This window comes from Armatimonadota bacterium (genome assembly GCA_031432545.1).
GTDB classification, from domain to species: domain Bacteria; phylum Sysuimicrobiota; class Sysuimicrobiia; order Sysuimicrobiales; family Sysuimicrobiaceae; genus Caldifonticola; species Caldifonticola tengchongensis.
This window is the reverse complement of sequence record JAVKGX010000005.1, coordinates 1-113,950: the sequence shown is the minus strand read 5'-3', so window position 1 is coordinate 113,950 and position 113,950 is coordinate 1. Positions and strand designations below refer to the sequence as shown.

Genomic DNA, 113,950 nt, shown 5'->3' with positions numbered 1-113,950 from the left:
GCAGATGTGCGCCTGACCGCTCCGGCACTGCAGGCAACGTCCGCAGTTGATGTGGCACTCGACGGATACCCGCTCGCCCTCGGTCACACCCGCGACGCCGGGCCCGACGGCCGCGACGACCCCGCAGAACTCGTGGCCCAGCGTGGTGAGCGGGCGTACCCGCGAGGCAGCCCAGGCGTCCCACCGGTGGATGTGGAGGTCCGTCCCGCAGATGCCGGCCCGGAGCACGCGGACCAGGACCTCCCCCGGGCCGGGCTGTCCGACCGCCACCTCGTGCAACGTCAGGCCGGGCGATCGATCCGTCTTGCGCAGGGCCCGCATGCGATCAGGGATTCGCCGAACCGAAGGCGCCGTGTGGCTTTGGGTTTTCACCGCCTGACCGCCTCCCCGTCATCCGAATCCGACCCCGCCGGGGTCGCAGGCGCCGGCCGGACTCATCCGGCAGGAGGGACACGGCCGGGACGCTCCGTTCTCCAGGATACACGACCGGCCGAGCCCCGGGACCTCCGCTTCGGCCCGCGCAGTCTTCGGGCTCCTCGCCCGTGCTATCCTTCTGGAGGGTCTGGGACAAAGGCGGCTCAGCCCGGGTGGGCGCCCCAGAACCCCGCGGCGCTTTGTCGCGTTTTCCGAGCGTGCCCAGGAGGCTGCGCATGAAGCTCGCCGATAGGCCGACTCCCTCCCTGCCGTTCCCCACCGACGGTGCGGTCTACTGGAATCTCTCCTCACCGGAACTCGTCGAGCACGCCGTACGCCGCCGCGAGGGCGCGCTGGCCGAAGGCGGCCCCCTCGTGACGATCACCGCTCCTCATACCGGCCGGTCGCCGAACGACAAGTTCGTGGTCCGCGAAGAGCAGACCGAATCGGAGATCTGGTGGGGCGAGGTCAACCGCCCCATGGCGCCGGCGCACTTCGAGGCTCTGCGCGACCATGCGTTCCGGCACGCACGCACACGCGATCTGTACGTCCAGGACCTGCACCTCGGCGCCGATCCCCGGTATCGCCTGCCGATCCGGGTCATCACGGAGTACGCCTGGCACAGTCTGTTCGCCCGAAACCTGTTCTTACGGATCGAAGACCCGGCGGCCGCCGCCCTGCACGATCCGCAGTTCACCGTGGTCTCCCTGCCCTCGTGCCAGGCGGACCCGCTGCGCCACGGTACTCGCTCCGAGACGTTCATCGTCTTGAACTTCGCGCAGCGCATCGTCTTGATCGGCGGCACGTCGTACGCCGGCGAGATCAAGAAGTCGATGTTCACTGTCATGAACTACCTGCTGCCCAGGCAGGGCATCCCCTCGATGCATTGTTCCGCCAACGTCGGCGCCGACGGTCGGTCCGCGCTGTTCTTCGGACTTTCGGGCACCGGCAAGACCACGCTCTCCACCGATCCTCATAGGCCACTGGTGGGCGACGACGAGCACGGCTGGACCGACGAAGGGATCTTCAATTTCGAGGGCGGCTGCTACGCCAAGGTGATCCGCCTCTCCCCGGAAGCCGAACCCGAAATCTACGCCACGACCCGGATGTTCGGCACGATCCTCGAGAACGTCGTGATGGACCCCAGCACGCGCACCCTGGACCTCGACGACGCCACCATCACCGAGAACACCCGCGGCGCATACCCGATCACCCATCTTTCAAACTACGTACCCGGGGGACGGGCCGGGCATCCCAGCGACGTCGTCCTGCTGACGGCCGACGCCTTCGGAGTCCTGCCGCCCATCGCGCGCCTGACCCCCGAGCAGGTGATGTACCACTTCCTGTCCGGCTACACCGCCAAGGTGGCCGGCACGGAGCGGGGTGTGACCGATCCTGAGGCCACGTTCAGCGCCTGCTTCGGAGCGCCCTTCCTGCCCCTGGCCCCCGGACGGTACGCCGAACTGCTGGCCGGACGGATCCGAGCCCACCGCGTCCGCGCCTGGCTGGTCAACACCGGTTGGACCGGTGGTCCGTTCGGCGTCGGTCGGCGGATCGGCATTCAGCACACGCGGGCGCTCCTGCGCGCCGCCCTCACAGGAGACCTCGACGACGTGCCGTACCGTTCGGATCCGGTGTTCGGTCTGCACGTTCCGGAACGCGTACCGGGCGTGCCGCAAGAGATCCTGCTGCCGCGGGCGACATGGAGCGACGGGGACGCCTACGACGCTCAGGCGCGCCGGCTGGCGCGGATGTTCACGGAGAACTTCCGGCGCTTCGCCAGCCAGGTCTCGCAGGAGATCCGGGACGCCGGGCCGAGGGTGTGACGGGGACCCGCAACGGACTCGGCCCCGTCGTTACCGTCTCGTGACACCGCGGCGGGAGATTGCTCTGAGAGTCTTCCCATGCACAGGATCCTCGTCGTCGACGACGAGCCGCACATCGTGGAGCTGGTGCGCTACAACTTGGCGCAGGAGGGCTTCGATGTGCGCGTGGCCTACGACGGCCGCTCCGCTCTGCAGGCCGCTCGCAGCGAGCGCCCGGACCTCATCGTGCTGGACCTCATGCTCCCGTACGTGGACGGCCTGGAGATCTGCCGTACGCTGCGGCGCGAGAGCCCCGTACCCATCCTCGTGTTGACCGCGAAGGACAGCGAACTGGACCGCGTCGTCGGGTTGGAGACCGGTGCCGACGACTACGTGACGAAGCCGTTCAGCCCGCGAGAGCTGGTGGCCCGCATCCGCGCCATCCTCCGCCGGACCCGGGGTGACGGAGACGAGACGGGCCTTCTCCCCGCTACGGTGGCGGGCGACCTGGTTCTGGATCCGAACACCCGCGAGGTCAGGCTGCGCGATCGGCCGGTGGAGCTGACCGCCAAGGAGTTCGATCTGCTGCGCATGCTGATGGCCCATCCCAACCGCGTCTTCAGCCGCGACGCGCTGCTGGAGCACGTCTGGGGCTACGACTACTTCGGGAGCACCCGCACGGTGGACATGCACATCAGTCGGCTGCGCGACAAGATCGAAGACGATCCTGCCAGCCCGACGTTCATCGTCACCGTCCGTGGGGTGGGTTACAAGTTCAAGCCGCCCGACCCGACGGCCGCCCGCCGGGCACGGAGGTCGGCGCGATGACCGCCGGGGTCCGGTCCGGCGCAGCGGCGTTCGTGACCAGCCTGCGTGCGCGCCTGCTGGCCAGCTACCTGCTCATCGTGGTTCTCGCCCTGTTGACGGCCGGCTTCTACGTCGTGCGGCAGATCGAGTGGCGGTACACGCGCAGCTACGAACTCATGCTGGAGTCCCAGGCGCGGGTGATCGCCGAGGCCCTGCGGCCGCGGATGGTGGCTGGGGCCGACTTCCGAGCGTTGGAACAAGCCGCCAAGTCGTTCGAGTGGCGGAAGGGTGCTTACGTCGGCGTCCGCGACGCCACGGGCATCAAGCCGCACCTCGGATCCGATCAGCCGCCGCCTCCGCCCGAGGTGCTGCGCGCCCGTGAGGGCGATGCGGCCACCGCGCAGCGGTGGGACGACCGGAACCGGGAGATGCGCATTTTCGCCGCAGCACCCATCGTGCAAGACGGGGAGGTCGTGGGGATCATCCACGTCTCCGCGCCCCGCCTCTGGGTCGATCGCCAGCTTCAGCAGATCTGGTGGGCGTTCTTCACAGCAGGCCTGCTGGCCCTGGTCGCGGCTGCATTCTTGGGTTTCCGCATCAGCCGCTCGATCACCCGGCCGCTCGGCGAGCTGGAGCGGGGCGCGCGGGCCATCAGCCAGGGGGACTACGGCCGCCAGGTGCCGGTGCGCACCCACGACGAGGTGGGCAGGTTGGGTCTGGCGTTCAACCGGATGGCACGACAGCTGGCGGAGACGATCGAGCAGATCCGCGAAGAACGCAACCGGTTGGAAGCCGTACTGGCCGGCATCCGCGACGCCGTCGTCGCTGTCGGACCGGACCAGACCGTGTTGCTGTTCAACGGTGCCGCCCGTGAGATGCTCGGGTTGGGCGACGACGTGGTCGGCAAGAAGGCCACGGCGGCCATCCGCAATCCGACCCTGGTCTCCCTCTTGCAGGCGGCGGCGGACGGGCGCGTGCAGTCGGAGGAGGTCGAACTCGACGGAACCGGCCGTGTGGTCGAGGTCACGTGCAGTCCCATCCGCGCAACCGGCGGCCTGCCGGCGGGGGCGGTCGCCGTGGTGCGCGACGTCACCGAACTGCGCCGTTCCGAGCGATTGCGCCGCGAACTGGTTGCCAACGTCTCGCACGAGCTGCGCACGCCGCTGACGTCCATCAAGGGGTTCGTCGAGACGCTGCTGGGTGGCGCGATGCGCGACGAGCGAAACAGCCGACGCTTTCTGGAGATCATCGAGAGCGAGGCCAACCGCCTGGTGAAGATGGTCGACGACCTGATGGAACTGTCGCGGCTGGAGAGCAAGGGGGTGACGTTCGAGACGCGCCCCGTGGACTTGGCGGAGGCGTGCGCCGCGGTGGCGGCCCGCCACCAGCCGCGCGCGGAGCAGGCCGGTGTCCGCCTGGTCTGTGAGGCAAGCGACCCGACCGTGGTTGTGGCCGACCCCGACCGCGTGGAGCAGATTCTGACCAACCTCGTGGACAACGCCTTGAAGTTCACCTCCGAGGGAGGGGAGATCCGCGTGCGGTTGAGCCGTCAGGGCACCGAGGCCGTCGTGGCCGTCTGCGACGACGGCCGAGGCATCCCCCCCGATGACCTCCCGCGGATCTTCGAGCGCTTCTACCGGGTGGACCGCTCGCGCACCCGGGGCTCGGGCGGCAGCGGCCTCGGCCTGGCGATCGCGCGCCACCTGGTCGAGATGCAGGGCGGGCGCATATGGGCCGTCAGCCAGCCAGGCAGGGGCAGCGTCTTCTCGTTCGCGCTGCCCCTTGCCCACGAACCCGCACCGCACCCCGCGGACGCGCACGGGTCCGGTGCACGCAACCCGTAGCGCAGTCCGGTACGAAACAGCTTACCTGTACGACTCCCGCGCGATCCGCTCCAGCCGCGCGAGGATCTCCTGGAGGCGGTTGGGGTCGTTGACGAAGTCCAGCGTCCCCCTCCAGAACGCGTTGTTGACGGCTTCCGGCATCAGATCCGAGGCGTCGAAGCGCGCGATGTCGGCGCCGACCAGGATCTCGGCCGCCCGTCGGCTCAACGGATCCGGGTAGTCGTCCAGGCTCACGCGCCGGTTCGGCGACAGCGCCCCGCCCCGCTTGACCCAGATGGCCTGCGCATCTGCGGTCGTCAGGTACCGGAGCAGCGCACGCGCCTGCGGCGTGTCGTTGAACATCCCGAACAGGTCGCCGGCCGCAACCACCGCGTTCGCAAACTGCGGATTGGGCGCCGGGAACGCGAAGAAGTCGAAGTCCTCACCCGCCACCAGGTTCGGATACTGCCGCTGGATGAAGTCCTGGATGAACGTCGCCTGGTGGTGCAGGTAGCAGCCCGGCGGGTCGGTGAACATCGGGAACGGTGACTCCCCGAAGTTCGTCGACAGCACTCCCTGCCGCCCGCCGTACACGTACTGCGGGTTGCCGACGATGCGCCCGAACTTCTCCCACGCATCGCGGACCTCCGGATCCTCCCACGGGATCTCGTGGCGGTACCATTGGTCGTACGTCTGCGGCCCGGCCGACTTCAGCAGCAGCACCTCGATCCAGTCGGTGGCCGGCCAGCCGCTGGCTGCGCCGCTCTCCAGGCCGATGCACCAGGGCGTCTTGCCCTCGGCCGCGATGCGTTCCGTCAGCGCCATCAGTTCGTCGAACGTCGTCGGAACCTGGTAGCCGGCGGCCTGGAACGCCTTCGGGTTGTACCAGACCAGTCCCTTGAGGGACGTCTTCACGAAGATCCCGTACAGGCGGCCTTCCACGCTGCCCAAGTCGCGCCAGGTCTGCGCGTACTCCTCGCCCATCTGCTGTGCGTCCACGACGTCGTCCAGGGGCTTGAGGTGGCCGGCCCGCGCGAACTCGGCCATCTGACCCGGCCCAGGCAAACCCGCTACGTCAGGGGGATTTCCGGCCTGGATCCTCGTCGTGAGCACGGCGTTCAGATCGCGCGTTCCCTCGTACTCCACGGTGATGCCGGTGCGTTGCTCGAACGGCCTCACCATCTCGCGGAAACTCTCGAGCTCAGCCCCGCCCCAAACCCCGAGCACGGTGACCGTGCCGCCGATGCGCTCTGCCTCCACCTCCCCCGTCCGGGGCGCACAGGCGGCTGCAACCAACAGCACACCAACCAGGACCGCCAGAGTCCTACAGGTCATGGCTGCACCTCCTCGTCAGTCTTCGCTGGGAACCGGAAGCGCGCAGAGGGATCGTGGAGAACACGGATCGACAAGGTCACTATATCATAGATCCGCCGACCCATTGACTGGGCTGGTAGCCTGACCGGGCGGGGCGGCCGGCATCTCGGTCAGTGTCGCGACCGCCTTCTCCTGCGGCGCCGCTTCCTGGCCGGTGCCGAGGTTGCTTGTTCTGCGGCGGCACCGGCCGTCGTCGGTTGTTCGGCCGATGGGGGCGGTGCCGGAGGTGCTTCCGTGGGCCCCAGGGTCGACCCCGCAGGCCTCGCTTTCATCAGCCGGATCTCTTCGGCCACCAGTTCGCGTTCGGCGCTGATCTTCAGGCGACCGAGGGTGCGCTCGACCTCCTCGACGAGCACGAGCCGGGTGGCCCCCTCGCCCAGCAGTACAGTTCCCGGTTCCATCTGGACCGTATATGTGACGAGCGTACCCTCCTCGACCCCGTCCAGCTCGAACCGCGCTCCGTAGTGCAGGAGCGTCCCCGCCAGCTGTCGCCACTGGAGTGCACGTGGGGGCTGCAGCGTTGCCCGAACCGTCGATTCCACCGGCAGTCCTGCTACGTACCCCCGCAACTGCACCGTCACCTGACCCTGCTTTCGGTCGACCACGTCCGACCGGAACCACAGCGTCGTCCATCGCGGCAGGTGCTCCAGCCGGCTGATCATGCCATACACCGCTTGGGGCGCCGCCCGGATGTACCGATGGCCGGTGACGGTTACGGCGCGGGGGAGGTCGGCGACCCCGGTCCCCGGACCCGCCTCGGTCGGGGCCGGTGCCGCCACAGCCGCGGTGCGCCTGCGGCGCCGCCGGCGCGATCGCCGGACCTCGGCCACCTACGCCCCCACCCCGCGTGCGACCTCCGCGCGGACGAGCCCGGCGGCCGTGACCATCGCGCGCAGCTTGGCCACCGTCTCCTCCGTCGTCCGCGTCTTCAGACCGCAGTCGGGCGAGACGCAGATCTGGCGCGGCTCGAATACCTCCAAGGCGAGCCGGATGCCTTGCGCGATCTCCTCGACCGACTCGACCCGGTGCGAGTGGGCGTCCACAACACCCAGCCCGATGTCACGGGTGAAGGGGTGCTGCCTGAACGTCTCCAGCAGCGCGAACTCCTCGTTCTTGAGCGCCAGGTCGATCTGATTCACCGCCAGCTTTAGCATCGCGGGATAGATCCGCGGAACGTCCCCGTAGCAGATGTGGGTGATCGTGTAAGCACCCAGGCCGTCAGTCACGATCTCCATCGCTTCGGCCGCCAGCGCGAAGTCCTCGTCTGGGCGCGTGTGGATGGCGGGCTCGTCGATCTGGATGAAGCGCGCACCCGCGCGCTCCAGGTCCACCGCCTCCTCGTGGATCGCGCGTGCGAGCTCCATGACGAGCGCGCGCCGTGTCGGGTAGTACTCGTTGAACGACCATTCCGCGATCGTGTACGGCCCGGTGAGCATGCCCTTGACCGGCCGATCGGTCAGAGACTGGGCATAGCGGAACCACTCGACGGTGATGGGCCGTCGCCGCCCCACCGGACCCGTCACCACCGGCTTCGGGTAGAACCGATTGCCGTACGACCGCACCAATCCGGCGATCTCGAAGCCTTCCATCTCGTCGGCGAAGAACGCCACCATGTCGCCGCGGTACATCTCGCCGTCGACCAGGATGTCGATCCCCAGCGCCATCTGGCGCTCGATCCACTCCCGTGTGGCGCGGCGTTCCAGATCGCGGAGTTCGTCGGGGTCGGCCTGCCCACGCAGGCGCCTGCGGCGCGCCTCCAGGAGGTACGGCGGCTTGGGGAACGACCCGACGGTGGTCGTCGGGAACAGCGGCAGCGCGCTCATGCGGTCACCCCCTCGACGACGCGCTTGACTTCGGCGATCCGCGCGATCTTCGCCCTGGCCACCCGGCGGGGCAGGAACTCCAGTCCGGCGCTGGGACTGAGGTGGAGGCGGTCGAGCGGCACGATCTTCGCCACCCGGTCCAGCGCCGCCCGTACCTCGTCGACGGTCTCCATGCGCGTATTGCGCGCGTCGAGGATCCCGAAACCCAAAACCCGGTCGTCCGGGAACCGGGCGTCTTGGACCACCTCCCAGTTGCGGTGGCCGGCAACGAAGTCCAGTCCGATCAGACCGAAGGGCAAATCGAGGATCTGCGGGTAGATCCCGGCCACGTCGCCAAAGTACGTGTACAGCGCCAGCGGCGCGTCGACGCCTTCGACCAGAACCGCCATCGCGTCCCGGAATAGCGGAAAGTCAGGTTTGTACTGGGTGATGGCCGGCTCGTCGACCTGGATCCACGACGGACGTTCGGCGGCCAGCGCGTGGAGTTCACGGTTCAACGTACGCGCCAGCGCGAGCACGAACTCAGCAAACGTCGGGTAGTGGCGGTTCTGGCTCAGGCGCGCGATCGTGTACGGCCCGGTCACCACCGGCTTGACCGGCCGAGGGCTGGACGAGACCGCGAACCGGTAGTCCTCGACGGTGATCGGCTCCCGCCAGGTGACCTCGCCCTCGCACACCGGCTCCCGGTAGTAGACATTCGTGTCGAACCACCGCTGCAGGCCGTCGATCGAAAAGCCCCCCATCCGCCGCGCGAAGTAGGTCTGACCGTCCTCCCACCGGATCTGGCCGTCGGTGATCAAATCCAGACCCGCTTCGACCTGCTCCGCGATCACCTCCCGCGTCACCTCGTCCTCGATCGCCCGAAAGGCCTCGGGGGTGATCTGGCCGCGCTGCAGCTTCTCCGCCCCGGTGCGCCATTTGCCGGGAGCTGGCAGATCCGGAACCTTCGGGTAACTGCCGACAACCGTCGTGATCAACGCGAACCCTCCTCTGCGTCCACGCGTCGTATCGCGCACTCTTCCACACCGTACCCCTTGACGGCCAGGACTTCAAATCGCAGCCCGTCGTAGGTGACCGCATCACCGACCGCCGGTGGCCGGCCGAGCAGCGCCAGCACCAGACCGCTGACGGTGTCCACCTCTTCGTGCTCCAGCACTCGCCCGAAGCGCTCGCCGACTTCGTCCAGCCTCGCCGTTCCCGCCGCGCGCACGCGTCCGGTGTCGTCCTCGTAGATGTCCGGACGCCGCCCTCCCGATTCCTCGATATCGCCCACAACCTCCTCGAACAGATCCTCGACCGTCACGAGCCCCGAAGTACCCCCGTGCTCGTCGATGACGATCGCGATCTGCGTGCGCGCCCGGCGCATCGCCGCCAACACGGCCGTCAGGGTCGCCGTCTGCGGTACGAACGGCACAGACCGCACATCCGGCAGTTCCAGCGATCGGCGCCCGCCGTACAGCCGCAGCAGATCCTTGATGTGGACCATGCCCACCACGTGGTCGAGGTCACCCCGATACACCGGGTAGCGGGTATGTGGCTGGGCGCGGAGGATCGCGGAAATCTCCTGGGACGTGGCACCGATCGGGATCCCGACGATGCGCACCCGCGGCACCATCACCTCGGCCGCCGTGCGGTCTCCGAACTCGAACAACTCCCGCAGCATCCTCCCCGACTCACGCTGCAGCACCCCGCCCTCTGCGCTCTCCTGCACGACATACAGCAGCTCCTCCGGTGTGTAGTAGTGATGCGTCGCCGCCTGCCGTCGGATGCCCAGCAGTCGGAGGACGCTGTTGCCCGCGCCGTTCAATCCTGCCACAAGCGGATACAGGGCCGTCCGAAGCCACCCCATCAACGGCGTGACCCAGTAGGCCGTCTGCTCGGCGCGCTGCAACGCCAGAGCCTTGGGGACCATCTCGCCCAGCACGATGTGCAGGTAGGTCAGCAGGACCACCGCCGTCGCGCTGCCCACTGTGTGGGCGGCGATCCAGCGCCCGGCACCCAGCGATCCGAACACCTCGGCGAGCCAGTCGGCGACGACATGCTCGCCGTACATGCCCAGCCCGATGCTGGCGAAGGTGATGCCCAATTGGGCGGTGGCCACGTAGCGATCCTGCCGCTGCGGGTCCTGCAGTACGTCCCACACCCGGCGCGCCAGACGGTGCCCGAGCGCGGCGCGGTACTGGATGCGAGCGCGGGGAGCACCGACGATGGCAAACTCCGCGGCGACGAACACGCCGTTGAGCAGGATCAGACCGGCGATGACGGCCACTGGGGTCCAGCTATCCATCCTCTCCTCCGCCGTCCGGCCGCAGAGGGGTCGCCAAGACCGACAGCACGGCGTGGCCCGCGACGCGCTCCACCTCGACGTCCACGCCCCGCACGTTCACGCGCTCGCCCGCCACCGGCACCCGTCCGAGGGTCTCGACGACCAGTCCGCCGACTGTCTCGGACTCGCCTTCCCATCGGGTGCCCAGCCACGCTTCGGCCTCGTCGAGAGGCATCCGCCCGGGCAACCGCACGCGTCCGTCGGGCATCGGCTCGGGGGCGGGCTCGGGCGCGTGGAACTCGTCGCCCACCTCGCCCAGCACCTCCCCGAGGACGTCTTCGACCGTCACCAACCCCGCCACGCCGCCGAACTCGTCCAGCACGATGGCCATGTGGCTGCGCCCCTCCCGCAGCCGCGCCAGGACCCGGTCGGCCGTCATGCTCTCGGGAACGAACAGGGGCGGCCGCAGCGACGCGCGGACGGACGCGGCGTCTGCGCCGTCCAGCCAGCACAACGCGAAGTCCTTGGTGTGCAGGACGCCCACGACCCTGTCGATCGACCCCTCGTAGGCAGGCAGCCGCGTGTACGGAGCGGTCAGGACGCGGTCCACCAGTTCGTCGGCCGGCGCAGTCAGATCGAGGGCGACCATCTGGGGCCGGGGGACCATCAACTGCCGCACCGGCCGCCGGGCCAGCCGCAGCGCCCGGCGCAGCCGGTCGTGCTCGTCAGGCTCCAGCAGCCCCGCGTCGCGGCTTTGCGCGATCAGCAGCTCGATCTCATCCGGCGAGTGGATGTGCCGGTGGCCGGTCGACGCCATCCCCAGCAGGCGCAACACGGCCCACGCGCTGCCGTTGAGCAGACGGATGAACCACGCGTAGGCGGCCAGGGACCACCGCATGGGCAGCGCGGTATACAGGGCGGAGGGCGTGGGGTGCTGCAGGGCGGCCGACTTGGGCACGAGTTCGCCGAGGACGACCTGCAGGGCCGTGAGCCCAACGAGCACGACCACCGCCGAAGTGGAGTGGGCGGCGGCCTGCTGCAACCCGCCCCAGCTCTCGAACAGCGGTGCGACGCGGGGCGCCAGCGTCGCCTGGCCGTAGGCCCCCAGTACCAGGCTCGACCACGTGATGCCGATCTGGCACGCCGCCACGTACGTGTCCAGGGCGCGGCGATCCTCCACGACGGACAGCAGCATGGCGGCCAGCCGGTTGCCCTGCTCTGCCAACCGGCGGACCTGGGTCCGGCGGACGCTCACGGCCGCAAACTCCGCCAGCACATACAACGCGTTGACGGAGATCAAGAACAGGACGACCAGCCAGGCCCCGGTCATGGGCGCCGTGATCCGTGGTGCGGGGTTCGGAGGGCCGTCCGCTGGAGCGGGGTCCGTCCCCGCTCATCGAATTCACCCGAGCGTTTCACGGGCGATGATCAGCCGCTGGATCTCGCTGGTTCCCTCGCCGATCTCACACAGCTTGACGTCGCGATAGTAGCGCTCGACCGGATAGTCCTTGATGAAACCGTACCCGCCATGGATCTGGACGGCCTTGTTGGTGGCTCGCCGCGCCGCCTCGGAGGCGTACAGCTTGGCCATGCTCGCTTCGCGCCGGAACGGCAGCTGCCGATCGGCGAGCCACGCCGAGCGCAGAACCAGCAGCCACGCGGCGTCCAGCTCCATCGCCATGTCGGCCAGCATCCACTGCACCGCCTGAAACTGCGCGATGGGTTGCCCGAACGCGTGCCGTTGCCGCGCGTACGCGAGGCTCGCCTCCAGCGACGCCCGCCCGATCCCCACCGCCATCGCGCCGATTCCGATGCGGCCGCCTTCCAGCACCCGCATCGCCTGCTCGTATCCGGCGCCCTCCTCACCAATGCGGTTGTCCTCCGGCACCTCGGCATCCTCGAAGACGACCTCGGCGGTGTCGGACGCGCGTAGACCCAGCTTGTCCTCCTTCTTGCCCACCCTCACACCGGGTGTCTGGCGCTCGACGATGAATGCACTGATCCCCTCTCGCGCGCGCGTGGGATCGGTCACGGCGAGCACGACGTACACGCCGGCAACGGACCCCTGCGTCACGAAGACCTTGGAACCGTTGAGCACGTACACGCTCCCGCGCCGTTCCGCTCGGGTCCGGATCGCTGCAGCGTCACTGCCGGCGTGGGGCTCGGTCAGGCACCACCCACCCAATGCCTCCCCGGCCGCCAGGGGCGGCAGGTACCTCGCTTTCTGCCACGAGCTGCCGAAGCGTGCGATGTGCGACGCGCACAACGAGTTGTGCGAAGCAACGGTGAGCGCGAGCGCGCCGTCGGCCCAGGCGATGCGCTCGATCGCCAGCGCGATGCTCACCGTGTCGAGTTCGCTGCCGCCGTACTGCTCCGGGATCGTCATCCCGAGCAGCCCGAGCTCGGCGAGCCGGGGCACCACTTCGTGCGGGAACCTCCCCTCGCGGTCCCAGGCCGCGGCCTGCGGCCGGACCTCGCGCGCGGCGAAGTCGCCGACCGACTGCTGCACGATCCGCTGGGCCTCGGTCAAATCGAAGTCCACGCCGCTCACCCCTTGACCACGCCGATCGGGCGCATGCGGGCCACCTTCCGGGAGATGCCTGCGCCGTGGCAGACCTCGACCACCTCTGCGACGTCCTTGTAGGCCTCCGAGGCCTCCTCGGCGAGCAGGCCGCGGTTCTGTGCGCGCACGAGGATTCCCCTCCGTTCCAGCACGCTGGCGACGTCCACCCCGCGCAGTTCGCGCACCGCCGCCTTGCGGCTGCGGACACGGCCGGCCCCGTGGCAGGTCGATCCGAAGGTCTCCGCCATCGCGCGCTCGGTGCCCACGGCGACGAACGAGTAGCGACCCATGTCGCCGGGGATCAGCACCGGCTGGCCGACGTCGCGGTAACGCGCCGGAACCTCGGGGTGGCCCGGCGGAAACGCACGCGTGGCGCCTTTGCGGTGCACCACGACGCGTTGCAGTTCCCCGTTCGTCGGGTACGTCTCCAGCTTGGCGATGTTGTGAGCGACGTCGTAGACGATCTGCAGCCCGATGTCCTCCAGGGCCCGTCCCAGCACGCGTGCGAACGACTCCCTCACCCAGTGCGTGATCATCTGGCGGTTGGCCCACGCGAAATTCGCCGCGCAGCACATCGCCCGGAAGTAGTCCTGCCCCTCCGGCGACCCGAACGGTGCGCAGGCCAACTGGCGATCCGGCAGCGCGATGCCGTATTTCGCGCCGGCACGGTCCATCACCTTGAGATAGTCCTCGCAGATCTGGTAGCCGAGCCCGCGCGACCCCGTGTGGATGAAGACGACGACTTGGCCGGGTGCGGTGATGCCCATCGCCCCGGCGGCGCGGGCATCGTAGACCTGGTCTACGACCTGGACCTCCAGGAAGTGGTTCCCCGAGCCCAGGGTGCCCAGCTGGTCCTTGCCGCGCTCCCGCGCCCTGTGGCTGACGTTGGCAGGGTCGGCCTCGCGCAGCTGTCCTCCGGCTTCGATGCTGTCGAGGTCTGCCGGCGTGCCGAACCCTTTCTCGACGGCCCACCGCGCCCCAAAGCGCAGCACATCGTCGATCTCCTGCATCGACACCCGTACCTTACCGGTGCTGCCGACGCCCGAGGGAACGTTGCGGAACAACGTCTCGACCAGCTCCCGCAGCTTCGGTCGGACCTCCTCCTCGCTGAGGTCGGTCCGCAGCAGCCGGACCCCACAGTTGATGTCGAAGCCGATTCCGCCCGGTGAGATCACGCCGTCATCGGCGCGCATCGCCGCCACGCCGCCCACTGGGAAGCCGTAGCCCCAGTGGATGTCGGGCATCGCCAGGGAATACCGGACGATGCCGGGCAGCGTAGCGACGTTGGCGACTTGTTCGAGGGCCTGGTCCTGGCCGATTTGCCGCAGCATCGACTCATCCGCGTACACCAATCCGGGTACCCGCATGCCCGGCTTGTAGTCGCGCGGGATCTCCCACCGGTAGTCGTCCAGTTTGCGGAGGACCCGTGTCCACTGGGTCGCCATCTCGACCACTCCCGTTGGCTTCTCACTCCCAAAGAAACGGCCCCTCGCCGTCGGGGAGGGGCCTCGAGCGTTTCCCTGATGCACCGCGTCGGCTAGAAGGGAACGGCTTCCACGGCCTTGATCTCGGGAATCTCCTCCCGGATCATGCGCTCGACGCCGGCCTGCAGCGTCATCATAGAGTACATGCAGCCGACGCACGCCCCGGCGAGTCGGATCTGCACGACGCCGTCGGCGACGTCGACCAGTTCGATGTCACCCCCGTCGGCCTGGATATAGGGCCGGATGGTGTCGAGCACCCGCTGGACGCGCTCGTGCAGCGTCGGCTCTACCTGCTGGACGGCCTCGCTCATCGGGTATCCTCCGCCTGCTCGCACGGATCGGGCTCGCCGGGATCGTCCTGCGTCTTGAAGGAGTGCCCGCAGCCACAGGTGGCGACCGCCCTCGGGTTGTGCACCGCGAACCCTTCCCCCATCGGCGTGCGGCGGTAGTCGATCCGCGCGCCCGCCATCACCTTGAAAGTCAACGGATCGACAACGAGACGGACGCCGTGTTGCTCGAGCACACGGTCGCCCTCGCGGACCTCGTCGTCGAACCCCATGCCGTATGTGTAGCCCTCGCAACCGCCCTTGGCCACGAACAGACGCAGGTGGCCTTTGGGCGCGTCTTCCTGCGCCAGAATCTCCTTCAGCTTCCCCGCGGCGGTCTCTGTGATCGTGATCACGGCTGCCTCCAGTGCGGCTGTCCGACTCGATTGTAGGGTTGCCCCCCAGGGGTGTCAAACACCGTGTCGTGTGCTACAATCCGCCTGAATTCGACGGTCCGGCTCTTCGAGCGGGTTTGGAGAAGATCGAGAACGCTCCGGGCGACGGCGCTGCGGCCCGGGAGGGCATGGGTGTGCCCACTGGGAGGGAGATCCACGTGAAGCAGGTGGCGGGTGCGCTCTTCAAGGTGTTCACCGAGACCTTCCAGATCGACAGCACCGAAAAGTACGAGGTTCAGAACATCACGGAGATGGTGCGCAGCCTCCCGGCCCTGGCCGAGGTCACCCACGGGATCGTGCACCTGCAGTCCCTTCACACGACCACCGCACTGTTCTTAAACGAGTTCCAGGGAGCGCTGCTGCACGACATCAAGGAACTGCTCAAGCGCCTGGTCACGGAGACCGACCGTTATCTGCACAACGACCCCGACTACTCCGACTGCGAACGCGGCAACGCGGTCTCCCACCTGCGGTCGCTGCTGGTCGGCAACAGCGTCACGATCCCCATCAGCGAGGGCAAGCTGCTGCTGGGGCGCTGGCAGAGCGTGATCTTCGCGGAACTCGACGGCCCGCAGACCCGCCGCGTCGTCGCCCACGTGATGGGTATCTGAGCGGCTACCCCTGGTCTTGCGTGGCGCCCTGCGCCACCGGTTGGTGTGCGTTCTGCCAGGCGATGATGCCGCCAGCGAGATTGTAGGCCTGGCCGTATCCGCGCTCTCGCAGCCACTCCGTCACCTTCCCGCTGCGCTGACCCGACGCGCAGTAGACGATCACCGGCCGGTCCCGAGCGATCTCGCCGACCCGCTGCTCGACCTCGCCCATCGGAATCCAGCGCATCCCCGGGATGTGCGACTGAGCGACCTCCCACGCCTCCCGGACGTCCACGAGCTGCGCTCCTGCCGCCAGCATCTGCGCCGCCTCGACGGCGCTCACCTCCGCCGGGCTGCGGACAGCCGGAGCCGCGCGGTCGGGCATCGGCACCCCGCAGAACTGCTCGTAGTCGATGAGTTCGCGGATCGTCGGTGCGTCACCGCACACGGGGCAGTCGGGGTTGCGGGCCCACCGGACGTAGCGCACCTCACCGTCCAGCGCGTCAAACAGCATTAACCGGTTGGCCTGCGCCGTCCCGACGCCGAGCAGGATCTTGATCGTCTCGATGGCCTGGTACGTGCCCATGAACCCCGCCACCGCGCCGATGATCCCGCCCTCGGCGCAGGACGGCACGGCGCCGGGAGGCGGCGGTGTGGGGAAGAGGCACCGGTAGCAGCCGCGCCCGGGCAAAAACGTCGTGGCCTGCCCCTCCCAGCGCAGGATGCTGGCGTCCACGAGCGGCTTGCCCAGGAGGACACAGGCGTCGTTCACCAGGTACCGCGTGGGGAAGTTGTCGCTTCCGTTGACCACGACATCGTACGGTTCGAGGATCTTCAGGGCGTTGTCCGATGTCAGCACCGTCGCATGCGGGATCACCCGCACGTCGGGATTGATGTCCTCCAGCGTGCGGCGCGCCGACTGGGTCTTGGGGCGGCCAATGTCGTGGGTGTAGTGCAACACCTGGCGATGCAGGTTGGTGAGGTCCACCCGGTCTCCGTCGACAATGCCGAGCGTCCCCACGCCGGCTGCGGCGAGGTACAGCGCCGCCGGCGATCCCAGCCCGCCGGCGCCGATGATCACCACCTTCGCGTCCAGCATCCTGCGCTGACCCGCAACCCCTACCTCCTCGAGCACGATCTGCCGCGAGTACCGATCGAGCTGTTCTGTAGAAAGCATCGCCCCGGCCGTGATCATGGCCTTCCTCCTGGTCTGCCGACCGAAAACAACGTGAAGGATCGTCGGGATCTGCCCGCGCGCGCGGGAGGCTATGCCCGGGGGGAACCGGGGCGCTCCCGCCGAGGACAGATACACTCGCGCGGGCGGTGGAGCGGAAGCGACGGTGTCATCTCGGCTGCGAACCCTGCCAGGAATCTAGCCCAACGGAGGCGGGGTGTCAAATCTCGTCAGTCTTCCCACGCGGGTTCGACGGCGCAGGCCGCGCACTCCGGCTCCTGGATGGCCACCCAGCGGACGGTCTGGGCCACCTCGTGCCAGTCCACCGCCTCCGGGTGGGTCACCGTCCACCCCGCCATCCAGCGGCCGCGGTGATCGAGGCATGCCAGGACGGCGTCCGCCGCCCCTCCGTACGCCTGCCTGGCGCCGCCGCCCGGGTCATGGACCTGCGGAAACGGCACATCGGAAAAGCCGGACGGGTCAGACCGCAGGACGATCACCCCGGTTCCCCATCTGTCCCACTCCGCCCAATGCCGGACCAACTGGGACGCGATCTGCACGCACCCCGCGCAGCCGGGTCCGTGCAGGAAGACCAGCAGCGCGTCCTGCCAGAGCCTGCGAAGGTGCACGTCAACCGGAGGCGGTGCGGCGGGCGCGCGGGTGCGCGGTCGATGCGCCACCGCCCTCATGCGGTCGCCGTCGCGCGATCCACCTGCTCGTCGGCGTGGTAGCTGGAGCGCACCAGCGGGCCGGACTCGACGTGGCGGAACCCCATGGCCCGTCCGGCGCGCTTGATCTCCGCAAACTCGTCGGGGTGCCAGTAGCGGTGGATCGGCTCGTAGTCGGGGCCCGGACTCAGGTACTGCCCGACGGTCAGGATGTCGCAGCCCACCGCGCGCAGGTCTCGCATCGTCTCCAGGACGTCGTCCATCGTCTCACCCAGTCCCACCATGAGCCCGCTCTTGGTCAGACAGGGATAGCCCCAGGCCTTCACCCGGCGCAGCAGCTCCAGCGAGCGGTCGTAGTCCCCCCCGCTGCGGACGCGGCGGAAGATGTGCCGCACGGTCTCGATGTTGTGGTTGAGGATGTCCGGGCCGGCGTCCAAGACTGTGCGGAGCGCATCGGCGTCCCCCTTGAAGTCGGGGATCAACACCTCGATTCCGCAGCCCGGTACGTAGTCCCGGATCTTGCGGATCGTCATCGCAAAGATCCCCGCTCCCCCGTCCCGGAGGTCGTCCCGGTCGACGGACGTCACGACGGCGTGCCGCAGCCCCATGGCCTGGACCGCCCGGGCCACGCGCTCCGGTTCCTGCCAGTCCAGCTCGCTGGGGAGCCCGTGGGCGATCGCGCAGTACGAGCAGTTCCGCGTGCAGACGTTTCCGAGGACCAAGAAGGTGGCCGTCCGGCGCTCCCAGCAGTCGCCGATGTTCGGACAGCGTGCCTCCTCGCAGACGGTGTGCAGCTTCTGCTCGCGCATGATCCGGACGAGTTCGCTGTAGTTGGGGCCCGTCGGCAGCCTGGCCTTCAGCCAGGGTGGGCGCTGCAGCGGCGTCGGTTTGGTATCGATGGCCACAGGGTGTTCTCCGTGGGGCGGCCGCCGGCCGCCCGTGCTCACCTCGTCACCGGATCGACGGCCTCGAGGCACTCCTTTACCTTGTTGAGGAAGCCCACCGCCACGGCGCCGTCGAAGACGCGGTGGTCGAACGACAGCCCCAGGTGCATGATCGCACGGATCGCGATCGCGTCGTCCCGTACGACCGGCCGCTTCACGATTGCGTCGGTCGCGAGGATGGCCGCCTGCGGGTAATTGATGATCGGCATCGAGAGGATCGAGCCGAACACGCCCGGATTCGTGATCGTGAACGTCCCGCCCTGGACGTCGTCGAGGGCCAGCTTACCCTCGCGCGTGCGGCGCACGATCGCATCGAGCTCCCGCGCCACCCCGACCAGGCTCTTCTCCTCCGCGTGGTGGATCACCGGAACCACCAGGGCGTCTTCGAAAGAGACCGCCACGCCGATGTTCATCGCGCCCTTCTGGACGATCCCCTGTTCCGACCACTGGGCGTTGACGATCGGAAACGCCTTGAGGCCCTCGACGACCGCCCGGACGAACAGCGCCGTGTACGTCAGCCGCACCCCGTTGTGCGCCAGGAAGGCGTCGCGGTTGGCCTCGTACCAGCGCGTCAGCTCTGTGACGTCGGCCTCGACGACGCCGTAGGCGTGCGGGATCTCACGCTTCGCGCGGGCCATGCGGTCGGCGATCGCCCTGCGCACCGCGTCCAGTGGAATCACGCGGTCACCGGACGCGGCCCGCACCTCGGGTGGCTTGGGTGGAGCCGCCGGGGCGGCAGCCGCACCGCGCCGCTCAAGGTATCTGAGGACGTCGTTCTTTGTGATCCGTCCGCCCGCCCCCGTGCCCTCGATGCGCGCGAGTTCTTCCGGGTGGATGCCGTGCTCGTCCGCCAGCCGGCTGACCAGCGGCGACAGCCGCAGCCCGCCCGCCCTGCGCGGGGCGGCCTCGGCGGCCTTCCCGACCGCGGACACCTCCTGGCGTGCCTGTGGCTCTTCTCCGTCGGTCCCAGCGGCCGCGGTGGGTGCTTGTGCCGGCTCCGCGGTCTCCACCAGGGCGATCACAGCGCCAGTGGGAAGCGTCTGGCCTTCCTCGGCCACGATCTCCAGCAGCTTGCCCCCGACCGGAGAGGGCATCTCCACGTTGACCTTGTCGGTGATCAGTTCGACGAGCGGCTCGAAGCGCTGGATCTGGTCGCCGGGTTTCTTCAGCCACTTCCCGATCGTGGCCTCGTAGGTGCTCTCGCCCAGCTGCGGCATCTTCACTTCGGTGGGCATCCCTACGTCCTCCTCATCGACGGCGCCCGCCGACTGTCCTCTTAGTAGTGCGCCAGCTTGCGAACCGCCGAGGCGATCTTCTCCTGGGTGATCCAGAACCACTGCTCCAGGGGTTTGGCGAACGGGATGCCGGGGACATCCGGGCCCGCAAGGCGCGTCACCGGACCGTCGAGGTCCTCGAACGCCTCTTCGGCGATCAGGGCCGCCAGTTCGGCACCGAACCCGACGAAGCGGTTGTCCTCGTAGACGATCAGCGCCTTGTTGGTCTTCGCCACCGAGCCGAGAATCGTCTCCTTGTCCAGCGGTCGGAGGCTCCGGACGTCGACCACCTCCACGTCGATCCCCTCGGCGGCCAGCGCCTGGGCCGCCTGCAGCGACTCGTGCAGCATCCAACCGTACGCGAAGACCGAGATGTCCTTGCCCTCGCGCCGGACCACCGCGGGGCCGATCGGCACCGTGTAGTCGCCCTCGGGAACTTCACCCTTGACGATCCGGTACATGCGCTTGTGCTCCAGGAACAGCACCGGGTCGGGGTCCCGAATGGCCTCCTTCAGCATCCCCTTAGCGTCGTAGGGCGTGTAGGGGGCGACGACCTTCAACCCCGGCACGTGCGCGTAGAAGGCCTCGACGCTCTGCGAGTGGTACAGCGCCGTGCCGTGGGAGCCGCCGTAGGGAACGCGGATCACCATCGGGCACCCGAACGCACCGTTCGAGCGGTAGCGCATGCGGGCCGCCTCGCTCACGATCTGGTCGAATGCCGGATGGATGAAGTCGGCGAACTGGATCTCGGCGATCGGCAGCAGCCCGTTGGCCGCCATGCCGATCGCGCACCCGACGATCGAAGACTCCGCCAGCGGCGTGTCGATGACCCGGTCCTCTCCGAATTTCTCGTACAGGCCCATCGTCACGCCGAAGACACCGCCCTTGCGGCCGACGTCTTCGCCCATCACGATGACCCGCTCGTCACGCTCGAACTCCTCGTGGTGAGCCTGGTTCAGCGCATCCAGGTAACGGATCTCGGGCATCGCTCACCTCCGACGGTCGGTGTCGCCCCTCCACCACACCGGGTCCACGGGGTTGTCCGGGTCAGGGTCGTAGTAGACGTGCCGGGCCGCGGTGGCCGGATCGGGGTCCGGCGCGCGCTCGGCGACGTCGGTGGCCTCGTCGATCTCCCGCTGCACTTCCGCGCGCAGCTGCTGGTCCTTCGCGTCGTCCAGCAGTCCCACCGAGCGCAGATACGTCCCGAAGGTGAGGATGGGATCGCGCTGTCTTGCGGCTTCGATCTCCTCCTTCGGCCGGTAGCGCTCCTGCTGGTCGTCGCTGCTGTGCGACCCCAACCGCTCGACGCGGAACTCGATGAGGGTGGGCCCATCCCCCCGTTTCGCGCGGTCATACGCTTCCTTGGTGACGCGATAGCACTCCAGGACGTCGTTGCCGTCCACGGAGGAACCGGGCATCCCGTAGCCCTGCGCACGCAGCGCGATGCTGGGCACCGCCATCTGCTTGTTCAGCGGGACCGAAATCGCGTATCGGTTGTTCTCCACCGCGAAGATGCACGGCACCTTGTGGATCGCCGCGAAGTTGAGGGCCTCGTGCCAGTCGCCCTGGCTCGTCCCGCCGTCCCCGATGGAGGTGATGACCACCTCCCCGGTTCGCCGGATCTTCGCCGCGTACGCGATCCCCGCGGCGTGGGGGTACTGCGTGCCCACCGGGCTGCTCGTCGACAGGATTTTGTAGCGCGGGTGGCCGTAGTGGGCCGGCATCTGGCGGCCTCCGCTGCTGGGATCCGTCGCCTTCGCCAGCAGCGACAGCAGGATCTCGGCCGGCGACATGCCCTTGACGAGGACCGCCGCCACCGACCGGTAGAAAGGCACGAACCAGTCGTGCTTGCGGTCCAACGGCCACATCATCCCGACCTGCGCGCCCTCGTGCCCGGGCCCAGAGATCACGAACATGGCTTTGCCGGCCCGCTGCAGGACCCACATCCGGTCGTCCAGCGCGCGCGCCAGGACGATGTAGCGGTACATCTCGAGCACGTCGGCGTCGCTGAGGCCCATCTCGAGGTGCTTTGCCTTGGCGGTGACCTCCCGTGCGCTCATCGCAACCCCCTTTGCCCCTTCACCAATGGCCGTCCCCTGCCGATCCATGACGTTCGGTGCCTACATGTGGATCGCCCGACCGAGCGCGTCGAGCGCGGCTTCGTGGATCGCTTCGCCCAGCGTCGGGTGCGCGTGCATCGCATGCGCGATCTCGTGGACCGTGGCCTCGACGCTCCTGCCGAGGATGCCCTCCGTCAGCAGCTCGGTCACCCTCGGCCCCACCATGTGCATCCCCAGGATCTCGCCGTACCGCGCATCCGTCACGATCTTGACGAATCCGTCCCGCTCGCCCAAGATCCGCGCCTTGCCGTTGGCCAAAAACGGGTAGCGACCGACTCTCACGTCGTATCCGCGCTCCCGGGCTTGTGCCTCGGTCAGGCCGAACGAAGCCACCTCCGGATTCGAATACGTGCAGCGCGGAACGGCGTCGTAGTCCAGCGGCTGGAACTCCTGCCCGGCGATGTCCTCCACTGCCCGCACCGCCTCGTGGGAGGCCACGTGCGCCAGCATCGGCACAGCGTGAATCACGTCGCCGACCGCGCGGATGCCGTCTGCAGTCGTGCGGAAACGCTCGTCGGTCCGGATGAACCCGCCGTCCAGCTCCACGCCGACGTCCGCCAATCCCAGGTCGTCGCTCACCGGCCCACGCCCCACGGCCACGAGCAACAGGTCCGCCTCCAGCGACTCGGTCTTGCCCTCCTTCTCCACCCACAGGCGCAGGCCGCCCTCGGCGGGTTCTATCGAACTCAGCTTGGCGCCGGTGTGGATCCGGATGCCACGCCGGCCAAACGCCTTCTCGATCGCGCCGCTCACCTCCTCGTCCTCCCCCGGCAGCACGCGCGGCAGGATCTCGATCATCGTCACCTCGCTGCCGAAGGCCGCGAAGACGCTGGCGAACTCACATCCGATCACACCGGCACCCAGGATCGCCAGCCGCCGGGGAACTTCCTGCAGGAAGACGATGTGGTCGCTGCTGAGGATGCGGTTGCCGTCGATCGACACCCCGGGGATGCTGCGTGGCCGCGATCCGGTCGCCAGCAGGACGTGGTGGGCCTGCAGTTCGGTCTCCGAGCCATCGTTGAGCGACACGTGGACCCGGTTCCGGGCGGCGAGGCGGGCGGTACCGGCGAACGTCGCGACCTTGTTCTTGCGCATGAGAAACTCGACGCCCTTGTGGTTGGCGTCGACGACACGCTGACGGTAGCCCTGGACTCCGCGCATGTCCACGGCGGCGCCTTCGACGACGATGCCGAACTGTGCGGCCCGCCGCGCTTGCTCGACGACGTCGGCGGCATGCAGCAGCGCCTTGGTCGGTATGCAGCCGTAGTGGGTGCACGTCCCGCCGAGTTTGTCCCGCTCGACGATCGCGGTGCGCATCCCCAGCTGCGCCGCCCGGATCGCGCCCACGTAGCCTCCGGGGCCGGCGCCGATCACGACCAGGTCATAGGTATCGGCCATGCGTGCCTCCGTGGTGGGCTGACCGCGCAACGACGTCGTGGGAATTAGAGTTCGAGGCGCGGCCGGAAGCATCCTCCGCACCCATGATACGCGCGCGTTCGAGCGGAGGGGAGGTTGCCTCAGAATGTACCGCGTTTGCGGTGGGCGCGTTCGCTGAACAGGCGGATGATCTGCTGCTCGACGACCGGTGTCATGCCGCGCTCGAAACGCACCGCTTCGCGCCGCGCCACGTCCGGTTCCATCCCCAGCACGTCCTCGAGGAACCGCTGGGACAGGTGGTACCGCCGCTCCTTGCCGAATGCCCGCCGGCCGCCCTCCGGCGTGAGGCGCACGCCCTCCTCGCGCGAGTAGGTCACCAGCCCCAAGCGTTGCAGCCGGCAGACCATCTCGTGCGCGGAGGCCGGCGACACACCCAGCCACCGCGCCAACGCCGTCAGGCTGACGCGCCGCTGGCCAGCCCGCAGGTGCAGCACGCCGCGCAAATACTCCTCGGTCCGCCCGGTGCTCACGGTGTCCCTCCGCACGCCGCGCACACGCCGCGCACCTCTATGTCGACCCAGTTGACCGTGAACCCCTCCGGGACGTTGCCCGCGAACCCGGCCGTCGCCACCGGCTCGGGGAGGTCGTAGGCACGCTGGCAGCGTTCGCAGACGAAGTGCGCGTGTGGAGTCGTGACCGCGTCGTATCTGCGGAACTCGCCGGTGACGATCTCGCGCACCAACCCCGCCTCCCGCAGCACCCGCAGGTTCCGGTACACCGACCCCAGGCTGACCCGCGGCAGGTGTCTGCGCACCGACGACAGGACCTCCTCGGCGCTGGGATGGCTGCGCGAGGCCCGAAGCGTCTCGAGGATGACCCTCCTCTGAGGCGTCATTTTTATGGGAATGAGAGTCATTCTCATATTCCAAGGATACCCCACGCACTATCTCCCTTCCTGCCTGAGGGGGCTCCAGGAATCGACGCAGGTGCGGGGGAAGAACTTGGGACGACGAGGTCACGGGCCGCCCTCGGGGGCGGTCCTCCAACGGGATCCGAAGGAGCGTCTTTCGATTCGATGACTCCGGCAGAGCAGATCGCGCAGTTCGTCGCCAGCGGCATCGTCAACGGGGCCATCTACGCGCTGCTCGGGCTCGGGCTGGTCACGATCCACGCCGTGACGCGGACGGTCAACGTCGCCCAAGGCGAGTTCGCAGCCTTCGGCGCGCTGCTGGCCGCCTCCGTCGTGGCCGCGGGTCTGCCGGTCGGCCTGGGGTTGGTGATCGCCGTACCGGCTTCGGCAGCGCTGGGCTGGGCCCTGTACCACTTCGGGATCCGGCCCGTGGGGACGGCTCCTCCGATCGTGCTGCTCATCGTGACCATCGCGGCCCACCTCGCCCTCAAGGGCATCTTGCTGATCGGCTGGGGCACCGACCCCTACAACCTCCCGCCGTTCACCATCGGCGAGCCCGTGCGCATCGCCCAGGCCGTCGTCAGCCGACAGAGCCTGTGGGTCGTCGGTGCCGTGATCGTCGTGCTCGCCGTCTTGTACCTGTTCTTCACCCGTACGCTGCTGGGTCGGGCCCTGCGGGCCTGCGCGGTCAACGACACCGCCGCGCGCCTGGTGGGGATCCGCGTGGAGGCGATGGGCGCGCTGGCGTGGACGCTGGCGGGAGCGCTGGGAGGACTCGCCGGTGTGCTGATCACACCGGTCGCCCTAGCGACGTACGACATGGGGTTACTGTTGGGTCTGAAGGGCTTCGTGGGAGCTGTGGCCGCCGGCTTCGTGAGCTATCCGCTCACGGTGCTGGCGTGCGTGCTGTTCGGCGTCGTCGAGTCCCTCGGCGCCGGGCTGGTTTCGTCCCACTATCGGGACGCCATCGCCTTCGGCGTCCTGATCGGGGCGATGCTCTGGCGCGCGGCGCTCGCGCTGCGCGAGGGTGTACTGGTTAGCGAGGAGGCGGCACAGGAGTGAGCGCCCGGTGGTCCACCCTGGCGTTCGTCGCGCTGCTGGTCGCGCTGCCCTGGCTGGTGGCCGGGCGCCTGTCGTTGAGCATCTTCCTGATCGTGGCGCTGCACGGTCTGATCGCCATCGGGCTGACGCTGCTGGGCGGGCAGGCAGGGCAGGTCTCCTTGGGCCAGGCGGCCTTCTACGGGGTGGGCGCCTACATCTCCGCGATCACGACGCTGCGACTGGGTCTGGATCCCTGGGTGGCCATGCCGCTGGCGGGCGGGGGCGCCGCGCTGCTCGCCTACTTCGTCGGCGCGCCTGTGCTGCTGCTGCGCGGACACTACCTGGTCCTGGGCACCCTCGCGCTGAACGTCATCATCGAGGTCGTGCTGCGCAACTGGCAGGAACTCACCGGCGGAGCCAACGGCCTGACCGGGATCCCGCCGCTGCACCTCGGCCCACTGGGTCCGCTGCGCGGCAACGTCCCCTACTACTACATCGCCTGGGCCCTCGTGTTGTCCGCGCTGTGGCTGGGGCGGAACCTGATCACCTCCCGCACCGGCCGGGCGCTCGCCGCAATCCGGGCCAGTGAGGTCGCCGCCGTCTGCATGGGGATCTCGCCGCCGCGCTACAAGGTGAGGGTCTTCGCCCTCAGCGCCACCATGGCGGCGCTGGCCGGCAGCGTTTACGTGCACTACCTGAGTTTCGTCAGCCCGTCGCCGTTCGCGTTCGAGGTCTCCATCGGGATCCTGGTCATGAGCGTCCTGGGAGGCATGATGCACCTCCCCGGTGCCGTCCTCGGAGCCGCCCTGCTGACGCTGTTGCGCGAGGCGCTGCGCTCCACCCTCCCGCAGTTCTTCCGCGGCGGCGCGTCCGCCGAGTACGAGATCGTGGTCTTCGGACTGCTGCTGGCCGCCGTCATCATCTTCGCGCCCGGCGGTCTGTGGCCGTACGTCGCGCGCCTTGGAGGACGCGGCCCCAAGCAGCCGGTGACCGCCGTCGAACCCGCGGCCGCCCCGGCACCCCAGGCGGATCCTCCTTCTCCGGCGCACGGGATGCGCAGCGGGGGCGCCCGATCCCGGACGCCCAGCGACGGGTCGGCGACGGAGCTGCCTCTGTTGCGGGTCCAGGGGCTGACGAAGCGGTTCGGCGGCCTGGTGGCGGTGAACCACCTGTCGTTCGACGTCCGGCGCGGCGAGATCTACGGCATCATCGGCCCCAACGGCGCCGGCAAGACCACCGCGTTCAACCTGATCTCGGGCGTGATCCGTCCGACGTCCGGGACCGTGACGTTCGACGGGCGCAGGATCGACCACCTGCCGCCGGACCAGATCGCGCGCCTGGGCATCATCCGGACGTTCCAGACCCCGAAACTGGTGCCGGACCTGTCGGTCGTCGACAACGTCCGCGTCGGCCTGCACGGCCAACTCCGTGCGGGGTTTTTCTCGTCGATGGCCGGTTTCAACCGCGCGGAAGAGCAGCAGTCCCTACAGGAGGCCCTCGCGCTCCTCCACAAGGTGGGCCTCGACCGCCGTGCCGGCGACCCGGCCGGGGCGCTGCCGTTCGGCGACCTGCGGCTCGTTGAGATGGCACGTGCGCTCGCCGCCCGGCCCCGGCTGCTCTTGCTCGACGAGCCGGCGTCGGGACTGACGGCCGCGCAGCGGGCGCACCTCGGGCAACTGATCCGTGAGATCCGGGAAGAGGGAATCACGGTCGTGCTCGTGGAACACGACGTCCGGATGGTGATGGGGCTGGCCGACCGTGTCCTCGTACTGAACTACGGCGAGCGGCTCGCCGAGGACCGGCCAGACGACGTGCAGCGGGACCCCGCGGTGATCGCGGCCTACCTTGGCGAGGAACTCGTGGGGGCCGCACAGCAGAGCCGACCGTAGGACGGCACTCGGCGGCCGGAGGCGGCAGCGTTGCAGCAACCACGGGCGAAGTCCACAGCGGGCGGGGCGCTGGCCGTGCGCGATCTGCAAGCGCGCTACGGACAGGTGCGGGCGCTGCACGGCGCCGCGCTGGAGGTACAGCCGGGCGAACTCGTCGCGATCATCGGGCCCAACGGTGCGGGCAAGACGAGCCTGCTCAACGCCATCATGGGGCTGCTACCGGCCACGGGGTCGGTGCTCTTGGACGGAGAGGAACTGTCCGGCGTCCCCACCGAACAGCGCGTGTGGCGCGGGATGACCCTAGTCCCCGAGCGCCGCCAGCTGTTCGGATCGTTGAGCGTGCGGGACAACCTGCTTCTGGGTGCGTTCCACCGGCGCCGCGAGGGCGCCGGCGTCGCGGCGGACATGGAGTTCGTCTTCGCCCACTTTCCGGTTCTGCGCGAGCGCCAGCGGCAGATCGCGCGCACGCTGTCCGGGGGCGAGCAGCAGATGCTCGCGATCGGGCGCGGACTGATGAGCGCGCCGCGCCTGCTGATGATGGACGAGCCGTTGCTCGGTCTGGCGCCGCTCGTCGTGCGGGAGATCCTCGAGGTCGTCCGCGCCTTGAGCGCCCGGGGATTGTCCATCCTGCTCGTGGAACAGAATGCGAAGGCGGCCCTCGCGGTGGCCGATCGGGCCTACGTCATGGAGCGCGGCACGGTCGTACTGCACGGATCGGCGTCCCGACTCGCCGGGGACCCCAAGGTACAGGCGGCCTACCTCGGCGGGCATCTGGAGGAGGACAGGGGGTGAGACGGATGGCACGGCTGTTGTGGATAGCGGTCTTCATCGCGGCGCTGCTCGCGGCACCGGTGACCGCGCAGGTCGGGGCGATTCGGATCGGAGTCGTCGTCGACATCACGGGACCGGCGTCCTCGCTGGGCGTGCCCGAGCGCAACACGGTCCAGCTCTACGAGAACGACCTGGGCTTCGCGCAGATACCGCGCGGACGGGTGCCGATCCGGTGGGTGGTCACCGACGGCGAGTCCGACGTGACCAAGACGGTGGTCGCGGTGCGGCGCTTCATCGAGGAGGAGCGCGTCGCAGCCGTCGTCTGCTGCACGACCAGCCCCGCCAGCCTGGCGATCATCGGCACGGTGCAGAGCGTGGGCATCCCCAACATTTCGCTGGCCGCCGCGGCCACCATCGTCGAACCGGTGCGGGAGCGCTTCTGGGTCTTCAAGACGCCGCAGACCGACCGGATGATGATCGACGTGCTCACCGACCACATGCGCAGGCTCCGGATCAGCCGCATCGCCTTCTTGGGGTTCGACGACGCCTTCGGCCAGGGCGGAGCCGTCGAACTCGACCGCTTGGCGCCCGCCAAGAACATCGAGGTCGTGGCCAAGGAGTTCTTCGCCCGAACCGCCACCGACGTGAGCGCGCAGATCGTGCGGGCGATGGGTCGGAACCCGCAGGCGATCCTGATCTGGGCCATTCCTCCGGGCGCCAACGTGGCCAGCAAGAACATCCGCGATCTGGGGATCCGGCTGCCCGTCTACCACAGCCACGGGGTCGCGAACAAGACGTTCCTCGATCTGGGCGGCCCCAACGTCGAGGGGGTGTACCTGCCGGCCGGAAAGGTGCTGGTCGCCGAGCAGCTGAACGTCAACGACCCGCAGCGGCCGGTCCTGCTGGAGTACGTGCGCCGCTACGAGAGCCGGTTCGGGCCCGGTACGCGCAACACATTCGGCGGACACGCGCTGGACGCGATGCTCATCCTGAAGCCAGCGATCGAGCGGGCGCTGCGCCGCGGCGTCGATCCCGGTAACGTGGCGGCGTTCCGGCGCGCGATCCGGGACGAGATCGAGACCAACACCAAGGAGCTGATCGGGATCACCGGGGTGTTCAACTTCTCGCCCGAGGACCACCTGGGGCTGGACAAGCAGCGCGCCGCGGTCATGCTGCAGGTGCGGCGGGGCAACTGGGCCTGGCTGCGGTAGGCGCTAGGGGATCGCCCCGATCTCGCGGAACGTCTGGGTCAGGCGTTCACGGGGGACGACGACCTGGACGTTGCGTCCGTCGCCGATCTTGCCGCGCTCGTTGAACGCCTCCAGGCGGCAGTATACGCGCCGGCCCTCCACGCGCTCGAGGACCGCCCGCGCGCGCACCCGCATGCCCACCGGTGTGGGCGCCAGATGAACGACCTCGACCGCGTGGCCGACGGCGTCCTCGTCCTCTTCCAAGAAGGGCAGCAGGAGCTTCCGGCTGGCCTCTTCGAGGTGCTTGACCATCGTCCACGTCGAGTAGACGGGGTGGACCATGCCCAGCTCGTCGAAGTTGGCCACCATCGCCTCGGTCACGACGATGTGGACCTCGGCGCTCGTTCCCGGTACCAGACCTGCACGCATGCCCCACCTCGAAGGCGGCATCAGGGATTGGCGGTCGGCACGTCGATCAGATCCACGAACAGGTGCCCCTCACGTTCCAGCCGCGCGCCCAGACCGAACCGGACCGGCCGGGCGAACAGCGGACCGTCGAAGACGAACGTGTGGTACTCACCGAACTCCCCGCACGGGTCGGCGCCCCGTGCGCAGATCTCGGCCAGGAGGTCTCCGTCGAGCTCCCGGCCCACCCAGGTTGCCTCGGCACGGGAGAGGTCGACGGCGGTCACCACCGCCCGATACCCCGCAGCCAAGAACTCGCGCACCAGCGAGGCGGGCGAACTGCCCCACAAAGGCTCGCGGTGTTCGAAGCCCCGGGCATACGTGTGCTGCTCATACCAGCCCCGGACGTCGCTCAGATGGACGTTGCCGAACAACACCCCCCGCGCGCCCCGCTTCCACAGGTCGTCGAGCGCGCGGACGAACACAGGCTCGAAGGCGTCGGGATGCGTGTGGTGCTGGACCAGCGGGATTCCGATCGCGCGCGCCTGCGCCTGGATCCACTCGGAACGGACCCCGTGGAAGCGGACCCGCCCGCTGGCGCCCTCGTAGATGTTGAACAGCCAGCGCACCTGCAGGCCCTGGGCGCGGGCGCGGTGGAGGGCGAGGGTCGAGTCCTTGCCCCCCGACCAGGCCAGCGCATACGCCCGGCGGGCTATCGCCTCTTTTGGTTCTGCACCCTCGGCGGGACTCACAGCCACGCCGCCAGCCGCTCCTGTTCGAAGGCACGCTTTTCTTCCAGTACCCGCTCGCTCGGCGAAGACACCCGCACGTCCGGCGCGGGCAGGGCCAGGAAGTCGCCGTGAACCTTGGCAGCCATCCCCCCGCCCACTTCGATGAAACAGTAGCCCGCCCCGCTGAAGGTGGCCCCGGTCTCCGTCAGGCCAAGTTCGCGCAGGATCTGCGAGACCGCCACCTGAGCCTGGGACTCCGCGAACACCCCGGCCTTGGGCAAAGGCATGCCGTTGGGCATGAGGATCTCGGTGACGTCGCCGACCGCGAAGACTCCGTCCAAGCCCGTGCGCATCGTCCGGGGATCGGGGCGTATCCACTCGCTGTGTGAGGTCAGGCCACTGTCTTTGACGACCGCCGGGGGTCGGTGCGGTGGCACAGCCACCAGCAGGTCGAACTCGACTGCGCCGTCCTCAAACACGACCCGGCCGGCTTCGATCCCCCGCACCCTGCGGTTGGGCTCGAAGCGGATTCCCTTCGCGGCGAGCTGCCCCTCGACGGCGGCGCACGCGTCCGGTCCGGCCACGGGGAGCGACGTCGGCTGGGGCGTAAACGCCACCATTTCCACCCGGTCGCGCACCCCGCGGCGGCGGAAGTGATCGTCCATCAGCATCACGGCCTCGTAGGGCGCCGGAGGGCACTTGTAGGGAAGCCCGAGGATCCCCACGGCGACGCGACCGCCAGCAAACTCGGCCACGCGCGGTGCGAGCCGCTCCACCTCGTCGGCGTCGTAGAGGTTCAACGCGTGCTCGAAGCCGGCGACCAGATCCGGGCGTGGCTGGGCGCCCAGCGCGACGATGAGGAAGTCGTACGGCAGTTCCTCGCGGGCGGTCCGCACCCGCTTCCGATCGGGCTCGATCGCCACGACCTCGTCGTCCAGCCACACAGCGCCGTGCTTGCGGACGCCGTCGAGGGGGCGCGCGCCTTCCTGCCGCGTGCTCCGGCCGGTCAGCATCCACAGCTTGCGTAACCCCATCAGGAACTCGCGCCGACGCTCGACGAGCGTCACGCGGTGTCCGGCGTGCGCCGCCGGCGCCACAGCCGCGGCGGCCGCGAGGCCACCGAATCCCCCGCCCAGGATCACGATGTCGGCCATCCGATTCCCTCCTGCAGAACCCAGCGAAGGTCCAGACTCGAGCGTAAGGCCTGCGGGCAGGTGAGTCCACCGTCCCTTCGGCTCTCCACACTGTCCCCACAATGCACAGGCAGCGAATGGGGTTTCGCGAAGAGATTTTCCCGATTGCGCCCCTCGGCCCGGCGTGTTAGCGTACAGCTGCCAGCGGAAGCGCGGCACCGAGATGGGAGGAGGTACTCCGCGAGGAGCGACCCGGCCTAACTCGGAGCAAGCGGGCCGCTGGCGTATTTGTGCCCGCCCACGGCCCCGCGGATGCTATCCTAACCCTCGGATGCTCCCGGCAACGGCTCTTCTGCAGCGGCACAGGCGCCGATCCGTCCCCGTCTCGATCGGAGGGGTGGTGGTGGGCGGCGGCGCGCCGGTCGTCGTGCAGTCGATGACCAACACCGACACCGCGGACGTGGACGCGACGGTCGCCCAGATCCGGGCGCTCGCAGCGGCGGGCAGTGAACTCGTGCGCGTGACGGTGAACAACGACGAGGCCGCCCGCGCTGTGCCCCGCATCGTGGACCGGCTGCGCGAACGCGGCCCCTGCGTGCCGATCGTCGGCGACTTCCACTACAATGGCCACCTGCTGCTCACCCGACACCCCGCGTGCGCTCGGGCGCTGGACAAGTACCGGATCAACCCGGGCAACGTGGGGCCGGCCCGCCACGACCGCAACTTTCGCGCGATCGTGCAGACCGCAATCGAGCACGGCAAGCCGGTCCGGATCGGGGTCAACTGGGGGTCGCTGGACCGGGAACTGCTCACGGAGATGATGGAAGAGAACGCCGCGCGCCCGGACCCCTTCGACGCGCGCGGAGTCACGATCGCGGCGATGATCGAGAGCGCGCTGCGCTCCGCCCGGTTTGCTGAGGACTGCGGGCTGCCACACGACCGCATCGTACTCAGCGCCAAGGTCAGCGCGGTGCCGGACCTGATCGAGGTCTACCGGCGGCTGGCTGCCCTCTGCGACTACCCGCTGCACCTGGGGCTCACCGAGGCCGGCATGGGAATTAAGGGAATCGTGGCCTCGGCGGCCGCGTTGGCCGTCCTGCTCAACGAGGGCATCGGCGATACGATCCGCGTCTCGCTCACTCCCCCACCCGGCGGCGACCGAACGGAGGAGGTGCGCGTCGCCCAGCAGATCCTGCAGTCCCTGGAGATCCGTTCCTTCGTCCCGCAGGTCTCCGCGTGCCCGGGCTGCGGCCGGACCACGAGCACCTTCTTCCAGGAGATGGCCGATCGTGTGCAGTCCTACATCCGGGATCGCATGCCGCTGTGGCGGGAACGCTACCCCGGCGTCGAAGAGATGAAGGTAGCGGTCATGGGGTGCGTCGTCAACGGCCCCGGCGAGAGCAAGCACGCCAACATCGGGATCTCGCTGCCCGGCACGTTCGAAGAACCCAGCGCCCCGGTGTACGTCGACGGCCGCCTGGTGGCGACTTTGCGTGGGGAGCGCATCGTCGAAGAGTTTCTGGCCGTCCTCGAAGGATACGTGGCTTCGCGCTACGGACAGTCGGCCTCCGCCCGGCAAGAGGCGTCAAAGTAGCAGGATTGACACCTGATCCCGCCGGTGCTACCGGTAGAGATGGGGGTGCAGACCCCCAACCGTAAGGGAAAGGAGGTGAAGCCGGATGGTGTGGGGCAACTGGCTGAACTTCCTGATCGGGCTGTGGTTCGTCGCGGCGCCGTTCGTCCTCGGGCTCCAGCACATGCAGACCGTGATGGCTACGAGCATCGTCGGCGGCTTGATCCTCGTCATCCTGGGAGCCTGGGCGGCAACGAACGAAGAGGCGCGCCGCAAGGTCTGGATCCAATACGTGAACGGCCTCGTCGGGGTCTGGTTCGTGATCGCCCCCTGGGTCCTGGGCTTTGCGGACATCGCCGCCGCGATGTGGACCTCCCTGATCGGGGGACTGGTGGTGGTCGCCATCTGCGCCTGGCTCGCGTTCAGCGAACTGCCCAGGGAGACGGCGACACACCGCTGACTCCTGGACCCTCGCAGACGTCTATGGTATGATCTGCGGCCATAGGGGCCTGCGGGGGGTTTTCGTGCTGAAATTCCTCGTCGCCACCGCCGTACTCTTCGGCTGGTGCATGTGCCTGACGTGGACTTCCCTCCGCGCGCTTCGCGTCCCGGAGGAGGAACACGCGATCGCCGGGGTCTTCATGGGCGCAGCATTCGCGCTGCTCGGGATCGTCCTCGTCCAGCCGTTGTTCTGACGTCGAACCTGCAAGCCCCTTCCGCTCCCGGCGCCCTGTGCGGGGCCTGTTCAGGCGATGCCCTGCTCGCGCAGCGACAGGCGGTCAAAGTAGATCCGCTCGCCGGCGAACTTCTCGTGTTGCGGATCCCACGGGAAGTATATGAGGATCGTCAGGCGCGCCGACCGGCCCGTCGGCGCGACACCCATCCATGGTCCCCGGTGGGTCCCGGTCATCTCCGCAACCTCGATGACGCCCTGGGGGCCGATCACGATGTCCGTCATGCGGAAGTGCACGTCGGGGAACGCAGCCAGGAAACTCAGGTAGAAGTCGCGCGCCCCGTTGTGGCCCTCCCAGCGATGCCCGGTCGGCACGATCTCGTAGACGCAGTCGGGCGAGAGGGTGTCGATCAACCCCTGCAGGTCCCGCGCGTCCTCCGCCTTCGAGTGTTGGATCCACAGGCGCCGGATCTTCTCGTACAGCTCGGGCGTGATCCGCCAGTCCAGCCGCTCCTGGATCGTCGCGTCTGCCATCCTCCGCCTCCCCGCCGGACGGTGCGTTCGCCGAGTGGACGCCCCCGTCCTTCTCCCTCGACGGTACCTGGTCTGCGCCCTCGGTCAAGAGCACGGAGGAACTGCATGCGGCGCCGGCGGCATGTCGTACAATGGACATTGTGGGGCGAAATGAGGTCGCCACACTGGCCGGCGGCTGCTTCTGGTGTCTGGAAGCCGTCTTCGACGAGGTGCGGGGCGTGGTGAACGTCGTCTCCGGCTATGCCGGCGGTCACGTACCCAACCCCGCCTACGAGCAGGTCTGCACGGGCACCACCGGACACGCAGAGGTCGTGCAGGTGACCTTCGACCCGGAGGTCATCTCGTACCGGGACCTCCTGCAGATCTTCTTCGCGATCCACGACCCGACGACCCCGGACCGACAGGGCCCCGACGTCGGCCCGCAGTACCGATCGGCGATCTTCTACCACGACGACCGACAGCGCCGGATCGCCGAGCAGGTGATCGAGGAACTGGGATCCCGAGGGATCTGGGACGATCCCATCGTGACCGAGGTCACGCCGCTGCAGGCGTTCTACCCTGCGGAGGACTACCACCAGGAGTACTTCCGCCGCAACCCCGACCAGCCCTACTGCCGGGCGGTCGTAGCACCCAAGGTCGCCAAGTTCCGCAGGGAGCACCTCGACAGGCTGAAGATGGTGTAGGGTTCGCGGTGTTGCGGGTCCCCCTTCGTCGCGCCGGGCACCGCCTGGAAGTCTGCGGCCGCTCCGTCACCCGCAAACCCATCCGTAGACTGAGAAGGAAACCATCGATGCATGGGGGGCATGGGGGCGTGACCGAGGGGCCGTGGTGGCAGACGTCATCGAGCTGACCGGCGGCTCCGGCTACCTCCCGGGTGCGGTCAACGTCGGGGTCGTGGCGACCGCCGACGGCGGAGCGGTCCTGATCGATACCGGGGCGGACGCCGACTACGGACGGACGATCCGCAAGGCCCTGGCAGCCCGCGGCCTGACGCTGCGCGCGATCGTCAACACGCACTCCCACGCCGACCACTACGGGGGCAACGACTACCTGGTCCGCAACCTCGGTGCCCCGGTGTGGGCGCCGGCCGTCGAGGAGGCCATCCTGCGCTACCCCTACCTGGAGCCGGCGTACCTGATGAGCGGAGCCTCCCCGATGCCGGAGATGCTCAACAAGTGGTTGATGGCCAAGCCCTCGCCGGTCGATCACGTTTACGAGACGACCGACGGGGAACTCCACGTCGCGGGCGTTGGCCTCGCAGTGCACCGAGCCGACGGGCACGCGATCCGGCAGGCCGCGATCGGATGCGGAGCGGTGTGCTACGCGGCGGACGCCTTCTTCGGTCCGGAGGTACTGGACAAGTACCAGATCCCCTTCGCGCACGACGTCGCCGGACAGATCGCCACGCTGGCGCGGCTGCCCGGCTGGGACTACGCGTGGTTCGTCCCCGGCCACGGCGAACCGGTCCCCCGGGAGGAGATCGAGGGCGTGGCGGCGCGCAACCTCGCGGCGGTGCGCCGAGCATCGGACATCGTGCGCGAAGCCCTCGGCGGTACCACGAGCGAGGTCGTCCACGCCGTCACCGCCCGGCTGAAGACACCGCCCACCAACCTGTCGACGTACGTGTTGATGCACGCCACCGTGCTGGCGCACCTCGTCCACCTCGCCCGGGAAGGGGCAGCGGAAGCGCTCGTGGAGTCCGGCAAGCTGATCTGGCGGAAGCGGTAGCCGACCGGACGGTCAGCGGAAGTCGCGGCTGGTGGGGGCAGGCGGGCGGCGCAACCGGGGTCGCCACAGGGATTCGCAGACGATGTGCACGACACCCTGTTGCTTCTGGACATACCCACTCGTACCCAAAAACGCGGCCGCCTTGGCCAGCGCGGAATACGTCTCGAACACCGACGGCCAGACGACGAGGTTCACGAAGCCGGTCTCGTCCTCCAGCGTCATGAACGTCACGCCCGACGCGGTCCCCGGGGTCTGCCGACAGATCACCAGCCCGGCGTAACGCACCCTCGTACCGTCCAGCATGGACTGCACCGTTCGGGCATCCGGCAGCCCCAGCGCGCGCAGCTCCTCCCGTAGCGGCTCCAAAGGGTGGCCGCGGGGGCTGTGGGACGTGCGGTCGTAGTCCCACGCCACTTCCTCGAACCGGCTCAGCGCCGCGAACGCGGGGATCCGTTCCCGGATCCGGATGGGCAGCGAGATCCCGCGCCGCCTGAGGAGCGCCCGGACCTGCCACAGGGCCTGCCGGCGATCGATCCCGAACCCCTCGAACGCGCCGGCTTCCGCCAGCGCCACCAGCGCGCCTTCGTCCAGTCCCGTGCGGCGGACGAAGTCGTCGAGGGAAACGAACGGCGAGCGCGCGCGGGCGGATGCGATCCGCCGCCAGTCCCCCTCCCCCAGCCCTTTGACGTAGCGGAGGCCCATCCGGACGGCGTAAGCCCCAGGTTCGAGGGTACACCCCCACTCGCTGTGGAGCACGTCTACCGGCAGCACCGCGACGCCGTGACGCCGGGCGTCCTCGACGATTGTCGCCGGCGCATAGAACCCCATCGGCTGGGCGTTGAGCAGAGCGCAGACGAACTCCGCCGGGTAGTGGCATTTCAGGTAGGCCGCCGCGTAGGCGATCAGGGCGAAACTGGCCGCGTGAGACTCGGGGAAGCCATACTCGCCGAAGCCGCAGATCTGCTGGAAGACGCGCTCGGCGAACTCGGGCGCGATCCCCTTGGCCTGCATACGGGAGATCAGCCGCTCGCGGTGTCGCTCGATGCGGCCGGTCCTTCGCCACGCCGCCATGTCGCGGCGCAACTGGTCGGCCTCGCCGGGCGTGTAGTCGGCGGCCGTGACCGCCAGCCGCATCACCTGTTCTTGGAACAGCGGCACACCCAGGGTCTTGCGCAGCACCGGTTCCAGACAGGGATGCGGGTAGTCCACGGGTTCGATGCCGCTGCGGCGCCGCAGGTAGGGGTGCACCATGCCGCCGGTGATCGGCCCCGGCCGGACGATGCTGATCTGGACCACCAGGTCGTAGAAGTTCTGCGGTCGCAGCCGGGGCAACATCGCCATCTGCGCGCGGCTCTCGATCTGGAAGACACCCACGGTGTCCCCGCGGGAGATCATGTCGAACGTCTGTGGGTCGTCGGGCGGGATCGTCGCCATCGACAGTTCCACGCCGCGGTGTCGCTTCAGCAGATCGAAGCACAGGTCGAGGTGGGTGAGCGCGCCGAGCCCCAGCAGGTCGACCTTGAACAGCCCCAGGTCCTCGAGGTCGTCTTTGTCCCACTGGATCACGGTACGGCCGGGCATCGCCGCCCGCTCGACCGGTACGATCTCGCAGACCGGTTCGCCGCCGAGCAGGAAACCCCCGGGGTGAATCGAGAGGTGCCGCGGGAAGCCCTGGATCTCGGCCGCCAGCCGCATCAGGTGCTCGTGCCCGGGTACCGCCGGGTCGAGCCCGGCCTCGACGAGCGCCCGAGGGTCCGGGGCGTCGGAATGCAACAGCATCCGCGCCAGCCGGTCCAGCGAGGTCGGCGGCAGGCCCAGGGCCTTTCCCACGTCGCGTACCGCGGACCGTGCGCGGTAGCGGACGACGTTGGCGACCATCGCCGCCCGCTCTCGCCCGTACCGGTCGTAGACGAACTGGATCACCTCCTCGCGCCGGTTGTGCTGGATGTCCAGGTCGATGTCGGGCGGTTCGGCCCGCTCCCGGGATAAGAAACGCTCGAACAGCAGCTCCACGCGCTCGGGGTCGACCTGGGTGATGCCCAGGCAGTAGCAGACCGTCGAATTCGCCGCCGATCCGCGCCCCTGGCAGAGGATGCCCCGGTGGCGGCAGAACTCGACGATCTCCCACATCGTCAGGAAGTACCCGCCATAGTCCAGTTCCTCGATCAGGGCGAGTTCCCGCTCCAGCTGCGATGCGACCGCATCCGGGAGGCGGTCGCCGTAACGTGCGCGCGCTCCGGCAAACGTCAGGTGCCGCAGCCACTGCGAGGGGTTCGTCCCGTCCGGCAGGCGCTGTGCAGGATAGCGGTACCGCAGTTCGGTCAGCGAGAAGGTGCAGCGCGCGGCCACCTCCTCGGTGCGGGCCACGGCGGATGGGTCGTCGGCGAACAGCGAGCGAAAGGCGTGGGGGGATTTCAGGTCGTGCTCGGCGTTGGGCCGGATCCGCCGCCCCGCCGCAGCGAGCGCGACGCCATATCGGATGCACGTCAGGACGTCCTGCGCCGGACGGCGCGACGGCGTGTGGTAGAGCACCTCGGTCGCGGCGACCACCGGGGTCCCGTAGTGTGCAGCCTGCTCCCGCACCCATGCCTCCGTCCGCACCTCCTCGGCCCGCCGGTGCCGGGCGACCACCGCGTACAGCCGGTCGCCGAACGCATCGTGCAGCGCAGGCAGCGGGCAGGCGGAAGTAGCGGATCGGCGGCCCGCGGCCGACCGATGGCTGCCATTGCCCCACAGGGCGATCAGGCCCCCCGCGTGCGTGCAGACTTCTTCCCAGGTGACCGAAGACGTGCCCTTAGGGGAGCGCAGGCGGCCCGCTGTGACGAGGCGGCAGAGGTTGGCGTATCCGGTCCGGTCCTGCACCAGCAGGACGATCGTCGCACCGTCTGTCACTGTCACCTCCGATCCGACGATCAGGTGGACACCGAGATCACGCGCGCGGACGTGGGCGCGCACGACGCCGTACACCCCGTCGCGGTCGGTGAGCGCCAGCGACCGCAGTCCGAGTCGGTGCGCCTGTTCGACCAGTTCGTCGGGATGGCTCGCCCCTTCCAAGAACGAGAAGTTGGACTTGCACCACAGCGGAACGTACGCCACGGCGGACGCGCTACTCCACCCGCCCGTGCCAGAACCAGCGGCGGCGGACGCGGTCGTAGTACACCCACAGCAGGTGCCCTCTTTTCGTGCGGACGAAGTAGTACTCCCGGTGGACCTCGCGCCGCCACCAGCCGCCGGACACGACGTAGGGACCCCACAGATCGGTGACCGCCCCGCCCTCCACACCCAGGATCAGCCACCCATCGTCGCGCACATCTCGCGGCGGGGAGGGCAGCGGAATCGGCTTGCTGAAGATCCGCCGCACCGCCGCAGGCATCCCGACCCCCGGGCGGGGGAGCGTGACGGCGTCGATCGGCTCCCACGCGAACTGCGCCTCCGGCAGGTGCCCGTCGCAGACGACGGCCCGGACCACGGCCGCCTCGCCGAACTCGGTACGCAGGCGCGCCAGCGCGCGGTCGGCCGCTTCTAGGTCGCGGTGCGGGTGAGCAGGAAAGAACCCGACCTGCTCGGCTGGAGCATCCGTACCGCGCGCGGTGAGCACGATCTCGGAGTATCCGACAGATCCCCGATTCCCGACCTCCGATTCCAGCCTCAGGCGCACGAGGTCCAGGATCCGCAGTTCGTCGAGGGTCGGTGAGGCCGGCCGGATGTTGTGCGTCCGCCACCTCGCTCCGTCCGGTCGCAGCCGCAGTTCCAACTCGACCAGCGCCTGGCCCCGCGAGCCCAATGCCGCGAGCATCGGTGCAAGCAGCCGCTTGATCGCGAACAGCAGCCGCGTCCGGTCCGTCTCCGGGTTGTCCAGGACGAGCCGCCGCTGTACCGGTCGGACTTCCGGAAGCGGGCGCAGCGGCGCCGGGAGGTCACCGGAGGCCATTTGGTGCAGACGGTGGGCCTGGGGTCCGAACCGCTCCCGCACGCCTTCGAGGGGCAGACGCAGGAAGTCGTCCACAGTCCGCACCCCGAGCCTGTCGAGCGCGTCGCGCAGGTCTGGATCCGTATCCAGCTCCGCCAGGCGGACCCTGCGGGCTGTCTCCTGCTCGCTGTATGGATCGTCGAAGACGATCACGCCGTCGTGCGATCGCGCCACCGCGTACGTCCCGAACCGCGTGAAGCCGACCGCCACCGACGCCCGAAATCCCACTCGCTGGAGGTCCTGCCGTACGGCTCTGGCCCAGTCGGCCGGCGACGGATAGAGGAGGTCGAGTCCGGAGCCGTCCAGCCAGAACACGCCTGGTTCGGCTGCGGACGGCTCGATGCCCGGCGCAAACCTTCGCAGCCGCACAGCGAGCGTCTCGATGGTGTGTGCAACCTCCGATGCCGAAACCGCACCGGCGCGCAGATCGTGGGCGAGCGAGAGCGCGGTGGCGTACCGTAAGCCCGGAAGGATGCCCGCGCGCCGTGCCCGCTCGTTCACCCACAGTACCGGGCTGTGCGGCGCATCCTCCTCCACGACGGCCACCGCGCAGCCCTGCCACTCTGGGTGCGCCCGCAGCAGGATCTGCAGGGGGAGGGCCCTCACGTCAGTACAGGCCATCCGGCCCAACGTAGTCCTCCACATGCTCCCAGGTCGGACCCCGCCGCTTGTCCTTGACGACCCGGGCCTCACAGCGAAAACGGCCCGGAGCGACGATCTGCCGCCGGCCCTGCACCCGCAGGGAAATCAGGGGCCCCAGAGAAGGGGCTTCGCCGGATTTCTCCGTCAGGCAGACGACGGCGGAGAGGTGTCTGTGAGCGAGGCCGGCGAGGCGTGCCTGGAGCGGGACCGGCAGATCGGCACGACCCAAGTCCAGCACCACCAGCCCGAACGCGCCTGACCGCACCAGCCGGTCGGCGGCACGGCCGACTGACCGTGGGTCACAGAGCCGAACCACGACCAGGGATTGCAGGTCCACACCGGTCTGCGCCGCGTCGGGCGGGAAGAACGAGTTGTCCGCGGTGGTGACCCACGCCACCGGCTCGATCCGCCGCTGCGCATCCCATGCGAGCCCGAACGCCAGGGTGAGCCCGATGCCTTCCCCTGCGCCCGAGACCTCCACCAGACGTCCGGCCACCGCGGGAAAGCACCAGCCGGGTGCCGGCACCGGGTGCCGCGACGGAGCGAGGAGAACCTGTTCGGGATCCAGCACGGATCGGGTCGCGTTTCCGGTAGCGTCCAGGGCGGCGGAAGACGAGGAATGGCCGAGGTCCCGTCCTGGCCCATATAGCGTACATACGTTCGCTATAAGATGCAAGGGGGGTTCCTGGTACCGGTTCCAGGTACCGGTTCCAGGAACCCGTGGCGGCTAGGCTGGGTTGAGGAAGTAGATCACGAACGCCAGCGACGAGACCAACATGAGGGGGTGTACCTCTCGGATCTTGCCGCTCAGCAGCTTCAGGACGGTGTAGACGATGAAGCCAGCACCGATGCCGTTGGTGATCGAGTAGGTGAACGGCATCACGAGCATCGTGACGAACGCGGGGATCGCCTCGTCGTAGTTCGCCCACGGGATGTCCTTCACGATGGTCATCATGAAGAACCCCACCAGGATCAGCGCCGGCGCGGTGGCCTGCGCGGGGATGATGCCGGCCAGCGGATTGAGGAACATTGCCAGCAAGAACAGCACGCCCACGACCACCGACGTCAGGCCGGTGCGCCCGCCTTCGGCCACGCCGGCCGCGCTCTCGATGTAGGTCGTGTTGCTGCTGCTGTTGGCGAATCCGCCGAACGCCGCCCCCAGCGAGTCCACAACCAGGACTCTCCGGATGCCGGGCAGCTTGCCGCGCTCGTCCAGGAAACCCGCCTCGCTGCTGATGCCCACGACCGTGCCCATCGTGTCGAAGAAGTCAGCCAGCATGATCGAGAACACCACCAGAACCGCGGTGGCCACGCCGAGCGTGGCGAAGAAGGCGAAGTCCACACGGCCGAAGATCCGGCCGTCGCCCACCAGCCCCTGCGGCGCGCCGATCCACTGAGCGGGCAGGACCGCCGACGCACCGAACGCGCGCCCGCCTCCCCACAGGTAGTTCGCGACGATCGCAACGGCGGTCGTCAGCAGGATCCCCCACAGCAGGGCGCCCTTCACGCGGCGGGCGAGCAGCCACCCGGTGATCAACAGACCGACGACGAAGACCGTGATCGGCAGCGCCCTCAGGTGGCCCAAGCTGACCGGGACCCCCTGCCCCGGGACGACGAAGCCCGCGTTGACGAATCCGATCAGCGCGATGAACAGCCCAATGCCCACCCCGATCGCGCGCTTCAGCGACATCGGGATGGCATCCATCACCGCCTCCCGGAACCGCGTCAGCACCAGCAGCAGGATGACCAAGCCTTCCAGAAAGATGACCGTCATCGCCTGCGGCCAGGTCAGTTTGAGCGATCCCACCAGCTGGAACGCCACGACCGCGTTGAGACCCATGCCGGGCGCCAGGGCGAACGGGTAGTTCGACCACAGGCCCATGAGGATCGAGAGGATCCCGGCGGTCAGGCACGTGACGGTGAGCACGGCCGGAAACGCCAGCCTCTCGCCCGTGGGGTCGGCGATCTGTCCCAGGATGCTGGGGTTGACGAAGATGATGTAAGCCATGACCATGAACGTCGCCAACCCCGCGCGGATCTCGGTGGTCGCGGTGGTCCCGCGTTCGCTCAGACGGAACGTGTTCTCCAGCCACCCGCCCGCGGCTGCCGGCTCCCGAACGGCTTCTGCCAAAGGTCCCACCCCCCTCTGCGTTCGGATTGGTAGAACGATCTGCACGGCGATCGCCCCCACAAGCGGATCGTAGGTCAGCGCGGACGCGCGGCGCCAGGGGCTGTGACCGATAATGTTCGGATTTCTCTAACCGTCTTGGAGCCCGAACGCCCGATGCAGCGCCCGCACCGCGCGGGCCACCTCCTCGGCGTCGATCACGCAGGAGATCTTGATCTCTGAGGTGCTGATCATCTGGATGTTGATTCGCTCGGCGGCCAGCGCCCCGAACATCGTCGCCGCCACGCCGGGGTTGCTGACCATGCCCGCGCCCACGACGGAGACCTTGGCCACCCCGGTCTCGCCTTGGACCCGGGTCGCGCCGAGTTCCCGGGCCACCCGTTCGGCGGACTCCACGGCGGTGCGGGCGTCCTGGCCGCCCACCGTGAAGGAGATGTCGGCGCGCCCGCTGCGGCTGGCGGTCTGCACGATCATGTCCACGTTGACGTGGGCCTCCGCCAGCACCCCGAACAACCGGTGGGCCACGCCGGGGATGTCCGGCAGGTCTTCCACGGTGATCTTGCAAACGTCGAGGTCGTGCGTCACGGCGTTGACGGAGCGGATGGGCTCCATGGGTTCCTCCCCGACGAACGTGCCGTCGCCTTCTTCGAACGTGCTGCGCACGTGCAGGCGGACACGGTGGGTCTTCGCGTACTCGGCCGCGCGGACGTGGACCACTACCGCCCCCGAGGACGCCATCTCGAGCATCTCGTCGTAGGTCAGCCGCGGCAGCCTGCGAGCCTCGGGCACCAGACGCGGGTCGGCGGTGTGCACACCGGCGACGTCCGTGTAGATCTCGCAGACGTCGGCACCCAGCGCCGCGGCGACCGCGACGGCGGTGGTGTCGGATCCGCCGCGCCCCAGCGTCGTGATCTCGCCCGCAGCCGACACGCCCTGGAAACCAGCGACCACCGGGATCCGGCCGCGGCCGAGCTCGTCGAGCAGGCGCCCGCGCTCCACGTCGAGGATCCGGGCCCGGGTGTGGACCGGCTCCGTCAGGATGCGCACCTGCCATCCGACGAGTGAGGTGGCCGCCTCCCCCTCCGCGTGCAGCGCCATCGTCAGCAGCGCCGCCGCCAGCTGCTCGCCGGTCGCCAGCAGCACGTCGAGCTCGCGCCGGCAAGGGCGATCCGTGACCTCGCGGGCTCGCGCCAGCAGGTCGTCGGTCGTGTCCCCCGGTGCGGACACCACGACGGCGACCTGCGCGCCACCGCGCCGCGTTTGCGCGATGCGGCGCGCCACGTGCCGCATGCGGTCCGGCGTGGCGACCGAAGAACCCCCGTACTTCTGGACGATCCGCACCCCGGCCCTGCTCCCCTCGCCGGTTCAAGGCCCCGGACGTGCCCCGTCGAGGACCCGCAGCAGCGGACTGATGCCTGCGACGACCTCCATCGCACCGAGGCGCCGCAGGACAGCCCGCAGGGACCGCTCCGTCGCCGGATGTGTGCGCAGGACGACGTCCGCCTCCGCGCCCCGGTTCTGCTGGACGATCGAGTGCAGACTGACGCCTTCTTCTGCAAACGCCGCCGCGACCTGCGCGAAGACGCCGGGCCGGTCGGCCACGCGCAGCACCAGGCAGACCGACGTCAGACGCTCGGAGGCCGACCGCACCGGCTTGTCACAGTAGCAGGTACACGCGACGCGGCCGTGTGCGTTGTGGCTGCGGTTGCGCGCCACCGCCACGAGGTCCGACAGCACCGCCGAAGCCGTCGGATCGCCGCCGGCGCCGCGTCCGGAGATTACGATCTCGCCCGCAGCCTCCGCCCGCATCCACACCGCGTTGCGCTCGTGGCGGACCGACGCCAGGGGATGGGAGGAGGGCACGAGTGCGGGGAACACCGCCGCCTCCATCCCCTCGGGGCGGTCCGCGGCATGCGCCAGCAGCTTGATCGTGTATCCCAGGTCGCGCGCGTAGGCCACCTCGCGCGGCGAGATCGCCCCGATCCCCTCGCAGTGCACGTCGCTGCGGACCACCCGGCTGTTGAACGCCACCGTGGCCAGGATTGCGATCTTCGCCGCGGCGTCGTGCCCCTCGACGTCGTCACTCGGGTCGCTCTCCGCGAACCCCATGCGCTGCGCCTCGCTGAGCGCCTCGCCGAACGAGAGCCCCTCTTCGTGCATGCGGGTGAGGATGTAGTTCGTCGTCCCGTTGAGGATCGCGGCGATCTCGTGGATCCGATCTCCGGCCAGTGACTCCTTGATCGTGCGGATGATCGGGACACCGCCGGCCACGCTGCCCTCGAAGAACAGATCCGCACCGGACGATTCGGCAGCCTGCAACAGCTCGCGGCCGCGGTTGGCCATCAACTGCTTGTTGGCCGTGACCACCGACTTCCCGCGGCGCAACGCTTCGAGGACGTAGCCGCGCGCGGGTTCGATGCCGCCGATGAGTTCTACGACGACGTCGACGTGCGGGTCGCGCACGACTTCCCAGGCGTCGGCTGTCAACAGGCCGCGTTCGAGCTCGACGGCCCTCGGCCGATCGGGGTGTGCGACCGCCACGCGGCGCACGGACAGCGGCGTTCCGGCGCGGTGTGCCAGCTCCACGGCAAAAGCGCGCAGACGTCGCAGGACGGCGGTCCCGACGTTTCCTAGACCCAACAGACCGATCTGCAGCATCTTGAATCCGAAGTGTAGCGCATCCGGCGGTCGTGCGTCGGAGAACCGCCCGCGGCCTTATGGCAGCCGACCGACGATGCCGTCTTGGCCAAAGCGAGCAGGCCGAGGATTGCCTCGACCGTCGGTGCCACGCGGATCGGTTGGGCACCGCGTTCGGCGGATGCGGGGTCTTTCAGCCCGTGGCCGGTGAGCACCGCGACGACGGTCCCCTCCACCCGAACCCCCTCGCGCATCGTGCGCAACAGCCCCGCAACCGAGGCTGCCGACGCCGGCTCGACGAACAACCCCTCCTCGCGGGCCAGGCGCGACTGTGCGTCGAGAATCTCTCCGTCGCTGACCTCGGCGATGAGGCCCCCGGACTCCGCCGCAGCGGTCAACGCCCCCTGCCAGGAGGCGGGTCTGCCGATGCGGATCGCGGTCGCCACGGTCTGCGGGGCGTCCACCGGGTGGCCACGCACGATCGGTGCCGCTCCCTCCGCCTGGAACCCCCACATCCGGGGTCTGTCGCCCGGGGGCAGGATCTCGCAGAACCCGCGCCAGTACGCAGTGATGTTGCCGGCGTTGCCCACCGGCAGGGCCACGACGTCCGGAGCACGTCCCAGCGCCCGGTGGATCTCAAAGGCCGCGGTCTTCTGTCCCTCGATCCGGTACGGATTCACGGAGTTCACCAGAGTCAGGTTGCCCCGCGGCGCCGCCTCGCGCACGAGTTCCAGCGCCTGATCGAACCCCCCTGGGATCGTCGCGACGGTCGCCCCGTGCATACGTGCCTGGGCCAGCTTTCCGGCGGCGACCGTCCCTTCCGGGAGCACGACGATGCATTGCAGTCCGGCCCGCGCCGCGTAGGCCGCCGCCGACGCCGCGGTGTTGCCGGTGGACGCGCAGATCACTCCTCGGCTTCCGGCTTCCGCTCCCTTGGCCACGGCGACGACCATCCCCCGATCCTTGAATGACCCCGTGGGGTTGAGTCCCTCACACTTGAACCACAGCTCGGCCCCCGGCAGGTCTCGTCCCATGGAGACGGACCGGACCAGGGGCGTGTTGCCCTCCAGCAGCGTCAGGGCGGGCGTGCGTTCGGTAACCGGAAGTCGGTCCGCGAACGCAGCCAGCACGCCGGGCCACGGTGTCGACGCATCCCAAGCGGAGGAAGCCCGGCCCGCGGGGTGCCGCTGGGAACTCACGACAGCGCCTCCGGCGCCGACCGGTGGATGACACCGCGGCACCCGCTCATCGCGCCGCCGGGTAGGAGCCCAGCACGATGGCCCACGCGCACTCCTTGCGCAGGGCGGTCAGTGCGTGTTGGACCCGGGGGTCGTCGGCGTGCCCCTCGAAGTCGACGTAGAAGACGTACTCCCACACCGTGTGCTTGGCCGGCCGCGACTCCAGCTTCGTGAGATTCAGGCCGCGCTGCGCGAGAGTGCCCATCGCCCGATACAGCGCGCCGGGTCGGTGCTCGGTGGCGAAGACGATCGACGTCTTGCTGGGATCGCGTCGGGGTGGCGGTTCACGGCGGATCGACAGGAAGCGCGTGTAGTTCATCGGGTTGGCCTCGATGTCCTCGGCGAGGATTACCAAGCCGTACAGCTGGGCGGCCCGACGGCTGGCCACCGCGGCCGCGTCCGCCGGCCGCTCGCGTGCCAGCATCTGCGCCGACCCAGCGGTGTCGTAGAAGGGGACCAACTCGACGCCCAGCCGCGACAGGTACACGTCGCATTGGGCCAGTGCCTGGGGATGGGAGTACACACGGCGCACGTCGTCGATCCGCGTGCCGGGTAGCCCCAACAGGCAGTGCGACACGCGCAGAGTGGACTCTCCCGCGATCTGCAGCGCGTGGTGGAACTGCAGCAGCAGGTCGTACGTCTCGTTGATGCTCCCGGCCTCGGAGTTCTCCACCGGGACGATCCCGGCCTCGCAGCTCGCGTCGGCCACGGACTGAAAGACGTCGCGGAGAGAGCGGTGCGGGACCGCGTCCACCTCGCCGAAGTGGTGGCGGGCAGCTTCTTCGCTGAACGCGCCCCGCTCGCCCTGGAATGCAACCCGCATGGCTCAAGCGTCTGCGGGGGGCACTCGCCCGTCAAGGGCCCGGCCGCATATGACCTCGCCGCTACTTCGCCAATTCCCGCGCCCGGTGCGCGGCACGACGGACGGCTTCCACGACGGCTCCGCGCACATCGCGTTCCTCGAGTGCGCCGAGACCGGCCATGGTCGTACCGCCGGGCGAAGTGACCCGGCGCCGCAGCTCTGCCGGGTCGGCGCCGGTCTCGCGCAGCATCCGCGCCGCACCGAACACGGTCTGGATCACCAGGTCGCGGGCCACGTCCGGCGAAAGGCCGGCGCGCACACCGGCTTCGATCATGCTCTCGACGAGGAAGAAGACGTACGCCGGACCGCTGCCCGACAGCCCGGTCACCGCGTCCAAAAGCTGCTCCGGGACCTCGATGGCCCTTCCCACCGACGTCAGAATCGCCTGCGTCCACACCGCGTCGTCGCGGGTGCAGCAGGATCCTAGCGCGAACGCCGCGATCCCCTCGCGGACCGCTGACGGCGTGTTCGGCATGGCGCGCACCACCCCAACCCGGGGGAACGAGGCCTCCAGCGACGCGATCGTCAAGCCGGCGACCACCGACAGCACGCGGTGGGAGAATCGGATGTGGGGCTTCAGCTGATCGACGGCTTCCGGGACGTCTTTGGGCTTGACGGCCAGCACGACGACATCGGCGCGCTCGCACAGCTCCGCCTTGTCGACCGCGGGCCGCACCCCGTAAGTCCCGACGACGCGCTGAAGGCGCGCCCGGTCGGACCGGTTGACCACCCAGATCCGCTCGGGTCCGACGGATCCGCCGGCGACCAGGCCGGCGATCAGCGCTTCGGCCATGTTGCCCGCCCCCACGAACCCCAGGTGGCGATCGATCCGTGCGTACATGCCCTGCCTCCAAACAAAATGCCCCCGCCGCAAGGGCGGAGGCTGTCCGCGGTACCACCTTGGCTTCGGCCGGTGCCCTCCGCACATGGGGTCGAGCACCGACCACCTCTTGCGAGCTGTCACGGGCTCACCCGGCGGACTTGCCCGCCGTCGTGGCCGACGGCGTCCTCACCCGCGGCTTGGGGGTGGGTTTGGGGGAGCGGTGCCGACCTGGCCTCACACCCGCCGGGCCCGGCTCGCTTTCGGACCGGCCTCCCCTACTGGCCCCTTCGTCGCCTCACGTATCGCCGTTTGTAGCACACGCTGGCCGCGCCCGTCAACGGGCAGATGCCGCGAACCTTCACCGGACCGCTTGCTCCTTATAGGCCGGCAGGTCGTGGCCCCGCAGGAACGCCATCACTTTCCGCGCCACCTTGGGGCCGACCACCTCGGCGACGTCTGCTTCGGTGCTCTCGCGGATCCTGCGGACTGATCCGAAGCGGCGGATCAACTCACGCTTGCGCTTCTCCCCGATCCCCGGGATCTCGTCGAGCACCGAGTAGACGATCCTGCGGCCGCGCAGTCTCTGATGGTAGGCGTTGGCGAACCGGTGCGCCTCGTCGCGGATGCGCTGCAACAGGTGCAGCGCGGCGGAGTCCTTGCCCAGGCTCAGCGGCTCTTGTCGACCGGTCCGGAACAGCAGCTCCTCCCGCTTGGCGAGCGCGACCGCGGGGATCGGCAGGTTGAACTCGAACAGCACCTCCTGCGCCGCCGCCAGTTGTGCCCGACCCCCGTCGATGACGAGGAGATCCGGCAACACCGACCACTTGGGCCGGATGGGCTCGTCCCGGTCCAGTCTGTCCTGCTCCTCGCGCGCGCGCACGAACCGGCGGCGCAGGGTCTCGCGCAGCATCCCCACGTCGTCGGGACCCTCCGTCCACTTGATCCCGAAACGCCGGTAGGCGTCCTTCTTCGGCCTCCCGCCTTCGAAGGTGATCATCGCCGCCACCGCTTCGCCGCGCTGCAAGTTGGAGACGTCGTAGCACTCGATCCGGAACGGCGGTTCGTCCAGCTCCAGGACCTGCTGCAGCGCACGCACCGCCGCCCCCTCACGGCCAACCAGGCGTGCGCGCTCCTGCTCCAGCGCAAGGCGTGCATTCTCCCGCGCCATCTCGACCAGGCGCCGCTTGTCGCCCCGCTGGGGTACGGTGACGGCCACGCGGCCCCCGCGCCGCTGCGACAGCCAGTCGGCGATGACGTCCCGGTCCGCGACGGGCTCCGGGATGAGGACTTCGCGTGGGATCGCCGTCGCGAACTCGTAGTACTGTTCGAGGAAGTTCCGCACGACCTCGGCTGTCGAGTGCCCCTGCGCGCCGGTCAGAAAGAAGTGTTCTCGGCCGCTCAGCCGGCCGTCGCGGACGAAGAAGACCTGGGCGCATGCGTCGTCGCCTTCCGCGTAGACCCCCACCACGTCCCGGTCCTCCAGCCCCGTCCCGCTGATGCGCTGCCGCTCGCGGATCGCCTCGATGGCCCGGATCTGGTCCCGCAGGACGGCCGCGCGCTCGTACTCCATCGCGGCCGCGGCGTCCTCCATCTGGCGGCGGAGGCTGGCAACCAGGTCTTCCTGGCGTCCTTCCAGGAACAGGGCCACCTGCCGAACCTGCTCCGCGTACTGCTCGGGCGTGGCGCCCCACGCGACGCACGGCGCGCTGCACTGGCCGATCGCGTAGTCGAGGCACGGACGGGGCAGCGTGCGGTCGATCTCGATGTGGCAGGTGCGCAACTTGAACAGCTTCCGCAGGGTGCGGATGGTCCGGCCGACGAGCTTCGGTTCGTGGTACGGATACGGGCCGAAGTACTTGGCACCGTCGCGCGCGATGCGGCGGGTCATGACGATTCTCGGATAGGCTTCGTTCGTGAGCTTCAGGTATGGGTAGGCCTTGTCGTCTGCCATCCGCACGTTGTACCGGGGCCGGTGCTGCTTGATGAGGTTCGTCTCCAGGATCAGCGCCTCGACCTCGTTGGCGCAGGCCACGACGTCAAAGTCGAAGATCCTGCCCATGAGGTGGCGCGTGCGCGGTGACTCCACCGTCATCGGGTCCTGGAAGTACGCGCGCACCCGCCTGCGCAGCGACGACGCCTTGCCGACATAGATCACCCTGCCGGCGGCGTCGCGCAGCAGGTAGACGCCGGGTCTGGGCGGCAGCGCCCGCAACTTCTCTTCGAGGCTGGCGACCGTCGGCATGTCTTTGCCTATTAATGATACAGGCGCAACTGGAGCTTCTCGTCTGCGAGCCCCATCGGGGCCCGCTCGAACTCCTACGATGCCTGACCGTAGGAGTACAGGCGCGCGGGCCGGAGTTCGACCAGGACGGCGGCCCAGGTGGGCGGCTGGCGGAACCGCTTCGCCCAGGCGGCCGCGAGCCCTTCGCCGATCTCGTGGATGTGTCGGGGATCGTGCAGGACGACCGGCCCGTTGGCGATCAACGCGCGGTGCCGTCGGCCCTCGCCTTCCACCAGGACGAGCGAGGCGTAGGGGTTGGCACGCAGGTTGCGCTCCCGCGCCCCGGCCACCAGCGCGATCCAGAAGGCTCCTCGCCACACGAGGTAGGAAACGGGCGCGGCTTGGGGTCGCCCGTCCGGGCGCGCCGTGGCGAGCACCGCGTGGCGGTGCGACCCGAGGAAGTCGGCCATGCGCCGTGCGTCCATCGCCCGGGATGGTGGATAGGACTGGCGGATCCGCGGTCCCGCCCGGGCGAAGCTGCGCGCTTGCACTTCGAGCAGCGGGGCGACATCGTCGGGCTCCAGCGCAGGCCGACTCATGCCCGACCTCCCGACGCAGAGGCTCGGAGCCGCCGGACCAGGAACGCTTCGATCGCGCGGTTGACCTCCTCCGCGTCGTCGCGCATCAGGAGGTGACGTCGCCCCGGCAGCTGGAGGCGCTCCGCACCCGGAATCGCATGCGCGGTCTGTTCCAGGTATCGGACGTGCACGGTGGGATCCCGGTCGCCGTACACCACCAGTGCCGGCACCGACAGCCGACCCAGCGTCCGAGGTCCCGACCAGCCCACCAGCGCCTCGCGGTAGCAGCGGTGGAGGACGTATGCCGGCGCGGCGGCCCGGTCGCTGCCCAGCGGCGCCAACAGCGCCAGCAGCGGCGCGGGCAGACGCAGCACGAGCCGCCAGCGCAGGCGCAGCCGAAACCGTGCGGGAGTCGCGATCAGCACGATCGCCTCGACGCGCTCCGGCGCCGATGCCGCGAACTCCGCGGCGACCGCTCCGCCGAAGGAGTGCGCGACGAGCACGGCCCGCCCGACGGCCAGCGCATCCATCATGGCCGCGAGGTCGGCCCGGAAGCGGTCGATCGTGTAGCCACCGGGGGGGCGTTCCGATCGACCGTGACCGCGGAGGTCGGGGGCGATCAGGCGCGCGCGGCCGTAAAAGTGCGTCAGCTGCCGCTGCCAGTGCCCTGCCTCGCCCCCCAGCCCGTGGACGAACACCATCGTTCGGTCCGGCTGGCCGCCGGGAACGTCCACGACCGACAGCGTCACCGTCCCGCCCGCTCCACCCACCCGAACCGCCTTGCGATAGACTTCGACGTCCATGGGAGCAGCTTTCGTCGGCAGGCGGACCGCGTCCTTGCGACGCATTGGCCGCGTGGGGCGTACGCTAAACTGGACGAAAAGCGAGGAGGGCTGCTCATGCGCAGATGGATGTCCAGCAGGGCGAAGGCGATCCCGGAGTCGGTGTTCCTCCTGATGGACCGAGCCAAGCAGGACGCGGCCCAGGCGGGGCTCGAGATCATCGACCTCTCGCTGGGATCGAGCGACCTGGGGCCGCCGCCGACCGCCCTCGAGGCGCTGCGCCAGGCGCTCGACGACTCCTCGACCTACGGCTACACGCTCCGCTCGGCGACGCTCCCCTTCCTCGAGGCGGCATCCCGCTGGTACGAGCGTCGGTTTGGACGCCGCTTCGATCCCAAGCAAGAGATGCTGGCGCTCATCGGAAGCCAGGAGGGCATCGGCCACCTCCTCCTTGCCATCACGGATCCTGGGGATACCCTGCTGTTGCCGGCGGTCTGCTACCCCCCGTACTGGGGAATGGCCGCGATCGCCGGCCTGCAGACGTATCCAATCCCTCTCGGTGCGGACGGGCTCGCCGACCTGTCTGCAATCCCGGACGCCGTGGCGGAGCGGGCCCGGGTCCTGCTGCTCAACTACCCGAGCAACCCCACGGCTGCGGTGGCCGACGACTCCTACTTTTCCCGCGCCCTGGCCTTCGCCCGGCGACACGGCCTGATGCTCGTGCACGACAACCCCTACGTCGACATGGTGTTCGACGGCCGCGCGCCCTCGCCGCTGGCACTGGTGGGACCGTACGACCACACCGTCGAGTTCTTCACGCTATCGAAGTCGTACCACATGGGCGGGTTCCGGTTGGCCTTCGCAGTCGGAGACGCGGAGACGATCGCGGCCCTGGAGACCGTCAAGGCGGCGCTGGATTTCAACGTGTACCTGGGGATCCTCCGCATGGGGATGGCGGCCCTAGAACAGCCCGCCGATTGGGTGCGTTCGCGAGTGGAGGTCTTTCGCGAGCGGCGGGACACCCTCGTCGTCGCTCTGCGCGAGGTCGGGTGGGAGGTCCCGACCCCGCAAGCCACGATGTACCTGTGGGCACGCGTGCCCGGCGAGGCGGACGACGTCCGGTTCGCGGTCGAACTCTGCCGCCGGACCGGGGTGGCGGTGTCGCCCGGGCAGGGGTTTGGCCCGGGCGGGCTGGGGTACGTCCGGTTCGCGCTCGTGCAGGATCCGGCAAGACTGCGGGAAGCCGCCCGGCGCATCGGGACCGTCCTCGCGTCTGCGGCAGGGCGATAGAAAACACACCCCGCCGCCACGCCGATCAGCGGCGCAGCCCGCGGCCCGCACCGGCGGGCTGGTGCACTGCTCCAAGCAGTTCCGATACAGCGCCGCGCTGGCCGTCCCGGCGTGCCAGCGCCCGGCGCGCGGCCTCCACCTTCTGGGGGTCCAGCACCCGCCGGAGGAACTGGCCGGTGTAGGAGTGGTCCATCGCGGCCACTTCCTCGGGAGTCCCCTCGGCGATCACCGTCCCGCCGAAGTCGCCGCCTTCCGGTCCAAGATCGATGATCCAGTCGGCCGTCTTGATCACGTCCAGGTTGTGCTCGATCACGACGACGGTGTTCCCCGCGTCCACCAGCCGGTGCAGGACGTTGAGCAGACGTTCGACGTCCGCGAAGTGCAGCCCCACGGTCGGCTCGTCGAGGATGTACAGCGTCCTGCCGGTATCCCGGCGCGACAGCTCGGTCGCCAGCTTGACGCGCTGCGCCTCGCCGCCAGACAGCGTCGTGGCGGGCTGGCCGAGCTGGATGTAGCCCAGCCCCACGTCCTGTAGCGTCTGCAGCTTGCGGCGGATGCGGGGGATCGCGTCAAAGAACGCCAGCGCCTCATCCACCGTCATCTCCAGCACGTCGGTGATGTTCTTGCCCTTGTAGAGGACCTGCAGCGTCTCGCGGTTGTAGCGCTTGCCCTTGCAGACCTCGCACGGAACGTAGACGTCCGGCAGGAAGTGCATCTCGATCTGCACGATCCCGTCTCCCTCGCACGCCTCGCACCGGCCCCCGCGCACGTTGAACGAGAACCGGCCCGGGCCGTACCCGCGGACCCGAGCCTCAGGGGTCGACGCGAACAGCTCGCGGATGAGGTCGAACGTCTTCGTGTAGGTCGCGGGGTTGCTCCGCGGTGTCCGGCCTATCGGCGACTGGTCGATGTCAATCACCTTGTCGATGTGATGCCATCCTTCCACCGTGTCGTGGTCGCCCGCGCGCAGACGCGTCCCCATCACCCGCTGCGCCAGCGCGCGGTAGAGGATGTCGTCGACCAGGGTGGACTTCCCGGAGCCCGAGACTCCGGTGACCGCGCAAAAGACGCTCAGGGGGAAGGACACGTCGATGTTCTTGAGGTTGTGCTCCCGGGCCCCGCGCACGACCACCCGCTCCTCCCGCGGTGGGCGGCGGCGGGAGGGGACCGCGATGCTCCGCTCGCCGGACAGGAACTTGCCGGTGACGGAGCGTGGCTCGCGGATCACGTCTTCCACCGTGCCGCTCGCGACGATCTCGCCCCCGTCGCGCCCTGCGCCGGGGCCGATGTCCACGATCCAGTCGGCCGATCGAATCGTGTCCTCGTCGTGCTCCACCACTAGGATGGTGTTGCCCAGATCCCGCAGCCTCTTGAGCGTCTCGATGAGCCTGCGGTTGTCGCGCTGGTGCAGCCCGACGCTCGGCTCGTCCAGCACGTACAGCACTCCCATCAACCCGGAACCGATCTGAGTGGCCAACCGGATGCGCTGCGCCTCTCCGCCGCTGAGAGTGTTCGCCGTGCGGTCCAGCGTCAGGTAGTCGAGCCCCACGTTCACAAGGAACCCCAGGCGCGAGCGCACCTCCTTGAGGATCTGCTGGCCGATCCGCTCCTCGCGCTCCGTCAGCCGCAGCTCCTCGAAGAACTCCAGCGAACGACGCACGGTCAGCGCCGTGAGCTCGGCGATGTTCTTGCCGCCCACGCGTACGGTGAGGCTCTCGGGCTTCAGGCGCGTGCCCCGACACCGGGGGCAGGCCGCCGTGCTCATGTACTTCTCGATCTCTTCTTTGACGTAGTCCGAATCGGTCTCCGCGTAGCGGCGTTCGAGATGCACCACCACCCCTTCGAACTGCGTGTCGTAGATCCGCAGCGCGCCGTAGCGATTGTGGTAGCGCACGCGGATCGGTTCCTCGGAACCGTGCAGCAGAACCCGGACAAACGACTTGGGCAGTTTGCGCAGTGGCGTCTTCCAGTCCACCCCGTACGCCTGCGCGAGCGAGCGGAGCAACTGGTCGTAGTACTCGCTGGTCGACGCCGCCCACGGCACCACGGCTCCGTCGGCCAGGGACTTGTCCAGGTCCAGCACCAGGTCGGGATCGACTTCCTGCTTGTAGCCCAGGCCCGAGCACGTGGGGCAAGCGCCGTACGGGCTGTTGAAGGAGAAGATCCGCGGCTCGATCTCCGGAAGCGTCGTCCCGTGGTCGGGGCAGGCGAACGCGGTCGAGAACACCATGAGGTCCCCCGACGCGGCAATCCCCGAACTGTCCCCTTCCCTCCAGACGTGCACCAGGCCCTGGCCGAGCTTGAGCGCGGTTTCGATCGAGTCGTTGAGCCGGGAACGGACCTCCGGCTTGGCGACGATGCGATCGACCACGACTTCGATGTCATGCTTGCGGTTGCGGTCCAGTGGGATCGGCTCGGTCAACTCGTACAGCACCCCGTCCACTCGGACGCGCACGAACCCCTGCCGGCGAAGGTCCTCGAACAACTGCCGGTACTCTCCCTTGCGACCACGGACGACCGGCCCCATCACGTAGATCCGGGTCCCCTCGGGGAGGGCCAGCAGGCGGTCGACGATCTGCTCAGCGGTCTGGCGACGGATCGGGCGGTCGCAGACCGGGCAGTGCGGCTGGCCGATCCGCGCGTACAGCAGCCTCAGGTAGTCGTAGATCTCGGTTACGGTGCCGACCGTCGAGCGCGGGTTGCGGGGAGCACCCTTCTGGTCGATCGACACCGCCGGCGACAGCCCGTCGATCGAGTCGACGTCCGGCTTTTCCATCAGACCGAGGAACTGGCGCGCGTAGGCCGACAGCGACTCGACGTACTTGCGTTGCCCTTCGGCATAGATGGTGTCGAAGGCCAGGGTGGACTTGCCCGACCCCGAGATCCCGGTCAGCACCACGAGTCTGTCGCGCGGGATCTCGACGGTGATGTTCTTGAGGTTGTGCTCGCGGGCACCGCGAACGATGATGCGATCCAACGACATCGTCAGGTCTCGGCGGTCGGCGGCCCGGACTCAACCACGGCGACGTCCACCGCGGCCGCGCTGCGTGCCGCGCCGCGAATGGCCCGCAGCCTGAAGACCCGCTCGGCGCGGACCCGCGAAGAACGGCTCGCCCAGTCCTCTCTTCAGTTCCACAACCTGGTCCCGCAACCTGGCGGCCTTCTCGAACTCCAGGTTGGCCGCGGCGCGGCGCATCTCGGCTTCCAGCCGCTGGATCGTCTGCTCAAGTTCCTGGGGTGACAGCATCAGCAGCCGTGCGACGTCCCACGGCACCGTGGCTCCCTGCCGCTCCACGAGGCTGATGATCTCTTCGGCCGTCAGGATCTCGCCCGAGGCTGTGGGCCGATAGGCCTCCGCCTCCTCGGCGGCCTGCAGTTCGATCAGGTCCCGGATCGGCTTGGTGATCGATTCTGGCGTGATCCCGTGCTCTTCGTTGTGCCGCAACTGGATCGCCCGGCGGCGGTTGGTCTCGTCGATGGCCCGGCGCATCGATTCGGTGACCTCGTCGGCATAGAGGATCACGCGGCCGCCGACGTGTCGCGCCGCCCTGCCCATCGTCTGGATCAACGACACCTCCGAGCGCAGATATCCCTCGCGGTCCGCGTCCAGGATCGCGACCAGCGACACCTCCGGAAGGTCCAGCCCTTCGCGCAGGAGGTTGATGCCGACCAGCACGTCGTAGGTGCCCATCCGAAGGTCCTTGAGGATCGCCACCCGCTCCAGCGTGTCGATCTCCGAGTGCAGGTAGTGGACCCTCAGACCCATCTCCTGCAGGTAGGAGGTGAGGTCCTCGGCCATGCGTTTGGTCAGGGTGGTCACGAGCGTCCGCTCGCCGCGTTCCACCTGAGCCCGAACCTCCGCGATGAGGTCATCCACCTGGCCCCGCGCCGGCCGCACCTCGACCTGCGGGTCCACCAACCCGGTGGGGCGCACGATCTGCTCGACGACCCGGCTGGACACCTCGAGCTCGAACGGCCCCGGTGTGGCCGACACGAAGACGCACTGCCGGATGAGGCTCTCGAACTCGTCCCAGCGCAGCGGGCGGTTGTCGTACGCCGAGGGCAGCCGGAAGCCGAAGTCGACCAGGTTCTTCTTCCGGACCCGATCTCCCTCGTGCATGCCGCGGATCTGCGGCACTGTCACGTGCGACTCGTCGATGAACATCAAAAAGTCGCGCGGGAAGTAGTCGATCAGGCACCCTGGCCGTTCGCCAGGCGCCCGACCATCGAGGTGGCGGGAGTAGTTCTCGATGCCCGGGCAGTACCCAGTCTCCCGCAGCATCTCCAGGTCGTAGCGGGTGCGGAACTCCAGGCGTTGGGCCTCCAGCAGCTTGCCCTGTCGCCGAAACCACTCCACGCGCTCGTGCAGCTCCTCCTCGATCGTCCGCAGTGCCCGCTCCATCCGTTCCTCGGTGGTGACCCAGTGCTTGGCCGGCCAGACCGCGATGACGTTCTTCTCCTCGAGCACTTCGCCGGTCAGGGGATCGAGTTCGAGGATGCGGTCGACCTCCTCCCCAAATAGTTCGATCCGCACCGCCCGATCCTCGTACGAGGGGAAGACCTCGACGACGTCGCCCCGGACCCGGAACCGCCCTCGGGCGAAGTCCACGTCGTTGCGCTCGTACTGGATGTCCACCAGCCGCCGCAGGATCTCGTCGCGCGACCGGCCCTCCCCCCGGCGGACCACCAGCACCACGTCGCTGTACTGCTCAGGCTGTCCCAGGCCGAACAGGCACGAGACCGAGGCGACCACGATCACGTCGCGGCGCTCCATCAGCGCTTTGGTCGAGGCGTGCCGCAGCCGGTCGATCTCGTCGTTGATGCTGGCGTCCTTGGCGATGTACAGATCGGTCTGCGGGATGTACGCCTCGGGCTGGTAGTAGTCATAGTAGGAGACGAAGTAGCGAACCGCGTTGTGGGGGAAGAACTGCCGGAACTCGGCGTACAGCTGGGCCGCCAGCGTCTTGTTGTGGGCGATGACCAGAGTCGGTCGGTTGATCCGCTCGATGGCGGCGGCCATCGTATATGTCTTCCCGCTGCCGGTGACGCCGAGCAGGGTGGTGTAGCGGTTTCCGGCCTCGATGCTCTCCACGAGTTCAGCGATGGCCTTAGGCTGGTCGCCCCGCGGGGGGAGATCGGTCACCATCCGGAAGTCGGGCAACGCTTTCCTCCAGAGGTTCAACACTTCATTATACCGACCCGATTCCGCTGGCCTCCACCCTAGGGGGTTGAGGTGTGTCTTGCCCGCCGGACGGATCGGGAATGGGGATCAGACGTTCGGTACTATACTACGAGGCAGGTGAGGGTGTCGCGGACGCCGGGCACCGTCTGCACACGCGCGACCACCATGTCGCCCAAGGCGGTGATGTCGTCGGCCTCCGCGAAGCAGACGATGTCGTACGGACCTGTGACGACGTGGGTCTGACGGCAACCTGGGATCCGTGCAATCGCGTTCGCCGCCTCCCGCGCCTTGCCGGGTTCCGCCTTGATGAGCAGGATCGCAACGACCGCCTTCATCCCCCACCTCCCGGGTGTTCCACAACCGGTGCCCGATCGGCCGGCACGCCCCCTGGGGGCCGTACAATCAAAGTACAACGATCGGACGTCCCGAGCCTCCCACGCCGTTGCGCTGCGAGACGGGATCTGGAGCACCGGGAATGAGTCGAACACGGCTGGGCGGTCTGTTGGTGCTGGCAGGCATCTTCCTTGCCGTCGTCGTCCGTCCGTATGTAGCGGACTACGCGCCCGGCTACGGTCACTTCGGCGAGCAGGGGGTGGTCTTGATCATGCGGTGTGAGGCCGGTCCCCGGCGTACGACCCGGTGGCTGCCCGGCCTGTGGGATCCGCGTCCGATCGTCCAGGAAGGACGCGCCTACCGCTGGTACTGCGACCCCACGTACGTACCTTACAGGCACGTGGCGGCTGGGGCCATCTTCCTGACCGCCGTGGGTGCCGGCGTACTGGTCTGGGCCAGAGTGCGATGAGCGGACCGGCACAGGTCTAAGACGCACCGCAGCGGGGTAGAATAATGCGAAAGAGTCGGGCACGAAAGGGCACCCCGTCCGCGAGGGCGGTCCGCAAAGCCACGGGGCTGGTGCGCAGCCAGCCAGCCGGGTTGCCGAAGAGCCGGACAATCGCCTCCGCCGGGGGGCGTCTTTCGTCGCCGGGCGGAGGGCGCCGTGGACCCACTGGGCACGGGCGAGTTCTGGGGCGGTGTGGCCGTCGGTGCGCTGGCGGGGCTTGCGTTGCTGGTGCGCTGGGTGGCCTACGGTCGGAGGACGGGGGCACGCAGCTCCTGACCGTGTGCGCCGGTCCCCACGCGGTGCGCGCGCCGATTCGCAGGCGCGCACGGGATCGGGGTGGGGGCCGCCCGAAGTCCGCCTACGGGGTTGGGGTGCCAGGATCTCCGCCGCCGCAGAACGTGCAGCCGTCGCCGAAGTGGGACTGGCTGCTGACGATCAAGTTCGTCCCCACCAACCGCACCGATCGGAGCTTGAACCGGACCGGCCAGTCGTCCTGCGTCAGCAGCGGGTTGTACCGCCGTTCCATCTCACGCAGCAAGGGGTCGGGGACCGGGAGGCCGTTCACGCGCAGTCGATCCACGTAGAAGTACAGCTCCGGAGTGTTGCCGGCGGCGAAGAAACCACGCAGCTCAACGCGCGTGGGAACGCCGCCCAGCGGCACGGTTCCCCGACCGTGGAGATAGCCGTCCTGGGCCCACAACCGGATGTCCTTCCAGGGGTTTCGCTCCACAAAATAGCGTTCCAGGTTGGGCAGGCTGACGCGCATGTGGATCGCCGTGTCCCGCACGCCGTCGACCCGGAACTCCCCCGCCCGCAGGGCCTTCGGGTTGAAGCTGACCCCCACCAGGCGCGTCCACGCCTCGTCGATGCGCAACCCGCCCTCCGCCAGGGTCGCGTTCGCCGCGTACACGCTCACACGCGCGTAGCCGCCTTCGTACAGATCGGGGACCACGTCGACCCTGAGGACCTCGGCGTCGCGGAAGAAGGTCGAGACCGCACGCCGCACCAGGGGGTCGGCGGCTCCGGACGGGATTGTGCCCCCCAACAAGAACGCCACAACCAGCAGCCCGGCGCCGAGTGGTCTGGTCATGGGAGACCGAACTCTCAGGCGGGTTCGCCGGCCATGTTCCACGATCGCCTCCCAGCCACGGGCAATGGGATCTTCAGACTGTCAAGTAGCAACACCCGTGCCACCGCGGGGATCTGTGGAGCGGGAGACGGGAATCGAACCCGCACCACCAGCTTGGAAGGCTGGAGCTCTACCATTGAGCTACTCCCGCGTGGTGGGCGGGGAAGGATTCGAACCTCCGAAGGCGTTCCGCCAGCTGATCTACAGTCAGCTCCCGTTGGCCGCTTGGGTACCCGCCCCGCAGCTCACATGCGATTGTAGGAGCAGCTCTGCGGCAGGGTCAAGACAAGCAGGAGGCAGAGGACGCACACTCAGAAGATCGTTGGCGTCTTCGTTCCCCCCTCAGCCTGGAGGGGCGACGACACCCGCTGGGGCAGACTCGCGGATACGCTGGCCTCATGGGGTGTCAATGCGGCCTTCACCGAAGGCGACATGTATCCTCTCCCGCTGATCGAGCGCTGCCGTGCTGTCGGACTGCGCTGGTTTGCCGGCATCCGTTTGTTCTGCGACCCGCACGCGCGCGGCGTACTGCGCCGGCGGCCGGAGCTTTGGCCGATCGGCGAGACCGGAAGACGCCAAGTCGTATCCGACTGGTACGTCGGCGTGATCCCCACGGACGCGTCGTACGTACGTGAGCGAGGGCGATCGGCCGACCGCGTGCTGTCGCTTCCCGTCGACGGGCTGATGCTGGACTTTTTGCGCTGGCCAATGTGCTGGGAGCGCGAGATCCGACCCGGGGCGGCCCGGTCGATCCAGTACAGCTTCGACGACATCTCCGTCCGGCGCTTCCAGGCCGATACGGGCCTTCCGATCCGGGGGGCGTCCACAGCCGAGCGCGCCCGGTTCATCCTCGCCCGTCACCGCGGTCTGTAGGAAGAGTGGAAGTGCCGCGTGATCGAGGACGTCGCCGCAAAGTTCGCTGCGCTGGCCAGGCGACGTCGCGGACGGACGTTCCCGGTCGGCGCGTTCGTCGTGCCGCTGCGGCGCGCAGAGAAACTTCGTGCCCGCACCCGCGTCTTGGGCCAGGATCCGGTGCGGCTGGCTCGGCACCTGGACGTGATTGCTCCCATGGCCTACCACGGGGCGGTCGGGCGACCGCCTTCGTGGGTCGTGGACATCCTCGAGGCCTTCGCAGGAGAAGTCGGCCGGCCCGTGCTCCCCGTGCTCCAGGCCGATGCCCCCGGTTGGGAGACCGTCTGGGAGGCTGCGCTGAGCCACCCCCGTAGCCTCGGCGCCGTCGCGTTTCACTACGGCACGCTGGTGCCCGATCGCTGGAAGGCACTGGCACGTCGCGGGGGCTGACAGGGTCGGCACGGGCGGGAGCGGGACCGACTCCTCGCGAACTCTCGTTCATGCGCCCCCCGGCACCCACCGTCTCCTTCACCGAGGCGCTCTGTTTCTGGGTCAAGTTGGGCTTCGTGAACTTCGGCGGGCCGGCGGGCCAGATCGCGCTGATGCACCGCGAGCTCGTCGGCCGCAAGCGGTGGGTCGGCGAGGATCGCTTCCTGCACGCCCTCAACTTTTGCATGATGCTCCCCGGTCCGGAGGCCACGCAGCTGGCGATCTATGTGGGTTGGCTGCTGCACGGCGCAGCGGGCGGCCTGGCGGCAGGAGTTCTGTTCGTCTTGCCGGGTTTTCTGGTCATGCTGGCTCTGTCGTGGATCTACGCGGTGCACGGCAGCGTCGCGTGGGTCGCAGCGGCGTTCTTCGGGCTGCGCGCCGCGGTGATCGCCGTCGTGGCCGACGCCGTCGTGCGGATCGGGGCTCATACGCTGCGCCGCCCATCGGCGGTCGGAATCGCTACGGCCGCGTTCGCCGCCATCTTCTTCTTCAAGGTGCCCTTCCCGGCGATCGTGATCGGTGCCGCTCTGTGCGGATGGATCGCCAGCCGGCTGTGGCCGGCCGCACCCTCCGCCGACGAGACCGACCACCCGGAGCAGGACGCGCTCAGGCCGCCGAGCGGGCCCAGCCTGCGCGGCGCTGCGAGGACGCTGGCCACGGGGTTGGTCGCATGGTGCGGACCTTTGCTGGCGGTCGCGCTGTGGCGGGGCTGGCAAGACGTGCTGGCACAGCAGGCAGTGTTCTTCAGCAAGGCCGCGGTGGTGACCTTCGGCGGCGCGTACGCGGTGCTGGCCTACATCGCCCAGGCGGCCGTCGACTGGTTTCGATGGCTTCGGCCAGGCGAGATGCTCGATGGGCTGGGTCTGGCGGAGTCGACACCCGGTCCTCTGATCATGGTCACGCAGTTCGTCGGCTACCTGGGAGCCTACCGCCATCCCGGGGATTTGGACCCGGCCACGGCGGGCTTCTTGGGTGCCGCGGTGACGACGTGGGCGACGTTCGCGCCGTGCTTTTTGTGGATCTTCCTCGGCGCACCCTTCGTCGAGAGCCTCCGTGGACATCGCGCCCTGCAGGCCGCGCTGGGGGCGGTCACCGCCGCCGTCGTCGGCGTGATCCTCAACCTGGCGGTGTGGTTGGGGATCCACACGCTGTTCGGTGACGTCGGCGAGACCGCCTTCGGTCCGCTGCGGATCCCCCTGCCGCAGCCCCACAGCGTCGACGGGCTGGCGGTGACGTTCGTCCTTGTGGCGCGCTGGGCGCTTGTACGCCTCCGCATCGGCGTGGTCCCGCTCGTGCTGGCCGCCGCGGCCGGGGGTCTGGCCGTCCACTGGGTCCTGTGAGTCAGCCCGCAGACGCGGCCGCCGCCGCGCCGTCTGTGTACGCGCGGCGGACCTCCGCGAAGAACGCGCGGTCGGTGAGGACATCCGCGGCGGTGAGGGCCATCGCCTTGGCCGCCGCGATCATCCGCTCCTGCCCGAGGTCGGAGATCGCCGCCTCCCGGAACTCGACCGTGTGGCCGCCGATCGCGTCGGTCGAGATCGAGACGTACGGGTGGATGGCCGGCAGCGCCTGGCTCACGTCCCCCATATCAGTCGAACCCATCCGTACGCGCTGGGGCGCGGGATCGATCGGAACGCCCAGCGACGCCAGGTGCTCGGCGAACCGCCCGGCCAGCGGTCCGTTGGAACGCATCGCTGCATACCCCTTCTGGGCTTCAGTCTCCAGCCGGGCACCGGTCGCCCTCGCCGCGCCCTCCGCGCAGGCGATCACCCTGCTCAGGCATTCGGATGCATAACCGTCGTCGGCTGCCCGTACCGAGAACGAGGCTTCCGCCCTGTCCGGGATGACGTTGGGCGCGGCGCCGCCGTAGGTGACGATGCCGTGGATGCGCGCGTCGTCGCGCAGTTGCTGGCGCAGCAGGCCGATCGACACGAAGAGTTGGATGAGGGCGTCCAGCGCGTTCACCCCCTCCTCCGGTGCCGCCGCGGCGTGCGACGCCCGCCCGTGGTAGGCGACCCGAAGGCGCCAGGAGGCGAGCGAAGGCCGCTCCGGCAACGTGTAGGATGCCGGATGGAACATCATCGCCGCATCGACGTCCGCGAAGACCCCGGCTTCCAGCAGGATCTTCTTGCCGCTACCCCCCTCCTCGGCCGGCGTCCCGATCACCAGCACGCGACCGGGCAGCTCGGCCGCGACGGCGGCGATCCCAATCCCTGCTCCCACACCCGCGGCGGCGATCAGGTTGTGGCCACAGGCATGCCCGATCTCGGGCAACGCGTCGTACTCGCACAAAAAGGCGACGGTCGGACCCGCACGGCGCTCGGGGAGTTCGGCCCGGAAGGCCGTCGGCAGGCCGCCCACCCCGCGCCGCACCGAGTAGCCATGCCGTTCCAGCAGCGCGCACAGCAGCGCCGCCGAGTTGTGCTCGGCGAACGCAACTTCGGGGTTGGCGTGCAGCGTGCGGGAGGTCTCGATCAGCTCGTCGCGTGCGGCGTCGATCGCAGCGACGACCCTCTGCCCCAGATCATCCATGGTCGGCCTCCTCGTGCACCCACAATCCGCATTCCGCGACGGCCCGACTCCGTCCTGCGGCGGATCTGGACGTGCGACGGGGTGAGCGTGCAAAATGAGTCCATGACCGCAGTCCTCGGCGTCCTGATCGCGCTGGCGGTGATGGCCGCGGCCCTGTACTTGATCTGGCAGATCGTGGGGCCGACCTGGCGTCGGGCGGTCGCGCAGACCGACGAGGAACTGTCCCGGCCGGTGCGCGACCCCGCGGCCGGCCTGGAAACGGACGTGACCGACCGCATGCCCCCGCCGCGGCTTTCGTGGAACTGGGCGGCCGCGCTGTTCGGCCCGTTCTGGTACCTGTACCAGGGGTTGTGGGCGCACTTCTGCGTGCTGGCCGCCACCGCGTTCCTCAGCGGAGGGTTGTTGCTGCCTTTCGTCTGGATTTACTGCGCGGTCAAGGCGAACGAGGACCTCTGGGAGTTCCGCAAGGCCCGCTGGAGCGCGTACTGACCGGCCGAAGCGGCAGCGGCCCAAACCCGCCGGACGACGGACGGAGCGCCGGGACACGGCGTTCCCGACGCTCCGCGCAGCCGTCCGACCCCTCGGCGCCGCAGGACCGCTCGTCGGCTACGCTACAGCCGGCTGGCGACTGAACCCCGCCCACAGGCCCCACAGCGCGATCACCAGGTGGATCACGTTGTACATCGCCGTGACCTCGATTCCGATTCCCACGAGCGTCGCGGGCGCCACGAACCCCAGCAACGCCACCAGCGCGTAGATCACCCCGAAGACCTGCGCGAAGCTGCGAGCCGCCGACACCGCCGAAAAGCCGATGTAGGCTCCGATGAGACCGGTGGCCAGGTGGATCACGTTGTGCACCAGGCTGGGTGCTGCGCCGAGCAGGGAAGCCAGAAGATCCGAAGCGATGAAGCCGAGCAGCCCTACCACGATGAGGACCACGCCGACGACCTGAGCGTACGTCTTGGCCATCTCACCCCTCCTCGTGCTTTTTTGCTCCGGCGCCCCGTCGGTGCCGGATCCTGCCCGCTCCGCCTCCGATCCTACGTGCAACCCCCATCAAGGTCAATGGATCCCCCCGTCACGCGTGGCCTTCCACCACCTCCACGAGGATGTCGGCCGCGAGGGCACACTGTTCGGCCGACACATCGAGATGCGTGACGGCCCGAATCGTGCGCGGGCCGATCGCGAAGACCAGCACCCCTCTGTCCTTCGCGCGGGCCACGACGGTGGGCGCGTCCGGGGCTTCGGGTGCGAGGCCGAAGACCACGATGTTCGTCTGGACGGCGGCCGCTTCCAGCAAGATGCGGGGACTCTGCGCGAGTCGCTCGGCGATCCCCCGTGCGTTTGCGTGGTCCTGGGCGAGCCGCTCGAGGTTGTGGTCCAGCGCGTACAGGCCGGCTGCGGCGAAGATCCCGACCTGGCGCATCGCGCCTCCCAGCATCCGGCGGCACCGCACGGCACGACCCATGAGGTCGCGCGGACCCGCCAGCAGCGACCCTCCCGGCGCGCCCAGCCCCTTCGACAGCGCCACCGAGACTAGGTCGAACGGGGCAGCGAGTTCGGCCGGGCTGCGTCCGGTGGCGACCGCCGCGTTCCACAGACGCGCGCCGTCCAAGTAGGTGGACACCCCGTGGCCCCTTGCCCCTGCGCAGATCCGCTCGGCCTCGTCCAGCGGGAAGATCACACCGCCCGCCCTGTTGTGCGTGTTCTCGACGGCCACCACGGTGGTGGGGGGGTAGGTGATGTGGTCGCGGGGCTTGCGGGCCGCCAGGAACTGCTCTGCGGTGAAGATGCCACGGTCGCCGACTTCGGTGAACTGAACCCCGGCGTTGGCCGCGCCGGCGCCGGTTTCGTGCCACACCAAGTGGCTCTCGCGGCTGGTGATGACGTCGTCCCCGGGTCGCGTGAGCACGCGCAGGGCGACCTGGTTGGCCATCGTCCCCGTCGGCAGCCACAGAGCGGCTTCCTTGCCCAAGGTGGCCGCCACGCGCTCCTGCAGCGCGTTCACCGTCGGGTCCTCCCCGAACTGGTCGTCCCCCACCGCCGCCGAAGCCATCGCCTCCCGCATCGGGCGCGACGGGCGCGTGACGGTGTCGGAGCGCAGATCGACGGGCAACAGAGCCTCCATCGCGGACCTCCTAACCGCAACGAGTCTGGTCGGCAACGCCTGGAAACGTTACAATCTCACGCTACCCTGACGGAACAACCGACGGCGCAGCACCTCGATCGGCGACCTTCGGTAGCGGCGGCGACCGTGATGCCCGTTCGACGACGCAGCCTCCCGTTTGCGGCCGCAGTGTTGGTAGCCTGCGCGGCCCTGCTCGGTCTGCCGTTCCCTTCGGAACGGGCCAAAGCCGCCCAGCCGCAGGAGCAGGTCGAGCGCGGTCGGACCGTCTTCCAGAACGCCTGCGCCCGGTGTCACGGCGGCCAGGGCGAGGGCGGAGAGGGGCCCAGGCTCATCGGACCCGGCAACGGGCTGGCGGGCTACCTGGATGCCCAGACCCTCTTCAACTTCGTGAGCACCAACATGCCGGTCGACGACCCGGGCTCCCTCAGCGCCGAGGACTACTGGGCGGTGCTGGCGTTCCTGCTCGACGCCAACGGGTTGCTGCCCCGGGGAGTCGTCCTCGGACCGCAGACCGCACCGGGCGTCCGCCTGCCCCCTTGACCGTGACCGCCCCGCGGTGAACTCGTAGCAGTGGGCCTGAAGTCGACGGCGGTCAAACCTCCGGGTAGAAGCGCCGCACCAGGCTCTCGCGCTCCCGCCAGCCCTGGCTGACCTTCACCCACAGGTCCAGGTAGACGCGCCCTCCGATGAGCGCCTCGATCTCCTGCCGGGCCAGCGTCCCGATCTCCCGGATCACGCGGCCACCTCCTCCGACCAGGATCTTCTTCTGGGAAGGCCTCTCGACGTGGAGCGTGGCACGGATGTACGTGATCCCCTGTTCGGGCCTGGGTCGGAACTCATCGAGTTCGACGGCGATCGCGTGCGGGATCTCCTCCCGCGTCAGCAGGATCGCCTTCTCGCGCACGACCTCCCTTACCAGGGCCTGCACGGGCTGGTCGGTGAGGTCGTCGTCTTCGAAGTACCGCGGCCCCGGGGGCAGACGCTCTACGATCGCCATCACCACCTCGTCCAGCCCTTCTGCGCGCAGCGCACTCGTCCGCACGACCTGCTCGGGCCGCACGGATTCGGCCAGCCACGACTCCCAGGTCTGGAGCGCGTGCGGCGTGGCAACATCCCGCTTATTCACGACCGCAACGGTCGGTCTGCCGGCAGAGGCCACCGCCTCGGCGGCGATTCGGCTTTCCTCTCCCGGGGAACGCGACCCGTCCACGACGAACAGCACCACGTCCACGTCGGCGAGGGCGGTGCGCGCCGCGCGCAGCATCCGCTCCCCGAGGGTGTGCCGGGGACGGTGCAGGCCGGGCGTGTCGACGAAGACGATCTGGGCGTGCGGAAGCGTCGCCACCCCCCGCAACGGCGAGCGTGTAGTCTGCGGCATGGGCGAGGTGATCGCGACCTTGGCCCCGACGAGCGCGTTCAGCAGGGTCGACTTCCCGCTGTTCGGAGGCCCCACCAACGCCGCGAACCCCGATCGGAACTCCGCCTGCGGCGTGGGTGCCTCTGCCACTTCCGCGCCCCACTCCGTCCGGTCACCGATCGCCATCCGGGCGTTCGAACGCATGCGGGAGCAGCTCTTCGAAACGGTACACGCGCGGCCGACCCGGCCGCGCGAGAATCACCAGAGGGGATCCGAACTCGCGTAGCACCTGGCGGCAGGCCCCGCAGGGTGGGAGTTCGCGCCGATCCGGGCCGACGATCGCGACCGCGACGATGCGGCGCCGGCCCTCCGACACGGCCTTGTGGACCGCGATGCGCTCGGCACACTGCGACAACCCGAACGAGCCGCACTCGACGTTGCAACCCGCATAGATCCTCCCGTCGGCGGTCAGCACCGCCGCACCGACGGGGAAGCGCGAATAGGGTGCGTAGGCACGACGCCGCGCCCCCCGGGCGGCGCGCACCAGCCGCGCCCGCACCGCGGGGTCGAGGGCTCCCTCGGCAGCCGGCCTCTGGCGGGTGGCCTTCAAGCTCTCGCCTCTTGGGCGGAGGCCATCTTGTGCACGCGCAGGCGCGCGATCCGCTGGCCGTCGAGTTCCTCTACGCGGATCCGCACGCCGTCGTAGGTGATCTCCTCACCGAGCTGGGGGACGTGTCCCACGCGGCTGTAGACGAACCCACCCAGCGTGTCGACCTCGTCGGCGGGCAGTTCGATGCGCAGGCGTTCGTTGACCTCGTCGAGTTGCATCCGGGCGTCGACGATCGCTGTGTGCTCGTCCACCATCACGAGCGGCTCGCGTTCCTCGACATCGTACTCGTCTCGGATCTCGCCCACGATCTCCTCCAGCACGTCCTCGATCGTCACCAGACCCGCGGTCCCGCCATACTCGTCGACGACGATCACGATGTGCGTGTTGTTCTGCCGCATCTCACGGAACAGCTCTCCGACCTTCTTCGTCTCGGGCACGTAGTACGCCCGCCGCATGACGTCCGCGGCCGTGACGTCGGTCCGCCCCTCCCGCAGATACCGGAACAAGTCCTTCACGTAGACCACGCCGACGATGTGATCGATCGTGTCCCGGTAAACGGGGATGCGCGAGTGCCCTTCCTCCATCGCGCGGTCCACGATCTCGAGCAGTCTGGCGTCGTGGGGAATGGCTTGGATGTCCACCCGGGGAACCATGATCTCCCGCGCCAGGGTCTCGCCGAGTTCAAAGATCGAGTGGATCATCTCCCGCTCGCCCTCTTCGAGCGCGCCGTTCGCCTCGCCGATGCGCACCATCAGACGGATGTGTTCTTCGGTGAGCGGGGCGCGCTCCCAGATCGCGTGCCCGGACGGCAGTCGCCCCAGCAGCGTGGTGACCGGCCACAGCACCACCTCGAACGCACGCAGCGGCACCGCGCACATCACCGCCAACGCATCCGGCGCACGCGCTGCAGCGGTCCGGGGGACGATCCTTGCCGCCAGCAACACGATCCCGGCCGCCGCGACGACCGCCACCACCTCGCCCCAACCCGAGCCCAGGCGTCGGATCGCCAGGCTGGCAGCCACCACCGCCAGACCTACCTCCGCGAGGAGTTGGCCGACCGTGAGCGTGCTCAGGATGCGGGAAGGGGTGTCGAGCAGCCGCAGAGCTACCGATGCCCGCAGGTGACCTTCGTCGGCCAGCTGCCGTAGCCGCTGCCGGTTGGCGCCGAACAGGGCAACCTCGGCGACGGAGAAGAACGCGGACAACGACACCAGGACGGCCGCAAGGAAGTACCGTCCCAGCTCACTACTTGAGTCGTCCACCGATTCGCTTCCTCCTCACAACAGCCGAGCGCAGGACATCCTTGATTTTATCATGTGTGCGCGGCCGATGCTCAACGGTCGCGGCTCTACGCCACGCGGCTCCGACCAGCCCGGCGACCACGGCCGCGGCCAGGACGAGGCCCCTCAGCCATGCGGTGTCCGTGACCCCGATACGCGACAGCACACCAGGCCCGAGCACAACGACGCCGACCGCGGCCGCCGCGCCGGCCGCCACTACGACCGCGCCCGCAGCGACGTCCTTGACGACCTTCCCGGGCGCCTGGGAGGCGTCCGATGCACTCGCCCTCGGGGCGGTCGCATCGGTCAGGACCTCGATGCTCGTGTTGAGCAGCTCGCTGGTGACCACCAGCGCGATCGCCAACAGCAGCAGCGCAACCTGGGTCGCATCCGCCTCCAACCACCACGCCATCGCCGCCACCGCCGCCCCGATGCCAAGTTGCAGCCGCAAGTTGCGTTGCGTCCTCAGCGCGTGGGCCAGCCCATCCCCGGCCGCACGGAACGCATCGGCCAGGCCGCGGTTCACCCGTGCCTCCCCGTGCGCGGTGCGCCTTCGCCCACGGAGGTCCTGCGCGCAGGGCGCAGCCGGCGCAGGATCTCTCCCTGCGCCTCCCACATCCGACGGCGCCCCGCTTCGGTGTCATCCTCAAACCCGAGCAGGTGCAGCGTCCCGTGGACGGCCAGCAGCGCGATCTCGTCGGCCAGCCGGTGGCCGGCCTGCGCCGCCTGCTCTGCGGCCCGGTCCAGCGAGATCACGACGTCGCCCAGCAGTCGCGGTCCCGGGCCCCTCCGGGCTTCGGCCTGCGGGAATGCCAGCACGTCGGTCGGTGTGTCCTTGCCGCGATAGCGGCGGTTCATGGCCCGAATCGTCGCGTCGTCGGTCAGCAGCACGCTCACCTCCACCGGCTCGCGCACGCCCGCGACCCCGAGCGCCGCCCGGACGGCATCGCGCACCGCTGCTGCTTCACCTGCTCTGCCTTTCCTGCGCCGGTTGCGAACCGCTACGACGCTGGGCGGCACGGCGGTGCGCCTCAAGGCTCACCTCCGGGTACTCGATGCGCGGATGGAACATGCTCGTCAGCATGCGTGTGAAGGTTTGCGCGATCCGGTCGAGGTCGCGAAAGGTCAGGTCGCATTCGTCCAGCTGACCGTCTTCGAGCCGCTCTCGGATGATCCGGCGCACGACCTCACGGATCCGGTCCGGCGTGGGGTTGGACAGCGATCGAACCGCGGCTTCCACCGCGTCGGCGAGCATGACGATCGCGGTCTCCTTGGACTGCGGCTTCGGTCCCTCGTAACGGTACGCTTCGGGCTCGACGCGCCCGTCGGCTCGCTCGGACGCACGGTGGTAGAAGTAGGTCATCAGACTGGTGCCGTGGTGTTCCGGGATGAAGTCGGCGATCGCCTTGGGGATGCGGTGCTGCCTCGCATACTCCAGGCCGTCGCGCACGTGGGCCGCGAGGGTGAGGGCGCTGAGGCTGGGCGACATTTTCTCGTGCGGGTTGGGGGCTCCCCCGATCTGGTTTTCGACGAAGAAAGCGGGACGTCGGAGTTTGCCGACGTCGTGGTAGTACGTACCCACGCGCGTCAGCAGCGCGTCCGCGCCGACCGCCTCCGCGGCCGCCTCGGCCAGGTTGGCCACCATCACGGTGTGGTGGTACGTCCCCGGAGCTTCCAGCTGCAGCCGGCGCAGCAGCGGGTGGCTGGGATTGCTGAGTTCGAGCAGCTTGATCGGTGTGACCAGCCCGAAGAGGTCCTCCAGGTACGGAAGCGCACCGATCGCCAGGATGCCGGCGAGCAGGCCGTTGAGCACACCCAGCCCCACGTCCATGGCCGTCTGGGCCGGCGTCGCCCCGACGATCAGGCTCACGCTGAGGATCACGCCGACGTTGGCCGCGGCCACCAGCAGCCCGGCGTACGCGAGGTCGGTGCGGTGCTGGACGCGGCGCATGCTGAACACGCCGACCAGCGCCCCCACGTAGGCGACGGCGGCCAGGCGCATGTCGTTCCCGCCGACCACACCCGTCAGGATCGCCAGCACGCCGCCGGTGAACGACGCCACGCGCGGATTGAGGAGGATCGTGATCAACATCGTGGCGGCTGCGGTGGGAACCAAAAACCCGGACAGCCGCGTCGCGATGATCCGCGTGGCCAGCACCATCACCAGCACGATGAGCGCCAGCAGGACCAGGCGCCGGTCGTTGCTCCAGATCTCCGGCTGGTACTTGCGCAGGTAGACGGCGGCGATCCCGACGACGAGGGCCATGAACAGGACCATCCCGGCGAGCATGTCCCACCGCATCGGGGAAGACGCCAGCCCCAACGCCTGCAGCTTGCGGATCTGCTCTGCGCTGACCACATCGCCGCGCCGGACGATGACCTCGTCGCGGAGGATGCGCTCGCGCACCGGCTCGACGGACGCCCGCGCCGCATCCCGGGCCTGGCGGGTCGCCGCCTCGTCGACGAGGAGGTTGGGCCGCAAAAAGCGGGCGACAGCGAACCGCGCCAGGGCGCTGCTCGGGCCCGCGGGCAGCTGGGCGTCGCGGAGCAAGTCGCGCGCCTGCGCCTGGGCGGCAGGGACCTCCTCCGGCCGCACCCCGCGGTCCAGCGTGCGGTGCAGAGCGGCCAGCGTCGCTTCCCGCACGGCGACGATCTCCTCGCGGCTAAGCGTCTGGGCGGCTGCCAGCGCCTCGTTCTGGAGGCCCAGACGGGCGAACCGTTGCCGGCGCTCTGCATCGCTGATCGACCGGTCCGCGCGCAGTGCCAGGATCGACTCGAAGAACTGCCGGACGGAACGTTCGGTCTGCGCCGTCACCGCGACGTCGAGCCTGTAGATGGGCCGGATCGCGCTCGCCGCCTCCTGTCGCAACGCCTCGGTCCGCTCCTGGTTGACATACTCCAGGGTGCGGGGAGCGGTCACGTCGTAGGGGCTGACCATGCCTTCGCGCAGGGTGACGCGCGGGGGCAGGTACTGCAGCGCGCCGACCGCTGCCAGCGCAAGCACGAGCGTCACGAAGATGAGCAGGCGTCGGGTGCGCCCTCGCAGAACCACGCTATATCCTCCACCCCTATCCGGTCGCAATCACCGGCCGAGGTGTCGACGGTCAGGGCTTTCGCGCGGGCGTGCAGAACTCCTGCCGTGCGGGTCGGCACCGTCGGGTCATGGGGATCGACACGGGCAGCACCTCACCGACGAGGTCACCCCTGCTTGCTTCCCAGACGCATCGTTCCACGGGTGCCCACGAAAAGATGTATGATGTCACCGCGGGCCGATCAACCGCCAGGTGTGGCCCCGGTGTACGGCGTGACACCCCGATGTCCCGAGCGTCGGAGGCAGAGCTGAGGAGGTGAGGCCAATGGGACGTACGCACTTCCTGCCCGCCGACCGCGTACACTATGCGTGGAACAACCGTCTGCCGCCGGCTCTGGAAGTGGACAGCGGCGACACCGTGGTCTTCGATCTGCGCGAGGTCACCGACAACCAGATCACCCCCGCCTCTACCGCCGACGATCTCACCCGGCTGGACTGGGGCCGCATCTACCCCCTCGGCGGTCCCGTGGCGGTCAAGGGTGCACAGCCCGGCGACGTCCTGGAGGTGGAGATCTTGGACTTGCACCCCAAGGGTTGGGGCTGGACCGGGATCATCCCCGGTTTCGGGCTGCTGGAAGACGAGTTCACCCGGCCCTACCTGCGCATCTGGGATCTGTCCGCCGGCGATCACACCACGCTGCAGGAGACCATCCGCATCCCGCTGGATCCCTTCTGTGGCACCATGGGCGTCGCTCCGGCCGAGCCGGGCGAGATCCCGGTGATGCCCCCGGGCCGCTTCGGCGGCAACATGGACATCCGTCACCTCACCCGCGGGGCGCGCCTGCTCCTGCCCGTGCAGGTGGAAGGAGGGCTGTTCTCCTGCGGGGACTGCCATGCCGCCCAGGGCGACGGTGAGGTCTGCGTCACCGGCATCGAGGCACCCATGCACGTGGCCCTGCGCCTGTGGGTGCACAAGGGTCGATCCCTTCCCGAGCCCCAGTTCATCACGCCCGGGCCGCTGACGCCGCGCTACGACCACAAGGGCTACTACGCCACCACCGGCATTGCCGCTGACCTGATGGAGGCCGCGCGCAAGGCAGTGCGCCACATGATCGGCTACCTGACGCAGACCTACCGCCTCACACCCGAGGACGCCTACGTTCTCTGCAGCGTGGCCGTGGACCTTAAGATCAGCGAGGTGGTGGACAAGCCCAACTGGATCGTCACGGCCTACGCGCCGCTGGCCATCTTCACCTGACCCGTGCACGGGTCGGAAGACCGCCGGGGCTCAGCGCAAGAGGGACTGGAACGCCTTCATCACCGCCCCGCGTTCGCGCGCGGTGCGGAGGACTACGATGATGGTGTCGTCTCCGGCGACCGTGCCCGCGACCCCCGGAAGCTGCGCTTCGTCGATCGCAACCGCCACCGCGTTGGCGCGACCGCTGAGGGTCTTCACGAGCAGCACGGCTTCCCCGGTGTCCAGGCCCGTGACGAACTCCTCGAAGGCGTCTTGTAGTTTCTCCTGGGCCTTCGGCGTCGGGCGGGGTTGCGACGGCGGGGCGGCGTAGCGGTAACGTCCGTCCCGGTCGCGGATCTTGACCAAGCCCAGACGCTTGATGTCGCGCGAAACCGTCGCCTGGGTCGCGTCGAACCCCCGGCGGCGCAGCGCCGCCACGAGGTCCTGCTGCCGCCCGACCGGGCGCCCGGCGACGATCTCGAGGATGGCGCGCTCGCGCCGCTCCCGGCTCACGTCTGCCCGAGCAACCTCCCTTCCTCATGCAGCCGGTAGATCGGGGGCGGCGTGCACGCGGACAACCACGCGCGTGCCGCGGCGAGTTCCCCTCGCAGCTGGACGACCTGCTCGGCGACGCGCTGCGGCGCAGGGCCGCCGTGCGCCAGCCGTGCGCGGACCGATCCTTCCGGGGAGAGAACGTCGTGGACGTCGGCTTCGATCTCGGCGGCGATCCCCTGCATGACCGGCAACGGCAGCTCCCACAGTTCGCAACCTCGCGACTCCGCCTCCCGGACGAGGGCCCCGACTCGCTCGTGCGCGGTCCGGAACGCAACGCCCTTGCGCACCAGGTAGTCGGCGAGGTCAGTGGCGGTCAGGAAGCCCCCGCGCAGCGCATCGCGCATGCGGTCCGTGCGGTAGACGACCCCGCGCGCGGTGACCGTCGCGGCCGCCAGAGCGCCCGACGCCGTGTCAAGCGCGTCGAACAGCAATTCTTTGTCTTCTTGCAGATCGCTGTTGTACGCGAGCGCCAGCCCCTTCAGCATCGCCAGCAGCGAAGCCAGATCGCCGATCACGCGGCCGGCCTTCCCTCGGATCAGTTCCGCCGCCTCGGGATTCTTCTTCTGAGGCATGAGGCTGCTGCCCTTGGCGACCGTGTCGTCCAGCGCCACGAAACCAAACTCGGGTGTGCTCCACAGGACGACCTCCTCCGCCCACCGCGACAGGTGCACCATCAGCAACGCGCAGGCGAAGATGGCTTCAGCCACGTAGTCGCGATCCGCGACCGCGTGCATGCTGTTGGCGAAGACCGCCGGAAGGCCGAGGAGCTGGGCCGTCCGATGGGGCTCGATCGGGTGCGGCGTCCCCGCCAGCGCACCCGCGCCCAGCGGCGAGGTCCCCGCGGCGGCGTGGACCGCCCGCAGGCGCCCAACGTCGGATGCGAGCGACCACGCGTGGGCCAGCAGGTGGTGGGCCAGACTGACCGGCTGTGCCCGCTGCAGGTGCGTGTAGCCCGGCATCCAGGTCTCGGTGTGCGCAACCGCCTGCCGCACCCAGACGTCGATGAGTTCGCAGGCCTGGGCGATGACCCGTTCGAGCGCGTCGCGCACGTACAGGCGCAGCGCGGTCGCGGTCTGGTCGTTGCGGCTGCGCGCGGTGTGCAGCCTTCCGGCTGCCGGGCCGATGCGCTCGTGCAGGACGCGCTCGATCCACGAGTGTACGTCCTCGTCGGGGCCTTCTGCGGCCAGCACGCCGGACTCCAGGTCTCGGAGCATCTCCGACAGGCCGCGCAGGATCGCCTCCGCGTCCGCACGGGGAATCGTGCCTGTCTCCGCGAGCATGCGCGCGTGCGCCAGGCTCCCGATCAGATCCCATCGGGCCAGGCGGCGGTCGAAGGGCAACGACCGCGTGAACCGGTCGATCGCGGAATCGAGGCGGCCTGCAAAGCGCCCGCCCCACATCTTCGGCGGCGGATCCGAACCCACCAGGGAAGTCGCCTACGACACGGGTTCTTTGATCTCCAGGTCCCTGATCTCCGGACGCGCCGAGGCCACCACGCGTATCGGCAGGCCCCACAGCCGGATGAATCCCGCTGCGTCCTTCTGATCGTAGACCGCATCCCGTTCGAACGTCGCGAGGTCGTGGCTGTACAGGGAGTGTGGCGAACGGCGGCTGACCGCGATGCAGCTGCCCTTGAACAGCCTCACCGTGACGGTGCCCGTCACCCACCGGTGCGATGCCTCGAAGAAGGCGTCGAACGCCGTGCGCAGCGGCGAGTACCACTGACCCGCGTAGACGAGTTGCGCGTACCGCGGCGAGATCGCGTCCTTGAAGTGGAACGTTTCGCGGTCGAGTGTGAGTGCTTCCAGATCGCGCAGCGCCGTCATCAGCACCGTTCCGGCGGGCGTCTCGTAGACGCCGCGGCTCTTCATGCCGACGAGCCGGTTCTCGACCATGTCGACGCGTCCGACGCCGTGGGCACCGGCCACCGCGTTGAGCGATGCGATGAGACTCGCCGGCGTCATCGCGATGCCGTCCACGGCCACCGGCAGTCCCGCCTCGAAAGCGATCTCCACGAACTGGGGCGCGTCCGGAGCGTCGCCCGGATCCACCGTCAGCTGGAACATGTCCGCCGGGGGGATCGCCGCGGGGTCCTCGAGGATGCCCCCTTCGTAGGACGTATGCCACAGGTTCTGGTCGACGCTGTAGGGCTTGTCCGGGCTGACCGGAACGGGGATCCCGTGGCGCTGCGCGTAGGCGACCTCGTCGGCGCGCGATCGGAGTTCCCACTCGCGCCAGGGCGCGACGATCTTCAGGTGGGGCGCCAGCGCCATGTAGGCGAGCTCGAACCGTACCTGGTCGTTGCCCTTGCCGGTGCAGCCGTGCGCGACCGCATCGCACCCGGTCTCCAGCGCCACCTGCACCTGGACCTTGGCGATCAGCGGCCGGGCAAGCGCCGTGCCCAGGAGGTAGCGGCCCTCGTAGATGGCCCCAGCCCGCAGGGCCGGGAACAGGTAGTCGCGCGCGAACGCCTCGCGGGCGTCCACGACGTAGCACGCAGAGGCCCCACTGTGGATCGCCTTCCTCCGCACACCGTCGAAGTCATCGCGTTGCCCGACGTCCACGACGACCGCGATCACCTCGCACCCGTAGTTTTCCCTCAGCCACGGGATCGCGACCGACGTATCGAGTCCGCCGGAGTACGCGAGAGCGACCTTGCGCACCGTGGTCACCATGGGCTCACATCACCTCCCGGCCACCAACACCTCTTCCAGAATTGCCAGCGCCCGATCGACCTCGGATGCGGTCACGATCAGCGGCGGTGCGAACCGCAGCGTGCGCGGCCGCACCGCGTTGGCGAGCAACCCCCGTCTCATGCACGCCTCGACGATCGGCCCGGCATCCACCCGCAGCTCGCAGGCGACGAGCAGGCCCATCCCCCGCACCCCTTCGATCGCCTCGTGTTCCCGCGCGAGCGCCCGCAGACCGTCTACCAGCCGCTGACCCATCGCGGCGGCGTTCGCCACGAGTCCTTCGGAGGCGATCGTCTCCAGCACCGCGCACACCGCGGCGCTGCTGAGCGCGTTGCCGCCGAACGTCGTCCCGTGGTCGCCGGGTTGGAAGTGCCCTGCGACCTCGTCGCGCGCCAGTACGGCGCCCACGGGCACGCCGCCGCCCAGCCCCTTGGCCAGCGTGACCACGTCCGGCCGGACCCCATAGTGCTGGAACGCGAACATCGCCCCCGTGCGCCCGACTCCGGTCTGCACCTCATCGAGGATCAGCAGCACGTTGCGGGCGCGACACAGTTCCGCCAGCGCGCGCAGGTAGTCGAGCTCGGCGGGCACCACCCCGCCCTCGCCCTGCACCGGCTCGACCAGCACAGCGCAGGTGGCGTCGCCGACCGCCTGCGCGGCGGCGTCCGCGTCGTTGTAGGCAACGAACCGGAAGCCCTGCGGCAGTGGCTCAAACCCCTGATGGTATCGCGGGTTGCCGGTGGCGGCCACCGTCGCGAGCGTGCGGCCGTGGAAGCTGTTGTGCGTCACGACGATCTCGAACGCACCGGGGCCCTTGTGGGACTTCGCCCACTTGCGGGCAAGCTTGATCGCGGCCTCGTTGGCCTCCGCGCCGCTGTTGCAGAAGAACGCGCGGTCCAGCCCGGACGCCTCCACGAGGAGTTTGGCCGCCCTGGCCTGTTCGGGGATGTGGTAGAGGTTGGAGACGTGCAGGTAGCGCTCGACCTGTTCGCACAGCGCCCGTACGAGCGCTGGGTGGGCGTGCCCCAGGCTGCTGACGGCAATCCCCCCGACGAAGTCCAGGTACGCCTTGCCGTCTAGATCCCACAGCCAAACGCCCTCGCCGCGTGCGAACGCCACCGGCGCACGGTGGTAGTTCGCGAACAGGTAGCGCTCGGTCCACTGCAGAACGGTCTGGCTGTCCACCGGCTACGCCTCCGACGCGGTGTGCCGGCCATCCGGCGACCGAATCATCGTGCCGACGCCGGTTTGCGTGAACAGTTCGACCAAAAGCCCGTGGGGGATGTCGGCGCTGATGATGTGGGCGCTGGGAACTCCCCCGTCGAGCGCCACCAGGCACGCCTCCACTTTGGGGATCATGCCACGCGACACGACGCCGCCGGTGACGAGCGTCCGGGCCGCGTCCGGGGTGAGCTCCGACAGCAGCTCGCGCCGGCCGTCCACCTCGCGGTAGATCCCTTCCACGTCGGTGAGGACGATCAGTTTATCGGCGCGCAGCGCCACGGCCAACGCCGCGGCGGCCACGTCGGCGTTCAGATTGTACCCGGTGCCGTCCGCATCCGCTCCGACGGACGCGATCACGGGCAGGAAACCGGCTCCGAGGAGCACCTCGACGACGCGCGGCTCGACGCCCGCGACCTCTCCCACGTATCCGAGATCCACGCCGGGCGCGTGGCGCCGGGCCCGCAGCAGTCCGGCGTCCTTGCCCGACAGACCCACCGCCTGCCCTCCGGCCTGCTGGAGCACCGTGACGATGTGCTTGTTCACGCGGCCGGCAAGCACCATCTCGACGACATCCATCGTCTCGGCGTCGGTCACGCGCAGCCCGTTCACGAATCGGGAGGGCTTGCCCAGGCGCTCGAGCATCCGGGTGATTTCCGGTCCGCCGCCGTGCACGAGCACCGGCCGAACTCCGGCGCGCTGGAGCAGCACGAGGTCTTCCGGCAGCGTCCCCAGACCCCCGGCATCCAGCACGCTGCCGCCGAACTTCACCACGACGGTCCGCCCCTTCCAGGCGGCAACGTACCGGAGGGCGGCCGCCAGCGGGGCACCGATCGTGTGGGAAGAAAGCGTCAAGATGTTCATCGACGCGCTAGGTGATGTAGCTCCCGTTGATCCTCACGTACTCCTCGCCCAGGTCGCAGGTCCACACCGCAGCCGCCCCATCGCCGATGCCGAGGCTCACCCTGATCTCGACCTCCGGCCCGCGCAGAGCCGCAGTCGCCGCATCGAAGACGCCGGAGACGCCGATGCCACCGCGCACCACCTGCACCTCCCCAAACCAGATATCCGTCCGCGCTTCCTCGACCTCAACGCCCGCATACCCGACGGCAGCCAGCACCCGGCCCCAGTTCGGTTCGCCCCCGTGCAGCATCGTCTTCACGAGCAGCGAGGTGGCCACCGCGTACGCCGCGCGCTTGGCCTGGGCGGCGTCGCGGGCACCCTCGATTCGGATCCGGGCGATCTTCGTGGCCCCCTCACCGTCGCGCACGACCATCTTCGCCAGGTGCTCGGCGACCGCGGTCAGCGCGGCGACGAAGCGGTCCAACGCCTCGCCTTCGTGGATGGGCTGCGCGCCCGCCTGGGCATTGGCCAGGACCAGCACCGTGTCGTTCGTACTCGTGTCCCCGTCGACGGTGATCGCGTTGAACGACGCGTCGACCGCACGCCGCAGCGCCTGCTGCAGCACCGGCGCGGGAACGGTGGCGTCGGTCGTGAGCACGCACAGCGTCGTCGCCAGGTTCGGGTGGATCATGCCGGCCCCCTTCGCCATTCCCCCGACGTGAATCCGTCGTCCGCCCAGGTGAACCACCGCGGCCGCCGTCTTGCGGAACGCGTCGGTGGTGAGGATCGCCTCCGCGGCGGTTTCCCCCGACTCCGACAACTCCCCAGCGGCGACAGGGATCCCAGCGCGGATCGCCGCCATCGGCAACGGCACCCCGATCACGCCCGTCGAGGCCACGAGCACGTGACCGGCCGGCAGTCCCAGCACCTGGCCGGTGACCTCGGCCATCTCGCAGGTGTCGCGCCAGCCCTGCTCGCCGGTGCAGGCGTTCGCGTTGCCGCTGTTGATCACGACCGCCTGCGCCACCCCACCGGCGACGACCTGCTGGCACCAGCGGACGGGGGCTGCTCGGACACGGTTCGTGGTGAACATACCCGCCACGGTCGCGGGCACCTGCGAGACGAGCAACGCCAGGTCGCGCCTGTGCTGCTTGATCCCGCAGTGTACCCCGGCAGCCAAGAAGCCCCGCGGCGTCGTCGCGTCGCCGTCGATCAGCTCCACACCCGTCCGTTCAGCGATCACCCCGCACCTCGAAGACACACGATGGGCAACGGATGGCCGGTCTTCGGACCACGCCCGCTAGGGAAAGACCGCCGCCGCCCACAGCCCCTCTTCCTCCGGGAGGCCGCACATCAGGTTCATGCTCTGGATCGCCTGTCCGGCGGCGCCTTTGCCGAGGTTGTCCAGCGCGGCGATCGCCACCGCCACGCGCCGCTCGGCGTCCACGCGCACCGCAACGTCGCAGAAGTTCGACCCATACGTGGCCTTCGTCTGCGGGAGCTCGTCGGTCAGTACCCGCACGAAGGGTTCGGCGTCGTATGCCTCGCGGTACAGCGCAACCGCCTCGGCCGGCGCCAGGGGCTTAGCGAGCGTCACGTAGCAGTTCGCCAGGATGCCGCGCGTCATCGGGATCAGGTGGGGTGCGAAGAACACGCGCAACGGACAGCCCAGCGCCGACAGCGCCTGCTCCATCTCCGGGACGTGCCGGTGCGTCCCGACGTTGTACGGACGCACGTTCTCATTCACCTCGCCGAAGTGGGTGCCGGCCGCCGGCGCCCGCCCCGCCCCCGACACCCCGGACTTGGCATCCACGACCACGGCACCGGAAACACATCCAGCCTGCGCGAGCGGTGCGATGGCCAGCACAGCGGCAGTGGGGTAGCAACCAGGGCTGGCAACCAGTTGCGCCGAACGGATCGACGAACGCCAGAACTCGGGCAGGCCGTAGACCGCCTGCCCCAGCATCTGGGCCGCACGGTGCTCGAACCCGTACCAACGCACGTACGCCTCCGGGTCCCGAAGCCGAAAGCCCGCCCCCAAGTCCACGACCCGGGCGCCGGCCCGCAGGATCTCGGGCGCCGCCTCGATCGCGACCTCGTGGGGCAGCGCGAGGAAGACCACCTCGGAGTCCGCACCGATCCGGTGCCAGTCCGCGCCCTCCAGCGTGTGGCGCACGACCCCGCGGAGGTTCGGGAAGACCGCTTCGATCGACCGACCCTGTTGCTGGGCCGCCGCCAGGTGGCGGATCTGCACCCGCGGGTGGCGGCTCAACCACCGGACCACCTCGCCCCCCGTGTAGCCGGACGCGCCGGCGACGCTGACGCGAATCATAAGCATGAATATACACACGGCTGCATGAACTTGCAACCCCCGGAAACGGGAGGGGTCCGCGCGGCGAGCCCCGAAGGCTGTGGCGATGCCTACCGCAGACGCCGTCGTGATCGGCGCCGGCGTGATCGGCGCCAGCGTCGCCTATCACCTGGCTGCCCGGGGCTTGCGCACGGTCGTCGTCGAGCGCGCGCCGGGACCGGGTATGGGCAGCACGGCGTGCGCCACCGGGGGTTTCCGTGCGCAGTTCACGACGGAGGTGAACGTCCGGCTGTCGCTGCTCTCGCGCGCCAAACTGCTGGCGTTTCGTGAAGAGACCGGCGTCGATCCCGGCTACCGCCCGTGTGGATACCTGTTCATCGCGACGTCGCCGGACCAGATGGAGCTGCTCAGGGCCGCCGTCGACGTGCAGCGGCGCGCAGGGCTGCGCGAGGTTGCGGAGGTCTGCCCCGAGGAGATCGCCCGAATCCATCCGGCCGTGAAGTTGGATCGGGTTACGGGCGGGACGTTCTGTCCCACCGACGGCTTCACAAAGCCGACCGAGATCTTGCGGGGCTACCTCGAAGCCGCCCGGCGACTCGGTGTGGAGTTTGTGTACGGGGCGGACGCCCGGTGCGTGGTCACCGACGGGCGCATCGCGGGCGTCCGGACGGACAGGACGACGATCGCCACCGCGTGCGTCGTCAACGCTGCCGGTCCGTGGGCGGGTAAGGTCGCCCGGCAGGCGGGCGTGGCAATTCCGGTCCACCCGGTGCGCCGCCAGGTGGCGGTCACGCACCCCTTCGGGGGGCTCCCGGAACACATGCCGATGACGATCTTCGTCGAGGACGGCTTCCACCTCCGCGTGCGCGACGGCCGCGTGCTCCTGCTGTGGCCTGCGGATCTGCCGTCGGACGACCCGTTCGACACGACCTTCGACGAGCGGTGGCTGGACGGCGTGATGGTACGCGCCCGCACGCGCCTGCTTTGCCTGGCCGAAGCCGAGATCGACCTGGAACGGTGCTGGGCCGGTCTGTACGAGATGTCCCCGGACCGCCACGTCATCCTGGGGCAGGCACCGGGCCTGGCGGGTCTGTACCTGGTGAACGGGTCGTCGGGGCATGGGGTGATGCACGCGCCCGCGCTCGGCCAGCTCGTCGCCGAGGTGGTCACCGACGGCGAGGCAACATCCCTGGACATCCGACCGCTGCGGGCGACGCGGTTCGCCGAGGGCGATCTCAACCCGGAAAGCGGTGTCCTGTGACGCGGGAGGGACTGGCGGCGTGGAACCACCCTGGTGGCGCAACACACGGGGCGAGTGGTGGGTCATCGGTCAGGGGATCGTCATCCTGCTGATCGCACTGGCCCCACCTGCTTGGCGCTGGCCGGGCGAAGGGTCGGCGGCTAGGATCGCCGTCGGCGCGGCCCTGATGGCCGGGGGCCTGGGGTTGGCCGTGCTCGCGGCTGGTCAGCTGGGAGTCGGTCTGACGCCGCTGCCGCGCCCGAGGCCCCAGGCGCGGCTGATCCGCACCGGTGTGTACGCACACTCCCGCCACCCGATCTACGGCGGCCTGATCGTCGCGGCGTTCGGGTGGGCCGTGGTGCGCAACAGCGGGTTGCACCTGCTGCTCGCCGCCGTACTCACGGTCTACTTCTACCTGAAGTCGGAGCGAGAGGAGCAGTTCCTGGTGCAACGCTTTCCGGAGTACACGGAGTACCGGTCGCAGACGAAACGCTTCCTGCCGTGGCTGTTCTGACGGTGGTGCGGTGCGGTTATCCCAAGCCGTAGGTGCCGGGGAACCGGCGGGCCAGCAGGTCGACCAGCACGGCGGCCGGCAGCCCGACCACGTTGTGGTAGTCCCCCTCTATGCGCCGGACCAGAGCGGCACCGCGGCCCTGGATCGCATAGGCCCCGGCACGATCGCGCCACTCGCCAGTGGCGACGTACCCCGCGATCTCGCGCGGAGACAGTGCCCGGAAGGTCACGCGCGTCACGTCGTGGTGGACCTCCTCCCAGGTGTCGGTCAGCAGGCACAGGCCCGAGACGACCTCGTGCGTCTTGCCCGCCAGCGCCACCAGCATGTCGGATGCTTCCCTGGCGTCGCTGGCCTTGCCGTAGATCCGCCCGTCGAGGACCACGGTCGTGTCCACACCCAGGACCGGCCGCCCCTCCGCCTGGGCGATCACCGAACGGGCCTTGCCGCGCGCGTGCTCCCGTACGAGCGAGACGGGATCCAGCCCCGGCGGGTCGTGCTCTTCGTAGCGTGGAGACACCACCACGAACGGCACGCCCAACCGCGCGAGGATCTCCCTCCGCTGCGGCGAGACGGACGCGAGGACGATGGGCGCCACGGATCGTACCTGCCCTCCTGCCATCCCCGACACCTACAGGATCCGCTTGCCCAGGGCGGATGCGATCAGTTCCGTCGCCAGCCGGGCCGTTCGGTTCTCTGTGTCCATCACGGGGTTGACCTCGACCGCCTCCAGGGAGGCCAGCGCTCCGGACTCCGCGACGATCTCCATCGCCAGGTGCGCCTCCCGGTACGAGAGCCCGCCCACCGCGGGTGTGGCGACCCCGGGCGCGTGCATCGGATCCACGACGTCGAGATCCACGCTGAGGTGCAGCGGCGCCGAAAAGCCACGGGTGACGATGCGCAGCGCCTCCCGCATCACCTCGGCCACGCCGCGCTCGTCCACGTCCCGCATGGTGAACACCGCCACGCCGGCTTCCCGCAGCGCCGTTCGCTCGGGCGGATCGAGGTCGCGAACACCCACCAGGGCGGTGCGCGCGGCGTCGACCTTGGGCCCAAAACCGCCCACCGATCCCAACGCGGGGTCACCCCTGCCCACCAGCGCTGCGAGGACCATGCCGTGGACATTGCCCGTCGGCGACGTCTCGGGCGTGTTGAAGTCGCCGTGCGCGTCCAGCCACAACAGTCCGACCTCCGGACGGTGGCGCGCGACGGCCGCCATCGTGCCCAGGCTCAGGCTGTGGTCGCCGCCCAGGATCACCGGGACCGCGCCCCGCCCGAGCAGCGCCGCAACCTCGCGGTCAACCTCCTCGCACACCGCCACGATCGCGTCTGCGTAGCGGACGCGCGACGCGCTCTCCGCCAGCCTCTCGACGACCGGGAAACTGACGTTGCCGTAATCGACGACCTCGTGGCCGATGGATCGCAGGACGCTGCGGAGGCGTGCGTAGCGGATCGCGCTGGGACCCATGTCCGTTCCGCGCCGATCCGACCCCAGGTCGAGCGGCACGCCGAGAATCCCGATCCGTGCCATGCCGGCTAGTCCCTCTCGACCCAGCCCCGGTCTTCCGACCACACCCAGCGCCGCCCCGCACCGGTGAGCGACGACTCGCCTCGCGGCGGTGACGGCGGCGATGCGGGTGCCCGCGACGTCTGCACCTCGCGGCGCCTGAGGATCTGAGCGACCGCGACGAGGACGGCCACCGCGATGCCCGCCAAGTCGGCCAACGGGTGGTGGAAGATCAGAATGACCGCGGCCCCCACCAGGAGGATGCGCTCGACGATGTGCGCGTGCCAGAAGAAGTAGCCGCTCACCCCCGCGGCCAGGATCACGATCCCGAGGATCGCCGTCGCCACAGCCTGCAGCTGCTCATGGAGCGTCCCCGACATCAGGAGGATCTGGGGGGAGTAGATGAAGGTGAACGGCACGACGATCGCCGCCAGCGCGTGCCGCGTCGCCTCCAGGCTGACGGGGAAGGGTGGCGTGCGCGCGATGCCGGCCGCTGCGTAGGCGGCGAGCGCATCCGGCGGCGTGAGATCGGCGATCACACCGTAATAGAAGATGAACATGTGCGCCGCGATCTTCGTGACCGTCACACCCGGGAAGATCTCGGGTCCGGTCGCCGGCAACAACTGCTCGACCGCCGGCACGGCCAGCGCCGCAAGGATGATGTACGTGGCGGTCGTCGGGATGCCCGAGCCGACGATCGTACAAGCGATCATCACGAACACCAGCGTCAAGAACAGGTTCTGCTGGCCGAGCGTCACGGTCAGCGCCACGAAAGCGTTGCCGATACCAGTGAGGGTGACGATGCCGATGATGATGCCGACGACCGCGCAGGCCATCGCCACGCCGAGGGCGTTGCGTGCACCGTACTCCAGCGTCTGCCAGATGTCGGTCACGTAGCGGTGATGTACCGGGTAGGCCATGAACGCGACGAACCCCACCAGCGCGAGGGCCACCGCGACGTGGCCTGGCGGCAGGACCGACCCGACGCCCCGGGTGTACAGGTACCACAGCGCCACGGTGCCGACGACGAGCACCGCCGCCCCAAAGACGCCCACCAGACCCCGCGATCGCGATTCCTGGTCGGTCGCTTCCAGCAGGCACGTGACGAGGTGCACGTAGGCCGCCAGCACGATGGCCAAAAACGACGCCCGCATGGGCGAGAACCCCTGCAGCAGGTAGCCGACCATCACGGCCAGCGGGACCGCCAGATACCACTTGCGGGCGATCGTCCGCCAGACGTTGGGGAGTTCGTCCCGCCGCAGCCCACGCAGGTCGAGCCGGCGGGCCTCGAAATGGATCATGAAGAACAGCGATACGAAGTACAGCAGGGCAGGGACGATTGCGGCCTGGATGATCGTCAGGTACGGCACCCCGACGAACTCGGCCATGATGAACGCCGCCGCACCCATCACGGGGGGCATGATCTGCCCGCCCACCGACGTCGCCGCCTCCGCGGCCGCGGCGAACCGAGGGTGGTAGCCCAACCGCTTCATCAGAGGGATGTTGAAGACCCCGTCGGCCACGACGTTGGCCACCGAGGACCCCGACACCGTGCCCAGCAGCGCGCTGCTGAACACCGACACCTTGGCCGGCCCCCCGTGCATCCAGCCCGCGATCCCCATGGCCACCTCGACGAACATCTGGCCCAGCCCCGTGCGCTCCAGGAAGGCTCCCAGCAGGACGAACATGAACACGAACGTCGCCGACACTCCGATCGGAATGCTGAACACGCCCTCGGTCGTGTACCACATGTGTTCGATCACACGGTCCAGCGGGAACCGACGGACGGCGAACGCCCCGGGGATGTACTCCCCGATGAAGGGGTAGACGAGCAGCGCCGCAGCGATGAACGGGAGCACCCCCATGACTCGCCGCCCTCCTTCCAGCACCAGAAGGATGCCGAGGGCCCCGACGAGCAGGTCGTTGCGGGTGAGCTGGCCCGCAGACAGCATCAGACGGTCGTGGTGGTACAGCAGGTAGCCGACCGCAAACACACCGGCCGCGGCGAATGCCACGTCGACCGGGCCGAAGAACCGCTGGGCTGCATACCTGCGACGAAGCGGATACAGCAGGAACACGAGGGTGAAGGCGAACGCGACGTGCACCGCCCGCTGTTTGAGCGCCAGCAGCGTGCCCCAGCCCGCCGTGTAGACGTGGAAGACCGACATCGCCACAGCGACGACCCCCACCGCCGCTGCAAACGGGCCCACCAGGCGCCTGTACCCGAACTCCGGGTCGGCCTCGATGAGGAGCCTCTCCACCTCCTCCGTCGTCTCGGGTTGCGGGACCCCGGAGCGTCGGATGTGCTCGGCCACGGGCACCTCCCATACCACGGACTTCGGGGAACCGGCCGGGAGCGGTCCGGCCTGCGTGATGGTTCGCGCTGCCCCCCTCGGTTCCTCCACGGTCCGGCAGGGAGAAATCGATTCGAGTCCAACGTACGTATACTCAAGGTGGAGTGTCGCAAGGGAGGGTTGGCGGCCGATGTTTCCGACGTACAGCGACCGTGACCTGGCATTTGTCGCCGACACGCTGGCCGAGCGCCCCGCAGACGTGCCCGCGCTGCGGGCAAAGCTTGAGCGCCCCGAGTTCCTGGACGTGGCGCTGGAGGACGACCGCTTGCTGGAGCGCATCCGGACCGACCAGGACGTCACCCTCAAGCTGTCGCCGCGCCTGCTGTTCACCATCCTGCTGCGGCGGGTGGCCCGCGACATCCGCCAGGCGCGCTACACGATGGAGCGCATCGGAGCGGGCGAGTCCGTACCGGTCTTCGACACCCCGCGCGTGCGCCAGCTCCTCGAGGACGAAGACGTGCTGGACTACCTGAGCGCGATGCTCGCCTCGTTCGTGCGGACGGAGACGTACGAGGTTCGCCTCCACAGGGCCGGGCGGGTGGAGCGCCTGCAGTTCTCGGACATGAGCATGGACGACATGATCCGGCTGGCGGACCTCGTGGAAGAGAGTTGGCGCTTCCCGCTGCTGCGGCGGATCGCCGACATCGCGCTGTTCGTCACGGGACTGTTCCCCGGGCACGTCCTCTCCAGGGGGTCGTACGCCCGGCGCATCCTGCCCGGCCGCGTGATCGGAGGCGAGTGGCGCAGCCTCGAGGAGTACGAACAGCAGGGAGCGGCCTTCTACCGCCGAGCCGCCGAGCACGAGGCGGCCTCGACGTACGGGCTGCGCCGGGTGCTCGAGCAACTGTCCGACAACTTCGCTGCGGCGCGCAAGCCGCTGTCGTTGCTCAGCGACCGGTATTTGCGCTGGCAACACCTGCGGCTGTTCGATCGATTGCAGTAGGACCTGCGGTGGTTCATGCGCATCTTCGCCACAGCCGACCTGCACGGTCGCCCCGATCGCGTCGAGGCCGTGCGCCGCGCGGCGGCGGAGTTGCAGCCCGATGTGGTGATCCTCGCCGGAGACATCACCCACGCCGGCAAGGGGACCGAAGCGCTCGCACTGCTCGACGAGCTGCCCGGTGTGGTGATCGCGATTCCGGGCAACATGGACACCTTCGAGGTCGACGGCACGATCGGGCGAAGCAGGGCGCGCAACCCCAACCACGGGGTGATCGAGCACGATGGCGTGCGCTTCTGCGGACTCCGCAACGAGCCGTGCGACGTGCTCGTCGTCCACGAACCGCCCTACGGCGTGCTCGACCGGACCCGCACCGGTCAGCACATCGGCTCTCGGTCGGTCCGCGACTTCGTCCTGCGGCTGAGGCCACGTCTGGTGGTGTGCGGCCACGTCCACGAGTCGCCGGGCATCAAGCCGCTGGGGGAAACGACCGTCGTCAACTGCACGATGGGCGACGACAAGACCCTGGGCGCGCTGGTCACCTGGGGCCACGAGCCGCGCGTCGATCTGCTGCCGAGGTAGCCGCGCCGCTGGGGGGCGCGGGGTCTGTGCGCCGCGGTTGCCCCCGAGCGCTTCCCTCGCTACCCTGCCCGTGGGCATGCCTCCACTTGTGAAGGGTCAACAACTCGAGTTGCTTATCGAAGGTCTCTCCTACGGAGGTCGGGGGGTGGCGCGCGCCGACGGGTACGTGGTCTTCGTCCCCTACACCGCTCCGGGAGACCGGGTGCGCGTGCGGGTGACCAGGGCCCGCCGCACCTTCGGCGAGGCCGAACTCGTGGAAGTCCTCCAACCCTCCCCGGACCGTGTGCCGCCGCCATGCCCGTATTTCGGGCCGTGCGGGGGGTGCACGTGGCAACACCTCAGCTACTCGGCACAGCTGCGCGTCAAGCAGCAGATCGTGATCGACAGCCTCCAGCGGCTGGGGGGGTTGCGAGACCTGCCGGTGCGTCCGATCGTCGGTGCCCCGGATCCGTACCACTACCGGAACAAGATGGAGTTCGCCTTCCATCCCGACTCGGTGCTCGGTCTCCACGCGCGCGGCCATTTCGACCGCGTCGTCGGCATCGACGCCTGCCTGCTCCCGTCGCCGCTGTGCAGCGAGATCCTGCGGGAGGTGAAGGCGTTCGTCCGGGCACGGGCGATCCCTTGCTACGACAACCGGACGCGGCGGGGGTTGCTGCGCCACCTCGTCTACCGCGAGGGCGTCCGCACCGGCGAGGTCATGGTCGGGATCGTCACCGTGCCGGGATCGTTCCCGGACGGCCCGGACCTGGCGGCTTCGCTGGTCGAGCGCCACCCCCAGATCCGCAGCATCGCGTGGGCGCAGTCGGGCTCTCTGTCCGACGCCGTGCGGATCGATCGCCTGGAGGTGTTGCACGGGCGCGACCACATCTTCGAGGAACTCGCAGGCAGACGGTTCGCCATCCGGTTGGAGACGTTCTTCCAGACCAACACCCAACAGGCCGAAGACCTGGCCGTCCGCACCCTCCAGATGGCGGAACTGCGCGGCGGGGAGCGCGTCGTGGACCTGTACTGCGGGGTGGGGACGTTCGCGCTCCTGCTGGCGGAGCAGGCCGGACATGTGTGGGGCATCGAGGTCGTACCGGCCGCGGTCGAGGCGGCGCGGGAGAACGCGGCGCGGGCGGGGGCAACCAACGTGGAGTTCGCATCCGGAGACGCGCGGCGATTGCTCCCGGACCTGGTCTCCCGGATCGGATCGCCGGACGTGTTGGTGCTGGACCCGCCGCGATCGGGTGCCGGGGGCAAGGTCATGCGCAAGATCGGCCGCGCCCGACCGCAGCGCGTGATCTACGTCTCCTGCAACCCGACCACGCTCGCTCCCGATCTGGCGGAGCTGCTCCCGTTCGGATACGAGATCCGGGAGGTGCAGCCGGTGGACCTGTTTCCGCAGACGTACCACGTGGAGACGCTCGTCCGCCTCGACCGGGTCGGTCGCTCCTGAGGCTCCGCAAGGTCCCGACACAGAAGCTGCCCCCTCTCCACGCGCCGTGGTCGTCGGCGCCACCGCTTCCGACAAGACGACGATGGTCCCCGGGCTCGCCGGGCTGCCGCTCCTCCAGGGGTGTATCGATCCGTCAGCGGTACAACCAGCGGTAGATGCCGTAGGATTCGAGGACGCGTTGGACGTAGCCGCGCGTCTCTCCGAAGGGGATGCGCTCGACGAACTCGTCCGGTCGGCCCCGCGGGAACCGGGCGAAGCGGCGGGCGGCACCGGGGCCGGCGTTGTACGCGGCGAGCGCCAGCGCCACGTCGCCGCCGAAGTCTGCCAGCCGGCCGGCCAGGTAGGTTGCCCCCAGGCGGACCGCCCGCAGGAAGTTCATCACGCCGAGATCTCGATGCGCTGCGGGGATTGGAGGATGCGCGACCAGAGGTCGCCGACCCGATCGATCCGGTCGAACACCGTGCGGAACGTCCACTGCAGGGGGTCGAAACCACGGCGCAATTCCTCCCACGTCACCGGCACGCTGACAGTGGCCGGGGGTACGGGGCGCAGGCTGTACACGGTCGCCAGCGTCTTGCCGCGCACGTTCTGGTTGTAGTCCAAGAAGACCTTGCCAACCCGGTCGCGCACCCTCCAGGCCACCGTCAGTTCCTTGGGGTGGCGGCGCACCAGCCAGGCGGCCACGGTCTTGGCGAAGGCGTGCGTCTCGGCGTACGTGTGGCGCCGTTCGATCGGGACGAAGACGTGCAGCGCGGTCTTGCCTGAGGTCTTGGCGTACGACCGGAGCCCGAGACCCGACAGCGCCTCCTCCAGCCAGAGGGCCGCCCGCCGCGCGGCTTCGAACCCCGCGCGGGAGTAGTCGGGGTCGAACTCGCCGTGCCGCCGCACGGGCTGTTTCCCCTCGGGGAACAAGAACGGGTCGATGTCGAAGACGACAAAATCCGGATAGTTGAGCACGCTGCGGTCGAGCGCTTCCTCCGATCCCGAAAACGCCGTGGCCACGCTGGAGCCCGGGATGGGCGCAACCCGGGAGAACCAGGCGTGCATCTCGATGCAGCCCATCTGCACCAGCCACAGCAGGGTTTCCTCGTTGTCGCAGATCACCACGCGGATGTCCCGCTTCCCCTGGTCCGACCAGACCCTTTCGGTTCGCACGAACTCCGGCGCGTCGGCGACGTCCTTCTGGAAGAAGTCCTCGCCGTGGATTCCCTCCGGGAAGCGGCGCAGCGTCAGAGGTCGATCCCGCAGGTGGGGCAGCAGGTATCGGGCGATCCGCCGGTAGTACTCGATCACGTCGCCCTTGCGGAGCCCCAGTTCCGGGAAGTACACCTTGTCCAGATTCGTGAAGGTCAGCGCGCCGATCTGCCGGGGCGATGTCCACTCTGCGGCCTGCGACCGCGAAGACGCGCCTGGGCTGCGGCCCACCGGGCGCGACCGCCCGGATGGACCGTTTCGAACGTCTGACACCGCCTCCTCACCGACGGGCAGGCGGACGTCGGCTGCACGCAGGTCGTCGCGCACACGGACGAACACCGGAAACCGCAGCTTGCCGTCGGGCGTGCGGCCCGCGTGCTCGACCTCCACCACCACCTCCGGGCGCACCCACGTCACCGGCTGCGCTGTCTCGGGCACCTCGGCGAACGGGCACGCTTCAGCGACGAGAGCGTCCAACCGTCGACGGAGGGAGCGCACGTCAGCCTCGGTGAATCCGCCGCCGGTCTGACCGATGTGCACCAGCCGGCCGGCGCTGTCGTACTGGCCGAGCACCAGTGCTCCCAGCGTCGCAGCGCGGTGTCCCTTGCCGCGCGTGAACCCGGCGACCGCGGCCTCGGTCGTCTGCTTCCCCTTGATCTTCAACCAGTGGGGGCTGCGCACCCCCGGCTGGTACGGGCCATCTGCCTTCTTGGCGACGACCCCCTCGAACCCGTGCCGCCGCGCAGCCTCGAACAGCGCCCGGCCGTGCTGCTCGACGGCGTCCGCGCGCAGCACGCCGGCCGGCAACGACAGGCCCTCCAGCGCGCGACGCCGCCGCGCGAACGGCTGGGCCCTCAGATCGTGCCCGTCCAGATACAAGCAGTCGAAGACCACGTAGAAAACAGGCACCGCTTGCATCGCGTGCCTTACGTCCGGTTCGGCCGTCAGGTGCATGCGCTGCTGCAGGCGGGCGAAACTGGGCCTGCCCGCCTCGTCGGTGGCGACGATCTCACCGTCGAGGACGACGCTGGTGACCGGCAGCCGCCTGAGGGACTCCACGATCTCCGGGAAGCGGGCGTTGATGCGCCGCAGCGATCGGTTGTAGACGGCCACCTCCTGGGCCGCCCCGCGCCGCCGGACGAACGCCAGCGCGCGGATGCCGTCCCACTTCACCTCGAACCACCAGCCTGGCCGATCGAACGGCTCGTCCGCCGGCTGGGCGAGCATCGGAGGAAACGGCTCCGGAAACGGATCGGCCGGCTCCGGCCCGGGGGTCGGGTCGGCTCCCACGGCCCAACGGGCGTCGGCATCGGCGCGGATCTCCTCGATCGTGCGGCCGCTCGCCACCGATCTCGTGCCGGTGGGATCGTATCCGGCAACCGCGTACTCGTCGCGGCCCTTGAACAACAGCCAGTCGCGTCCTCCGTTGCGCTTCGTCCTTACCAAGTGGAACTCGCCCCGCAGCTTGTCGCCGTAAAACCGCAGCGTGAGTTTGCCTTGCTGAAACGCTTCCGATGGCTCGCCCTCCAGGCACTCGTACGTTCCCCGATCCCACAGCATCACGGTCCCCGCGCCGTAGTTCCCGGGCGGAATGACGCCCTCGAAGTCGCCGTACTCGATCGGGTGGTCTTCCACCAGAACGGCCAGACGCTTGTCGGCCGGGTCCAATGACGGCCCTTTGGGCAGGGCCCACGAGCGCAGCACGCCGTCCATCTCCAAGCGCAGGTCCCAGTGACGGGCCCGGGCGTGGTGTTCTTGGACGACGAACCGCCTCCCGCTGGCGGTCTGGGAGGTCGAACCCTGCGGCTCGGGCGTCCTGTCGAAACGCCGCTTGCGCCGGTACTCCTCCAGGCCGTCGCGGGGCGTCGGCACAGGCTTGCGGGACATCAGGTCCAGTGTAGCCTGCTAGGGTGGAAAGGTCAGGCGCCGCAGGTCGAACCCGAGCCGAAACTGAGGTAGGTAACCGATCCACCGGCCCCGTTCGGTCAGCTGCGGGGCCTGTACGAGGAGCACCACGGAACGGGCGCCAGCGGGGAGCTTAGGGAAGACGTAGATGCGCTCGAAGGTCTGGTCGGTCCGCAGCACCACGTTCGCGGCAGCCGACCCCTCGACGACCCGATGGATCTCTTCGTCGACGAAGAGGTTGACGACGACCGGGCCCTCGACGAGCAGCCGACTGCGGTTGCTCAGTTCGAACGACATCACGGTGTGGCCGCCGGCTAGGGCACGGTGCCTGTCGCGCTCCGCCGCCGACGGTACGCGGGCGACGTAGTACGGGTGATCCACCAGCCCCGGGGTTACCCACACCGCCACGACGAGGATCGCGCCCCCGCCCGCCACCAGAACGCCGCTGCTGGACTCGTGTCCGGCCGGCGCCTCCGCAGCCTGCCCCGGCGCTGCGAGCGCAACCCCCAACGCGACTGCCCAGACGCCTAGCCAGGGCCCGACCCCGTTCCTATCCACCATCGGCGAACCCCGGTTCCTGGTACCGGTTCCTGGTACCGGTTCCTGGTAGTACCTCGGGCGCGGGGCGGCATCCGTCCGTCCTAGGGTGCAGGCGCCGGCTCGGGGGCCGGTGGGTACCGCAGGGGCGGGAGGGCCGCCTCGATGCCCGCACGCTGCCCCTCCAGCCACGGGGGGAGCACGAGCGACTCGCCGAGGTGGGCCGGGTCCTCGTCGACCGCGAAGCCCGGCCCGTCGGTGGCCAGTTCGAACAGTACGCCCCCGGGCTCGGTGAAGTACACCGATCGGAACCAGAACCGGTCGACCACGGGCGTGGGGCGCATGCCGGCCTCCGCCACCCGGCGCCGGACCTCCGCTTGGTGATCGTCGTCGGCGACGCGCCAGGCGAGGTGGTGGATCGTCCCGACACCCCACCGCCCCCTTCCGGCGTTCGGCACTTCGCGAACGTCCAGGATCCTCCCGGAGCCTCCTCCGTCAACACCGAAGCGGTGCCAGCCCCCCTCCTCGCCGAGGAACTCGAAGCCCAGCACCTCAGTCAGAAACCGCGCGGTCGTCGGCAGGTCCCCCTCCCAGGTGCGGGCCGCATGCAGTCCACGAACCTGCTTGTCCGCCGAGACGGGCCCTTCCTCCCAGGGGCTGAACGCCCGGTCCTCGACTTCGACGAGCGCCACATCCAGGCCCTGGGGATCGACGAAAGGCAACGTCCGCTCGCCAAACCGCGTCTGTGGTTCGCCCACGACGACGCCGTACCGTAAGAGGCGCTCCCTCCAGTAGCCCAAGGTGCCGCTGGGAACCGCCAGAGAGACCTCGACCGACAGGCCGACGCCCTTGCGTCCGCGCGGCAGGTGATCCCACGGGAAGAAGGTGAGGTCGGTACCAGGGCGTCCCTCGCCATCCGCGTAAAACAGGTGGTACGTCCCAGGGTCATCCTGGTTGACGCTGCGCTTGACGAGCCGCATCCCCAGGACGCCCGCGTAGAAGTCGAGGTTCTCCTGGGCCGGTCCTGAAATAGCGGTGACGTGGTGTAACCCGAATACGGACCTCACGGCCTCACCTCCCAACGGATGTCTCCCCGACGGCGGGCCACGGCGCTCGGCCCCTGATCGTCCACCCAGGCAACGGCTCCCGGCGTTGGTACATTCCCGGCCGGGTCAGTCGGCGGCATGCGCCATCAGACGCAAGGCGTAGGTCGTCGCCTCCGGGCCGGTATCGTGCGTGAAGTAGCAGAACGCGGTCGCAATCGGCGCCGACCGCAAGTGGTCGGCCCAAAACCTCAGCCGCTCTTCGTTGTAGCGCAGCCGGTGCAACCGGTAGTAACCGAACGGCGCGGTGTGCACGAGCGGGTCGCAGGATCCGTCGTCCTCGCCGATGCACAGAGCCGCCCCGTAGCGGTGCAGCAGCTGGTACACCTCGTCTCGGTACCAGCTGGCGTGGCGGAACTCCACCGCGACCCGCGAAAAGGGCGGCAGCGCCGCCAAGAACGCCTCCAGCAGCGCGTCGTCGCGCCGCAGCGAGGGTGGACACTGGAACAGCACCGGTCCGAGCGCGCCGCCGAGGATCCCCAGGCGTTCGTGCAGCCACCGCACCTCCCCGTCGACGTCGCGAAGCCGCTTGACGTGCGTGATCCGCCTGTGGGCCTTGATCGCGAACCGGAAGTGTGTCGGCACCTGGGACTTCCACGCCTGGAGGGTGTCCGCTGTGGGCATGCGGTAGAAGGAGGCATTGATCTCGACCGTGGGCAAGCGGGTCGCGTAGTGCGCCAGCAACCGGTCGTTGGGCAGTTCGGAAGGATAGAACAGCGGCTTCCAATCCGGAAAGGCGAAGCCGGACGTACCGGCGAGGACGTTCATCTCTCCGCACCAGCGCGAAAAGGGCGCGACCCTCCCTACTTGTGGCGCTCGCGCATGCCCGCCGCGCGCTTCGGCCGCGCCGCAGCCGGGCGCTTGGCCACGCGCTGTTCCTTGGCCATCTGCAGGCTGCGCCGCAGCGCCTCCATGAGGTCGATCACCTTCTCCTCGCGCGGCGGTGCGACCTCCGGGGGTGGAGCCCCTTCCACCTTCGCCTGGATGACCTTCAGCAGCGCCTCCCGGTAGTCGTCCTTGTACTCCTGCGGCCGGAACTCCATCGCCATCCCATCGATCAGCTGCACAGCCATCTTTCGCTCGTTCGGATGGACCTTGACCTCGATCGGGTACTCCTCCAGCTCTGAGATCGCCCGGATCTCGTCCGCGTAGTACAAAATCTCCAGGACCAGGGCGTCCCGGTACGGGCGCATCGCGACGAGGTGTTCCTTCTCCCGCAGCACGACCTTCCCGATTCCCACCCTGCCGGCGGCGTCGAGGGATTCCTGCAGCAGTTTGAACGCCTTGGCCCCGCCGGAGTCAGGGGCGAGATAGTAGGCGCGCTCGAAGTAGATCGGATCGATCTCTTCGAGCTGCACGAAGCCGAACAGGTTGATCGCACCCGCCGTGGGCAGAGGTACCTGTTCGGTGTCCTCATCGGTGATGGCAACGAACCGGCCCTTTTCGTACTCGAACCCCCGCACGATCTCGTCCCAGTTCAGGTCCTTCTCACACGCCGGGCAGCGCCGGACCTGCTTGATGGGCGTCATGCAGGTCTTGTGGAGCTGGCGAAAGCGGACGTCCTTGGACTCTTGCGCCACGTACAGGCGCACGGGGATCGTGATGAGGCCGAAGGAGATGTGTCCTTTCCAGATCGGGCGCATGGAAACCTCGGTCCGCAATCAGAACTCGGCGACTCCGGCCGTCAGGACGGCTGCGAAACGTCCCGGCCCCGCAGACCGCCTACGATCGACTTCCGTAGGACTATGCTACGCCCTATTGTCCAACCCAGGCTCGCCGGAACCACTCGACCGTCCGACGGAGCCCCTCGTCCAGCGAGACGGTGGGCCTCCATCCGAGCGCCTGTTCGGCACGCGATACGTCCAGCGCGATCCGGCGTACGTCCCCCGGCCGCGGCGGCCCGTACCGCGGTTCGCCCCAGTACCCGGTTTGGGCCTTGAGTGTGTCGAAGACCTGCTGCGTGCTGGTCTCGGTCCCCGTGCCGATGTTGAACACGCCGTCTGCGTCGGCTGCCAGCGCGGCGGCGTTCGCCGCAGCCACGTCGCCGACGTACACGTAGTCCCGCGTGTGGAGCCCGTCGCCGAAGATCGTCGGGGTCTGGCCGGCGAGCATCGCGCGGGTGAAGATGGCCACCACGCCGGCCTCCCCGTGCGGGTCCTGTCGGGGTCCGTAGACGTTCGCGTACCGCAGGGCGGTCCAGCGCAACCCGTACAGGTGTTGGGCGGCGAACAGGTGGTGCTCCGCACACAGCTTGTGTACGCCGTACGGGCTGATCGGGCGGGCCGGATGCGCCTCGGTCACCGGGAGGGCTTCGCACTCACCGTAGATCGCTCCGCCGGTGCTCGCGAACACGAAGCGGCGCACTCCGGTGCGTACGGCTTGCGTGATCAGGTTCAGGGTCCCGAGGACGTTCACACGGGCGTCGGCCAGCGGCTCGCGGACCGAGACTGCCACCGACGGCTGAGCCGCCTGGTGGCTGACCGCGTCTGGCCGCTCCGCGTCGAACACCTCGGCGAGGGCGGCGTCTGCGATGTCCAGAACGTGGAGTCGCACGTCAGGGGACAGGTGCTCGCGCCGGCCGCTGCTGAGGTCGTCGACGACGCAAACCTCGTGCCCGGCACCGAGCAGCGCCTCCACCACGTGCGATCCGATAAACCCCGCCCCGCCCGTGACCAGGACCTTCATGAGTGTCCTCCCCCCGATGATCTCGCCGTCCGCTGAGGGGCCAGGATTTGGCACCCCTTCGCCAGAATACTCCGCTGCAGCCACCCACCGACGTACGATGGTCAGGCCCGACCCGTCTGCGCTGGCCGAGGGGGACGCGCACGCGCTGTTCCGCCGTGCTCTCGCCTTCCGGGACGAAGACGCCTGGCGGACGCTGTATGCCCGCTATGAGGCGCTGGTCGCTGCGTGGGTCCGCCGCCACCCCGGCTTCCTGCGAACCGGAGAGCCGGTCGAGTTCTTCGTGAACCGGGCCTTCGAGAAGATGCTGGCCGCGGTTGACGAACATAAGTTCACACGCTTTCCCGACGTCCCCAGCCTGCTGCGCTACCTCAAGATGTGTGCGCACAGCGCCATCGTCGACGTGCTGCGCCGCCGAGAGGAAACGCTGTTGGCCGACGACCCTCCGCCGGGCAGCGTGCCCGACGTCGAGACCCTGGCCGTCCGCAACCTGGAGCGCGAGGAACTGTGGGAAGCGATCCTGTCGGTCCTCGCCGACGAACGGGACCGCGCGCTCGTTTACGAGTCGTTCGTCAACGGCGCCTCACCTCGCCAGATCCTGGCGCGGCTGCCGGGGCTGTTCGACTCCGTGGAGTCGATCTATACCACCAAGCGGAACATCCTGGCGCGCCTGCGCCGCCATCCGAAGATCCGCGCATTCCGGGCGTAGCTCGGCGGACCGACTGGCATCATCGCCTCCGGATGCACCACCTCCTGTCCGCCGGACACAACAGCGGCGGCCCGTTGCCGGGCCGCCGCTGCGGGGGGTGGGGCACTCTCCCCGACGAGCGTCGGGGAGCTCTTGTCAGACACCCGAGCCGACCGTCCGCATGACTGCCGCGCGCTGGCGGCGCGCCGCCCTCCGTTCGGTTCTTTGGCGCTCCCGCTCCGCGCGCAACGCCTGCATCCGCTCGTACACTTCTACCATCCGCAGAATCCACGCATTCGCTTCAAGCGCCCGCTTGTGCGCTTCCAGGCCCTCCCTGGCCATGCGCTGCGCTTCCTCCAGCAACTGCTTGTGCTCGCCTCGGTGGACAGCGTGGTACGCCGTGTGCCTGCGGAGCTCATCGCGGACCGCGACCAGCGCCTGTCGCTCGCGCTGCAGCACCCGACGGTGCTCCTCGCGGAAGGAGGTCGTCTGCCGGCGGATGTCGCGCAACACGGTCCGGTGCGTCCCAGCCATTCGTCCGCCTCCACAAAGAGCGGGCCGTCGCCCGCCCCGTCGGGAGGCGCCGGCCCGCACGCTCGACGACAACACAAAACGCAGCGCCACCCCGCCGCGCTGCAGGTGTGGTTGGCTGCGTCAACCCCATCCTAGCGCCGTACGCCTTCGAGGTCAAGCGAGGCACTCCCTATGGTCTGCCAGCGCAAGCGCACCGTGCAGGCACGATCCCGCAATCGCTGACCACCCGTGCCCCGGACGCCCGCAAGGTCCTTCGGGCCCAGCCCCTTGACAGCCTCAGGACGGCCGGGTTAGATATTTAGGAGTCCTTATTATATGGAGGTGGCCCGTGGCGATCCCCGGCTACACCTACGGCACGGCGGAAGTCGCCCGCAGCCCCGTGTCTGCAGAGGATCTGCGCAGACTCCAGCAGGCGGCGGCCATCACGGACGAGGACCTGCGGTACCTGCGGATGGCAGGGGATGTCTTGGAAGACCAGGTGGAGCAGATCCTGGACGTCTGGTACGGGTTCGTGGGCTCCACCCCGCATCTGGTTCACTACTTCACCGGACCCGACGGTCAGCCCCTGGGCGAATACCTGGCCGCAGTCCGTAAACGGTTCGGGCAGTGGATCCTGGACACCTGCCGCCGCCCCCACGATCAGGCGTGGCTGGACTACCAACACGAGATCGGCCTGCGGCACCACCGGGTCAAGAAGAACCAAACGGATGGGGTGCGGTCCGTGGATCACATTCCCCTGCGCTACGTGGTGGCCTTGATCGCGCCCATCGCCTTGACGATCAAGCCGTTCCTGGCCAACAAGGGGCACCCCGCAGAGGACGTGGAGAAGATGCACGCAGCCTGGGTAAAGGCGGTGGTCCTGCAGGTCGCTCTGTGGAGCTACCCGTATGCGAAGGTGGGTGACTGGTGAGCCGGCACGACAACCCTGGGGTGAGCCGCTTCGCCCCGGTCCGCTCAGCTGCGCCTCGATCCGATCCGTGACCCGCTAGCTGGCATCGAGCAGCAGTCTTCCGGTGCGGCAGATCTCGGCGTACAGGCGCGCGCTCGGGCGCTCCCTACGCTCCTGCGTGACGGGGTCCATCGCAATCAACCCGAACTTCATCCGCCATCCTTCGGCCCACTCGAAGTTGTCGAGCAGAGACCAGTGGTAGTATCCCTGGACCGGCACACCATCGGCGATGGCACGGTGCACGGCGCTCAGGTGATCAAGCAGGAACCGAGGCCGCATGTCGTCGTCCTCGTCGGGAATGCCGTTTTCGGTCACGAACACCGGTCGGGCGTAGCGGCGCCACACCTCGCTTAGCGCACGGTAAAGCCCGACGGGATAAACCTCACCGTACCCGTAGTCGCTCATCTGCGCTCCCGGCGTGTAGAAGTTCCTTCCGAAGGCGTAATGGATCCGCCACGGCACGAAGCGGACACGCTCGCGTGTGTAGTAGTTCACACCGTGAAAGTCGACCGTGTTCGCACACTCCGGCATCCGGCCCGACCACAGGATCGAGCGGCCCTCTCCCCGATGGAGGACGTCCAGCCACACCCAGTTGAAGAACTGCGACTGCAGGCCGGCCGCCCACGCATCGGTTGTGGCCCGCTTGTGGGCAGGATCGAACAGGCGAATATTGTGAGCCGTGCCCACGCGGGCGCCCCGTCGCACTGCGTGGATCGCCCGATAGGCCGCGGCATGCGACCGCAGCAAATTGTGCAGCGCGCGGCGGGCACGCAGCGGATTGCGGACGGCCGGCGGGAAGACGCCCTGCAGGTAGCCGAGCACGAGGACCACGTTGGGTTCGTTGATGGGAACCCACAGTTCCACCAGGTCCCCGAACCACTCGGCGCAATGCCGCGCGTAACGTACGAACCACTCCGTGATCCGCGTGTTCTCCCAGCCGCCTGAGCGCGCCACCCACAGCGGCAGCGTGAAGTGGTTCAGCGTGACCATGGGTTCGATGCCCCGCGCGCGCAGGCCGCTGAGCATCTGGCGGTAGCGCCCAGCGGCGGCATCGTCGAAGTATCCCTCCCGCGGCTCCAGGCGACTCCACTCCAGCGACAGCCGGTGGGCGTTCTGGTTCAGCGCCGCCATCCGGTCGAAGTCGGCCTCCGCGTTGCGCCACCAGTCGCACGCGCGGCCGGACCGGTCCGCGTTTCGGATGCGCCCCGGCTGCTGCTCGAAGGCCCACCAGTCGTTGTTGGTGTTGTCACCCTCGACCTGATGGCTGCTGGTGGCGGTCCCCCAGCGGAAGTCCGAAGGAAACTGCTTGCCGGCCACGGAGCGAACCTTGGGCCGTCGCGGCCCGTTTCCCTCCTCGGAGGCGAGCACGCACCCCTATCGAAGATCACACTCCCGAGGCGAGCTGCCCAGGGCGTGAAGCGCGGCTGGAAGGGCCGCGGCACCGGCCGGTCCCACCTGCACTTCGAGGTCCGAAAGGACGGCACACGGGTCGATCCGCCGCGCGTGTTGCGCTGAGGCCACAGCGTGCTCCCCGACCCCGCGTCGCACCGTCGGAGTCGATGGGGTTCAGCGGGGCAGCACCACCCGCAGGATCCGGTCGTCGTCGTCCGCCGGGCGGCCGCGGCCGTCGCGATTGCTCGTCAGCACGTACAGGGCTCCGTCCGGCCCCTCGACGACATCCCGCAGACGTCCGAAACCTTCCAGCATGCGTTCCTGTCGCACGACGCGGGTGCCGTCCTCGCTGAGGACGAACACCCGCAGGTGGGCTCCGCGCAGGTTGGCAACCAGCAGCCGGCCGCGCCAAGCGCCCTGCGTGACGAAGCTCGCGCCCGCCGGCGCCCACGTCTCCTCCCCGCTGCAGGCCAGCGCATCGACAAACCCTGCACGCGGTGTCCCGCACACGACCTCCGGCCAGCCGTAGTTGGCGCCAGGCCGGATGAGGTTGACCTCGTCGTGCGCGCGGCCGAGCTCACCGCTGGGGCCGTGCTCCGTGGCATACAGCCGTCGCGTCTGTGGATGCCATGCCAGCCCCTGCACGTTGCGGTGCCCCAGCGAGTACACCGCAGAACCCGGGAACGGGTTGTCGGGTGGGATGCCGCCGTCCGGTGTCAGCCGTAGGATCTTGCCGGCCAGCGATTGCCGGTCCTGAGCCAGCGCGCGCTGCGCGGCGTCCCCCGTCCCGACATACAGCATCCCGTCCGGTCCGAAGAGGATCCGCCCGCCGTCGTGGATGCGGGCGCCGGGAATGTTGTCCAGGATGACGCGGTCGCGCACCAGGCGACCGTCCTGCTCCCGCAGCCGCTCTATGCGATTGCGCAGTCCGTTCTGGTCGTAGGTGTAGTAGACGTACACAAACGGCTGCCGCGGGAACTCAGGGTGGACAGCCAGTCCCAGCAGACCCCCCTCGCCGACGTGCGCCACAGGAAGCGTCGCCACCGGACTGCTGTCGAGGCGTCCGTCGCGCACCACGCGAACGCGCCCGGGTCGCTCCGACACGAACGCGCGCCCATCCGGCGCGAACGCGATGGCCCAAGGGACCTCCAGCCCGCGTAGATAGGTGGTGACCTGTGGGGCCGAGGCCACCGGCACCCCGCTCGCCAACGCGACCGTCAAGACGAGGCCCGCTGCCACGCGCATCCCATCCCTCCCGTTCCGGCAGACCGCCTGTGATCGAGGCCTGCCTCGAAGTGGATCGCACTCCCTTCTAGCCTCCGCGCGGGTTCGTATTCGCTCTCGCGAGGCACAAACGACCTCTCAATACAGGAGGAGACCGACGAGTGCGGCCAGCAGGATCGCGACGGCAGGATGCACGCGCAGGAAGCTGACGACGGCAAACGTCGCCAGCGCGATCAGCAACGTATCCCAAGACCGCACGCCGCTGGGCCCCAAATCCCACGCCGTCCACAGCAGCAGGCCGACGACCGCCGGACGGACCGCGTGCAGCATCGCGGCGACCTTCGGGTGGTCCTTGATGCCGAGGAACGTGAGCGCGAGGCCAACCATCAGCAGGGCCGAGGGCATTACGGTTCCGGCCAGGCCCGCCGCGCCCCCCAGCACGCCCGCGAGCCTGTAGCCGATGTAGGCGGACATCTTCGTCGCGATGGGCCCCGGCAGGGCGTTGCCGACCGCCAGAGCGTCCAGGAAGTCGGTCTCGCTCATCCAGCCACGCCCGATGACCTCTGCTTTCATCAGGGGGATCGAGGAGGGTCCCCCTCCGTATCCCAGCATCCCGACCTTCGCGAACGAAACGAAGATGTCCCACACGAGCTGCATTCTGTCCCCTCCACGTTCGATCTGCCACACCGATCCGCGACTGCACGCCTGCGCTGACTTTCGACGGAATGGCGTTTCGGTCCCTGCACCGACGAAGTCGACCTCGTCCAGAACGAAACGTGGCGTATACTGGTGACCATGGACGTGCTCCATCCCCGCCTCATGCCGTACCTGGAAGAACTCCTGCCGCCACGCGAACCGGTGTTGGCGGAAATGGAAGACCGCGCCCGCCGGACGGGATTCCCGATCGTCGGACCGGTAATCGGACAGATGTTCTACCTCCTGACACGGCTCGCCGGCGCGCGGACCGTCTTCGAACTGGGATCCGGTTACGGATACTCGACGGCGTGGTTCGCGATGGCCGTGCGCGACAACGGCGGCGGGACCGTCCATCACGTCGTGTGGGACGAAGGATTGTCGGCGGACGCGCGCGGCTACTTCGCCCGCATGGATTTGTTGCCGTTCGCCGAGTTCCACATCGGCGAGGCCGTCGCAGCGCTGCGCGCCCGCGAAGATCGGTTCGACGTGATCTTCAACGACATCGACAAGGAAAGCTACCCGGCCTCGCTTCCGGTCATCAAGGAGCACCTGCGCTCTGGGGGCTTGCTGCTGACGGACAACGTGCTCTGGCACGGCGCGGTTCTGAATCCCAAGGAGCGTGACGGGGCGACGGAGGCGATCCGGATCTACACGCGCCAGGTGTTCGCAGACCCCGATTTCGTCGCAAGCGTCGTACCGCTGCGAGACGGCGTGCTGGTTGCCCGGAGAACCTAGGACGGGCCGAAGAGGCCCGAACGCTCAGGGCCCGTCGGTTGCGTGCCGGCCGCAGGCGGCCGTCACTTCCACTTGACGGTGCACCCGACGGGCGGAGTCTCGGTCACGGGCGGGTCGCGACCTTCCAGGATGGAGTCCAGGGCTTCGCGCAGATGGTGGCGCCGGACGGCACCAGGGTCCTCGTAGTTGTCGTCGATCGCCCCGTGGTAGCGGAGTATCCCCTCTCGGTCGAACAAAAACACCTCCGGCGTCCGCTGGGCACCGTACGCGCGGGCCACTTCCTGCGTCGCGTCGCGCAGGTAAGGGAAGTTGAAGCCTTTCTCCGCCGCCCGTTCTCTCATCTTTTCGAAGCTGTCCTCCGGGTACTTCACGTCGTCGTTGGCGTTGATCGCCAGCAGCTGGACGCCGCGGTCGGCGTAGTCGCGCTGGATCGCGACCATGCGGTCCTCCCACGCCCGCACGTACGGACAGTGGTTGCAACTGAAGATCACCGCCACGACCCGATCTTTTAGGTAGTCGTGCAGACTGTGGGTCTTCCCGTCCACGCCGGGCAGACTGAACGGAATCGCCCGATCTCCGATCCTGAGGTTCGACATCGATCTCCTCCCCAGTGGCCGCGGTCGAAGGTACGGTCTTCAGCGGCGGTGGCTACGGCCTGGTCCTTCGTGGGGCTGCTCGCCGACGGTCCCCGGCCCGCCGCTCAGCGCTCGCTGCACGGCGCGGCGGATCGTCGCCTCGGAGGGCAGCGGCGACAGGCGTCCGTCCTCTGTGACGAACGTGCGGCAGGCGAGCCGGTACGGTCCTTCCGGAGGGGTGGGCGCGATGTCCTCGCCGTTGATGCGGATCGTCGGCGATCCGACGAACCGCCAGCGCTCGGCCTGTTCGTCGGTCTCCACCCTCACGATCTCGACGTCGGCCTGCACGCCCACCTCGGCGAGCACGCGGCGCAGGCGCTCCAGCGCCTGCGCGTGCGAAGGGCACCCGTCGAAGTACAGGAACGTCACCTCAAGCATGTTGCCACCTGATGCCGCCCAACTGGGCACAACGATCCGGTGTGCGGCCTTATGCCCGACAAGCAGACCTCGTCGTCCGAGGGCACCCCGCTCCGTCCAGGCCGTCTGACACCGACTGGACTAGCCAGCGGACCACCGTTCCACTACCACCTTCTTGTCGGTGTAGAACTCGACCGCGTCCTTGCCCTGACCGTGCAGGTCGCCGAAGAAGCTCTCCTTGATTCCGCAGAACGGGTAGAAGGCCATCGGAGCCGCCACGCCGACGTTGATGCCGATGTTGCCGGCCCGAGCCTGGTGGCGGAACTTCCGCGCGGCCGCCCCGCTGCCCGTGAACAGGCACGCCATGTTCCCGTAGCTCTGACGGTTGACCACCTCGATGGCCTCGTCGATGGTCTCCACTGCCACCAGTCCCAGCACGGGCCCGAAGATCTCCGTCCGCGCGATCACCCCGTCCGGGGGCACCCCGTCGAGGATCGTCGGCCGCACGAAGAACCCGCCCTCGTAGCCCGGAATGCGCGCGCCCCGACCGTCGACGACCACACGCGCGCCTTCCCTCGCGCCCTCGCCGATCAGGCCTTCGACGCGCGCCTTGCTCTCCGCGCGGATCACCGGCCCCATCTGCACCTCCGGATCCAGGCCACCGCCGACCCGCATCGCGCGCGCCACCTCCGCCATCGCCTCGAGGAACGGTTGCTTGGCGTCACCGACCACCAGCGCAAGCGAACTGGCCAGGCAGCGTTGCCCCGCGCACCCGAAGGCCGATTCTGCCACCACCCGCGGCACGAGATCCCAGTCCGCGTCGGGCATCACGATCACCGGGTTCTTCGCCCCACCCTGGCACTGCGCGCGTTTGCCGGCCGCCGTCGAGCGTGCGTACACATACCGGGCGACGGGCGTGGACCCCACGAAGCTCACCGCCCGGATGCCCGGATGGTCACAGATCGCGTCGACCGTCTCCTTGGCGCCATTCACGAGGTTCACGACGCCTGCGGGCAGCCCGGTGCGCTCCACGAGGCGCATGATCTTCTGGGCGGTGAGCGGCACCTTTTCGGACGGCTTCAACACAAACGTGTTCCCGCAGGCGATCGCATACGGCAAGAACCACAGCGGGATCATCCCCGGGAAGTTGAACGGCGTGATCGCCGCCACCACACCCAGCGGTTGCCGGTAGAGGTGCTCGTCGATCCCGCGTGCCACGTCCTCGTTGTTGTACCCCTGCATCAGCGTGGGGATCCCGCACGCCACCTCCACGTTCTCGATGCCCCTGCGCAGCTCGCCAACCGCTTCCCCGTACGTCTTCCCGCACTCGCGCGTCACGGTGCGTGCCAGGTCCTCCAGGTCGTCCTCGAGCAAACGCTTCAGCCGGAACAGGTACTGCACGCGTTCGGTCACCGGCGTGCGCCGCCACTCTTCGAACGCGCTGGCGGCCGAGCACACTGCCTCGTCGACGTCCTCCGGCGTGGACACCGTCGTGTGGGTGATCACCTTGCCCGTCGCAGGATCGTAGACGGGCAGTGCATCCGTACCCCGGGGGCGCTTCCACTCGCCTCCCACGCAGTTGAGCACTTCCTGCGTCGCCACGCCGCTCATGGCCAGAACCTCTCCTTCGATCGGTTCTCCTCGTACGCGGCCCGCGCTTCCTGGACCGTGCGCATCTGCGAGGTCTCCGCCACCGGTACGTCCCACCAGGACTCGTATGCGGGAACGCGGTCCGTACCGTCGACCTCGACCACGATCACCGTCGTGCGATCCTGGCGCCGGCTCTCTTCGAGGGCGGCCTGCAGATCCTCTTCGGTGACAGCCCGGACCGCGTGCGCCCCCAGTCCCTTCGCGCTGGCGACGAAGTCCAGCGCCAGGATGTCGCCGTCCAGCTGCCCGGTCTGGAGGTTGCGCAACCGCATCTCGGTCCCGAAGCCCCCCGATCCCACGACCCGCGACAGCCCGCCGATGCTGCTGAACCCGTGGTTGTCCAGCAGCAAGATCGTCAGCTTGTAGCCTTCCTGGATGGACGTGACGATCTCCGAGGACATCATCAGATACGAGCCGTCGCCGACCATGACGTAGACGTCCCGCCGGGGATCTGCCATCTTGACACCCAGACCGCCGGCGATCTCGTAGCCCATGCAGGAGTAGCCGTACTCGAGGTGGTACCCTTTCGGGTCGCGGGTGCGCCACAGCTTGTGCAGGTCCCCCGGGAGGCTGCCGGCGGCGCAGACCACGACGTCTTGCGGTCGGGAGAACGCGTTCACGATCCCGATCACCCGTGCCTGGCTGAGCGGCGGACCGTGCCGGCGTGTCGTGAGGCGCTCGACCTCCTGGTGCCACTCCCGTCGCAACCCCGCGATCTGTGCGGCGTAGTCGTCACCGATCCGATGGTCGGCGAGGGCGGCTGCCAGTTCGCCCAGCGCGACGCGCGCGTCGGCGACCAGCGGGAGAGCCGCGTGCTTGTGCGCGTCGAGTTCGCAGACGTTGATGTTGACGAAACGTACGTCCGGGTGCTGGAAGGCGGTCTTGGAAGCGGTGGTAAAGTCGGTGAGACGGGTGCCGATCGCCAGGACCAAGTCGGCTTCGCGCGCGGTGATGTTGGCAGCCGAAGACCCGGTCACGCCGATCGCACCCAGGTTCTGTGGGTGATCATACGGCAGGGATCCCTTGCCGGCCTGCGTCTCAGCAACCGGGACTCCGCTTCGTGACGCGAAGTCGGCGAGGGCTTCGTGCGCCTCGCTGTACAGCACCCCTCCGCCCGCCACGATCAGCGGGCGCCGGGCCGCGCGGATCCACTCGGCGGCGCGCCGGAGCAGAGCCGCATCGGGGCGGGAGCGCGCGATCTGCCAGACGCGCCGCTCGAACAGTGCCTCGGGGTAGTCCCACGCCTCTGCCTGGACGTCCTGCGGCAGGGCGAGCGTGACGGCGCCGACGTCGGCCGGCGAGGTCAGCACGCGCATCGCCTCCATCAACGCCGATGGCAGTTGGTCCGGCCGGTCGATGCGGTCCCAGTAGCGGGAGACCGGACGGAAGCAGTCGTTGACCGAGACGTCCTGCGACCACGGGGATTCCAACTGCTGCAGCACGGGGCCGACGTTGCGCCGGGCGAAGGCATCACCGGGCAGCAACAACACCGGCAGCCGGTTGATCGTGGCCGCGGCGGCGCCGGTGACCATGTTCGTCGCCCCGGGACCGATCGAGGACGTGCACGCGAAGGCCCGCAACCGGTTGTGCATCTTCGCGAACGCGCTGGCGGCGTGCACCATCGCCTGCTCGTTGCGGGCCGTGAACAGGCGCAGCTGAGGAAACTCCTGCAGGGCCTGGCCGATGCCGGCCACGTTCCCGTGGCCGAGGATGCCCCACACGCCGGCGAAGAACGGGATCTGGCGACCGTCCCGTTCGACGTGCTGCGCGGCGAGGAACGCCACGAGCGCCTGGGCCATCGTCAGCCGGCGGGTCTTCATCCGCCCGATGCGACCCTCCACCGCAGATGTACGACCGGGGGTGGGTTCGGATGTCCGAACGCTCTTCGATCGTCGGGACGGCCGACACAAGCGAAGCAGAGGGGGAGGAACTTGTCAACGGGGCTGAGCCCGCGGACTAGAACCCGCCCCGGGCCCGCACGAAATCCAGCGTTTCCTGTTCGTAGGGCATGAAGTTGGCACACCCGTGGCGCGTGACGACGATGGCGCCGCAGGCATTGCCCATGCGCGCGGCCCGGTGCCAGTCCCACCCGCGCAGAAAGCCGTAGATGAGCCCGCTCGCAAACGCATCCCCGGCTCCCAGCACGTTGCAGACGTCGACCGGGAACGGATCGGCGTGCATCTCCCGCGCACCGTCGAAGACCGTCGACCCGCGGGCTCCCTGCTTGACGACCACGGTCCGAGCACCGGCATCCTGCAATCGGCGGACGGCTTCCCCGATGCCGTCGGCGCCCGCAGCCGCGCACACCTCCTCCTCCGTGCCGATCGCCGCCTCCGCGCATCGCAGGGCACTGCGCAAAGTCGGGCCGAAGGCGCGGGGATCGTGCCAGAGGGTGGGTCGCAGGTCGAGGTCCACGAACACCGCGGCGCCCGCGGACGCGGCGAGTTCTGCCGCATACAGGGTCGCCGACCGGCTCGGCTCCGCAGACAGGCCCGTGCCGGTGATCAGCACCAACCGCGCATCGCCCAAGGGCGCGCCCAGCACGTCGTCGACGTCGATGGCGATGTCGGCGCAGTTGTCCCTGTAGAAGACCAGCGGAAACCGGTCCGGTGGCTCGATGCCGAGCAGCACGGCGCTCGTACGGCGTCCCGGTTTGCGTGCCACGAAACCCGTCTCCACCCCCTCTGCGTTCAGGAACGCCAGCACGAAGTCGCCGACCGGATCGTCACCGATCGCGGTCAGCAGCGCACTGCGCAGCCCCAACCGGCGCGTCCCGACGCTGATGTTCGTGGGGCAACCCCCGACGTACGCGGCGAAGCTGCGGATCTGGGGAAACGGTGCCCCAATGTCGTTGGCGTAGAGGTCGATGGAGCTGCGGCCCATCGCCAGCACGTCCCACCGGCGCTCACCCATCGTCGCCTTCCTCCATCGCGTGCGTGACAATGGGCACGCGCGGATCGCGATCCGACCACGTGTGCTTCACCCACTCGTGGTGCGGATCCTCGCTGTTCGCCAGCGACTGGGCCGACCCGGCGAGGAAGTTCAGGTAGTAACAGGTGTATCCGTACGCGGCGCTCACCGGGTGATAGCCTTCCGGCACGAGGACGATGTCGTCCTGCCGGGCGACGAGCGCGACGTCGAACGACCCGTCCGCGGCGTACAGCCGCTGGAGTGCGAACCCTTCCGGTCGATCGAACCGGTAGCAGTAGACCTCATCCAGATCTGCCTCCACCACGTCGCCCGAATCGTCGGTGCGATGGGCATCGTGCTTGTGCGGCGGGTAGCTGCTCCAGTTTCCTCCCGGCGTGTAGACCTCGACGCACACGAGCCGGTGGCACGGGAACCCCGGCGGCAAGATGCGGTTGATCTGCCGGGTGGCGTTGTGCCCGCCCCGGATCTCGGTCTCGACGTCGGCCGGGCCGATGCATCGAGCGTCGTGGTCTCGATCCGTCGGCGCCCACGCCCACGCCAGTTCTGCCAGCGGCGAGACCGCCGTCACCTCGAATTCGGTTCTCCTCGGCAGGTACAACGCATGCGGCATCCCGGCGAACACGTCGCGCCGCCTTCCGACGACCGGCCAGCGCCCGCGGTTCGACCGGACGGAGATGCGACCTCCGAGCACCACCAGCACCGCCTCGTTCTCGCCGGTCGCCGCCTGCCAAGTCTGTTCCCTTCCCAGGCGCCACATCTCGGTGTTGAGCGATTCCCATCCAGCGTCTTGGGCCGTCACACGGTTGACCAGACCCGTGCGATCGGGCCCGATGCGTGGGCGCACGAGGAAGCTGCGTGTGGCCTGGGGCACGAGGAAGACTTTGTACGCGGCGGGAAGAAATCCTTGCGGTGCGAGCAAGTGGGCGGATCGGCAGGCGAAGACGGAGGGCGCGGAGGCTGCGGTGGACGTCCGTGTCGGAACGGCGCCGATCAGTTGGGGGATCTGTGAGATCCCAGGTTGGGGTCCCCAGCTGCCGTACACGCGCGTGCTCGACGAGATCTCGCTGGCAGGGTACGCGGGGACCGAGCTGGGGCCGTTGGGGTTTCTTCCCCAGGACCCCGCGCGCTTGCGCGACGAACTGCAAAGCCGCGATCTGGTTCTGGCGGCGGCCTTCGTCCCCCTTGAGCTCTCCGATCCGGCATGCTACGAGGTCTGCGAGCAGTCGGTCCGCAAGGCGGCTGCCCTGTTGCAAGGTCTGGATGCGCGCGAGATCCTGCTCGCCGACGCCGGGGACGACTGGCGCCGCTCGATCGCCGGGCGACCGGATCTGACCATTTGCCACGGGGTCCCACCCGACGTGTGGCCGGGCTACGTCAAGCGGGTCGTAGGTCTAGCGCGCCTGTGCACCGATGTCTACGGGTTGCGGGCTTCCTTCCACCCCCACGGTGGCAGCTACGTGGAGCACCCAAAAGAGATCGCCCGGCTGATGGACGACACCGATCCGGATACCCTGTGGCTGTGTCTGGACACCGGCCACGTCGCGTTCGGCGGTGGGGACCCGGTGGCTCTCGCACGCGAGTACACGGCGCGGATCGGCCACGTCCACCTCAAGGACGTCGATCTGGACCGGCTGCACGCCCTCCTCGAGCGGGGGGCGGACTACGTGACCGCCGCCCGACGAGGGGTATTCGTCGAGCTCGGTGCCGGATCGGTCGACCTGCCCGGGATCGCCGCCGCGCTACGGCTTTCGGGCTACCGCGGCTGGGTGGTCGTCGAGCAAGACCGCGTCGTCGACACTTCGACCAAGACGCTGGGCAGCGCGCGGCACAATCGGGATGCGGTACGCTGGCTGTTTGACGCCTGACGACGCAGATACGCCGAGGCCTCCAGCCGAAGCCGCGTACGATCCCACGGCGGTCGGCGTCCCGCGGATCGAAGAGGGAAAGATGCAATGACATGTGTGCTGATCGCGACGCCCGGCGGCCTGCTGATCGCCCGGCGGGGATCGCGCTGGACCGTCGAAGTACACCTGTCAGACCGCTGGCCGGAGTGTGTAGCCATCGATCCCCACGATCCGGCGCGCATGTATTGTGGAACGCTGGGCACCGGGCTGTGGCGCAGCACCGATGCGGGCCGAACGTGGGCGCCCACCGGGGCAGGCATCCCTCATCGCGACGTCACCGCCGTCGCGGTCAGCCCGGCGGAGCACAACAGTGGCATCGGGGTGGTGTACGCGGGGACTGAGCCCAGCGCCGTGTTTCGATCCGACGACGGGGGCACCACGTGGGTTGATCTAGCAGGGCTGCGTGCGCTCCCATCGGCTGCGACCTGGAGCTTTCCACCCAGGCCGGACACCCACCACGTGCGCTGGATCGAACCCGACCCGAGGCGCCCCGGCAGGGTGTTCGTCGCCATCGAAGCGGGAGCGCTCGTGCGCACCCCCGACGGCGGCCGCACGTGGCTCGACCGCGTCCCCGGGGGTCCGTACGACACGCATACCGCCGCGACCCACCGGCTGGCCCCCGGTCGTGTCTACTCGGCGGCCGGCGACGGATACTTCGAGAGCCACGACGCCGGCGAGTCGTGGACCGAACGTGACGAGGGGCTCGAGCACCTCTACTTGGTCGGCATCGCGGTCGATCCCGACGATCCCGAGACGGTGATCGTCTCAGCGGCCGACGGGCCCTACGCCGCCTACGGCCCGCGCCACGCGGAAGCCTACGTCTATCGCAGGAGCCGGCGAGGCAGGTGGACGGCCGCGATGGACGGGCTCCCTGAAGCCGGGGGGACCGTGGCAAGCCGGTTCGCAACCCACCCCACCGAGCCGGGCGTGGTCTATGCCGCCAACAACCGGGGCGTGTTTCGTTCGGCCGACGCCGGGCTGCGCTGGGAGCTGCTCGACATCCCCTGGCCGAGCCCGGGGCTGGCCGACGGCGTGCGGGCACTGGTCCGCGTCCCGGATTGACGCCCGAGCCCGGCCGCCTCGGCCGCGGTCGCCGCACCCCTGCTGGAGTGGCTTCGCCACGGCACCCGGCCTGACGGACCTACAGGATCTCGTCCCGCTGCTCGAGCAGCACCCGGAGTAAAAGAGCCTGCTGAATACCTCGCGGTTGGGCGTCAAGCTGCGGCAGTCTCCGGCGGTGGTGCGAGAGCTGGCGGAGGCACAGACAACCTGAGCGATCAGTTCTCAAGCCGTCGAGTGACCTCCTCATCGGAGAGTGCGCGAGGGTCGTCTTCGAGGTCCAGCGCCTCCAAGGCCAGATAGAGGTCGAAGGCGGCCGGGCTGATCATCTGCCTGAGACGGTTCTCCAAATCGTACTTGCGCACGAACGACCACTCCTGTACCAGCCTCCGGTACAGCCACAGACACCGACTCCGCAGTTCGCGCAGCTGCTGGGTGGCCCGGTACGTGCGGTCGCGCTGGCCCTCCGCTTCCCGGATCGCCTTGTGGACCCAACGCAGCTCGGAGACGATCCGCTCGACCCGGCTTTCGCCCTCCGCATCGGGGGTCAGTCGGTTGGCGCGGACCAGCTCGATCAGCTTCTCCTCCGCTGCGTCCAGTGCGGCTTCCAGGAAGCGGAGCGGGCGTTCCTCCATATCCCTCCCCGGCGCGGCCGCTCTCGGTCGGAACGACGCCGTACCGCGCACGCTGCCTCGGAACGCTGTGTCGGAGACCCGATCCTCCCGATTCCCGGCATTCGTCGGGGAGGGAGCTCAGCAACGAAGGCGTGGGCGAACCGCCATCGCGTCTGATCGCTTACTGTACTCCCGCCGCGTGGAACGTAAAGCCGCATTTCGGCCGCATCTGTTTGTCCGTTCGGTGAAATCTCGCCTGCACGACCGACGATGTCGACGCATCCCATCGATCACCGCTCCGATTTCCAGTCGGGTGAGCCGCGGCGTTCCTCCGAACGAGTTCTTCCTCGTCCGAACGACGACTCCGAACTGGCCATTGGTGGGTAGGCGGATCGCCGCGCCCCGCGCAATACTGCTGGTCAACATGGGCGGTGGACTTTCGATGGCGAGGTTTCGCGTCCTGATCGTGGACGACACGACGCTGGTGCGGCAGGCGCTGGGCAGCCTGCTCGAGCGTCAGGAGTCCGTCGAGTGCGTCGGTGAGGCCGCCACGGTCCACGAGGCCGCGGCCATGGCGGCTGCACTCTCCCCGCACGTCGTCCTGATAGACCAAGACACGCAGGGGTTCGACATCTACCAGGCGGTGCGATTGCTCAAGCATCGGGCACCGTCCGCCGAGGTCGTCGTGCTGGGCGACGAGCCCGACGACGAGCGGGCGTTCCGGGCCCTCGAGGCGGGGGCCTGCGGGTACGTGCTCAAGGACATCCAGGTGGACACCCTCGTGCGCGCCATCGAGGGTGTGTGCAACGGGCGCACCCTGATGCATCCGCGCGTGACGCGCCGCCTGGTGGAGCGGTTTCGCGCTCTGATGCGGGAGAGACAAGACGGCGGCGTCCGGTCGCCGGCAGGTCTGACGGATCGGGAAATCGAGATCCTGGCGCACATGACGCACGGCGCGACCGACCAGGAGATCGCCCGCCGGATGTACCTCAGCCCGACGACCGTCAAGAGTCACATACGGTCGATCTTCCGCAAGACCGGCACGCGCAACCGGACGCAGGCGGTCGTGTACATACTCCAGAGCGGGTGGCGGCCTCGCCCCAGAGGATCTTTCGGGCACGGCCAGCCGACGGGCGGCGCGCGTCCGGACGGGGGAGACGGTGAGCGGTGACCGAGTGCTGTTCGTCACGACGGGCGCGCTGGGCCGCCGACACCGCGCCATGGGTCGCACCTTCACGCACGAAGGGGCATCGTGGCTGGTCAAGGGCATTTGCGCCGTTCGCTCCGACAACCGAGACCGGCAGCTGTGTTTGCTGCTC

At 69.0% G+C, this 113,950-nt stretch carries 109 protein-coding genes, 2 tRNA genes and 1 riboswitch (1 of these 112 cut by a window edge); of the genes, 32 read left to right on the top strand and 79 right to left on the bottom strand.

Going from position 1 to position 113,950, the window contains the following annotated elements; translation table 11 throughout:
- Positions 1–321, bottom strand: the start of a protein-coding gene (tdh, locus tag QN163_07035) for an L-threonine 3-dehydrogenase (GenBank protein ID MDR5683762.1). 726 nt of this gene lie to the left of the window's left edge; only the first 321 of its 1,047 coding nucleotides appear in the window; its start codon is at positions 319–321; its stop codon lies off the left edge, out of view.
- A gap of 329 nt (positions 322–650) precedes the next feature.
- Here tdh and QN163_07030 point away from each other — a divergent pair, with 329 nt between their 5' ends.
- From QN163_07030 to QN163_07020, 3 genes are all read left to right on the top strand, one after another.
- A complete protein-coding gene (locus QN163_07030; GenBank protein MDR5683761.1) occupies positions 651–2,240 on the top strand; it encodes a phosphoenolpyruvate carboxykinase in 1,590 nt (529 codons plus the stop codon).
- A gap of 78 nt (positions 2,241–2,318) precedes the next feature.
- Entirely contained in the window at positions 2,319–3,047 is a 729-nt protein-coding gene (locus QN163_07025) for a response regulator transcription factor (protein MDR5683760.1), read from the top strand.
- Entirely contained in the window at positions 3,044–4,870 is a 1,827-nt protein-coding gene (locus tag QN163_07020) for an ATP-binding protein (GenBank protein ID MDR5683759.1), read from the top strand. The genes QN163_07025 and QN163_07020 overlap by 4 nt, the downstream gene beginning before the upstream one ends.
- A 21-nt stretch (positions 4,871–4,891) precedes the next feature.
- Here the strand turns inward: QN163_07020 and QN163_07015 are convergent, their stop codons facing one another.
- The 10 genes from QN163_07015 to QN163_06970 form a co-directional block, all read right to left on the bottom strand.
- Complete coding sequence (locus QN163_07015) at positions 4,892–6,184, bottom strand: ABC transporter substrate-binding protein (protein ID MDR5683758.1); 1,293 nt, start codon at positions 6,182–6,184, stop codon at positions 4,892–4,894.
- Positions 6,185–6,333: 149 nt separating this feature from the next.
- Positions 6,334–7,053 carry an SRPBCC family protein gene (locus tag QN163_07010; GenBank protein ID MDR5683757.1) on the bottom strand — a complete coding sequence of 240 codons (720 nt, stop codon included), beginning with the start codon at positions 7,051–7,053 and terminating at the stop codon, positions 6,334–6,336.
- A complete protein-coding gene (locus QN163_07005; GenBank protein MDR5683756.1) occupies positions 7,054–8,046 on the bottom strand; it encodes a methionine synthase in 993 nt (330 codons plus the stop codon). It abuts the gene before it with no gap.
- The gene (locus tag QN163_07000; GenBank protein MDR5683755.1) at positions 8,043–9,023 is read right to left on the bottom strand and encodes a methylcobamide--CoM methyltransferase; all 981 of its coding nucleotides are present in this window, start codon (positions 9,021–9,023) and stop codon (positions 8,043–8,045) included. The genes QN163_07005 and QN163_07000 overlap by 4 nt, the downstream gene beginning before the upstream one ends.
- Positions 9,020–10,333 (bottom strand): hemolysin family protein, encoded by a 1,314-nt coding sequence (locus QN163_06995; protein ID MDR5683754.1) that lies wholly within the window; start codon positions 10,331–10,333, stop codon positions 9,020–9,022. The genes QN163_07000 and QN163_06995 overlap by 4 nt, the downstream gene beginning before the upstream one ends.
- Positions 10,326–11,642, bottom strand: coding sequence for a hemolysin family protein (locus tag QN163_06990; protein ID MDR5683753.1), 1,317 nt, complete (start codon positions 11,640–11,642; stop codon positions 10,326–10,328). Before QN163_06990 ends, QN163_06995 begins: the two co-directional genes overlap by 8 nt.
- Before the next feature lie 72 nt (positions 11,643–11,714).
- Positions 11,715–12,854 carry an acyl-CoA dehydrogenase family protein gene (locus tag QN163_06985; GenBank protein ID MDR5683752.1) on the bottom strand — a complete coding sequence of 380 codons (1,140 nt, stop codon included), beginning with the start codon at positions 12,852–12,854 and terminating at the stop codon, positions 11,715–11,717.
- Positions 12,855–12,859: 5 nt separating this feature from the next.
- Positions 12,860–14,320, bottom strand: coding sequence for an RtcB family protein (locus QN163_06980; protein MDR5683751.1), 1,461 nt, complete (start codon positions 14,318–14,320; stop codon positions 12,860–12,862).
- Positions 14,321–14,412: 92 nt separating this feature from the next.
- Positions 14,413–14,637 (bottom strand): NifU family protein, encoded by a 225-nt coding sequence (locus QN163_06975; protein ID MDR5683750.1) that lies wholly within the window; start codon positions 14,635–14,637, stop codon positions 14,413–14,415.
- 29 nt (positions 14,638–14,666) lie between these two features.
- Positions 14,667–15,041 (bottom strand): iron-sulfur cluster assembly accessory protein, encoded by a 375-nt coding sequence (locus tag QN163_06970; protein ID MDR5683749.1) that lies wholly within the window; start codon positions 15,039–15,041, stop codon positions 14,667–14,669.
- A 116-nt stretch (positions 15,042–15,157) separates the two neighbouring features.
- Here QN163_06970 and QN163_06965 point away from each other — a divergent pair, with 116 nt between their 5' ends.
- Positions 15,158–15,691 carry a secondary thiamine-phosphate synthase enzyme YjbQ gene (locus QN163_06965; GenBank protein ID MDR5683748.1) on the top strand — a complete coding sequence of 178 codons (534 nt, stop codon included), beginning with the start codon at positions 15,158–15,160 and terminating at the stop codon, positions 15,689–15,691.
- A gap of 4 nt (positions 15,692–15,695) precedes the next feature.
- Here QN163_06965 and moeB read toward each other — a convergent pair whose 3' ends face one another.
- The 9 genes from moeB to QN163_06920 all read right to left on the bottom strand — a co-directional run bounded on the left by moeB (position 15,696) and on the right by QN163_06920 (position 24,143).
- Positions 15,696–16,865 carry a molybdopterin-synthase adenylyltransferase MoeB gene (moeB, locus tag QN163_06960; protein MDR5683747.1) on the bottom strand — a complete coding sequence of 390 codons (1,170 nt, stop codon included), beginning with the start codon at positions 16,863–16,865 and terminating at the stop codon, positions 15,696–15,698.
- 209 nt (positions 16,866–17,074) lie between these two features.
- Positions 17,075–17,533, bottom strand: coding sequence for a hypothetical protein (locus tag QN163_06955; GenBank protein ID MDR5683746.1), 459 nt, complete (start codon positions 17,531–17,533; stop codon positions 17,075–17,077).
- Positions 17,530–18,417 carry a lipoyl synthase gene (gene lipA / locus QN163_06950; protein ID MDR5683745.1) on the bottom strand — a complete coding sequence of 296 codons (888 nt, stop codon included), beginning with the start codon at positions 18,415–18,417 and terminating at the stop codon, positions 17,530–17,532. Before lipA ends, QN163_06955 begins: the two co-directional genes overlap by 4 nt.
- A gap of 38 nt (positions 18,418–18,455) precedes the next feature.
- Positions 18,456–19,691, bottom strand: coding sequence for a dihydrolipoamide acetyltransferase family protein (locus QN163_06945; GenBank protein ID MDR5683744.1), 1,236 nt, complete (start codon positions 19,689–19,691; stop codon positions 18,456–18,458).
- Positions 19,692–19,732: 41 nt separating this feature from the next.
- Entirely contained in the window at positions 19,733–20,716 is a 984-nt protein-coding gene (locus QN163_06940; protein ID MDR5683743.1) for an alpha-ketoacid dehydrogenase subunit beta, read from the bottom strand.
- A gap of 3 nt (positions 20,717–20,719) precedes the next feature.
- A complete protein-coding gene (locus QN163_06935) occupies positions 20,720–21,790 on the bottom strand; it encodes a thiamine pyrophosphate-dependent dehydrogenase E1 component subunit alpha (protein MDR5683742.1) in 1,071 nt (356 codons plus the stop codon).
- A gap of 60 nt (positions 21,791–21,850) precedes the next feature.
- Positions 21,851–23,248, bottom strand: coding sequence for a dihydrolipoyl dehydrogenase (gene lpdA / locus QN163_06930; protein ID MDR5683741.1), 1,398 nt, complete (start codon positions 23,246–23,248; stop codon positions 21,851–21,853).
- Between the two features lie 119 nt (positions 23,249–23,367).
- Positions 23,368–23,757, bottom strand: coding sequence for a metal-dependent transcriptional regulator (locus QN163_06925; GenBank protein MDR5683740.1), 390 nt, complete (start codon positions 23,755–23,757; stop codon positions 23,368–23,370).
- Positions 23,754–24,143 (bottom strand): transcriptional repressor, encoded by a 390-nt coding sequence (locus QN163_06920; protein MDR5683739.1) that lies wholly within the window; start codon positions 24,141–24,143, stop codon positions 23,754–23,756. Before QN163_06920 ends, QN163_06925 begins: the two co-directional genes overlap by 4 nt.
- A 159-nt stretch (positions 24,144–24,302) precedes the next feature.
- Here QN163_06920 and QN163_06915 point away from each other — a divergent pair, with 159 nt between their 5' ends.
- From QN163_06915 to QN163_06900, 4 genes are all read left to right on the top strand, one after another.
- The gene (locus QN163_06915; GenBank protein ID MDR5683738.1) at positions 24,303–25,199 is read left to right on the top strand and encodes a branched-chain amino acid ABC transporter permease; all 897 of its coding nucleotides are present in this window, start codon (positions 24,303–24,305) and stop codon (positions 25,197–25,199) included.
- Positions 25,196–27,067, top strand: a complete 1,872-nt coding sequence (locus QN163_06910; protein ID MDR5683737.1) for a branched-chain amino acid ABC transporter ATP-binding protein/permease — start codon at positions 25,196–25,198, stop codon at positions 27,065–27,067. Before QN163_06915 ends, QN163_06910 begins: the two co-directional genes overlap by 4 nt.
- A gap of 69 nt (positions 27,068–27,136) precedes the next feature.
- On the top strand, positions 27,137–27,859 hold the full coding sequence (locus tag QN163_06905; GenBank protein ID MDR5683736.1) for an ABC transporter ATP-binding protein: 723 nt from the start codon (positions 27,137–27,139) through the stop codon (positions 27,857–27,859).
- A 5-nt stretch (positions 27,860–27,864) separates the two neighbouring features.
- Positions 27,865–29,049, top strand: coding sequence for an ABC transporter substrate-binding protein (locus QN163_06900; protein MDR5683735.1), 1,185 nt, complete (start codon positions 27,865–27,867; stop codon positions 29,047–29,049).
- A gap of 3 nt (positions 29,050–29,052) precedes the next feature.
- Here the strand turns inward: QN163_06900 and QN163_06895 are convergent, their stop codons facing one another.
- The 3 genes from QN163_06895 to QN163_06885 are packed head-to-tail and all read right to left on the bottom strand — an operon-like array spanning position 29,053 to position 31,318.
- On the bottom strand, positions 29,053–29,457 hold the full coding sequence (locus QN163_06895; GenBank protein MDR5683734.1) for a thioesterase family protein: 405 nt from the start codon (positions 29,455–29,457) through the stop codon (positions 29,053–29,055).
- A gap of 20 nt (positions 29,458–29,477) precedes the next feature.
- A complete protein-coding gene (locus tag QN163_06890; GenBank protein MDR5683733.1) occupies positions 29,478–30,185 on the bottom strand; it encodes a hypothetical protein in 708 nt (235 codons plus the stop codon).
- Entirely contained in the window at positions 30,182–31,318 is a 1,137-nt protein-coding gene (locus tag QN163_06885; GenBank protein ID MDR5683732.1) for an FAD/NAD(P)-binding oxidoreductase, read from the bottom strand. The genes QN163_06890 and QN163_06885 overlap by 4 nt, the downstream gene beginning before the upstream one ends.
- Before the next feature lie 310 nt (positions 31,319–31,628).
- Between QN163_06885 and ispG the strand changes: the two genes are divergently transcribed.
- The 3 genes from ispG (at position 31,629) to QN163_06870 (ending at position 33,565) form a co-directional block, all read left to right on the top strand.
- A complete protein-coding gene (ispG, locus tag QN163_06880; protein ID MDR5683731.1) occupies positions 31,629–32,891 on the top strand; it encodes a flavodoxin-dependent (E)-4-hydroxy-3-methylbut-2-enyl-diphosphate synthase in 1,263 nt (420 codons plus the stop codon).
- Positions 32,892–32,976: 85 nt separating this feature from the next.
- On the top strand, positions 32,977–33,330 hold the full coding sequence (locus tag QN163_06875; protein ID MDR5683730.1) for an SPW repeat protein: 354 nt from the start codon (positions 32,977–32,979) through the stop codon (positions 33,328–33,330).
- Positions 33,331–33,394: 64 nt separating this feature from the next.
- Entirely contained in the window at positions 33,395–33,565 is a 171-nt protein-coding gene (locus QN163_06870; GenBank protein ID MDR5683729.1) for a hypothetical protein, read from the top strand.
- Between the two features lie 50 nt (positions 33,566–33,615).
- Here QN163_06870 and QN163_06865 read toward each other — a convergent pair whose 3' ends face one another.
- Positions 33,616–34,077, bottom strand: a complete 462-nt coding sequence (locus QN163_06865) for an ester cyclase (GenBank protein MDR5683728.1) — start codon at positions 34,075–34,077, stop codon at positions 33,616–33,618.
- A gap of 131 nt (positions 34,078–34,208) precedes the next feature.
- On the opposite strand from QN163_06865, the gene msrA reads away from it, so the two are divergent.
- Both msrA and QN163_06855 read left to right on the top strand, forming a co-directional pair.
- The gene (msrA, locus tag QN163_06860) at positions 34,209–34,760 is read left to right on the top strand and encodes a peptide-methionine (S)-S-oxide reductase MsrA (protein ID MDR5683727.1); all 552 of its coding nucleotides are present in this window, start codon (positions 34,209–34,211) and stop codon (positions 34,758–34,760) included.
- 145 nt (positions 34,761–34,905) lie between these two features.
- A complete protein-coding gene (locus QN163_06855; protein ID MDR5683726.1) occupies positions 34,906–35,805 on the top strand; it encodes an MBL fold metallo-hydrolase in 900 nt (299 codons plus the stop codon).
- A 12-nt stretch (positions 35,806–35,817) separates the two neighbouring features.
- On the opposite strand, the gene QN163_06850 is transcribed toward QN163_06855, so the two are convergent.
- From QN163_06850 to QN163_06795, 12 genes are all read right to left on the bottom strand, one after another.
- Positions 35,818–38,901, bottom strand: a complete 3,084-nt coding sequence (locus QN163_06850; protein MDR5683725.1) for an error-prone DNA polymerase — start codon at positions 38,899–38,901, stop codon at positions 35,818–35,820.
- 10 nt (positions 38,902–38,911) lie between these two features.
- Entirely contained in the window at positions 38,912–40,396 is a 1,485-nt protein-coding gene (locus tag QN163_06845; protein ID MDR5683724.1) for a DNA polymerase Y family protein, read from the bottom strand.
- Complete coding sequence (locus QN163_06840) at positions 40,383–40,913, bottom strand: recombinase A (GenBank protein MDR5683723.1); 531 nt, start codon at positions 40,911–40,913, stop codon at positions 40,383–40,385. Before QN163_06840 ends, QN163_06845 begins: the two co-directional genes overlap by 14 nt.
- A 231-nt stretch (positions 40,914–41,144) precedes the next feature.
- Positions 41,145–42,548, bottom strand: coding sequence for an NCS2 family permease (locus QN163_06835; GenBank protein ID MDR5683722.1), 1,404 nt, complete (start codon positions 42,546–42,548; stop codon positions 41,145–41,147).
- A 126-nt stretch (positions 42,549–42,674) separates the two neighbouring features.
- Complete coding sequence (locus QN163_06830) at positions 42,675–43,886, bottom strand: aspartate kinase (protein ID MDR5683721.1); 1,212 nt, start codon at positions 43,884–43,886, stop codon at positions 42,675–42,677.
- 24 nt (positions 43,887–43,910) lie between these two features.
- Positions 43,911–45,203 (bottom strand): homoserine dehydrogenase, encoded by a 1,293-nt coding sequence (locus QN163_06825; protein MDR5683720.1) that lies wholly within the window; start codon positions 45,201–45,203, stop codon positions 43,911–43,913.
- Positions 45,176–46,381 (bottom strand): threonine synthase, encoded by a 1,206-nt coding sequence (thrC, locus tag QN163_06820; GenBank protein MDR5683719.1) that lies wholly within the window; start codon positions 46,379–46,381, stop codon positions 45,176–45,178. Before thrC ends, QN163_06825 begins: the two co-directional genes overlap by 28 nt.
- A gap of 46 nt (positions 46,382–46,427) precedes the next feature.
- Positions 46,428–47,243, bottom strand: coding sequence for a prephenate dehydratase (gene pheA / locus QN163_06815; protein MDR5683718.1), 816 nt, complete (start codon positions 47,241–47,243; stop codon positions 46,428–46,430).
- A gap of 61 nt (positions 47,244–47,304) precedes the next feature.
- Positions 47,305–48,123 (bottom strand): pyrroline-5-carboxylate reductase, encoded by an 819-nt coding sequence (gene proC / locus QN163_06810; GenBank protein MDR5683717.1) that lies wholly within the window; start codon positions 48,121–48,123, stop codon positions 47,305–47,307.
- Between the two features lie 340 nt (positions 48,124–48,463).
- Positions 48,464–50,347, bottom strand: coding sequence for an excinuclease ABC subunit UvrC (uvrC, locus tag QN163_06805; GenBank protein ID MDR5683716.1), 1,884 nt, complete (start codon positions 50,345–50,347; stop codon positions 48,464–48,466).
- Between the two features lie 74 nt (positions 50,348–50,421).
- Positions 50,422–50,925, bottom strand: coding sequence for a pyridoxamine 5'-phosphate oxidase family protein (locus QN163_06800; GenBank protein MDR5683715.1), 504 nt, complete (start codon positions 50,923–50,925; stop codon positions 50,422–50,424).
- Positions 50,922–51,707, bottom strand: a complete 786-nt coding sequence (locus QN163_06795) for an alpha/beta hydrolase (protein ID MDR5683714.1) — start codon at positions 51,705–51,707, stop codon at positions 50,922–50,924. Before QN163_06795 ends, QN163_06800 begins: the two co-directional genes overlap by 4 nt.
- Before the next feature lie 96 nt (positions 51,708–51,803).
- Between QN163_06795 and QN163_06790 the strand changes: the two genes are divergently transcribed.
- On the top strand, positions 51,804–52,976 hold the full coding sequence (locus QN163_06790; protein MDR5683713.1) for an aminotransferase class I/II-fold pyridoxal phosphate-dependent enzyme: 1,173 nt from the start codon (positions 51,804–51,806) through the stop codon (positions 52,974–52,976).
- A 25-nt stretch (positions 52,977–53,001) separates the two neighbouring features.
- Here QN163_06790 and uvrA read toward each other — a convergent pair whose 3' ends face one another.
- From uvrA to QN163_06775, 3 genes are all read right to left on the bottom strand, one after another.
- A complete protein-coding gene (gene uvrA / locus QN163_06785) occupies positions 53,002–55,959 on the bottom strand; it encodes an excinuclease ABC subunit UvrA (GenBank protein MDR5683712.1) in 2,958 nt (985 codons plus the stop codon).
- A 30-nt stretch (positions 55,960–55,989) separates the two neighbouring features.
- Positions 55,990–58,137, bottom strand: coding sequence for an excinuclease ABC subunit UvrB (gene uvrB, locus QN163_06780; GenBank protein MDR5683711.1), 2,148 nt, complete (start codon positions 58,135–58,137; stop codon positions 55,990–55,992).
- A gap of 122 nt (positions 58,138–58,259) precedes the next feature.
- Positions 58,260–58,493, bottom strand: coding sequence for an Lrp/AsnC ligand binding domain-containing protein (locus QN163_06775; protein MDR5683710.1), 234 nt, complete (start codon positions 58,491–58,493; stop codon positions 58,260–58,262).
- Between the two features lie 140 nt (positions 58,494–58,633).
- On the opposite strand from QN163_06775, the gene QN163_06770 reads away from it, so the two are divergent.
- Positions 58,634–58,960, top strand: a complete 327-nt coding sequence (locus QN163_06770) for a hypothetical protein (protein ID MDR5683709.1) — start codon at positions 58,634–58,636, stop codon at positions 58,958–58,960.
- A gap of 58 nt (positions 58,961–59,018) precedes the next feature.
- Positions 59,019–59,099, top strand: a riboswitch (cyclic di-GMP riboswitch).
- 258 nt (positions 59,100–59,357) lie between these two features.
- On the opposite strand, the gene QN163_06765 is transcribed toward QN163_06770, so the two are convergent.
- From QN163_06765 to QN163_06755, 3 genes are all read right to left on the bottom strand, one after another.
- Complete coding sequence (locus QN163_06765; GenBank protein MDR5683708.1) at positions 59,358–60,089, bottom strand: hypothetical protein; 732 nt, start codon at positions 60,087–60,089, stop codon at positions 59,358–59,360.
- Positions 60,090–60,205: 116 nt separating this feature from the next.
- Positions 60,206–60,279 (bottom strand) — tRNA-Gly (locus QN163_06760).
- Between the two features lies 1 nt (position 60,280).
- Positions 60,281–60,367 (bottom strand) — tRNA-Tyr (locus QN163_06755).
- Positions 60,368–60,560: 193 nt separating this feature from the next.
- On the opposite strand from QN163_06755, the gene QN163_06750 reads away from it, so the two are divergent.
- Genes QN163_06750 through chrA form a run of 3 tightly spaced genes read left to right on the top strand, consistent with a single transcriptional unit; the run spans position 60,561 to position 62,809 of the window.
- The gene (locus QN163_06750; protein MDR5683707.1) at positions 60,561–61,001 is read left to right on the top strand and encodes a hypothetical protein; all 441 of its coding nucleotides are present in this window, start codon (positions 60,561–60,563) and stop codon (positions 60,999–61,001) included.
- A gap of 18 nt (positions 61,002–61,019) precedes the next feature.
- Positions 61,020–61,430: a hypothetical protein gene (locus QN163_06745; protein ID MDR5683706.1), complete on the top strand. Its 411-nt coding sequence runs from the start codon at positions 61,020–61,022 to the stop codon at positions 61,428–61,430.
- A 50-nt stretch (positions 61,431–61,480) separates the two neighbouring features.
- A complete protein-coding gene (gene chrA / locus QN163_06740) occupies positions 61,481–62,809 on the top strand; it encodes a chromate efflux transporter (GenBank protein ID MDR5683705.1) in 1,329 nt (442 codons plus the stop codon).
- Position 62,810: 1 nt separating this feature from the next.
- Here the strand turns inward: chrA and QN163_06735 are convergent, their stop codons facing one another.
- Positions 62,811–64,001, bottom strand: coding sequence for a M20 family metallopeptidase (locus tag QN163_06735; protein ID MDR5683704.1), 1,191 nt, complete (start codon positions 63,999–64,001; stop codon positions 62,811–62,813).
- Between the two features lie 81 nt (positions 64,002–64,082).
- Here QN163_06735 and QN163_06730 point away from each other — a divergent pair, with 81 nt between their 5' ends.
- Complete coding sequence (locus QN163_06730) at positions 64,083–64,490, top strand: DUF2628 domain-containing protein (GenBank protein MDR5683703.1); 408 nt, start codon at positions 64,083–64,085, stop codon at positions 64,488–64,490.
- 117 nt (positions 64,491–64,607) lie between these two features.
- Here the strand turns inward: QN163_06730 and QN163_06725 are convergent, their stop codons facing one another.
- Positions 64,608–64,970 carry a DUF4383 domain-containing protein gene (locus QN163_06725; protein ID MDR5683702.1) on the bottom strand — a complete coding sequence of 121 codons (363 nt, stop codon included), beginning with the start codon at positions 64,968–64,970 and terminating at the stop codon, positions 64,608–64,610.
- 109 nt (positions 64,971–65,079) lie between these two features.
- The gene (locus tag QN163_06720) at positions 65,080–66,129 is read right to left on the bottom strand and encodes a GntG family PLP-dependent aldolase (protein ID MDR5683701.1); all 1,050 of its coding nucleotides are present in this window, start codon (positions 66,127–66,129) and stop codon (positions 65,080–65,082) included.
- Between the two features lie 129 nt (positions 66,130–66,258).
- Here QN163_06720 and QN163_06715 point away from each other — a divergent pair, with 129 nt between their 5' ends.
- Entirely contained in the window at positions 66,259–66,669 is a 411-nt protein-coding gene (locus QN163_06715; GenBank protein MDR5683700.1) for a cytochrome c, read from the top strand.
- Between the two features lie 52 nt (positions 66,670–66,721).
- On the opposite strand, the gene era is transcribed toward QN163_06715, so the two are convergent.
- Genes era through QN163_06685 form a run of 6 tightly spaced genes read right to left on the bottom strand, consistent with a single transcriptional unit; the run spans position 66,722 to position 72,428 of the window.
- Positions 66,722–67,672: a GTPase Era gene (gene era / locus QN163_06710; GenBank protein ID MDR5683699.1), complete on the bottom strand. Its 951-nt coding sequence runs from the start codon at positions 67,670–67,672 to the stop codon at positions 66,722–66,724.
- Positions 67,659–68,096 carry a cytidine deaminase gene (locus tag QN163_06705; GenBank protein MDR5683698.1) on the bottom strand — a complete coding sequence of 146 codons (438 nt, stop codon included), beginning with the start codon at positions 68,094–68,096 and terminating at the stop codon, positions 67,659–67,661. Before QN163_06705 ends, era begins: the two co-directional genes overlap by 14 nt.
- Positions 68,093–69,358, bottom strand: coding sequence for a hemolysin family protein (locus tag QN163_06700; GenBank protein MDR5683697.1), 1,266 nt, complete (start codon positions 69,356–69,358; stop codon positions 68,093–68,095). Before QN163_06700 ends, QN163_06705 begins: the two co-directional genes overlap by 4 nt.
- Entirely contained in the window at positions 69,342–69,902 is a 561-nt protein-coding gene (locus QN163_06695) for a diacylglycerol kinase (GenBank protein ID MDR5683696.1), read from the bottom strand. The genes QN163_06700 and QN163_06695 overlap by 17 nt, the downstream gene beginning before the upstream one ends.
- The gene (gene ybeY, locus QN163_06690; protein MDR5683695.1) at positions 69,899–70,330 is read right to left on the bottom strand and encodes an rRNA maturation RNase YbeY; all 432 of its coding nucleotides are present in this window, start codon (positions 70,328–70,330) and stop codon (positions 69,899–69,901) included. Before ybeY ends, QN163_06695 begins: the two co-directional genes overlap by 4 nt.
- Before the next feature lie 10 nt (positions 70,331–70,340).
- Positions 70,341–72,428: an HDIG domain-containing protein gene (locus QN163_06685; protein MDR5683694.1), complete on the bottom strand. Its 2,088-nt coding sequence runs from the start codon at positions 72,426–72,428 to the stop codon at positions 70,341–70,343.
- A 304-nt stretch (positions 72,429–72,732) separates the two neighbouring features.
- Here QN163_06685 and QN163_06680 point away from each other — a divergent pair, with 304 nt between their 5' ends.
- Complete coding sequence (locus tag QN163_06680) at positions 72,733–73,665, top strand: acetamidase/formamidase family protein (protein MDR5683693.1); 933 nt, start codon at positions 72,733–72,735, stop codon at positions 73,663–73,665.
- A gap of 30 nt (positions 73,666–73,695) precedes the next feature.
- On the opposite strand, the gene QN163_06675 is transcribed toward QN163_06680, so the two are convergent.
- From QN163_06675 to argC, 7 genes are read right to left on the bottom strand one after another with little or no spacing between them, the layout of a single operon-like run.
- A complete protein-coding gene (locus tag QN163_06675) occupies positions 73,696–74,157 on the bottom strand; it encodes an arginine repressor (protein MDR5683692.1) in 462 nt (153 codons plus the stop codon).
- Entirely contained in the window at positions 74,154–75,623 is a 1,470-nt protein-coding gene (argH, locus tag QN163_06670) for an argininosuccinate lyase (GenBank protein ID MDR5683691.1), read from the bottom strand. Before argH ends, QN163_06675 begins: the two co-directional genes overlap by 4 nt.
- A gap of 12 nt (positions 75,624–75,635) precedes the next feature.
- Positions 75,636–76,874 (bottom strand): argininosuccinate synthase, encoded by a 1,239-nt coding sequence (locus QN163_06665; GenBank protein ID MDR5683690.1) that lies wholly within the window; start codon positions 76,872–76,874, stop codon positions 75,636–75,638.
- A 9-nt stretch (positions 76,875–76,883) separates the two neighbouring features.
- Positions 76,884–78,077 carry an acetylornithine transaminase gene (locus QN163_06660; protein MDR5683689.1) on the bottom strand — a complete coding sequence of 398 codons (1,194 nt, stop codon included), beginning with the start codon at positions 78,075–78,077 and terminating at the stop codon, positions 76,884–76,886.
- 3 nt (positions 78,078–78,080) lie between these two features.
- The gene (argB, locus tag QN163_06655; protein MDR5683688.1) at positions 78,081–78,977 is read right to left on the bottom strand and encodes an acetylglutamate kinase; all 897 of its coding nucleotides are present in this window, start codon (positions 78,975–78,977) and stop codon (positions 78,081–78,083) included.
- Between the two features lie 7 nt (positions 78,978–78,984).
- Positions 78,985–80,199 (bottom strand): bifunctional glutamate N-acetyltransferase/amino-acid acetyltransferase ArgJ, encoded by a 1,215-nt coding sequence (argJ, locus tag QN163_06650; protein MDR5683687.1) that lies wholly within the window; start codon positions 80,197–80,199, stop codon positions 78,985–78,987.
- A 57-nt stretch (positions 80,200–80,256) separates the two neighbouring features.
- Positions 80,257–81,288 (bottom strand): N-acetyl-gamma-glutamyl-phosphate reductase, encoded by a 1,032-nt coding sequence (argC, locus tag QN163_06645; GenBank protein ID MDR5683686.1) that lies wholly within the window; start codon positions 81,286–81,288, stop codon positions 80,257–80,259.
- 85 nt (positions 81,289–81,373) lie between these two features.
- On the opposite strand from argC, the gene QN163_06640 reads away from it, so the two are divergent.
- On the top strand, positions 81,374–82,528 hold the full coding sequence (locus QN163_06640) for an FAD-dependent oxidoreductase (protein MDR5683685.1): 1,155 nt from the start codon (positions 81,374–81,376) through the stop codon (positions 82,526–82,528).
- A gap of 19 nt (positions 82,529–82,547) precedes the next feature.
- Positions 82,548–83,021: an isoprenylcysteine carboxylmethyltransferase family protein gene (locus QN163_06635; GenBank protein MDR5683684.1), complete on the top strand. Its 474-nt coding sequence runs from the start codon at positions 82,548–82,550 to the stop codon at positions 83,019–83,021.
- 16 nt (positions 83,022–83,037) lie between these two features.
- Here QN163_06635 and QN163_06630 read toward each other — a convergent pair whose 3' ends face one another.
- The 3 genes from QN163_06630 to QN163_06620 are packed head-to-tail and all read right to left on the bottom strand — an operon-like array spanning position 83,038 to position 86,840.
- A complete protein-coding gene (locus QN163_06630; GenBank protein ID MDR5683683.1) occupies positions 83,038–83,616 on the bottom strand; it encodes a nucleoside triphosphate pyrophosphatase in 579 nt (192 codons plus the stop codon).
- A gap of 33 nt (positions 83,617–83,649) precedes the next feature.
- Positions 83,650–84,549 (bottom strand): arginase, encoded by a 900-nt coding sequence (gene rocF, locus QN163_06625; protein ID MDR5683682.1) that lies wholly within the window; start codon positions 84,547–84,549, stop codon positions 83,650–83,652.
- Positions 84,550–84,554: 5 nt separating this feature from the next.
- Positions 84,555–86,840 (bottom strand): TRAP transporter fused permease subunit, encoded by a 2,286-nt coding sequence (locus QN163_06620; GenBank protein MDR5683681.1) that lies wholly within the window; start codon positions 86,838–86,840, stop codon positions 84,555–84,557.
- 169 nt (positions 86,841–87,009) lie between these two features.
- On the opposite strand from QN163_06620, the gene QN163_06615 reads away from it, so the two are divergent.
- From QN163_06615 to rlmD, 3 genes are all read left to right on the top strand, one after another.
- On the top strand, positions 87,010–87,822 hold the full coding sequence (locus QN163_06615; protein MDR5683680.1) for a hypothetical protein: 813 nt from the start codon (positions 87,010–87,012) through the stop codon (positions 87,820–87,822).
- Positions 87,823–87,837: 15 nt separating this feature from the next.
- Positions 87,838–88,401: a metallophosphoesterase gene (locus QN163_06610; GenBank protein ID MDR5683679.1), complete on the top strand. Its 564-nt coding sequence runs from the start codon at positions 87,838–87,840 to the stop codon at positions 88,399–88,401.
- Between the two features lie 76 nt (positions 88,402–88,477).
- Complete coding sequence (rlmD, locus tag QN163_06605; GenBank protein ID MDR5683678.1) at positions 88,478–89,842, top strand: 23S rRNA (uracil(1939)-C(5))-methyltransferase RlmD; 1,365 nt, start codon at positions 88,478–88,480, stop codon at positions 89,840–89,842.
- Positions 89,843–89,975: 133 nt separating this feature from the next.
- Here the strand turns inward: rlmD and QN163_06600 are convergent, their stop codons facing one another.
- From QN163_06600 to QN163_06570, 7 genes are all read right to left on the bottom strand, one after another.
- Positions 89,976–90,221: a transglycosylase SLT domain-containing protein gene (locus QN163_06600; protein ID MDR5683677.1), complete on the bottom strand. Its 246-nt coding sequence runs from the start codon at positions 90,219–90,221 to the stop codon at positions 89,976–89,978.
- Complete coding sequence (gene ligD, locus QN163_06595; GenBank protein ID MDR5683676.1) at positions 90,221–92,923, bottom strand: non-homologous end-joining DNA ligase; 2,703 nt, start codon at positions 92,921–92,923, stop codon at positions 90,221–90,223. The genes QN163_06600 and ligD overlap by 1 nt, the downstream gene beginning before the upstream one ends.
- Positions 92,924–92,941: 18 nt before the next feature.
- Positions 92,942–93,502, bottom strand: coding sequence for a hypothetical protein (locus QN163_06590; protein MDR5683675.1), 561 nt, complete (start codon positions 93,500–93,502; stop codon positions 92,942–92,944).
- Between the two features lie 80 nt (positions 93,503–93,582).
- Positions 93,583–94,545: a ring-cleaving dioxygenase gene (locus QN163_06585; protein ID MDR5683674.1), complete on the bottom strand. Its 963-nt coding sequence runs from the start codon at positions 94,543–94,545 to the stop codon at positions 93,583–93,585.
- A 105-nt stretch (positions 94,546–94,650) separates the two neighbouring features.
- On the bottom strand, positions 94,651–95,349 hold the full coding sequence (locus QN163_06580; protein MDR5683673.1) for a DUF72 domain-containing protein: 699 nt from the start codon (positions 95,347–95,349) through the stop codon (positions 94,651–94,653).
- A gap of 35 nt (positions 95,350–95,384) precedes the next feature.
- Positions 95,385–96,224 (bottom strand): Ku protein, encoded by an 840-nt coding sequence (locus tag QN163_06575; GenBank protein ID MDR5683672.1) that lies wholly within the window; start codon positions 96,222–96,224, stop codon positions 95,385–95,387.
- 112 nt (positions 96,225–96,336) lie between these two features.
- Complete coding sequence (locus QN163_06570; protein ID MDR5683671.1) at positions 96,337–97,266, bottom strand: GDP-mannose 4,6-dehydratase; 930 nt, start codon at positions 97,264–97,266, stop codon at positions 96,337–96,339.
- A gap of 97 nt (positions 97,267–97,363) precedes the next feature.
- On the opposite strand from QN163_06570, the gene QN163_06565 reads away from it, so the two are divergent.
- Entirely contained in the window at positions 97,364–97,972 is a 609-nt protein-coding gene (locus QN163_06565; protein ID MDR5683670.1) for a sigma-70 family RNA polymerase sigma factor, read from the top strand.
- Between the two features lie 135 nt (positions 97,973–98,107).
- Here QN163_06565 and QN163_06560 read toward each other — a convergent pair whose 3' ends face one another.
- Complete coding sequence (locus tag QN163_06560) at positions 98,108–98,485, bottom strand: hypothetical protein (protein ID MDR5683669.1); 378 nt, start codon at positions 98,483–98,485, stop codon at positions 98,108–98,110.
- 328 nt (positions 98,486–98,813) lie between these two features.
- On the opposite strand from QN163_06560, the gene QN163_06555 reads away from it, so the two are divergent.
- Entirely contained in the window at positions 98,814–99,395 is a 582-nt protein-coding gene (locus tag QN163_06555) for a protoglobin domain-containing protein (protein MDR5683668.1), read from the top strand.
- Between the two features lie 75 nt (positions 99,396–99,470).
- On the opposite strand, the gene QN163_06550 is transcribed toward QN163_06555, so the two are convergent.
- The 3 genes from QN163_06550 to QN163_06540 all read right to left on the bottom strand — a co-directional run bounded on the left by QN163_06550 (position 99,471) and on the right by QN163_06540 (position 102,707).
- Entirely contained in the window at positions 99,471–100,751 is a 1,281-nt protein-coding gene (locus QN163_06550; GenBank protein ID MDR5683667.1) for a glycoside hydrolase family 1 protein, read from the bottom strand.
- Between the two features lie 249 nt (positions 100,752–101,000).
- Positions 101,001–102,071 (bottom strand): PQQ-dependent sugar dehydrogenase, encoded by a 1,071-nt coding sequence (locus QN163_06545; GenBank protein MDR5683666.1) that lies wholly within the window; start codon positions 102,069–102,071, stop codon positions 101,001–101,003.
- Positions 102,072–102,188: 117 nt separating this feature from the next.
- Entirely contained in the window at positions 102,189–102,707 is a 519-nt protein-coding gene (locus tag QN163_06540; GenBank protein MDR5683665.1) for a chromate transporter, read from the bottom strand.
- A 138-nt stretch (positions 102,708–102,845) separates the two neighbouring features.
- Here QN163_06540 and QN163_06535 point away from each other — a divergent pair, with 138 nt between their 5' ends.
- Positions 102,846–103,481, top strand: a complete 636-nt coding sequence (locus QN163_06535; protein ID MDR5683664.1) for an O-methyltransferase — start codon at positions 102,846–102,848, stop codon at positions 103,479–103,481.
- A gap of 62 nt (positions 103,482–103,543) precedes the next feature.
- On the opposite strand, the gene QN163_06530 is transcribed toward QN163_06535, so the two are convergent.
- The 6 genes from QN163_06530 to iolB all read right to left on the bottom strand — a co-directional run bounded on the left by QN163_06530 (position 103,544) and on the right by iolB (position 109,973).
- Entirely contained in the window at positions 103,544–104,077 is a 534-nt protein-coding gene (locus QN163_06530) for a thioredoxin family protein (GenBank protein MDR5683663.1), read from the bottom strand.
- A gap of 39 nt (positions 104,078–104,116) precedes the next feature.
- Positions 104,117–104,494, bottom strand: coding sequence for a DUF2703 domain-containing protein (locus tag QN163_06525; protein MDR5683662.1), 378 nt, complete (start codon positions 104,492–104,494; stop codon positions 104,117–104,119).
- 120 nt (positions 104,495–104,614) lie between these two features.
- Complete coding sequence (locus QN163_06520; GenBank protein MDR5683661.1) at positions 104,615–106,084, bottom strand: CoA-acylating methylmalonate-semialdehyde dehydrogenase; 1,470 nt, start codon at positions 106,082–106,084, stop codon at positions 104,615–104,617.
- On the bottom strand, positions 106,081–107,943 hold the full coding sequence (iolD, locus tag QN163_06515; protein MDR5683660.1) for a 3D-(3,5/4)-trihydroxycyclohexane-1,2-dione acylhydrolase (decyclizing): 1,863 nt from the start codon (positions 107,941–107,943) through the stop codon (positions 106,081–106,083). The genes QN163_06520 and iolD overlap by 4 nt, the downstream gene beginning before the upstream one ends.
- A 136-nt stretch (positions 107,944–108,079) precedes the next feature.
- Positions 108,080–109,036 carry a 5-dehydro-2-deoxygluconokinase gene (gene iolC / locus QN163_06510; GenBank protein MDR5683659.1) on the bottom strand — a complete coding sequence of 319 codons (957 nt, stop codon included), beginning with the start codon at positions 109,034–109,036 and terminating at the stop codon, positions 108,080–108,082.
- A complete protein-coding gene (gene iolB / locus QN163_06505) occupies positions 109,029–109,973 on the bottom strand; it encodes a 5-deoxy-glucuronate isomerase (GenBank protein ID MDR5683658.1) in 945 nt (314 codons plus the stop codon). The genes iolC and iolB overlap by 8 nt, the downstream gene beginning before the upstream one ends.
- Before the next feature lie 43 nt (positions 109,974–110,016).
- On the opposite strand from iolB, the gene QN163_06500 reads away from it, so the two are divergent.
- Together QN163_06500 and QN163_06495 are read left to right on the top strand one after the other, a co-directional pair.
- Positions 110,017–110,919: a TIM barrel protein gene (locus QN163_06500; protein ID MDR5683657.1), complete on the top strand. Its 903-nt coding sequence runs from the start codon at positions 110,017–110,019 to the stop codon at positions 110,917–110,919.
- A gap of 87 nt (positions 110,920–111,006) precedes the next feature.
- Positions 111,007–112,020 (top strand): hypothetical protein, encoded by a 1,014-nt coding sequence (locus QN163_06495; protein ID MDR5683656.1) that lies wholly within the window; start codon positions 111,007–111,009, stop codon positions 112,018–112,020.
- A gap of 215 nt (positions 112,021–112,235) precedes the next feature.
- On the opposite strand, the gene QN163_06490 is transcribed toward QN163_06495, so the two are convergent.
- Positions 112,236–112,652, bottom strand: coding sequence for a hypothetical protein (locus QN163_06490; GenBank protein MDR5683655.1), 417 nt, complete (start codon positions 112,650–112,652; stop codon positions 112,236–112,238).
- Between the two features lie 421 nt (positions 112,653–113,073).
- Here QN163_06490 and QN163_06485 point away from each other — a divergent pair, with 421 nt between their 5' ends.
- Positions 113,074–113,802 (top strand): response regulator transcription factor, encoded by a 729-nt coding sequence (locus QN163_06485; GenBank protein MDR5683654.1) that lies wholly within the window; start codon positions 113,074–113,076, stop codon positions 113,800–113,802.
- Positions 113,803–113,950: the final 148 nt, after the last annotated feature.

What these genes read in the sequence shown, in the direction of transcription:
- QN163_06990 (MDR5683753.1), bottom strand. Translation starts at nt 11,642, where the DNA reads ATGACCGGGGCCTGGCTGGTCGTCCTGTTCTTGATCTCCGTCAACGCG.
- QN163_07030 (MDR5683761.1), top strand. Translation starts at nt 651, where the DNA reads ATGAAGCTCGCCGATAGGCCGACTCCCTCCCTGCCGTTCCCCACCGAC.
- uvrA (MDR5683712.1), bottom strand. Translation starts at nt 55,959, where the DNA reads ATGTCGTTGGATCGCATCATCGTTCGCGGTGCCCGCGAGCACAACCTC.
- QN163_06495 (MDR5683656.1), top strand. Translation starts at nt 111,007, where the DNA reads ATGACATGTGTGCTGATCGCGACGCCCGGCGGCCTGCTGATCGCCCGG.
- QN163_06540 (MDR5683665.1), bottom strand. Translation starts at nt 102,707, where the DNA reads ATGCAGCTCGTGTGGGACATCTTCGTTTCGTTCGCGAAGGTCGGGATG.
- QN163_06520 (MDR5683661.1), bottom strand. Translation starts at nt 106,084, where the DNA reads ATGAGCGGCGTGGCGACGCAGGAAGTGCTCAACTGCGTGGGAGGCGAG.
- uvrC (MDR5683716.1), bottom strand. Translation starts at nt 50,347, where the DNA reads ATGCCGACGGTCGCCAGCCTCGAAGAGAAGTTGCGGGCGCTGCCGCCC.
- chrA (MDR5683705.1), top strand. Translation starts at nt 61,481, where the DNA reads ATGCGCCCCCCGGCACCCACCGTCTCCTTCACCGAGGCGCTCTGTTTC.
- QN163_06680 (MDR5683693.1), top strand. Translation starts at nt 72,733, where the DNA reads ATGGGACGTACGCACTTCCTGCCCGCCGACCGCGTACACTATGCGTGG.
- QN163_06715 (MDR5683700.1), top strand. Translation starts at nt 66,259, where the DNA reads ATGCCCGTTCGACGACGCAGCCTCCCGTTTGCGGCCGCAGTGTTGGTA.
- ispG (MDR5683731.1), top strand. Translation starts at nt 31,629, where the DNA reads ATGCTCCCGGCAACGGCTCTTCTGCAGCGGCACAGGCGCCGATCCGTC.
- QN163_06895 (MDR5683734.1), bottom strand. Translation starts at nt 29,457, where the DNA reads ATGCGTGCAGGTCTGGTACCGGGAACGAGCGCCGAGGTCCACATCGTC.
- QN163_06725 (MDR5683702.1), bottom strand. Translation starts at nt 64,970, where the DNA reads ATGGCCAAGACGTACGCTCAGGTCGTCGGCGTGGTCCTCATCGTGGTA.
- iolC (MDR5683659.1), bottom strand. Translation starts at nt 109,036, where the DNA reads ATGGGTGAGCGCCGGTGGGACGTGCTGGCGATGGGCCGCAGCTCCATC.
- rlmD (MDR5683678.1), top strand. Translation starts at nt 88,478, where the DNA reads ATGCCTCCACTTGTGAAGGGTCAACAACTCGAGTTGCTTATCGAAGGT.
- QN163_06535 (MDR5683664.1), top strand. Translation starts at nt 102,846, where the DNA reads ATGGACGTGCTCCATCCCCGCCTCATGCCGTACCTGGAAGAACTCCTG.
- QN163_06490 (MDR5683655.1), bottom strand. Translation starts at nt 112,652, where the DNA reads ATGGAGGAACGCCCGCTCCGCTTCCTGGAAGCCGCACTGGACGCAGCG.
- QN163_06825 (MDR5683720.1), bottom strand. Translation starts at nt 45,203, where the DNA reads ATGCTGCAGATCGGTCTGTTGGGTCTAGGAAACGTCGGGACCGCCGTC.
- QN163_06615 (MDR5683680.1), top strand. Translation starts at nt 87,010, where the DNA reads ATGTTTCCGACGTACAGCGACCGTGACCTGGCATTTGTCGCCGACACG.
- QN163_07020 (MDR5683759.1), top strand. Translation starts at nt 3,044, where the DNA reads ATGACCGCCGGGGTCCGGTCCGGCGCAGCGGCGTTCGTGACCAGCCTG.
- QN163_06845 (MDR5683724.1), bottom strand. Translation starts at nt 40,396, where the DNA reads ATGGCCTGTACTGACGTGAGGGCCCTCCCCCTGCAGATCCTGCTGCGG.
- QN163_06640 (MDR5683685.1), top strand. Translation starts at nt 81,374, where the DNA reads ATGCCTACCGCAGACGCCGTCGTGATCGGCGCCGGCGTGATCGGCGCC.
- QN163_06885 (MDR5683732.1), bottom strand. Translation starts at nt 31,318, where the DNA reads ATGGCCGACATCGTGATCCTGGGCGGGGGATTCGGTGGCCTCGCGGCC.
- QN163_06920 (MDR5683739.1), bottom strand. Translation starts at nt 24,143, where the DNA reads ATGACTCTCATTCCCATAAAAATGACGCCTCAGAGGAGGGTCATCCTC.
- QN163_06770 (MDR5683709.1), top strand. Translation starts at nt 58,634, where the DNA reads ATGAGTCGAACACGGCTGGGCGGTCTGTTGGTGCTGGCAGGCATCTTC.
- QN163_06525 (MDR5683662.1), bottom strand. Translation starts at nt 104,494, where the DNA reads ATGCTTGAGGTGACGTTCCTGTACTTCGACGGGTGCCCTTCGCACGCG.
- QN163_06735 (MDR5683704.1), bottom strand. Translation starts at nt 64,001, where the DNA reads ATGGATGATCTGGGGCAGAGGGTCGTCGCTGCGATCGACGCCGCACGC.
- QN163_07005 (MDR5683756.1), bottom strand. Translation starts at nt 8,046, where the DNA reads ATGAGCGCGCTGCCGCTGTTCCCGACGACCACCGTCGGGTCGTTCCCC.
- argC (MDR5683686.1), bottom strand. Translation starts at nt 81,288, where the DNA reads ATGATTCGCGTCAGCGTCGCCGGCGCGTCCGGCTACACGGGGGGCGAG.
- msrA (MDR5683727.1), top strand. Translation starts at nt 34,209, where the DNA reads ATGGACATTGTGGGGCGAAATGAGGTCGCCACACTGGCCGGCGGCTGC.
- QN163_06900 (MDR5683735.1), top strand. Translation starts at nt 27,865, where the DNA reads ATGGCACGGCTGTTGTGGATAGCGGTCTTCATCGCGGCGCTGCTCGCG.
- QN163_06945 (MDR5683744.1), bottom strand. Translation starts at nt 19,691, where the DNA reads ATGCCCACCGAAGTGAAGATGCCGCAGCTGGGCGAGAGCACCTACGAG.
- lpdA (MDR5683741.1), bottom strand. Translation starts at nt 23,248, where the DNA reads ATGGCCGATACCTATGACCTGGTCGTGATCGGCGCCGGCCCCGGAGGC.
- QN163_06765 (MDR5683708.1), bottom strand. Translation starts at nt 60,089, where the DNA reads ATGACCAGACCACTCGGCGCCGGGCTGCTGGTTGTGGCGTTCTTGTTG.
- QN163_06570 (MDR5683671.1), bottom strand. Translation starts at nt 97,266, where the DNA reads ATGAAGGTCCTGGTCACGGGCGGGGCGGGGTTTATCGGATCGCACGTG.
- QN163_06600 (MDR5683677.1), bottom strand. Translation starts at nt 90,221, where the DNA reads ATGAACTTCCTGCGGGCGGTCCGCCTGGGGGCAACCTACCTGGCCGGC.
- QN163_06865 (MDR5683728.1), bottom strand. Translation starts at nt 34,077, where the DNA reads ATGGCAGACGCGACGATCCAGGAGCGGCTGGACTGGCGGATCACGCCC.
- ligD (MDR5683676.1), bottom strand. Translation starts at nt 92,923, where the DNA reads ATGTCCCGCAAGCCTGTGCCGACGCCCCGCGACGGCCTGGAGGAGTAC.
- QN163_06485 (MDR5683654.1), top strand. Translation starts at nt 113,074, where the DNA reads ATGGCGAGGTTTCGCGTCCTGATCGTGGACGACACGACGCTGGTGCGG.
- QN163_06935 (MDR5683742.1), bottom strand. Translation starts at nt 21,790, where the DNA reads ATGAGCGCACGGGAGGTCACCGCCAAGGCAAAGCACCTCGAGATGGGC.
- QN163_07015 (MDR5683758.1), bottom strand. Translation starts at nt 6,184, where the DNA reads ATGACCTGTAGGACTCTGGCGGTCCTGGTTGGTGTGCTGTTGGTTGCA.
- proC (MDR5683717.1), bottom strand. Translation starts at nt 48,123, where the DNA reads ATGTACGCACGGATCGATCGCCACCTGGGGTTCGTGGGGGCGGGCAAC.
- QN163_06545 (MDR5683666.1), bottom strand. Translation starts at nt 102,071, where the DNA reads ATGCGCGTGGCAGCGGGCCTCGTCTTGACGGTCGCGTTGGCGAGCGGG.
- QN163_06795 (MDR5683714.1), bottom strand. Translation starts at nt 51,707, where the DNA reads ATGGACGTCGAAGTCTATCGCAAGGCGGTTCGGGTGGGTGGAGCGGGC.
- rocF (MDR5683682.1), bottom strand. Translation starts at nt 84,549, where the DNA reads ATGGCACGGATCGGGATTCTCGGCGTGCCGCTCGACCTGGGGTCGGAT.
- era (MDR5683699.1), bottom strand. Translation starts at nt 67,672, where the DNA reads ATGGCGATCGGTGACCGGACGGAGTGGGGCGCGGAAGTGGCAGAGGCA.
- QN163_06720 (MDR5683701.1), bottom strand. Translation starts at nt 66,129, where the DNA reads ATGGAGGCTCTGTTGCCCGTCGATCTGCGCTCCGACACCGTCACGCGC.
- QN163_06790 (MDR5683713.1), top strand. Translation starts at nt 51,804, where the DNA reads ATGCGCAGATGGATGTCCAGCAGGGCGAAGGCGATCCCGGAGTCGGTG.
- QN163_06800 (MDR5683715.1), bottom strand. Translation starts at nt 50,925, where the DNA reads ATGAGTCGGCCTGCGCTGGAGCCCGACGATGTCGCCCCGCTGCTCGAA.
- moeB (MDR5683747.1), bottom strand. Translation starts at nt 16,865, where the DNA reads ATGATCACGGCCGGGGCGATGCTTTCTACAGAACAGCTCGATCGGTAC.
- QN163_06665 (MDR5683690.1), bottom strand. Translation starts at nt 76,874, where the DNA reads ATGGTGACCACGGTGCGCAAGGTCGCTCTCGCGTACTCCGGCGGACTC.
- QN163_06560 (MDR5683669.1), bottom strand. Translation starts at nt 98,485, where the DNA reads ATGGCTGGGACGCACCGGACCGTGTTGCGCGACATCCGCCGGCAGACG.
- QN163_06980 (MDR5683751.1), bottom strand. Translation starts at nt 14,320, where the DNA reads ATGGCGACCCAGTGGACACGGGTCCTCCGCAAACTGGACGACTACCGG.
- QN163_06875 (MDR5683730.1), top strand. Translation starts at nt 32,977, where the DNA reads ATGGTGTGGGGCAACTGGCTGAACTTCCTGATCGGGCTGTGGTTCGTC.
- argB (MDR5683688.1), bottom strand. Translation starts at nt 78,977, where the DNA reads ATGAACATCTTGACGCTTTCTTCCCACACGATCGGTGCCCCGCTGGCG.
- QN163_06575 (MDR5683672.1), bottom strand. Translation starts at nt 96,224, where the DNA reads ATGCGCCCGATCTGGAAAGGACACATCTCCTTCGGCCTCATCACGATC.
- QN163_06915 (MDR5683738.1), top strand. Translation starts at nt 24,303, where the DNA reads ATGACTCCGGCAGAGCAGATCGCGCAGTTCGTCGCCAGCGGCATCGTC.
- QN163_06610 (MDR5683679.1), top strand. Translation starts at nt 87,838, where the DNA reads ATGCGCATCTTCGCCACAGCCGACCTGCACGGTCGCCCCGATCGCGTC.
- iolD (MDR5683660.1), bottom strand. Translation starts at nt 107,943, where the DNA reads ATGAAGACCCGCCGGCTGACGATGGCCCAGGCGCTCGTGGCGTTCCTC.
- QN163_06750 (MDR5683707.1), top strand. Translation starts at nt 60,561, where the DNA reads ATGTATCCTCTCCCGCTGATCGAGCGCTGCCGTGCTGTCGGACTGCGC.
- QN163_06955 (MDR5683746.1), bottom strand. Translation starts at nt 17,533, where the DNA reads ATGAGGGCGGTGGCGCATCGACCGCGCACCCGCGCGCCCGCCGCACCG.
- QN163_06775 (MDR5683710.1), bottom strand. Translation starts at nt 58,493, where the DNA reads ATGAAGGCGGTCGTTGCGATCCTGCTCATCAAGGCGGAACCCGGCAAG.
- pheA (MDR5683718.1), bottom strand. Translation starts at nt 47,243, where the DNA reads ATGCGGGTTGCATTCCAGGGCGAGCGGGGCGCGTTCAGCGAAGAAGCT.
- QN163_06580 (MDR5683673.1), bottom strand. Translation starts at nt 95,349, where the DNA reads ATGAACGTCCTCGCCGGTACGTCCGGCTTCGCCTTTCCGGATTGGAAG.
- QN163_06940 (MDR5683743.1), bottom strand. Translation starts at nt 20,716, where the DNA reads ATGCCCGAGATCCGTTACCTGGATGCGCTGAACCAGGCTCACCACGAG.
- QN163_06565 (MDR5683670.1), top strand. Translation starts at nt 97,364, where the DNA reads ATGGTCAGGCCCGACCCGTCTGCGCTGGCCGAGGGGGACGCGCACGCG.
- QN163_07025 (MDR5683760.1), top strand. Translation starts at nt 2,319, where the DNA reads ATGCACAGGATCCTCGTCGTCGACGACGAGCCGCACATCGTGGAGCTG.
- QN163_06530 (MDR5683663.1), bottom strand. Translation starts at nt 104,077, where the DNA reads ATGTCGAACCTCAGGATCGGAGATCGGGCGATTCCGTTCAGTCTGCCC.
- QN163_06995 (MDR5683754.1), bottom strand. Translation starts at nt 10,333, where the DNA reads ATGGATAGCTGGACCCCAGTGGCCGTCATCGCCGGTCTGATCCTGCTC.
- QN163_06590 (MDR5683675.1), bottom strand. Translation starts at nt 93,502, where the DNA reads ATGGTGGATAGGAACGGGGTCGGGCCCTGGCTAGGCGTCTGGGCAGTC.